The sequence below is a fragment of the Huijunlia imazamoxiresistens genome (assembly GCF_037132455.1).
Taxonomy (GTDB): domain Bacteria; phylum Bacteroidota; class Bacteroidia; order Chitinophagales; family Chitinophagaceae; genus Flavisolibacter; species Flavisolibacter imazamoxiresistens.
The window spans coordinates 346,014-461,356 of record NZ_JBBBEI010000002.1; the positions used below are offsets into that span (position 1 = coordinate 346,014).

Genomic DNA, 115,343 nt, shown 5'->3' on the forward strand with positions numbered 1-115,343 from the left:
GGCCTGTCGTTCAAAAAGTTCCGCAAGCATCCCAAATGGATCATCGGCTTCAGCGATATCACGGTGCTGCATGCCCACCTGTACGCCAACTTCGGCATCGCCACCCTGCATGCGCCCATGGCTGCCGCCTTCAACGAGGGGGGCGCCCGGGAACCCTACGTACAGTCGCTCAAAGCCGCCCTGGAGGGCGAGCGGCTGCGCTACGAATGCCCGGCGCACGCCTTCAACCGGCCGGGCAAGGCCAAGGGCGACCTGGTAGGCGGCAACCTGGCCCTGCTGGCCCACCTGGTGGGCACCCCCTCCGACCTGGTCACCAAAAACAAGATCCTGTTCCTGGAAGACGTGGGGGAATACCTGTACAACATTGACCGGATGCTGCTGCAGCTCAAGCGCTGCGGCCGCCTCGACGAACTGGCCGGCCTGGTGATCGGGGGCTTTACCGGCAGCAAGGACACCACCCGGCCCTTTGGCAAGGAAGCCTTCGAGCTGATCCGCGATGCGGTGCAGGAATACGGCTACCCCGTTTGCTTCGGTTTCCCCGTCAGCCACGAACGCGAGAACTTCGCCCTGAAAGTAGGCGTAGGCTACAAGCTGGACGTGTCGGAAGAAAAGGTAGTGCTGGGGGAAAGCAAGTAGGCAAGGGGAATTGGTTCATTGGTTCATTGGGGATTTGGGAAGGAAACCCCTGCCGGAGCTCATGGCCGTGATTGGAGGCGGCGCCCGTAAAGATTACCTTAGTGTAAAGTTTTTTCATATGAGCCGGCACTACCACAAAGAAGTCCAGATACCCCTGGGCGACGTGCTGCTGGAAGGAGAGCTGATCCTTCCGGACGGGGCGCAGGCCCTCGTCCTGTTTTCGCACGGCAGCGGCAGCAGCCGCTTCAGTCCCCGCAACCAACTGGTGGCCCGCCGCCTGCACGACCAACAGATCGGCACCCTGCTGTTTGACCTCCTGAGCCGGGAGGAGGATCGGACCTACCGGACCCGCTTCGATATCGGCCTGCTGACCCAACGCCTGGTAGGCGTTACCCAATGGCTCGAAGGGCAGGCGGAAGCCGGCGGACTGCGGTTCGGCTATTTCGGGGCCAGCACCGGTGCGGCCTCGGCCCTGAAGGCGGCCGCCGCCCTGCCCCGTACGGGCGCTATGGTATCGAGGGGCGGCCGGCCCGACCTAGCCCTGGACGACCTGGAAAAAGTGGCCGCCCCCACCTTGCTGATCGTTGGCAGCCTGGATACCGAAGTGATCCGCCTGAACCGCGACGCCTACCGCCACCTGCACTGCACCAAAGAACTGCTGATCATCGAAGGCGCCACCCACCTGTTCGAAGAGCCGGGCACCCTCGACCAGGTGGCGGGGGCGACGGCGGGCTGGTTCCGGGAATACCTTTAGAAGTTTACGGGTTCACGAGTTGGGGGGAAGTTCCTGAGTTCCTATGTTCCTGAGTTCCTGGGTTAGGAGGCCCGGTTCATTAAGGATGGTCTCATTACCAAATTCATATAAATTGAGGGAAATCATGTGACGGGTCAAATTGAATCAGTTTATTTGTCCGAAAATTCGGAGAGGACATGACGCTGACCCAACTGGAATATGTTATTGCCGTGGACAATGCCCGCCATTTTGCCCGGGCGGCGGAACAATGCTATGTGACCCAGCCCACCCTGAGCATGCAGATCCAGAAACTGGAAGAAGAGCTGGAGGTGAAGATCTTCGACCGCAGCAAGCAGCCCGTGGTACCTACCGAGGCCGGCGAGGCCATCATCGCCCAGGCCCGCAAGGCCGTGGCCGAATGCGGCGCCATCTTCGAGGTGGTGCAGGCCCAGAAGGGTATCCTGCACGGGCAGCTGGCCCTGGGCATTATCCCCACCCTGGCCCCCTACCTGCTGCCGCTCTTCCTGCCCTCCTTTACCAAGAAATACCCCAACGTCAAGCTGGTGGTCAACGAGCTGACCACGGAAATGATCATCAACCGCCTGCGCGAAGGCCGGATCGATGCCGGTCTGCTGGTGACGCCCCTGCTGGAACCGGGCATCAAGGAGGACTTGCTGTTTTACGAGGAGCTGATCGCCTATGTGTCGCAGAGCAATGCGGCTTATAAAAAGAATTATGTGCTGGCCAACGATATCGATCCCGACAAGCTGTGGCTGCTGGAGGAGGGCCATTGTTTCCGCTCACAGATCGTCAACCTCTGCGAGCTGCGCAGGCGGAGCAAGGAAAGCTCCCATTTCGAGTACGAGGCGGGCAGCATCGAAACCCTCAGGCGCCTGGTGGAGACCAATGACGGCATCACTATTATCCCCGAGCTGGCCACCCTCGACATGACCGCCCGCCAGCAAAAGCACCTGCGCTACTTCAAGGCGCCCGCCCCGGTGCGCGAAGTGAGCATCGTCACCCACCGCGACTTCGTCAAGCAGCGCATCATCCAGGCCCTCCGCCAGGAGGTCATCGCCTCCATCCCCCTCAAAATGGAGAAAAATAAAAAGCGGATGATCGTTCCGATCAACCTTTAAAAAGTTCCTGAGTTTCTGAGTTGTTTGAAGGGAACAGGCTATCCCCATCAAAAGAACGCAGGAACTTAGGAACTCAGAAACTCAGGAACTACTCCAGTCTCTTCAACTTTAAGTTGGTAACAGGCGCAACGATCAGCGGGAACTTTTCGACCGTTACGTTGCTGACGTCCAGGCCGAAGCCGCGCTCTTCCGACAGGCTGAGCTCTTTCAGCCAGAAATACACCTTCATGATCAGGCGCTCGGATATAGGCAGGTCGTTGTCCTGGCTCAGGTACTTTTCCATGACGATAAAGGAAAAATCGCCCACGATGTTGCTGCGCTCCAGGCTTTCGTAGCGGCTGGTGATGTTGACCTCTTTGTTGGCCACCAGGTCCTCCACCACTTTGCGGAACATGAGGTTGATGCGGGGCTCGATGCGGAAGCCCAGGCGGAACTCCACGCGGATGATGTCGTTGGGAATGATGTGGTCGACCTTGTACTCGGCCGTATAGGGGTCGTCCAGCGTGTCCACGTGGATGAACCAGTAGATATCGGCCCGCTTGGGCTTCTTGTTCAGGATCGAGTAGATGATCTTGTGCTCGATTTCCTTGGGGTTGTCGGCCGAGGTCAGGTACACCAGGTGGGTGGCGTACTTGGGCACCGAGCGGTCGTTGCTCAGCTCCTGGATCTTGGGAATGTAGTGGTCGAGCCGTACAAACTCCACGTAGCGGTTCTTGATCTTGCGGCTTTTAAACCAGATGAACATGATCAGGAACAGGGCGCCGCCCACCACCAGGGTAACGTAGCCGCCGTGCGGGAATTTTTCGAGGTTGGCAAAGAGGAAGCTCAGCTCAATGGTGAGGTACACGATCAGGTACAGCCAGATCAGGGCCGGCTTCACCCGCCGCGACACCAGGAAGTTGGCAAACAGGATGGAGGTGGCGATCATGCAGAGCGTGATGGCCAGGCCGTAGGCCGCTTCCATGTTGGTGGATTTTTTGAAATACAGCACGATGCCGATACAGCCGACGAACAGCAGGTTGTTGATGCCCGGGATAAACAGTTGTCCCCGTTCTTCGGTAGGGTACACGATCTTCATCTTGGGCCAGAGGTTCAGGCGCATGGCCTCGCTGATGAGGGTGAACGAACCCGAGATCAGCGCCTGGCTGGCGATGATGGCCGCCGCCGTGGCGATGGCGATGCCGGGAAGGCGGAACCATTCGGGCATGATGCCGTAAAAGGGGTTGAAGCCGGCAGTCTCGATCATCTCGGCGGTGATCACCTGGCCGCCGTAATGGCTCATCAGCCAGGCGCCCTGGCCCAGGTAGTTCAGGATCAGGCAGGATTTTACAAAGATCCAGGAGGCCTGGATATTGCTCCGCCCGCAGTGGCCCAGGTCGGAATACAGGGCTTCGGCCCCCGTCGTACACAGGAACACGCCCCCCAGGATGTAAAAGCCGTTGGGATAGGTGAGCAGCAGCTTAATGCCGTAATAGGGATTGAAGGCTTTGAAAATATGGTAGTCGTCGTGCAGGTGCACCAGTCCCAGTACGGCCAGCATAAAGAACCAGACCGACATGATGGGGCCGAAAAACCGGCCGATAGAGGCGGTGCCGAACTGCTGCACGAAAAACAGCATGCTGATGATGCCGATGACGAGGTACACGATGGTCCATTCCCCTATATTGTTGATGAAGGGCACCTGCCGCAGGCCCTCCACCGCCGACGTTACGGTCATGGGAGGGGTGATCATGCCGTCGGCAATGAGCGAGGCCCCGCCGATCATGGCCGGGATCACCAGCCACTTCCGCTGCCGGCGCACCAGGGCATACAGGGAGAAAATGCCGCCTTCCCCCCGGTTGTCGGCCCTAAGGGTCAGCACTACGTATTTTATGGTGGTTTGAAGGGTCAGCGTCCAGATGATGCAGGATAAGGTGCCCACTATAAGCTCTTCGGAAATTACTTTGCCTTTTGTGATGGCGTTCAGTACATAAAGAGGGGAGGTGCCAATGTCGCCGAAAATTATTCCCAGCGCAACCAATAAGCCGGCTGTCGTAACTCTGTTAAGTGGAATTCTCACTTTAAGCCATTTGTTTTTGACCAATACAAGAGTGCAAAAGTAGGTCTTAAATCTATTGTTAAAAGTAGGTCCGGAAACTTTCTTCTTCGCCTGACAGGGTACTAACGGATTGAAAAATAAGTTTATAAGAAAGGGCCTTGGCCGCCCTTTGGAAAACTTTTAACAAACCGTAGCCGTGGAAAATGAATTTTTTAACCAACGAAGGGGGAAAAAAATAAGTCTTATACGGGTACAAAAACTATTTTTAATGCTTAAACCGTCAGATGATATGATGTCCTTCAGGTGCCTTTTGTTTTTGGTGTGCTTTCTGGGAACGGGTACGGCTTTCGCGCAACGGATCGTTTATTCCGAGCCCGACCGCGGCGACAGCCGCCGGATGAATTTCGAAGTCATTGGCAAGATCTCCGGCAACTTCCTGGTATATAAGAACGTCAGCAACAAGAACTATATCTCCCTTTACGACAACGATATGAACCAGGTGGAGCGGGTGGAGCAAACCTATATCCCCGGCGACCGGCTCATTAACATCGACTTTTTCGCTTACCCCGATTTCGTGTACCTGGTGTACCAGTACCAGAAGCGGAATGTGGTGTATTGCGAGGCCATGAAGGTGAACGGGGCGGGCAAACGGATGTCCGAGGTGATTACCCTCGATACTACCCATATCGGCTTTGCCGCCAACAACAAGATCTACTCCTCCGTCGCCAGCGAGGATAAAAGCAAGATCCTGGTGTTCAAGATCAACTCCCGCAACCGCTCCAACTACGTGGTTACCACCCTGCTGTTCGACGAGGCCCTGGCCCTGAAGAAGCGCAGCGTGCTGAATATGCCCATGGACGACAGCCGCGACGACCACCTGAACAACTTCTTTGTAGATAATGAGGGCGATGCGGTGTTTACCAAGTTCTCCCGTACGGCCAACGACGCCGTTTCGAAGGCCCAGATGGTGTGGAAGCCCGCCCAGGCCGATTCCTTTACCACCGTGGACGTGCCCCTGGACAAGATCTACCTCGACGAGCTGCATATTAAAGTGGACAATGCCAACAAGCGCTATTTCCTGACCTCCTTTTACTACAAGCAGCGCCGCGGCAACATCGACGGCTTCTATTTCTATACCTGGGACAAGCAAACCCGCTCCCAGGCCATGCAGAATACCATCGCCCTGAGCGAGGAGCTGCGCAACGAGGCCCGCGGCGATGCCGGTATGAAATCGGCTTTTAACGACTATTTCATCCGCAACATTATCGTCAAAAGGGACGGCGGCTTTATCATCGGCAGCGAAGCGTACTATACCACCTCCCGTTATAACAACTGGAACCGCTGGAACTACATGTACGGCATGCCTTATTATAATACGTTCGATTATTATTCGTTCTACCCCTCCTACGGCAGCTGGTGGTACCGCAACCAGTATTATAATAACCAGGCGGTGCGCCACCATGCCGACAACATCACCATCCTGTCCTTCGACAATACCGGCAAGCTGCAGTGGAGCGACGTGATCCACAAGCAGCAGTTCGACGACGAGGCCGGCGACCAGATCTCCTACCAGATCGTCAATACCGGGGGGCAGATCCATTTTATCTTCAACCTGGAGGACAAGCGCACCCTGTTGCTGAACGACTACGTGCTGTCGCCCGACGGACAGATCAACCGGAACCCTACCCTGAAAAACCTGGACAAAGGCTACGAGTTCCTGACCAAGTACGGCAAGCAGGTAAGCAGCAAACAAATTATCATTCCATGTTACTACCGCAATTACATTTGCTTTGCAAAAATTGATTTTAACCAATAGCATTGACGTGTGATTGCACTGTTTAAACAAAAGTCCCCTGCCAATATCATACTGCTGCTGATTTTCGGGATGCTGATCAAGCTGCCGGTATTTTTTACTGCCCGCAACATCGTGGCCACCGACCAGGACGGTAAGCTGTATCATTATTTCCTGTCGCTTTTTGCCGGCGGGGGCGGCAATGGCTTTACCTGCGCCTTCATTGCCTTTTTGCTGTTGTACAGCCAGGCCATGATGGTCAATTACCTCGTCAACGAGCAGCGCATGACTACCCGGCAAACCTTTTTGCCGGCCATGTCGTACCTGCTGATCACCTCCCTGCTGCCGGAATGGAACATCCTGTCGGCCCCGCTGGTGGCGGCCACGCTGATCATCTGGGCCTTTATCCGCCTGTTCCGGCTCTATAACCTGCCCATTGCCAACGGCCCGGTCTTTAACCTGGGGCTGCTGATGGGCATCAGTTCCTTTATCTATTTTCCTTCGGCCGCCTTTGCCTGCTGCATGATCCTGGGGCTGCTGATCCTGCGGCCGTTCCGGGTCAACGACCTCATCCTGCTGGTGCTGGGGGTGCTGACACCTTATTATTTCTATGCCGTGTACCTGTTCCTGTCCGACCGGCTGCTGCTGGAAAACCTCTTTCCGCAGGTGCGGTTGCAGGTGCCGGCGCTGAAGCGGACGGTCTGGCTGACCGTCAGCGCGGTGCTGCTGGCCGTTCCCTTTTTCCTGGGCGGCTACTATGTGCAGGTGCACCTGCGCAAAATGCTGATCCAGGTGCGGAAGAACTGGGCCCTGCTGCTGCTGTACCTGCTGCTGGCCCTGCTGGTACCTTTTATCAACACCGAAAACTCGTTTCACAACTGGGTGCTGGTGGCGGCGCCCTTTGCGGCCTTCCATGCCAGCGCCTACCTGTACCCCCAGCGGCGGCACCTGCCCACCCTCCTGTTCGCCCTCACCCTTTGCTATATCCTGTACCAGCAGTATGGCACCACGATGTGGCGGTAGGAGGGAATTGGTTAATGGGTTAATTAGGAGCGGGCCGCCGCCGGATTCCGAATATCCGAATTAACCAATTAACTAATATCCGAATGAACCAATTCCTGAATCCAATTCCTATCTTTGCCGCCTCAATTTTTATTTATGAAATTCGGCGTTGTTGTTTTTCCGGGTTCCAACTGCGACAGGGATATCCATGAGGCCCTGCAGAACGACCTGCACCAGGAGTCTAAAATGTTGTGGCATAAGGACAGTGACCTGTCGGAATTTACCACCGAGGACTGTATCGTTCTTCCCGGCGGTTTTTCCTACGGCGATTACCTGCGTACCGGTGCCATTGCCCGCTTCAGTCCCATCATGCAAAGCATTATCGAGTTTGCAAAGAGCGGCGGAAAGGTGCTGGGCATCTGTAACGGTTTCCAGATCCTGTGCGAGTCGCACCTGCTGCCCGGCGCCCTGCTGCGCAACGAACACCAGAAGTTCCTGTGCAAGAACGTGTTCCTGAAGGATGCCGAAAGCAACGTTTATAAGATCCCCGTGGCCCACGGCGAAGGCCGCTACTATGCCGACGAAGCCACCCTGCGCGGCCTGAAGGCCAATAACCAGGTGCTGTTTACCTATTGCGACGAGAAAGGAAACGAGACCGGCGAAAGCAACCCCAACGGCTCCGTGAACAATATTGCCGGTATCTGCAACTTCGAGCGGAACGTGATCGGCATGATGCCGCACCCCGAACGGGCCTGCTCTACCGCCCTGGGCAATACCGACGGTCGCAAGATCTTCGAATTGCTCTACCCGCTGGTACAACAGCTGGCATAAGCGGACCGGGCTACTTTAACAGCGCATAAAGTATATTTCCTGGAAATTTGTTTTCTAAACTCCCTTTATGAAGAAGGCTCTGTTCCTGATCCTGTTTGCAGCTATTGCCGGCTTTGCTTTTGCCCAGGCGCCCAACCCGGTTTCCTGGTCCTTCAGCAGTAAGAAACTCAGTGAATCGGTTTACGAAGTGCACCTGGTGGCCAACATCCAGCCGGGCTGGCACCTGTACTCGCAAAACCAGCCGCAGGACGCCATCGCCCTGCCGACGGCCTTCAACTTTAACAAGCACCCCCTGCTGACCTTCGACGGTACGGTAAAGGAGCTGGGAAAGCTGGAGAAATTCAAGGACGATAAGCTGGGCATTTCGGCCAACCAGTTCAGCCAGAAGGTGGATTTCGTGCAAAAGGTGAAAATCAAGGGCAAGGTGAAGACCAACGTTACCGGGAAGCTGGAATACCAGACCTGCGACGATAAAAAATGCCTGCCGCCCAAGACGGTCAACTTTACCATCGCATTGAGTTAAGCTTCGGATTACAGATATTGCAAACGAGTTCTTTCAGAACTCGTTTGTCGTTTTAACAGGTGAATATATGACGCATAGACTACGGGGCGGCCTTTTTTTGGCGTTCCTCCTGGCCACCCTCTTTTCCTGGGCGCAGAACAGTGCCGCCCCTTTTAAATGGACCGTCCGCGGTAAGAAGCTCTCGGAAAACCAGTTCGAACTGGCTTTTTCCACACCGGCGGCATCCGGCTGGCAGCTGTATGCCCCCACCCAGCTGCTGGGCGACGTGCCGGCGGCCGAACTGCAGTTTGCCGACTCCGCCATCCGGCTGGTCCGCACCTTTGGCGATTCGGGCACCGTGCAAACCGTGCCCAGCACGGTCTTCGGTAGCCCGGTAAAAGTGTACCGGGGCGCCGCCACCTGGCGGCAGACCGTGCAGATCAGCGGTACCGTGCCGGCCACCCTGCAGGGCACGCTCCTGTATACCTATGGCCGCGCCGACGAACTCTACCCCTCCACGGCCTACGAGTTTTCCGTGCCCCTGGAGGGCGGCACCGCCGCCGCCACCCGCATCCTGATTCCCACTATCGACATCAAAAACCCGGTCGCCCCCTGCGGCGACGACGATACGGCCGGCAAAAGCCTGGCGGGCATTTTTTTGCTGGGATTTGCCGGCGGCCTGATCGCCCTGATCACGCCCTGCGTCTTCCCGCTGATCCCGCTGACGGTCTCCTTCTTTACCAAGCGGTCAGGCTCGCGGAGCAAGGGCCTGCGCAATGCTGCCCTCTATGGCCTGTCCATCTTCCTGATCTACGTGGTCCTCAGCCTGCCCTTCCATATCGTGGACCAGGCCAACCCCGAGGTGCTGAACAACATTTCCACCAACATCTGGCTGAACCTGGCCTTTTTCGTGGTTTTTATCTTCTTTGCCCTTTCGTTCTTCGGCTTTTACGAGATCGGGCTGCCGGGCGGCTTTGCCAGCAAGATCGACGCCCGGGCCGGCCTGTCCGACTTCTGGGGCATTTTCTTTATGGCCCTTACCCTGGCTATTGTTTCGTTTTCCTGCACGGGTCCCATCCTGGGCTCGCTGCTGGCCGGTGCGCTCACCAACAACGGCGGGGCGGTGCAACTGAGCTTCGGCATGGGCGGCTTCGGCCTGGGCCTAGCCCTGCCCTTTGCGCTCTTTGCCCTGTTCCCGGGCTGGCTGCAATCGCTGCCCCGCTCCGGCGGCTGGCTGCATACCGTCAAGGTGGTGCTGGGCTTTTTGGAGCTGGCCCTGGCGGTGAAGTTCCTGTCCAATGCCGACCTGGTGAAACAGTGGGGCCTGCTGAAGCGGGAAGTATTTATCGGCATCTGGGTCCTTATCGGCATTGCCATCGTGCTGTACCTGCTGGGCGTCATCCGCTTTGCGCACGACCAGAAGAAGCCGGTAAGTCCGAGAAGGTGGGTGCTGATCGGCCTGTTCGCTGCCCTGACGCTTTACCTGGTTCCGGGTGTGACCAACACCCGGGCGGCCAACCTGCGGCTGATCAGCGGTTTTCCGCCCCCGCTTTGCTACAGCGTGTACCCACACCCGGTCAACTGCGAGCGGAGCGTGGAGCCCCTGCGCGACTACGACGAGGCGCTGAAAAAGGCGCGGGAGCTGGGCAAGCCGCTCCTGATTGATTTTACGGGCTGGGCCTGCGTCAACTGCCGCCGCATGGAGGAAAAGGTGTGGACCGACCCCGACGTGATCCGCATGATGAAGGAGGAGTTTGTGCTGGTGTCGCTGTACGTGGACGAACGGCAGAAGCTGCCGCTGGCGCAGCAGGTGCAATACACCACCAAGACCGGGATGGAGAAGTCGATCGTGACCATCGGCGATAAATGGGCTACCTTCCAGTCGGAAAACTTCAATGCCGTGTCGCAGCCGCAATATGCCATCATCAGTCCCGAGGAAAAGGCCCTGACGAAAACCAAGGCCTATACGCCCAGCGCCAATGAGTTCGCTGATTGGCTCCGCTGTGGGCTCGGCGCTTTTAAGAAGTAAGTGCATCAAAGCAGGAGTTTACGAGTTCACGGGTTCGTTGGGAAGTGGATAAGTTAGGAAGTAGGGGAGTAGTCGTTGCTTTAGACCCAGCCAGGAAGCCCGCAGGGCTTCACTGTGAATAGCCCCGGGTGCAAACCCGGGGAACAGCGGTCATCCATCAAGACAACCCCAACGGGGTTGATTGTGGGACCGGCAGCCAGGTGGCAGTTCCCCATTAAAAAGGATTTTCGAAGTATCCTCCCGAATAGAAAGTCGTTGCCCATCGACCAAGGCACAATCAACCCCGCAGGGGTTGCCCTCACGGACGAACGTCGTCCCCCGGGTTTGTACCCGGGGCTATTCATAGTGAAGCCCTCCGGGCTTCCTGTTTCGACGGTGGTTAGGGGGAGAAGCGGCTCAGGCCGTTTTCCTTACCTCGCACTTCTCACTTTGTACCTCGTACCTTCTTCTTATTAAGACATTCCCTTAAAATAAAAACGTCCTGTTCGCTTGAACAGGACGTTTTTAATTGGGCGTCATTCTCATTCAGCCTTCCGCCAGGTACGCGGCATAGCGGCTATTAAGTTAAGCGGTCAGAGAAAGAGAATGACTATACGTTATCCATCGGACGGGGTTGATGCCAGTCTTCCGGGAGGTTTCGGGTGGTTACTTCAATGGGTGATGGGTTAGGACTTGGACGGTTGTGAATGGTTTGGACCGGGCCTGTCGCGGCTGCCGGGCGGTTTATGGGTCAGAGGGCGATCTGTTTTTGCGCCATCATTTTCCGCAGGTTGATCAGGCCGTAGCGCATCCTGCCCAGGGCGGTATTGATGCTGCAGTGGGTGAGGGCGGCGATCTCCTTAAAGCTCATGTCGGCGTAATGGCGCAGGATGATCACTTCGCGCTGGTCTTCGGGAAGCTGGTTCAGCATGTCCTTGACGCGGTTGTGGCTTTGCTTCTTGATCATCTTGTCTTCGGCGCTTTCTTCGGTAAAGTTCAGCACCTCGAAGATGTCCTGGTCTTCGCTGTTCTTGATCATGGGGGTGCGCTTCACCTTGCGGAAGTGGTCCACGCACAGGTTGTGGGCGATCCGCATGGCCCAGGGAAGGAATTTGCCTTCTTCCGTGTAGCGGCCGCTGCGTACCGTGTCGATGATCCGGATGAATACGTCCTGGAAAATGTCCTCGGCCAGGTATTTATCCTTGACCAGGAACAGGATGGAGGTGAATAACTTGTCCTTGTGCCGTAATACCAGGGCCTCCAGGGCATAAACGTTCCCGGCTACAAACAGGTTGATCAACTCGTGATCGGTTAGTTTAGAAAATGAGGTCATAAACTCCTACAAGTTTAGAGTGGTGGAATGGATGTCAGTAAATCTAAATTCGAGTAGAAGTTGGAGCTATAGGCGTGGAGTTTTTGGTTCGGTTTGGAAAGAAAGATTATTGGGGTAAAAGTAATTCCGTTTTGTGATATTTACAATTTTTTTTGCTTTTGTACTCAACCTTTTTTTTAAAGGTATGTTAATCTGTTAGTTGTTAACACAAGCCCCTCGTTACCTTTGCCGCGGAGTTCTAATGAAAGAAAAAACAGCTATCCAACAAGCGCCGGCAAACAGCCTGCATTCCGGTGAACCGATCTTCATTAAAGGCGCAAGAGTTCATAACCTCAAAAACATCGACGTTTCCATTCCCCGCAACAAGCTCGTTGTGGTGACCGGTGTGTCCGGCTCGGGAAAATCGTCGCTTACCATAGATACCCTTTACGCCGAAGGCCAGCGGCGCTACGCAGAAAGCCTTAGTGCCTACGTGCGCCAGTTCCTCAACCGCATGGACAAGCCCGATGTGGACTACATCAAGGGCCTGGCGCCGGCTATCGCCATCGAACAGAAAGTCATCACCCGCACGCCCCGGAGTACCGTGGGCAGCATGACCGAAATTTACGATTACCTGCGCCTGCTGTTTGCCCGCGTAGGGAAGACCATCTCCCCGGTTTCGGGCCGTGTCGTAAAGAAGGACGATGTAAAGGACGTAGTGGATGCATTGCACACCTTAAAAAAAGGCAGCAAAGTTTATATTCTTACCGCCTTCAAACAATCGCACCACCGCGACGTCCGCGAGGAGCTGAATATCCTGATGCAGAAAGGGTTTTCGCGCATCTACGTCTCGGCCCTTTCGCGCACCCAGGCCGAAACGCCCGTCCAGGACAGTGCTACCTACCGCATTGAGGAACTGCTGCAGGACGGCAGCCCCGATTTTGCCTCCGCTTTTGAGTTCCCCCAGAACGTGTACGTGCTCATCGACCGTGTCGTGGCCAAGGACTTCGACGAGGACGACCTGCACCGCCTGTCCGATTCGGCCGGGACCGCTTTTTACGAGGGCGAGGGCGACGTATATATTGAAGTGGACGGCGAAAAGCTGCTGCACTTCAACAACCGCTTCGAACTGGACGGCATGACCTTCGAAGAGCCGGTACCCAACCTTTTTTCCTTCAACAACCCCTTTGGCGCCTGCCCGGTCTGCGAAGGCTTCTCCATGGTGCTGGGCATCGACGAGGACCTGGTGATCCCCGATAAACGGCTAAGCGTATACGAAGGGGCCGTAGCTCCCTGGAAAGGCGAGAAGCTGGGCCAGTGGAAGGAGGATTTTGTCAGGGCCGCCCGCAAGTTCGACTTCCCCGTGCATAAGCCCATAATGGACCTGACCAAAGAGCAGTATCATACCCTCTGGAAAGGCAACCAGTTTGTCAACGGCATCGACGACTTTTTCAAAGAGGTGGAGGCCAACCTGTACAAAGTGCAGTACCGGGTGCTCCTGAGCCGTTACCGCGGCCGCACCACCTGCACCGCCTGCGAGGGCTACCGCCTGCGCAAGGAGGCCCTGTACGTGAAGGTCGCCGGTCGCCATATCGGTGAGCTGAGCGACATGCCGGTGAAGGACCTGAAGGTGTGGTTCGACGGGGCCGTAACGAATTTTTCCGACTACGATCAAACCGTGGCCAAAAGGGTGGTGCTCGAGATCCAGAACCGTATCAACACCCTGCTGAACGTGGGCCTGGGCTACCTCACCCTGAACCGCCTGGCCAATTCGCTCAGCGGCGGCGAAAGCCAGCGCATCCAGCTGACCCGCAGCCTGGGCAGCAACCTCACCAACTCGCTCTATATCCTCGACGAGCCCTCCATCGGCCTGCACTCCCGCGATACCCAAAACCTTATCCGCGTGCTGAAAGAGCTGCGCGACCTGGGCAACACCGTGGTGGTGGTGGAGCACGACGAGATGATGATGCGCGAGGCCGACTACATTATCGACATGGGCCCGCTGGCCTCCCACCTGGGCGGCGAAGTGGTGGCCGCCGGCGACTACGACGGCATCATCAACGATCCCGACAGCCTGACCGGCAAGTACCTCAAGGGCGAGCTGCAGATTGAAGCCCCCGAGAAAATACGCCCCTGGACCGAGGCGATCCGCGTGGAGGAAGCCCGCCAGCACAACCTCAAAAATATTACCGTCGACTTCCCGCTGAACGTGCTCTGCGTGGTTAGTGGCCCCAGCGGCAGCGGCAAGACCACCCTGGTCAAGCATATCCTGTACCCGGCACTCCGCAAGCTGCAGGGCGAGGCGGCCGAGAAGGTGGGCATACACAAGGCCGTTACCGGCAACGTGGAATCCATTACCGCCGTGGAGATGGTGGACCAGAACCCCATCGGCAAATCCTCCCGCAGCAACCCGGTGACCTATGTAAAGGCCTGGGACACCATCCGCGACCTGTTTGCGGCCCAGCCCCTGAGCAAGATGCGGGGTTTTCAACCCAAACATTTTTCGTTTAACGTCGATGGCGGCCGCTGCGACGCCTGCAAGGGCGAGGGCGAAAAGATCGTGGAGATGCAGTTCCTCGCCGACGTGCACCTGACCTGCGAGGCCTGCGGCGGCAAGCGCTTCAAGGAAGAAGTGCTGGAAGTGCACTACCGCGAGCAGAACGTATATGATGTGCTGGAGATGAGCGTGGACCAGGCCCTGGAATTCTTTAAGGATGAAAAAGCGATTGTCAATGCCATCAAGCCGCTGAGCGAGGTGGGCCTGGGCTATGTGAAGCTGGGGCAGTCGTCCGATACGCTGTCCGGTGGCGAGGCCCAGCGGGTAAAGCTGGCGTCCTTCCTGGGCAAGGGCAAGGCCGCCGGCCGGGTGCTGTTCATTTTCGATGAGCCGACCACCGGCCTGCACTTCCACGACATCAAAAAGTTGCTGGCGTCTTTCCAGGCCCTCATTGCCCAGGGCCATTCCATCCTGGTGATCGAGCACAATACCGACGTGATCCGCAGCGCCGACTGGGTGATTGACCTGGGTCCCGAAGCCGGGGCCGACGGCGGCCACCTGGTGTATGCCGGCAAGCCCGAAGGACTGAAGAAGGTGGCCGAAAGCCATACGGGCCGTTTCCTGTAGAAAGCGGTTGCCGTCCGTATAACAAACCTGGCAGGTTTTAAAAGTCTGCCAGGTTTTTTGCGTTTGGCCCGGGGCGAACCTGAAAAAGATGGCGGAAGTTTTCCTAAAATGTTGTAGCTTAATAAGAAGGCACGAACCGTACAGGTTTTTACCCGTTAAACTCCTGGTTATGGGCTGGATCGTTCGTTTTCAAAAGTGGCTGGGCGCCCTGTTTCTGGCTTCGATCTCCGCGATCGTCACCATTATGTGGCCGGACATCCGGGACTGGCTTCGCCCTCCGACACATGTATACACGGCCACCTTCACCAACGGCCGGGTACTGTTGCAAAATACCCCGGTAACCATCAGCAGCGAAAAAAGTGGTAAGGGGAACTATTCCCTCACCACCGATATAAGGGCCCGGCTGACCATCGCCCTTCCCAAGGGGGACTACCGGGGCCAGGTGAACTATAATGGAACCGCCTACCCGTTTACGTTTTCCATTGACAAAGCCGACCTGACCGACCAGGTCGATATCGGGAGCAGCACTGCCATGGTTCATGGGGCAGGAGACAGCATAGGTGCACCACCGGGTGCTCCACCGGGTTTGCCCGAAGCTCCATCGAAGTTTTCCCCTGCTGCCGATAAAAGCCCGGAGCAACTGGCGCCACTCAACCCTTCCCAAATGGATGTCGGCCAGGGCAGCGTGCCCTCGCCCACCCAAACCGGCATCCCGCCCGCCGATCCCGGCCAGATGAGCCCGGCCACCCGGTCCTTTCCCGAAACCGGTACTGCTGCCGCCACCCTGTCCGCTGCCCAGGTGTTGAATGACGTGCAGGTGCACGTACGCCGCGACCCCGGCGATCTATATGGGCAGCAAACCGCTTATCACTACTACCTGACCGGCAGTAAGGCATCGCTCGATGCCATCCAAACGGCCTATTACAAACGCAACCACAACACCTTCGACGAATACCCGGGCGCCGGGGCTAAACAGTCCACCGACCGCTCCAGCAACTTCGATTTCAAGGCATACCAGTGGGGCTCTATCCGCAGTGCCTACCTGTCCGTTACGCTGCACAGCGGCGAGACCTCCCCGCGGGTACTGAAAACCCTGAATTACGACAATTAATCCCTGGCACGGTGATGCCTTGCGGCCGGGCGGCAAGCAGCTGGTTGCGAACGGCTTCCCTGCTTCTGAAATCCTAGTATAAAAATTATTAATAAATTTTCTTCATAATTAATAAAAAGGTGAATATCTTGCAGGCCGAATGAAATGCAGCGCTGTTGGTGAAAACTACCGGCCCTGCATTTTTTATTTCCGGTCGTCAAACCAACGGTCATGCACAGGCTCTTTTTCACCCTCATCTTTGCAGGCACCTTTGTTCTTTCTTCTTTGGGCCAGGCCCATCACCTGGTGATCAGCCAGGTGTACGGGGGCGGCGGCAATGCCGGCGCTCTTTTTAAAAACGATTTCGTGGAACTGTTCAATCCCACGGGGGCGGCAGTGGAGCTGTCCGGCTGGTCGTTGCAGTATGCCGCCGCCACCGGCCGCAGCTGGGCGGCCAACAGCGTTGCGCTGTCCGGTTCCATAGCCCCGGGCGGGTATTATTTGATTCAACTAAGCAGTGACGGCGCCACGGGCAGCGACCTGCCGGCGCCCGACCTGGTTTCCGATGAAATGGTCCTCAGCGCCACGGGCGGCAAGCTGGCGCTGGTACAGGGTACGGCGGCGCTGGCAGGCAATTGCCCCGATGCCGCCCTGGTGGTGGATTTTCTGGGCTACGGGGCCGCCGACTGCAAAGAAGGACAGCCGGCGCCTTCCCCCGCCCCGGCCCGGGGCCTGCAGCGCATCAACAACGGCTGCACCGACCTGGGAAACAATTATTATGATTTTGCCGTAGTGGCGCCCAGTCCCCGCAACAGTGCCGCCACCTCCCACCCGTGCAACGGCTCCTATATCGTGGTCAGCGATATTTCCCCAAAACCTTTTTGCGTGGACGAAGCCAGGGGCGCTGCCGGAGCGGTGCGGTTTTCCGCTTCCGGCACCTTTTCCCGGTCCCTGTTTACGGTTTTATTAAGCGATGCGGCCGGCAGCTTTACCCATGCCACGGTGGTGGGTGAACTGGAGGTTTCGGGTACGGACCCTTTCGGAACCCTATCCATCAACATTCCCGCCGGCACGGCCTCCGGTGAAACCTACCACCTGCGCATCGATGCCACGGGCCCTTCCCTTACCGGCATTCAAAGCAGTGCGGTGGAGATCATCAATGGCGCCAAAAACATATCGGCCTTTTCCGCTTCGCCCAATACCGGTGAAATGACCCTGCGCTGGAATAACCCCGCCGGCTGCTTCGACGAGGTGCTGATCGTGGAGGGCGCGGGTACGTCTCCGGGCAGTGGTAAAGTGGTTTTCAAAGGCACCTCCGGACCGGTTACCATAACAGGATTAACGGACGGCAACGCCTACACCTTCACCGCCTATACCCGCAGAGGGACGGCATGGAGCAGCGGCATCTCGCTTACAGGCACGCCCCGGCTGATGCCCCGTCCCGGCGAGATCCTCATCAACCAGCTAAGCCCGGGTTATGATTCGGCCACCCACGAATACATCGAATTGGTCAATACCACCGGCAAAACCTTCGACCTTTCGGAACTGGCCATCCGCTATGCGGCCGGCAGCGGCCGGGCAGGGGTGGCGGGCGGAACGCTGGGCGGCACCCTGCCGCCCTACGCCTTCTGGCTGCTGTCGCCCAAGCCCTCGGTGACCGTGGGCAAAACGGGCGGGCTGGTGCCTGACGGCTTTTTCGAGGATGGCTTTGCCGCCGGCAGCGGGCAGGTGGCGCTGGTACGGAAAACCGATAACACCCTGCTGGATGCGGTGGCCTACGGCAGCATAGGGGATGGGGATTTTTGCGAAGGCAGTCCTGCTTCGGGGCCGCCGGCCAGGGGCGGCCTGAAAAGAGCCGTGGACGGGGTGGACCGCAATACCAACAGTACCGACTTTGTTTCCATAGAAAATACTGCCGTGGACCTGCGCAACAGCCGCTCGCGCCTGCTTCCGGAGGGAACCTCCTTTCCGGGAGGCAGCTATGCGCGGTTGTACGTCACCGGTAATGCCTCGCTTTCGGGCAATACCGATCTTTCGGAAAAGGCGGTACTGGGCACGGGGCGGCTGTCGCTGGGAAATTTTCATTTGTCCGCCACTAGCCTGGAGGGCGGCTCGGACTCCGCCTATATCCGCACGGACGGCACCGGCCTGCTGACGCTGAAAAGCATCGGCACGGACCCCCAAACCGCTGCTGTGGGCAACCGCACCTATAATCCCGTTACCATCAGCAACGGCGGCGGGCTTGACTGGAGCGTGGCAGTGGCCGACAGCGGCCGGGCCGGGGGTATGGGCAAGGCCGTGGCCCGTACCTGGACGATCACGCCTTCGGCTGCACCCGCGGCCGGCGCCGACCTGGTCTTTGGTTACAACGATGGCGATGCTTCGCAGGTGGACAGCAGCTTCCAGCCGGGCGAGCCGGTGGTGGTGTGGAACTTTCATGGCGGAAAATGGCAAATGGCCGGCGGAGCGGTGACGCCTTCCGGCGCTCCCGGCGGCCATCGGACCGTAACATTGACCAACCGGACCCTGTTTTCGCCTTTTTCCCTGACCAATGTGCTGGCGCCGCTGCCCGTACTCTTTTCACGGCTGTCGGCGGTGGTGCGGGAGGGCGGCCCGGAGCTGCGGTGGACGAATTTTTCCGAAGCGGAGGTGGTGGCGTATACGCTGCAGCGTTCTTTCGGCGGGCAGCATTTCAGCGACCTTGCGGTCGTGATGCCTATAAAGAACGATGGCGGGAAGGCGGACTATATATATAATGATGTCGCTGCTCCTGCCGGCGCGGTGGCTTATAGGGTGAAAGCGGTGGAGCAAAACGGGAAGGAGACCTTTACCGGGATCGCTTCGGTAACCGTTCCCAGGGCGGCGCCGGTGTTGCAACTGGCGCCCAATCCTGCCCCGGCGGGCGGGGGCTTGTATTTGCGCGTAGCCGACCTGCCGGCCGGCCGGTACCGGCTGTTGGTTTACAATGCCGGCGGAGCTACGGTTTATTCGGCCTGGCTGCCCCATGCCGGAGGGCCGTGGCAGCAGCACCTGCAGTGGCCCCTGGCGGCGGGCAGGTACTTTTTGGAACTAAGCGGGAAGCAGTGCCTGTCCGGAATACTGGAGGTACGGTAGACCGGGCATAAAAAAAGAGGAGCGGGGCTCCTCTTTTTTTATTTTTTAGCTTTTAGCGTAACCGGTCCAAACTTCGGATGAGTTTCTGGTCCTTCCGTATGCCTTTCGCGGCCAGGAAATAGCCGATCAGAATGGCAAAGTAGACGATGATCCAGACGGCCACCGTACCGGTGGTAAAGTCGTCCAGCTCAAGGAAGTACGTGGTCAGTAAGGCAACGGTCAGGAAAACTCCCAGGTAGCACAGGCGCAACTGCAGCTTGCGGTTGTTGTAAAGAAAAATGGTAATAAAGGCCAGGACGCCCGCCGCCGCCGTCAGCCCTGTGAACAGGGGGGTGGTGAGGGCATTCAGGTTGATATCGCCCACTACGGTATCCTTCGTCCAGTCGCCGCGGAAAAACGGAAGCTGAAAGGTGAGGGCGTCGCAGGCGGTTGCCAGCAGCAACCATAAGCTTTGTACTCGCTGAATCATATGCTGTCTTTTAAAGTGAAACCTTTTCCTTTTGCCTTTCCCTTAGCCCAGCTCGGGGTAGAGGGGGAACTGCTCCATGAAGCCGTGTACGTCGCCGGCCACCTTGCTTACCAGGGCGGCATCGTCGATGTTCATCAGGACGGTATCGATGAAGTTCACCACGGTCTGCATGTGGTCTTCATTCATGCCGCGGGAGGTTACGGCCGGAACGCCAATGCGGATACCGGAAGTAACGAACGGGCTCTTATCGTCGAAAGGAACGGCGTTCTTGTTCAGGGTGATATGGGCGCGGTCCAGGGTTTCCTGGGCTTTCTTGCCGGTGATGTTCTTGTTGCGCAGGTCGATCAGCATCAGGTGGTTGTCGGTACCGCCGCTGATGATGTTGTAGCCTTTGGCAACCAGGGCGGCAGCCATGGCCTGGGCATTCTTCTGGATTTGCTGAGCATACTGGGTGTAACCATCGGTCAGCAGTTCACCGAAGGCAACGGCCTTGGCGGCGATCACGTGCTCGAGGGGACCGCCCTGGATGCCGGGGAACACGGCCATGTCGAGCAGGTTGCTCATCATGCGGATGTTGCCTTTGAGGTCCTTCAGGCCGAAGGGGTTTTCGAAGTCCTTGCCCATCAGGATCACACCGCCGCGGGGGCCGCGCAGGGTCTTGTGGGTGGTGGAGGTTACGAAGTGGCAGTATTCGAAAGGATTGTTCAGCAGGCCTTTGGCAATGAGGCCGGCGGGGTGGGCGATGTCGGCCATCACCAGGGCGCCGATTTCGTCGGCTACGGCGCGGATGCGCTTGTAGTCCCAGTCGCGGCTGTAGGCGGAGGCGCCGCAGATGATCATTTTGGGTTTTTCGCGGCGGGCGGTTTCTTCCAGTTGGGCGTAATCCACCAGGCCGGTTTCTTTTTCCACGCCGTAGGAGAGGGCTTTATAGAGTTTGCCGCTGAAGTTTACCGGCGAGCCGTGGGTGAGGTGTCCGCCCATGCTCAGGTCGAGACCGAGGATCTTGTCGCCGGGCTGGAGCACGGCCAGTAAAACGGCTGCGTTGGCCTGGGCGCCGCTGTGGGGCTGCACGTTGGCATAGGCGCAGTTGAACGCTTCCTTGATGCGGTCGATGGCCAGCTGCTCTACCTGGTCCACGATCTCGCAGCCACCGTAGTAGCGGCGGCCGGGGTAGCCTTCGGCATATTTATTGGTCAGGACGGTACCCATGGCCTGCATTACCTGCAGGGAGGTGAAGTTTTCGGAGGCAATCAGCTCAATGCCCTGGCGCTGGCGCTGCAGCTCTTTCTGAATGAGGTCGAAAACGAGTGAATCTCTTTGCATGATTTGTGGATAATAGTTACAAAAGTTCAGGCAGGACCCTCGGAAAACGGTGTTTTTCTGCCGTTGCACCCGTCCGCACCCGAAAATCAGGGCACAAAAATAAGCGTGTCCCGGTTAAGTTATTGAATGCCTGAAAATCTTTAATTTCGTCGGTTTGTTGAAGCCGCCTAATTTAGGGTCATTATTTGGAAGAAAAGAAGAACGGAAGCGTGACCAGGGCTATCAAATCATATAATTCATGAAAGCAATCATTCCCGTAGCAGGTGCCGGTTCCAAGCTGAGGCCTCATACCTATACCCAACCCAAGGCCCTGATTCCTATGGCGGGCAAAACGGTATTAAGCATAATTGTAGACCAATTGCGCGAGGCCGGCATCGACGAATTCATCTTTATTGTAGGGTACATGGGCGAAAAGATCCAGGACTATGTCCGGACGAAATACCCTACCCTGCAGGCGCACTTCGTGTACCAGCCCAACCGCCAGGGCGTCGGCCATGCGCTGGAGCTGACCAAGGAGCTGGTCAACGGGGATGAGATTTTCGTGGTGCTGGGCGATACCCTGTCAGAATACGACGTGAAAGGGGTGCTGGAAAGCCCCACCTCCATGCTGGGGGTGAAAAAGGTGGACGACCCCCGCGAGTTCGGCGTGGCCGAGATCGATGCCGAGAGCAACGTGGTGCACCTGGTGGAAAAGCCCCATATCCCCAAGTCCAACATGGCCCTGGTGGGGATTTATAAAATCATTGAAACCGACCTGCTGTACCAGTGCCTGGAGAGCAATATCGAGCAGGGCCTGCGGACGCACGGCGAATTCAACATTACAGATGCCCTGGATTATATGATCAAGCGGGGAGCGAAGTTCAAGGCCTTCAAGGTGGACAGCTGGTTCGATTGCGGCAAAAAGGAAAGCCTGCTGGATTCCAACGCCAAGCTGCTGAAAAAGCATGCCGACCACCTGCAACTGGCGCCCCAGTTTGAAAACACGCTCTTCATCCAGCCGGTCAGCATCGGCGAGAACTGCGACATCAAGAACTCGATCATCGGGCCCAACGTGTCCATCGGCGAAAACACCACCATCGAGCAGTCCATTATCAAGGAATCTATTATCGGCGCGTATTCCCACCTGTTTGATATCGTGCTGGACTACTCCCTGATCGGCAGCGATACCAGCATCCGCGGCGAAACCCGCTCCCTGAACATCGGCGATAACACCAACATTGACCTCGGGTAAATGTAAAATGCAGAATGTAAAATATAAAATGTAAAATAAGGATACATACATGACTGCCCCTCTTCCAAGGGGCAGTTGCTTTTTGCAGGGAAGCATGCATGCCTGCTCTTTTCCTTATTTTACATTTTATATTTTACATTCTACATTTTACATTCCCATCGCTATGACCCCAGAGGAAAAACCCATCCCCGGTGCGCTCACCCGTCTCTTTGGTATTGACTATCCCATTGTGCAGGCGGGCATGGTATGGGCCAGCGGCTGGCGGCTGGCCAGTGCGGTCAGCAATGCCGGCGGCCTGGGCCTGATCGGGGCGGGCAGCATGTACCCCGAAGTGCTGCAGGAGCACATCCGCAAATGCCGGCAGGCTACCGGCCGCCCCTTCGGCGTGAACGTGCCCCTGCTGTACCCCGACGTGGACAAGCATTTCCGGATCCTTATCGACGAAGGGGTGAAGATCGTGTTTACATCGGCGGGTAACCCCAAAACCTGGACCCCGCTGCTGAAGCAGGAGGGCATTACCGTGGTGCACGTGGTCAGCAGCAGCCGCTTTGCCCTGAAGGCCCAGGAGGCGGGTTGCGATGCGGTGGTGGCGGAAGGCTTCGAGGCCGGCGGCCATAACGGGCGGGAGGAAACCACCACGATGGTGCTGCTGCCGGCGGTTTGTGCGGCGGTGGACATACCCGTTATCGCTGCCGGCGGCATCGCTACCGGCCGGCAGATGCTGGCGGCCATGGTGCTGGGCGCTTCCGGCGTGCAGATGGGCAGCCGGTTCGTGGCCAGCCCCGAAGCTTCCTCCCACCCGGCCTTCAAGAAGGCCGTGCTGGCGGCCGCCGAAGGCGACACCCACCTGGTGATGAAGCAGCTGACCCCCGTGCGGCTGCTGAAAAATGCCTTTTACCAGCAGGTGACCGGGGCCGAAACCCGCGGCGCCTCCCCCGACGAGCTCCGGCAGCTCCTGGGCAGGGGCCGTGCCAAAAGGGGTATGTTCGAGGGTGACCTCGACGAAGGCGAGCTGGAGATCGGGCAGGTCAGCGCCCTGCTGTCGGGTATCCAGCCCGCCGGCGACATTGTGCGAAACGTTTGGGAGGAATTTCTGGAAGCCGTGCAAAATCCTTTCAAAAGAATCTAATTTTACAGTTCCCGGCGAACCTTTTCGCCCTTGCCGTTTTTATTTGTTCATTCCTCAATGATGGTGCATGAAAAAAATGTTACTGCTTTTGGGCTGCTTCATAGCCGCCTGTACCGGTGTCAAAGCCAATGGCACTGAGCCCGGAGAGCCTCCTGCCGAAACCATACGGAAAAAGGACGTAAACGGGGGCGTTTTCCACAGCCAGTCCAAAAAGCCTTTGGAAAACGTAAGCGTCACCGCCTTCAGCAAAGTCAAAAAGGAGCAGGTGGCCCATACCAACCGCAGCGGCAATTATACATTCAACGGCCTGCAGCCCGGCGTATACAAGCTGGTGTTTGAGAAAGACGGGTTTAAAAAGGTGACCAAAGAAAAGGTAGTGGTGAAAACCGACGAAACCTACCAGATGGATGTGGAAATGATCCGCGAAAAGGATTTTATTTTCCTTCCGGGAACCTTTAGTTTTTAAACGCTACAGGGTCGGCAACTCGTAAACTATTCAAATCGGGCCGTATAAATAACGTCCCAGTTCTTCGTATTGTGGCGCAGCACCGAAAGGCCTGCCGCCGTCCATTCCCTTTCAAACTGCTTTTGCTCGAAGTAGGGCCAGGCCTCGAAGAAATCCTTTTTAAACAGGTCGCGGGTGGCAATGGTAATATGGGGATGGAAAGGGCGCGTTTCCACCTTGATGTTATAAAACTCGTTTTCCCGGAAAAAATCATCGGCAGCTTTCTTCAGGCGGTCCAGTTCGTCGCTGGGGCGTACGTCCACGAAGATCGTCCGCGGGCGGAAGGCCGAAAAATTCCTCGTGGCCATGGGAAAGGGTGGAACGTCTTTGCTGATCACATCCACGTCCGACAGCAACTGTTCTTCCTTGTTGGCTTCCATCCAGAAGGGCGGCACAATGGTGATATGGGCCGGCGATTTCAGGCCTACGCAACACTTGTATTTTTCATACATGTGTCTTTTCCATTCCAGGATTTCTTCGTTCAACTCCTCCGGCAGTACGACAGCAAGGAAGTACATGTTCATTTTTCAAAAGTTTACGCTTTTACAAGTTTAAGGGTTTATGATTGAAAAAGTTCACGAGTGCCCCAATTCCCGGGTTCGCCAGTTCGGTTTCCCCGCTTGCCTATTGCCTTTTATTTATTGCCTATTCTTTAGCGCCCGATCCATTTCAGCATTTCTTTCCATGAGGGTTTTTTGCCATAGAGCAGGATGCCGGTGCGGTAGATCTTGGCACTCAGCCAGGTGGTGAACAGGAAGCCGCCGACCAGCAGGGCCATGGAAAGTCCCAGTTGCCAGTAGGGCACCGTATCGGGCACGCCGAAGGGAATCCGCGACATCATCACGATGGGGGAGAAGAAGGGGATGATGCTGGACCAGGTGGCCAGTGAGCTGCTGGGATCGGTGATGGAATTGATCATGATGATGATGGCAAACACGATGGGCAGGGTAATGGGCAGCGACAGGCTTTGCGCATCCTGGATGTCCTCGTTCACGGCACTGCCTACCGCGGCAAACAGGGAGGCATAAAACAGGTAGCCGCCCAGGAAATAAAAGATAAAGCAGCCCGCGATCACCGGCCACTGAATGGCCGTCAGCGACAGTTCGGCATGGGCCAGGGTGCGCATAGCTTCGGAGGTTTGCGGCGTGGTGCCGGGATATTCCTGCGCCTGCTGCACCTGCTGCAGCACTTCGTGGGGGATCATGGAGCTCAATAACACGCTGATGCCGCTCAACAGCACGATCCAGATCAGGAACTGGGTAAGGCCCACGGCCCCGATGCCGATGATCTTGCCCAGCATCAGCTGGAACGGCCGCACCGAGGAGATCATGACTTCCGCAATACGGTTGGTCTTTTCCTCCATGACGCCCCGCATCACCATCACCCCGTAAATGAACAGCGTGATATAAATCAGGAAGGCCGTAACATAGCCGATGCTGCTGGCCACGTTGAAGTCGCTGGAGCTGAGGTTACCCACTTCATCCTTTTTCACGGCGTCCAGCCGCACTTCCTCCGCCAGGTTCTTGATGGAGTCGATCAGGGCCGGGTCCACCTTCAGTTCCTGGCTGATCAGGTTATTTTCCAGGGCGCGGCTGATGTCCTTGTGCATGCGGTCGTTGGCAGTACGGCTGAGGCTTTTTTCCGATACCAGCTCGAAATTAGGGGTCTTATTCACCCCCGAATACGGGCCGAACAAAATGGCGGTATAGCCCTTTTGGGAAAAATTGCTGGTGTCCACGGAGGCATCGTAGTGGTAGGAAACCGAGTTGCTGCTTTCGAGGTTGGACTTTAAAATGCCGGTATTGTCCACTACGGCCACCTTTTCGTTGCGCACGTTCTTGACGGTAAAATAAATGACGGCCCCGATGACGCAGGCAAACAGCAGGGGCGTGAGTATGGTGGAAATGATAAAGGTCTTTTTGCGGACGCGGCTCAGGTATTCGCGTTTGATGATCAGGGCTGTTTTGTTCATGGCATTTTTTTTATGCGCGGATGGGTCCGCACAGGGTAGGGGATTATACCTTTTGGAACTGCCGGGCTGCCGGCGTGCCTTCCACCAACTGGATAAAGATATCATTGAGGGAGGGCAGGATCTCGTGGAAGGAAACGATGGTCTGGTTATGGTCGAGGTAATACCGGAGCACGTCGTTGGGGGTATAACTGCCCGCGATCTTGACCGTCAGGGAATGGTCGTCGGTCTGGTGCACCACCTCGAAGGCGTCGGTATCGGCCGTAACGGGGCTGCCTTCAAAACCGATATGGAACAGGTGCTGCTTGAAGGACTGCTTTACATTTTTGACCGTTCCGTCCAGGATCTTTTTTCCTTTGTTGACCAGTATGATATGGTCGCAGATCTCCTCCACCTGCTCCATGCGGTGGGTGCTGAAGATGATGGTGGCCCCCTGGTGCGCCAGGCGGTAGATCTCGTCCTTTATGAGGTTGCTGTTCACCGGGTCCAGCCCGCTGAAGGGTTCGTCCAGGATGATCAGCCTCGGCTGGTGCAGCACGGTGGTGACGAACTGGAGCTTTTGCGACATGCCCTTGGAAAGGTCTTCCACCCTTTTGTTCCACCAGCTTTGCATTTCCAGGCGCTCGAACCATTCGCCTATCAGCTGCAGGGCGTGCTTTTTGGACAGCCCCTTCAGCTGGGCCAGGTACAGGGCCTGCTCGCCGATCTTCATTTTCTTGTACAGCCCCCGTTCTTCGGGCATGTAGCCGATCCGGGCAATGTCGCGCAGGGCGTCGAAAGGCTGGCCGTCAAACAGGATCTGGCCTTCATCGGGGTAAAAAATGCCGGTGATCATCCGCAGCAGGGTGGTCTTGCCGGCCCCGTTCGGGCCCAGCAGGCCGAAGATGCTGCCTTCCACGATCGAAAAACTGATGTCATCCACCGCCTTCTGCGTGGCAAAATACTTTTTTACGTTCCGGGCTTCCAGTAAGTGCATAAACGAGTTTACGAGTGTACAAGTTTACGAGTTTACGCGTTAAGAGTTCCTAAGTTCCTGGGTTCCTGAGTTCCTGGGTTGGGGGTTGGGGCTACCTTTGCAAAAAATTGAAGGGAATGATGATGTTAAAGCGCTATCGTGTGTTGGGTATCCTGGCAGTTGCCTTTGTTTTTTGTACGGGCTGGGGGTTCCTGGTGCACCGCACCGTGCACCAGCTGGCGGTGTACCAGCTGCCCCGCGAGCTGCAGCCTTTCTTTTCTTCGAATATGGCGTACCTGGTGGAAAATGCCGTCCGGCCCGATGTCCGGCGCAATACCGACAGCACCGAAGGTTCCAAGCACTTTATCGATGCCGAAGTGTTCGGCGATTCCGCGCTCTGGAAAATGCCACGCGACTGGAATACCGCCGTGGCCCGCTTTACCCGCGACAGCCTGGTGAAGTACGGCTATGTGCCCTACTGGGTGATGGTGACCAAAGAGCGGCTGACCAACGCCTTTCGCCAAGGCCACCGCGACAGCATTCTTTTTTATGCCGCCGACCTGGGCCATTATATTGCCGACGCCCACGTGCCGCTGCACACCTCGGTCAACTACGACGGCCAGCTGACGGGGCAGAAAGGGCTGCACCACCTGTGGGAATCCGCCGTGCCCGAGCTGGCCATCGGCGACTACCGCTTGTACCGGAAGCATAAAGCCGCCTACCTGGGCCGTCCTCAGGAGGTGATCTGGCAGGCGGTGCAGCGGTCGTACAGCCTGCTGCCCGGTGTATTTGGCGAGGAGCGAACCGCTTCCGGCGGTATGGCGGACACGGTAAAGTACCAGATGCTCACCCGGTACGGCCGGCAGATGCGCAGCTATACGCCCGCCTTTGCGGAAGCCTATAACCAGCGCCTCGGTCCCACCATCAACGAGCAGCTGCTGCTGTCGGCGGCCGCCATAGCGGATTTCTGGTACACCTGCTGGGTAGATGCCGGCCGTCCCGACCTGCAACCATTATTGCAACAGCCCTGGGGCCGCGAACAAAAGAAGAAGTGGAAAAAGGAACAGAAAGCCTACCGCAACAACCAGTTGGTCGAAAAAGGCCTGCTGCTTTCCCGGAAATACGAACGCGAAAAATAAAGGATCTATAATTATCATTAATAATAAAGGCCTGTACATTACAGGCCTTTATTATTAATGATAAATGTAAACGGCTCATTACGAACGCTCTTAAACCTTAAACGCCCAACTCCCAACTCAGGAACTCAGGAACTAACTCGTAAACCCGTAAACTCATCTCTCCGCGATAAAGTTCGCCAGCCGTTCCCCGTCCATCGCGGCGCTGACGATGCCGCCGGCATAGCCGGCGCCTTCGCCGCAGGGGTAGAGGTTTTTCACCTGGGGGTGCTGCAGCGTATCGGGGTCGCGCGGGATGCGGACCGGCGAGGAAGTGCGCGACTCGGTGGCCACCACCACGGCCTCGTTGGTCAGGTAGCCCTTCATTTTCTTGCCGAATTCCCTGAAGGCGCCCTGCAGTGCCCGGTGGATAAAGGCGGGCAGCACCTGCCGCAGGTCGGCCGGGGCAATGCCCGGCAGGTAGCTGCAGTCGGGCAGGGTAGGGGAGGGCTTGTTCTGGACGAAGTCGGCCATGCGCTGGGCCGGGGCTACCAGTTTGCCGCCGCCGGCAGTAAAGGCTTTTTGTTCCACCATCTGCTGGAAGTACAGGCCCAGCAAGGGACCCGTGGCGGGGAGGCCGTGCTGGCGGAGGTATTTTTTCAGCTCGCCGGAGGCGTGCAGCTCTTCGGGGTTGGCCGTGACCACGATGCCGCTGTTGGCAAAGGGGTTGTTGCGCTTGGAGGGCGACCAGCCGTTCACCACGATCTCGCCCGCATTGGTGGCCGCGGGGGCGATGATGCCGCCGGGGCACATGCAGAACGAAAACACGCCCTGGCCTTCCACCTGCTGTACCAGGCTGTAGGAAGCCGGCGGCAGGAAGTCGCCCCGGTCGGGTGTATGGTACTGGATGGAGTCGATCAGCGCCTGCGGGTGCTCGATGCGTACGCCCAGGGCGTAGGGTTTGAGCTCGATGCCGATCTGCTTTTCGTGCAGCAGGTGAAAGATGTCGCGGGCCGAGTGGCCGGTGGCCAGGATCACGGCCGCGCCGGAAAGGGTGTCGCCGGCGGCGGTTTTTACGCCGGTGGCGGCGCCGTTTTCGAGCACCAGGTCCACCACTTTGGAATCGAACAGCACCTGGCCGCCGCAGGCGCGGATCTGGTCGCGCATGGCGGTAATGATATGGGGCAGCTTGTTGGTGCCGATATGGGGGTGCGCCTCGTATAGGATGCGCTCGTCGGCGCCGAAGTGCACCAGCACGCTGAGGATGCGCTGCACGTCGCCGCGTTTGGTGCTGCGGGTGTACAGCTTGCCGTCGCTGTAGGTGCCGGCGCCGCCTTCGCCGAAGCAGTAGTTGCTTTCGGGGTTGACGATGCCTTCCTTGTTCATGGCGGCCAGGTCGCGGCGGCGGGCCCGCACGTCCTTGCCCCGCTCCAGCACCACCGGGCGGATGCCGTGCTCGATCAGGCGCAGGGCCGCGAACAGGCCGGCGGGGCCGGCCCCGATAACGATGACCTGCCGGCTGGCACCGTGTACGTCCTGCAGGTGCAGCGGCAGCAGCTCCGTGGGTTGAAACGGCTCGTCGATAAAGACCTTGAGGGTGAGGTTTACCCACACCTGGCGGCTGCGGGCGTCGATGGACCGTTTGAGGATGGAGTAGCCGGTGATCTTTGCGGCGGTTACGCCGCAGGCGGCGGCCACCAGCCGGCCCAGCGCCTTGTCGTCGGCCGCCTCGGAGGGCAGCACTTTTAGGGTAATTTTCTGTTGCATGTCAGGTGGTTATCCTGAAAAATTGGGTTTGACCCGCAAAGATGAAGCAAAAAAGGGCGCCCTGGTGCAGGGGCCGAAAAGACAAGCAAATTTTTTTTCTTTTTATCAGAAAAAATTAATAACTATCTGAGCCGTTTCTTCAGAATTTGTTGTATTTTGTAGAGGTAAAGGCAGTCGCTGCTTTTTTTTGCAAGTGCCCTACGTACTTGTTTTTCCAAAACAATTTTTTCACCGGACGTTTTAAAGATCAGGCGGAACTAACTGGTTCCAATTGGGCTGTTGGTATTTGTAAACAAAACAAATCTAATATTATACATGGCAAACCTGCAACCCGGCTACCAGAAAACGCATTACCGCAACCTCCTCTCCCGGGATACGCGGCTATCGGAAAAAATCCGGCAGTCTTCCTGGTGGGTGCGGGCCGGGCACTGCGTGGACAGTCATTTTTCGGCTGCCAGTGGTGTGATGCTTGCCGACCACCTGAATGCCGTCACGGCCAAGACCCGGAAGATTTTCAGCAACCGGCAAAGTCCCTTCCTGGCCGAGCTGTTCGGGTTGTTCCCCCTGCTGGGGATGGACAAGGCCCAGGTGCGGGAGGAGTTGAAGCTCGTCTCGCTGCTGCACGACCTGGGCAAGATCGAGGATGATAAGACGAAGCTGGTGCTGCACCCGGTACACAAGTATTTAACCTGCAAGCAGCATGCGATCGTCAGCGTTTTTGCCGCCATGGACATCCTGGGTGACGAGCCTTCGCTGAGCGCCGGGGAGAAAAGGCGCATCTATGCCCTGATCGAGGAGCATGACGTTTCCTACGGCCTGTACAAGGAGTGGCGGCAAACCGGCCAGATGCCCAGCTTTGCCCGCTGGCGGGAGCTCAACGACAAGATCAGCGACCGCGAGGGCGTAGGCCTGCTGTACCTGCTGGTGTTTAAGCTGGCCGATACCCACGGCCACCGGTGCATCTTCGACGTGGTCTGGTTCTTCAATGCCGTAAAGACGCATTACTTTGACCTGCTGGGGCTGAACCTGCCCCTGCCGCAGGCCAGCGACATCCGCTAGGGATAAGGGCCCTGAAAGCAGCGAAGGGCAGTACCGGTAAATTAATTGTTATCCATACACGTATACAAAGAGGCGGACCGCAGGTCCGCCTCTTTTCGTTGGTACGAACGCAAATTTTTTGGTGTCATACAAACAATTAAATTTTTTATCGATGCGCCGGTAGCGGAGCTGTGCCTGTGCAATCGTTCGATAGCCTGACTGCAGGTGGTTTGCTGCGTATATGGATAAACGGTATATGCGGCAGCAAGCATGCAGGGCGGGGATCATGCAGGTGCATGTCATCATCCTGTGTTTTGCGTATCGATGTTATGACGGATTGGCCTGTATGACAATCTGGCCCTTGCCCTTGTTGTTGTGGATTTCTTTTAAGGCCGGCAGTTTGGGCGGGTAGAGCAGGCTGTGCTGGCGTACCTGTGGAAAACGGTGCAATGTGTATAAAATCATTTCTAAAAAATGGCTTAAAATCTGCTGGTAATTTCCGGATCATTCAATCTGCAGTAATGGCTTAGTTTGCCGGTCCCGGTTCATAGCGGAATTAATAGTAATGCAAGAGGCGAATGGATGAGTGTGTTACAGGGTCGTTATGAGTGTTGTTTTCCTCTTCCGGACTTACGTACAGCGGTCGGTCCTATATACAGGCATATCATCATCCGGCTGTTTTTATTGTTCACGGTCTTGATAACTTTTTTTTATGGACAATCCACCAAAAAAGTTTTATACAGGCAAAAGGGGAGAAGTGGGGATAAAACAGGACAAACTATTTAACGGTATTTTTTGCGCTCCGAATGGTGAAAAATTTGTTCTGTTCGCTGTTGATATCAAGTACAAAAATAGAAGGTTAAGAAAAAATTTTTTTTCATTTTCTTTTATAGAAATTCGCTCCCCTGTCCCCAACAAATCTTTTTATTCACAGGCTGTGAATAAGATAATCCAGGAAATATTTATTATTTAAACAATAAACAGTAAGACGTAAATGGAGAAGAATGCCGACCAAGTTTGGACGAATTGTTTATCTATAATAAAAGATATTGTAGAGTGGCAGCATTTCAAAACCTGGTTCGAGCCCATCAAGCCGGTTTCCTTAAAAGAGAATATCCTCATCATCCAGGTGCCCAGCCAGTTCTTCTATGAATACTTGGAAGAACACTATGTGAACCTGCTGGCCAAGACCCTGAAGCGCGAGCTGGGCAAAGATGCCCGCCTGGAGTATCGTATCATGGTGGACGGGGGCAATAATTACAACAAGCCTGTTACGGTGGATGTTCCGGCGCATGGATACAAATCCTTTTCCAATAACGAAATGGATTTTCCCCTGATCATTAATACACCGGTAAAGAATCCGTTCGTCATTCCGGGTCTGAAGAAGATGCACATCGATCCGCAGCTGAACCCGATCTATACTTTGGATTCCTTTATCGAGGGCGATTGCAACCGGGTAGCCCGCCGTGCCGGTAAAACAGTAGCCGAAAAGCCCGGTGCCAACTCCTTCAACCCGCTGGTGATCTACGGTGCCGTGGGCCTGGGAAAAACCCACCTGGGACAAGCCATCGGCAACGAGGTGAAGCGCCTGCATCCCAACAAGGTGGTGCTGTATGTGAGCTCGGAAAAATTCATCAACCAGTTCGTCGATCACAGCCGCAACAATGCCATCAACGACTTCATTCATTTCTACCAACTGGTGGACGTGCTGATCATTGATGATGTGCAGTTCTTTAACCGGGCGGAGAAGTCGCAGGATGCCTTCTTTGCCATCTTCAACCACCTGCACCAGTCGGGCAAGCAGCTGGTGCTGACCTCCGATAAATCGCCCAAGGACCTGGAAGGAGTGCAGGAGCGTTTGCTGAGCCGCTTCCGCTGGGGCCTGAGCGCCGACATCCAGATCCCCGACTACGATACGCGTATCGAGATCCTGGAGCGGAAGATGAAGAACGATGGACTGGAAATGCCCAAAGAGGTAGTAAAGTATATCGCTTATAATATTAACAGTAACGTACGCGAACTGGAAGGTGCGCTGATCTCGCTGCTGGCACAGTCCTCCCTCAACCGCAGGGAGATTGATCTGGAGCTGGCGAAGAAAGTGCTGCGCAACTTTGTAAAATCTTCCAGCAAGGAGATCACTATCGAGACCATCCAGAAGATGGTTTGCGACTACTACGATGTGCCGTACGACAAGCTGCTGCAAAAGACGCGCAAGCGCGAAGTGGTGCAGGCCCGCCAGATCACGATGTACCTGGCAAAAGCCTTTACGAAGAACTCGCTTAAGACGATTGGCGAACACTTCGGCGGCAGGGACCATACCACCGTTATCCACTCCTGCCAGACGGTAAAGGACCTCATGGATACCGACAATGTTTTCCGTGACAACGTCATGGAACTGCAGCAGAAGGTGCAGCTGGCTGCTATGTAAGCTCTTTAAATAGGAGGCCGTTTAGGCCGGGAAAAAGCTCGAAAAAAAAATTTCGAGTTTTTTTTTCAAAAGTTTTGTGGTTTCAAACTAAATCCTATTTTTGCAACCCCATAGCGAACAAGTCGCTACGGTAAAAAGGAAAGACAGAGTAACGGTGAGGTGGATGAGTGGCTGAAATCAACGGTTTGCTAAACCGTCGTACGGCCTTAAAAGCCGTACCGAGGGTTCGAATCCCTCCCTCACCGCAACTTCCTTTTTTGGATCCCGCAGATTAGCGCAAAGCCGGTAGCGAGGACATGGTACTTACGGGAAGTAGCGCAGGCCGGTAGCGCACCTGGTTTGGGACCAGGGGGTCGCAGGTTCGAATCCTGTCTTCCCGACAAAAGAATTAGAGCGACGTGAATAACGTCGCTCTTTTTTTATGCTCCTGCATGTACGTTTTTGCTTGAATTTAATTATCCTTTATATTATCGGTTACTACTGACCGTTGGGTTACGGATCGGCCGGCAACAGTATCCGGAAGGCGGCGCCATCGCCCGGCTTGCTCTCGGCCCATATCCTTCCGTTATGGTGCTGCACCACCTTTTTGCAAACGGCTAAACCGATGCCCGTCCCCGGATAGGTCTCCCTGCCGTGCAGGCGCTGGAACATGACAAAGATCTTATTCGCCGCTTCCGGCTCGAAGCCAATCCCCTCGTCCAGGAAGGCGATCTCGTAGTGCTTTTTATTCGGATCCACGCCCTCCTGCTGCAATGCTTCCGCCGCCACCAGCAGCTTGCAGGTGATGCGGACCCGGGGCGGCTGGCCGTCCTTGGAAAACTTCAGGGCATTGCTCAGCAGGTGATAAAACAACTGGTGCATCTGGGAAGGGGCGGCGGTGATCCGGGGTAGGGCATCTGCCTGTATATGGGCGCCTTTTTCCCGGATCACCTCTTCCAGGGCGGTTTGCACCGCAGCGAACACGTGGTTCAGGTCCACGAACGTAAAGGGCTCCCCTTCCTGGAGATTGACGAATTCCAATACATTGCCCAGTACGGTTCTCATGTGCTGGGCAGCGCTTTCAATCTTTTTCAGTTTTCTTTCCGTCGCTTCCGGGAGCCGGTCCCGGTGATCCGCCTTGATCATCTCTGCAAAAAGAAGAATTTTCCGGAGCGGCTCCTGGAGGTCATGATTGGAAACAAAGGTGAACTGCTCCAGTTCCCTGTTGCGCACTTCCAGTTGGCGGTTGGCGGCTTCCACTTCTTCGGCATGCTGGCTCACCTGGTTTTCCGCGGCTCTTCGCTGTTGATCGGTGAAGCTTAGCCTGCGGGACAGCTGCAGCGCTACGACCAAAAAGGTGAACAATAAGCCTACCACCGTGATCGCCGACTCAAACCCCGGATCATAAAGACCCAGCTGTTCGCCGTGATAGCTCAGCAAACCCAGCACCAGGGGCACAACGACGATATAGAAGAGCAGTCTTCGGAAGACATACCCCCCGGAATCCTGGCTCAACAGCATTTGCGTGACGATGTTTTTCGGAAATAACAGCACCAGTGCGGCGGCTATTGCCATAAAGCAAACCGTGGTATGCAGGGCCATGGGCCGGAAGGGCTTTATCGTCAGCAGGTCGTTGTTGCCGATTAAATAGCCAAAAAAGGAAATGAACGAAAGCAAAAAGACGGGGGTAATGAACAGGAGGATCAGGTTCCTGATGCGCTTCAGCCAGGCGTTCATCCCCAGGGCCAGGCTTAAGGTAACAAATAAAAAAGCGGTGATCGGCGAAATCAGGCCGTAGCGCTGTTGCAGGCCATGCACCAGGTCTTTTGCCTGGTGCTCCCTTCCGGTGAGGATATCCAGGAGCCGGAGGCCGCTGATGAGCAACACGAAAATCAATAAGGCCAGCATGATGCCCTTCACCAGCCTACCCGGGCTCCGCAGCTGGTGCAGGTAAAGCAACTGCCAGGAGCTCAACGCCATAAAGCACATAGCCGTAGAGGGGTTCATGGGGACATAGGAGGGGAGAATGGATTTAAATACAACAATGTCGAATTGCCATCCGATCAGCACTATCACGGCAATAGCAATGATGACCCAGGAGAAGATCCGTATCAGGGATGTGGGGTAAACAGGGGGCATATGGTTCCGCTTCCAAAATGGATCAGTAATAAAGAGCAGGCATAAATATACTTCAATTTGCCTGGGATGCAATAGGCCCGGCAGGTACAGGCGCCGGGCAGCTGCTGAAAAGGCCGCATTACCCGCCTTTGATGACAGCGCTCATTTTTGTTTCTTCTAAAATTAAATTTTCAGTAAGTATTGAAAATTCAATAAAATTAGTTAACCTTTGTGTATGAATTATTCGGAAGCCAAGGGCAAGTTCATCGAAACCTGGGGTACGCTCGGAAGCCAGTGGGGCATTAACCGCTCCATTGCACAAGTCCAGGCACTGCTGCTGACCTCTCCCGAGCCCCTGACGACGGATGCCATCATGGAAGAACTGAAGATCTCCCGGGGCAATGCCAACATGAGCATACGCCAGCTGCTGGACTGGGGCATCATCTATAAAAAATCGGTTGCTGGTGACCGTAAGGAATATTTTATCGCGGAAAAGGATGTCTGGAAATGGGCGCTGAAGATCGCCGGCGTCCGCAAGCAGCGCGAACTGAACCCGGTGCTCGACCTGCTCAAGGAAATAGCCGGCAGCAAGCAGACCGCTAAAACAGAGGAAGAAAAGGAATTTGCCCGGCAGATGGAAGACCTCAATGCCTTTACCCACCAGCTGGGCAGCCTGGCCGACAAGCTCTTTTCCTCTCCGAAAGGAGAGCTATTGTTCAAGCTCCTGAAAATGTTCTCATGACATGAACTATAACATTGGCGCCTATATCATCTTTTTGGTCCTGATGGTCGTCATCATCGTTGTTGCCGGAAAATACTTTTTCACCAACGGCCGGGTCTTTTGCCATTCCCTCCTGGCCCAGAATACGGCACTGGGCGATCCAATCAACAAGCTGTTGCTGGTGGCCTATTACCTGTTCAACATCGGCTATGCCTTCACCAAGCTGCAGCACTGGCAAAAGATCGATTCTTTGGAAGGGCTGTTTTCCAGCCTGGCGGCCAACATGGGGACGCTGATCCTGATCCTGGCAGGCACCCATTACTTCAATATGGTGGCCATCTACCTGCTCTCCCGCTCGAAATTATTTTCCATAACCCATAAATCGTTTCACTTATGAGCAATGCGTACATCGTAGCCGCCTACTTTATTTACCTCCCCGTAGCACTCGTATTAACCTGGATCGTCGCGGAAAATTTGTTCAAAAACGGGATGGTCTTCATGCGGGATATTTTTTTCGGGCGGGAAGAAATTGCCAGGGCCACCAATTCCCTTTTCAAGATCGGCTTTTATTTGCTGAACATCGGCTTTGCCCTGTACATCCTGGAAATCTACAACCCGCTTACAGGCATGCAGGATACCATCGAGGTTTTAAGCTCGAAGATCGGCGGATTCAGCATTTACCTGGGCGTGATGCTGTTCTTTAATCTCTACCTGTTTTTCAGAGGCAAAAGAGCCGCCCGGCAACGGACCTGGGATGGGGCAAATGCACCCAGGTAATACACCGGTCATTCATTTCCCGAAAGCTTCAAGGGTGTTTTCTTCAACTTTAAAATAACTGCGCATGTCCAAGATCGTTATAGCCGGCGGCACCGGTTTCCTGGGACAATTCCTGGCGTCCCGGTTCCGCTCCGAAGGCAATGAGGTAGTGATCCTTTCGCGGAAGGCCGGCAATGTTCATTGGGGCGACCAGCAAGGCATCATCAATACCCTGGATCGTGCTGATGTGGTCATTAACCTCGCTGGCAAATCCGTCAACTGCCGGTATACGGAAAAGAACAAACGCGAAATTCTGCAGTCACGGGTGGAAACGACAAGGGCACTGGGGACCGCCATCGCCGCCTGCCCGCATCCGCCGAAACTTTGGATCAATTCCAGTACCGCCACCATCTACCGCCATGCAGAAGACCGGCCCATGACGGAAGCGGAGGGCGAAACAGGAACGGGCTTTTCCGTACAGGTGGCCCGGGAATGGGAGCAGGCGTTCTTCGGCTTTGCTTTGCCCCAAACCCGCCAGATCGCTTTACGTACGGCCATCGTTTTGGGCAGGGGAGGCGCCCTGCAACCGCTGAAAACACTGGCCTGCCTGGGGCTGGGCGGGAAGCAGGGATCGGGCCGTCAAATGGTCAGCTGGATCCATATCGAGGACCTGTACCGGATCATTCGCTTCCTGGTGGAACAGGAGGAACTGGAAGGCGTCTTCAATTGTTCCGCTCCCGAACCGGTCACCAATGCCTCCTTCATGCGCTCCCTCCGACAGGCGCTGCACCGGAACATCGGTTTGCCGGCCCCGGCCTGGCTGCTGGAAATAGGTGCCGTGTTCATTGGTACGGAAACCGAATTGATCCTGAAAAGCCGGTGGGTGTTGCCCGACCGCCTGCAAAAGCGGGGCTTTAAATTTGCATATTCTTCCCTTCAGCCGGCACTGGAACAGATTTTGTGCTGATCCGGACCACTTTCTATTTTCTTTAATTTTTGAACCCCATAGACAAACAGACAGGTTATGCAATCATTACAAGGTAAGATCGCTATCGTTACCGGCGCCGGCAAAGGCATCGGCAGGGCCATCGTGCTGGCGCTGGCCGCCGAAGGCGTCCACGTGGGCCTCATTGCCCGTACGGAAAAGGAACTGCAGGCAGTGGCCCGGGAAGCCATAGAAAAGGGCGTGAAGGCCGCTTATGCCACGGCCGACGTGAGCAACCGGGCCGAAGTGGAAAGCGCCGTGGAAAAGCTCAAAAGCGAGCTGGGCGCCATCGACATCCTGGTCAACAATGCCGGTACCGGCACTTTTGGAAAATTCCTGGAACTGGAGCCCGAAGTGTGGGAAGCCCAGATAAAGATCAACGTGTTCGGCGTTTATTATACCACCCGTGCCGTGCTGCCCCAAATGATCGAACGGCAGACCGGCGATATCATCAATATTTCCTCCACGGCCGGTAAAACCGGTGCCGCCCAAACCAGCGCCTACAGCGCCTCCAAGTTCGCGGTGTTCGGCCTTACCGAAAGCCTGATGCAGGAAGTGCGCAAGCACAATATCCGGGTAACGGCCCTGGCGCCCAGCACGGTGGTGACCGACCTGGCCTACAGCGCCGACCTGATCAAAGGCGATCCCGAACGGGTGATGCACCCCGAGGATTTTGCCGAATTGATCATCGCGCAGTTAAAGCTCAATCGCCGGGTGTTTGTCAAGGAAGCCAGCATTTTTTCCACCAACCCCTAAAGGAAATTTCGGATGTCGGATTTCGGAACCCTTCACAGAAGAAGGACTCCTACTCCTTTCAAGGGGATCCGACATCCGAAATCCTTCGGCTTTCAGCAATTTTTCGCCTTTTATAATATTTAAGCTCATCGAAACGTTTTTACGGCACAGGACGGCTATCCCCGTCCTCCCCTGATCCCAGCCCTTGAAAAAGCGTCAAAAGTTAGGAGCTACTACCTTTATTTCTTATTTTGTATATACATTGTCCGCACTTGAAAAAGATTTAAAATGAACCAATTCCAAAAGCATTACTTAGTTACCGGGGGAGCAGGATTTATTGGAAGCCATGTAATCAAATCTTTGCTGAAAGACGAGTCCGTCAGGGTTACCTGTATCGATAATTTTGATCCCTTTTATAAACGCGCCATCAAGCTGGAAAATATTGCTCCTTTCAAGGACCATCCCAACTTCCGTTTACTGGAGCTGGACCTTGATCAGCCGGAGGATTCCCTGGAAGAAGCGCTTCCCGGGCCCCTGGACGCCATCATCCACCTGGCCGCCCGCGCCGGTGTGCGCCCCAGCATCGAAAATCCCATGGCCTATGTGCAGACCAACATCGTCGGCACCCAGCGGCTGCTGGACCTGGCAGTGGAAAAGAAGGTGAAAAAGTTTGTGTTCGCCTCCTCCAGCAGTGTCTACGGCGTCAATAAGAATTTACCCTGGCAGGAGGATGAAAAGCTGCAGCCGATCAGCCCCTACGCCATGACCAAGCTGTCGGGAGAGATGGCCGGACACGTGTACAACAAGCTGTACAACCTGCCCTTTATCGCCCTGCGCTTCTTTACGGTCTACGGCCCGGCGCAACGACCCGACCTGGCTATTCACAACTTCGTCAAATCGGTCTACAACGAGCAGCCGATCAAGATGTTCGGCGACGGATCGACCAGCAGGGACTATACCTATGTCGATGACATCGTGCAGGGCATCCTGGGCGCGCTGCATTACGACAAGACCTCCTTCGAGATCATCAACCTGGGAAACAGCGATACCATTTCCCTCAAAGAACTGATCGAAGCGATCGAGGAAACCGTAGGGAAAAAGGCGATCATCAACCGCCTGCCCGAGCAGCCGGGCGACGTACCCCATACCTACGCGGATGTTTCCAAGGCAAAAGCCTTGCTCAATTACCAGCCCCATACCCACATCCGCGAGGGCCTGCGCCATTTTTACCAGTGGTTTTTACAAAACCGCGAAGTGCTGGTGCATTAACCGTTGCCGGTAACGGATACCGAATAGCACAAGAGGCTGCCTGTTTTTCCAGGCAGCCTCTTTTTTTATCATTTCCAGGTAAATTCCGCTTAAACGGTGATCTCCAGGGGATGGGCGTCCTCGATCCTGGGGCGGTGCAGGTGGCGTACCTTGTAGGTTTTCTTGTTCTGCGACTCAAAATAAGTGCGGATGGCGATCTCGGCCAGGATGCCCAGGGTAATGAGCTGGATGCCGCCCAGCAGGAAGATCAGGCCCAGGATAAGGATGGGTTTACCCCAGATATCGTGCCCGAGGAGCTTCAGTACCAGCAGGTACAGGTTGATGATCAGGCCCAGGCCGAAGGAGGTGAAGCCCAGGGTGCCGAAGAGGTGCATGGGCTTTTGGATGTAGCGCCGCAGGAACACCATCAGCACCAAGTCGGACATCACCTTAAAGGTGCGGTTGATGCCGTATTTGCTTTTGCCAAAGCGGCGGGCATGGTGCTTGACATCCACCTGGGTGATGCGGGCGCCCTGGAGCTTGGCCAGCACGGGAATGAAGCGGTGCAGCTCGCCGTACAGGCCCAGGTCTTCGGCGATCTCGCGCCGGAACACCTTCAGGGTACAGCCGTAATCCTTGATATAGACGCCGGTCATGCGGCGGATGAGGGTATTGGCGATCTTGCTGGGAATTTTGCGCAGCACCACGCCGTCCTGGCGGTTCTTTCGGTTGCCGGCCACCACGTCCCAGTCCTCGCGCTTCAGCAGTTCCAGCATAAAGGGAATGTCGGTGGGATCGTTTTGCAGGTCGCCGTCCAGCATGGCGATGAACGCGCCGCGGGCATGGTCGATGCCGGCGGTCATGGCCGTGCTCTGGCCGTAATTTTTCCGCAGTTCCACCAGCACGGTGCGTTCGTCGGAAAACTCCAGGACCTTCTTGCGGGTGCGGTCGGTAGAACCGTCATCCACCAGAATGATCTCATATTCAAACTCGTGCAACGCACTGCGGACAGCTTCCAGTAACGGCTGAATATTCTCTTCTTCATTCATTACCGGAATTACAACGGATAATTCTATCATAGCAAAGGAAAGCCGCAAAGGTATTGGATTTGGCCAATAAGGGATTGGTTAATTGGTTAATTGGGATATTGGGTCTTGACGGTTCAACCGCTCCTCCTGATGCCCAATTAACAAATTAACCAATTCCCGAATTCCCGAATTAACCAATTCCTTCCTGCCCGTTCACCGCCAACTGCCCATCGGCCACTGCCGGCAGGTACACTTCGAAGGTGGCGCCCTGGCCGGGTTCGGACCGGGCCTGGATGGTGCCCCCGTGGTTTTGCACGATCTTCTTGCAGATGGCCAGGCCGATGCCGGTGCCGGAATATTCTTCCTTGGAATGCAGGCGCTGGAAGAGTTCGAAAATGCGGTCGGCATATTCCTGTTCGAAGCCGATGCCGTTGTCGCTGACGGAGATCCGGTAATAAGCGGTGGCGGAGTGGACCCGTTTGGTGGGGACGCTTTCGGGGGCCACCGGGGCGCAGGTGATATGGATAAAGGGGGCCGTGCCGGGCTGGCTGTACTTAATGGAGTTGCCGATAAGGTTTTCAAACAGCTGCTGCAGCTGGAAGGCCACGCCTTCCACCACCGGCAGGCGGTCTGCCTGGATAAGGGCTTCTTTTTCCTCGATGGCCGCGTGGAGGGTGGTCAGGGCGTTTTGCAGGGAGCTGTTCAGGTCCACGATGCCCTGGTGTTCCTTGGCTTCGCGGGCCCGGGAAAAGGACAGCAGGTCGCTGATGAGGCTGCGCATGCGGGAGGCGGCCACCTGCATGCGTTTCAGGTACACTTTGCCCGACTGCGACAGGCCTTCCTCGCGTTCCTCGATAAAGTTGCTGAAGGTCTGGATCTTGCGCAGCGGCTCCTGCAGGTCATGGCTGGCGATGTAGTTGAAGGAAGCCAGCTCCTCGTTGGAGTGCTGCAGCTCGATGTTCCGTTCGGTCAGTTCGCGGTTCAGTTCCAGGAGTTTTTCCTGGGCCTTTTTCAGCTCGGTAATGTCCACCGCCACGCCGATGATCTGCTCCACTTCGCCCCGGGCATTGCGTTTGAACACCGCTTCGCGGGTAAACTGGTAGCGGGTTTCGCCGCTTTTATGGACCATCTGGTATTCGAAGTCGAAGATGTCGTCGTCCTTTGCCTGTTGGAGGCGCTGGTGGTTTTGCAGCAGGTGGGTTATTTCGCCGGGCGGGTAGATGTGTTCCAGCAGGTTTTTTCCCAGCCGGGCCACTTCTTCCTCGCTGTAGCCGTGGATCTGCAGGGCCTGTTTGTTGGCGTACACATTGGTGAAGGTATTGAAGTCGAACACATAGATGGCATTTGGCGCCATGTCGGTGATGTGGCGGTTAAAGGCTTCGCTTTCCCGCAGGGCGGTGATCTTAAGTTCCAGTTCGCGGTTCAGCCGCTTCAGTTCGAGGTTGGCCTGGATCTTTTCGGTCACGTCGTGGATCATGATCAGCAGGCCCATGCTGTTGCCGTCGGCGTTTTTCAGGGGGATATAGCTGAATTCGGCCACCCGGCAGCCTTCCATGTAGGGCTGCTCTTTTTTGTAGGTGGCCAGGCCTTCCTGCAGGGCCGCCTGAATATATTCCCAGCGTTTATCTTCCTTTACAAAGGAAAACACCTCCAGCAGGTGGCGGCCGATCACTTCATCCTTCTTCAGGCCGAACTGTTCTTCGCAGGCTTTGTTCCAGATGGTGTAGCGCATCTGGGTGTCGATCACGGCGATCATGCTGACGCTGCTTTCCACGAGGGCTTCCGACAGTTCGGTCCGTTGCTGCAGTTGCTGCTTCAGCAAAAATTCTTCGGTAATGTCCTGTACGGTGCCGATGCCGGTTTTTTCGCCCATTTCGTTTTTAAAGAACCAGCTCACGGCCCGGAAGAAGCGTTCCTGGCCGTTTTTGCGCTGGGCACGGAATTCCTTGACGAGCTTTTCTTCCGAGGAGGCCGGGGCGGGGGGGAGCAGGCTTTCTTCGCCGGAAGCGAGTTCGTGGGGCAGGATGCGGGCCATCAGGTCTTTGCGGAAGGCATCGCGTTCGTCCGGTTCGTAGCCGAACAGGCGGAACAGGTTGTCGGAGCACAGCACTTCGTTGCCGGCGGCATCCCATTTCCAGGAGCCCAGGCGGGCGGCCTGTTCGCCATAAGCGAAGAGCCGGTTGGTCTTGCGTTGCTCTTCTTCGGCCAGTTTGCTTTGCTGCAGGTATTTATCCGACAGCTTCAGCTGGCGGGTGAGGCGGGTGAAGGCGGCAATGATGATGGCCAGGGCCAGCAGGGTCAGGATGATGCTGTAGATGGGGGTGGTGAAAATATAGTGTTGGCTGGTTTTTGTGCGCTCTTTCAGGAGCTTTTCTTCCAGGGCCACCATGATCCTCATTTCGTTTTCCACCGCCAGCATGGTCAGCCGGCTGTGGTGCAGGGCCTCGCGGAAGCTGCGGTCACCGTTGTGGTTGTGCTGCTGCAGCTTGATGACTTCGTCGAGGGCCTGGAGGCGGAGGTTGACCCGCTTTTCCAGCTCCCGGGCGTTTGCCTGTTGTTCGGCATTGTCCGCTACCTGGGAGTGGATATACAGGAGCTGGTGCTGGATGCTTTTATTGTTGGCCCTGTAGTTAATGAGGTAGGAAGGTTCGTTGGTGAGCAGGAAGCCGCGTTGTTCGGCCTGGGCTTCTTTCAGCATGCCCACGATATCCGACAGGGCCAGGCGCACCTCGTTGGACTGGTTGACGAGGGTGGCGGCCCGGTGCATGTTGTGGATCCGGGTCAGGAGCAGGACCGACAGGCACAGGAGCAGCAGGACGGCGAGGAAAAACACGGTCCGTAGCGGTACTGTTTTGATATGAAGCGTTGCGGCAGGCATAAGGGAATTCAGTTAAGGGCATTGGTTTTAGTCGGGTCAAAGCTGCCTGTGAAAGGGGCTGCCGGAAAGGGAGCAGGTCTTCCATCGGGTGAGGGTCCGGGGGGCGTGCGGGTCAGCAGGTTTGTTCTTCAAAAGAGGGACCAGTTCCGGGAAGATCCTTTCGGGTAAACGGAAATGGGGGTTTTTCGGGGCTTCCGACAAAGCACTATGGCAAAAGATCATTTTCATATTCCGGTAAGCGTTTATCGTTATTGCCTGCAAGCAGGAAGCAAATCAAAAATAACGATAAAAAAAATCTTTTTTACGACTAAAAGTTAGGGGTAGGGGGTAGGGATACAAGGGGAAAAAGGAATAGGTGATAGGGGTAAATGCCTAGTTTTGGGAAAAGCCGGGAGCGCTTGCGGGGAAAGAACCGGAAGGAGGGAAAAGCATAAAGGCCTGTTACCAGGCCTTTATGTAGGGGAAGCGGAGCCGGGAGTACCTCCCGGTCCTGTAAGCTTAGAAGCGGTATCCCAGCGAAATACCCCAACCGGTGTTGCGGAAGTTGATATTGTCGCCGCCAAGGTTCTCGGGGATTTTGGGGTTGATGTCCGTCAGGCCCAACTGGGCGTTTAACTGGAAGGACAGCCTGTTGGCGAATTCGTAACCCGCCAGGAAGTTGGCACCGGCATCCATACGTCTGTACTGGGGCTGCGGGTTGGTCAGAGACACTTCATATTCATTGGTGAACTTGATGTCCATTTCATCACCATCCGAATCTTTTTGCTTGCCGCTGATTCCAAAACCGACATAGGGGCCAAAGCCCAGCACCATATTCCCGGTTCCTACCACAGGTTTATAGATCAGGTTTACCGGAATTTCAACATAGGAAATCTTTGTTTCCGATTTGTTTTCCCATTTGGCGCCTTTAACCGAATACAAGGCGCCCGGTTGGATATAGGTGCCGGTACCCACGGGGATCTCTACGTTGATACCTGCATGGAAAGCGGTCAGCAGGTCATTTTTCAGTTTATCGTCGTCAGCGTCTTTACCGTTGATGTTCTGGAAGTTTACGCCGGCGCGGATGCCGAAGGTGGTGCGGCCGGCATTGGCCGTCATTTCCTGGGCGAAGAGGGGGGAGCTGCAGAGGGCTGCCAGCGCGAAACTGAGCATTTGCTTTTTCATAAATCGACTTTTTGATTCGTAATGGGTTTTGAGGTTTTATTGGCCAGCTTCTTTTTTAGCTTCCTGTACCATTTTCTCGTTGGCGGTGATCACAAATTCCACGCGACGGTTTTCCGCACGGTTGGCATCGGTGTCGTTGGCCACTTTGGGATCGCTTTCGCCCTTGCCCAGAGTGGTGATGCGGGCGCTGCTGATACCTTTGCCTTTCAGGAAGGTAGCCACGGAAGCGGCTCTTTTTTCCGACAGGGTCTGGTTGTAGGCATCGGTACCTTTATCGTCGGTATGGCCGATGATTTCGATATTGGTATCGGGGTAGCGCTGCAGCACTTCGGTCAGCTTGGTGAGGCCGTTCTGCGAGTTGGCGCCGAGGTCGGCGCTGTTGAAGCCGAACAGGATTTTTTCCTTGAATTCCACCACGATGCCTTCGCCTACGCGTTTTACTTCGGCATCGCCCAGTACTTTCTTCATTTCTTCAGCCTGCTTGTCCATTTTGCGACCGATCACTGCGCCGGTAGTACCGCCGACAGCGGCACCGATAATGGCTCCCATAGCCGTATTTCCAAGAGATCTTCCAATGACACCGCCAATAGCGCCGCCGCCGGCGGCACCGATTACTGCTCCTTTTTGAGAGCGATTCATGCTGCTGCACCCGGAGGCCAGGAAGCCTACCGCGGCCAGAATGATGGCAAATTGCCTGATTGTCTTCATCGTAAAAAAATTTAGGTTGGGGTTTTCAAACTTTATACCATGTTGTTGGACGTGGATAAATTCTTAAGGGTTGCGTTGCGATTTGCAATTTTTGTCATCTTTATGCGTTGCAGGCCGTTAAGGTCTGCCATCCTGCGGGTCAGGCCGTGAGATTTTTCATGAGCCAGTCGGCCGCAGAAACTGCCTTAAGCTCCACCGTTACCTGAGCTGCAATTTTGTCCTGAATGTGTTGCAGGTAATGGCTTACGGTTTCTCCTTCGAGGCATTCTTCTTCGGTTGTGCCTAATTGTTTGATGGTGCCGGCGATTTTGTCGCTTCCGAAATGTTTCAGCAGCGGCTCATCCAGGGAAGAAAAGAACAGGGCTTCCCGAAGGTCAAACTGCTGCAGGAACTCCAGTTCGCGGGCACGCAGCGGATAGTGTTCGGCAAAGACCAGCGGCCGGTTTTGCATCGGGTGGTGGGGCGCCTGGCGGGTAAGGAAAACATTTTCTACCGGCAGCCCGTAAAACGAAAAAGCGATCGTCAGCTTTTCGTACGTTTCTTCGAACCAGGCCACGAAGGCGGTATTCTTATCTTTTTCGTACTGCAGCCGGCATTGTTCCCATTTTACTTTTTCACTCACCCAGATCTTGTCCCATATCCTCGTGTCATCTGTTGGCGCATGGAGCATAAAAAAGATTTTTACTAATATACTAATCCAACGCTTGATTCATAGTATTAAGATTCTATGACCAGATAGCTGTAGTGGGGTTTAGGAGCGAAGCTGACTTTTTTTGTTCTGCCCTGCAGTTGCAAGCGGCTATTAACCAATGACCAATGACCCTTGACCTATGCCTAAAAAAATAGGGACTGCACGAATGCAGTCCCTGCCCTTGTATGCAAATGAAAATGAGAACTAAGCGAATTCAACCCATCGCTCCTTACTGCTGCGGGGCCGGTTGTTGCGGCTGCTGCGGCTGTTGGGGCTGTTGAGGGTTGGTAGGTTGTTGCGGACTGGTAGGATCCTGGGGATTGAACGGCTGCTGACCAGGCTGCACATTTTGCTGCTGGTTGGTGCTGTCCTGTTGCGTGTTCATCTGTTGGTCCACAGGAATATTTTTCGATCCGGTGTACACGACCAGCTTGGTCTTGATCTTGGTACCGGTATTCTTATTCTTTATTTTCAGCTCCTTCTCGCCTTTGTCGTATTTCACCTTGGTGTTGGTTACGTCGTCCTTGATCTTGGTGTCCTGGGCGGCATTGTTGCTGATGCTGCTCATGGTGAATACGGAAGCGGGGTTGGCATCGTTGAAGGGCAGGCCCAGCGCGATGTTCAGGGTGTTGGTCGCTTCGTCAAAGATCAGGGTGCCTTCAGGGATCTGTTTGCCGGATTCTGTTTTCTGGGTGAGGATGCGGTAGGTGGAAGGCGATCTTTTCAGGTAGCCTTTGATGGTGCCCTGGGGCAGGCCGCTGATCCAGATCATGCCCTTGTTCACCGAATCCAGGGTGATGGTCACGGTGCTGGCCGCTTCATCGGCATTGCCGGTGTTGCTCACCTGGAACGTACCAATGGCCGGGAAGGTTTTTTCCATAGTTAAGGGTGCCGGCATTTGTTGCAGCTGGTACTTGGCCCGGATGGAATCCACGGTAGACTGGGCATTAACCGATACGCTGAATGCCATTGCAGCAGCGGCTAACAAGATGGTAGGTTTCATACATTCAAATTATTTTGTGAAGAAATTGCTTTTGCCCCTTATTACACAATATTGTGCCAAAAACCGTTTCAGTGGTGAAAGTCTGCGTTTCAGAAGTTTGCGGGTTTACAGGTTTGGGGGTTTACGAGTTCGTTGGAAAACAGCATTTTACCCCTGTCCGGCAGCCCTCGGCCGCCCCTTTTCTTTCCTTCTTGTTAATTAATACGTCGGCGGCGGCAGCAGGGCCTGTGAACGCGTGAACTTGTGAACTTTGGAACCTACCTTTGCACCCTCAGATTTTGAGGAAAATACATGGAAAAAAAAGATTTGAAAAATGGAGCGGAACCGGTTGCTCCTGAAGAGGTTATAGAGGTGTTAGGCGCCCGTGAGCATAATTTAAAAAATATTGATATATCCATTCCGAAAAATAAGCTGGTGGTCATTACCGGCATCAGCGGCAGCGGCAAGTCGTCCCTGGCCTTTGATACCATTTATGCCGAAGGTCAGCGCCGCTACATGGAAACCTTCGGTGCCTATGCCCGCCAGTTCATGGGCGAGATGGAACGGCCCGACGTGGACCAGATCACGGGCCTTTCGCCGGTGATCTCCATCGAGCAGAAGACCACCAACAAAAACCCCCGCTCTACGGTGGGTACCGTCACCGAGGTGTACGACTTCCTGCGCCTGCTGTTTGCCCGCGCCAGCGAGGCCTATTCGTACAATACCGGCAAAAAGATGGTGAAATGGAGCGAGGACGAGATCGTCCAGAACATCTTCCAGCGCTTCGACGGCAAAAAGCTCAGCATCCTGGCCCCCCTGGTGCGCGGGCGCAAGGGCCACTACCGCGAGCTGTTTGAAGAAGTGCGCAAAAAAGGCTTTTTGAAAGTACGCGTGGACGGGGAGATCAAGGACCTGGCGCCCAAGATGCAGGTGGACCGCTACAAGATCCACGACATCGAGCTGGTGGTGGACCGCCTGAAGGTGGCCAAGGACATGCGTACCCGCATCAGCCAGAGCGTGCAGCAGGCCCTGAAGCTGGGCAAAGACCTGATGTTCGTGATGCACGAGGATGCCGCCGGCAAAACAGGGGAGGCTTCTTACAGCCGCCAGCTGATGTGCGAAACGACGGGCATTTCCTATGAAGAGCCCTCGCCCAACTCGTTTTCCTTTAACTCGCCCTACGGCGCCTGCCCGGTCTGCAAGGGCCTCGGCCAGGTGTACAGCATCAGCATGGAGGCTGTCATCCCCGACGATAGCCTCAGCATCAACGAGGGCGCCATCGCCCCCCTGGGCGCCGAACGCGACGCCCACATCTTCCGCCAGGTGCAAACCCTGTCGCGCCGCCATAAGTTCAAGCTCGATAAGCCGATCCGCGACCTGCCCGAAAAGGTCATGAACCTGCTGCTCTACGGCACCGAAGAAGCCACGGGCGCCGAACTGCAGTTCGACGACGAGCAGATTACCGAACCCGTCAATGGCGAGTTTGAAGGGGTGGTCACCCTGGTGAAGCGCTGGTTTGCCTCCAGCACCAGCGAAGCCATCCAGCGCTGGGCCGAAGGCTTTATGGAGCTGAGCACCTGCCCGACCTGCTCCGGCACCCGCCTGAAGAAGGAAAGCCTGTGGTTCAAGGTGGATGAAAAAAATATTTCGGAGCTCAGTGAGCTCGACCTGGTGCAGCTGATGAAATGGTTTACCGGCATCGAAAAGCGCCTGAGCGAAAAGCAAAAGGTCATTGCCCGCGAGATCATCAAAGAAATCCGCGAACGCCTGCAGTTCCTGCTCGACGTGGGCCTGACCTACCTGTCGCTGAACCGGGCCACCCGCACCCTCAGCGGCGGCGAATCGCAGCGCATCCGCCTGGCCACCCAGATCGGCTCGCAGCTGCAGGGCATCACCTACATCCTCGACGAGCCTTCCATCGGCCTGCACCAGCGCGACAACCACCGCCTGATCAAGGCGCTGCAGAACCTGCGCGATATCGGCAACAGCGTGCTGGTGGTGGAGCACGACAAAGACATTATGCTGGCCGCCGACCACCTGGTGGACGTAGGGCCCAAGGCCGGCTACCACGGCGGCCGGATCATGGCACAGGGCACCCCCGCCGAGGTGCTCCGGAGCAATACCCTTACCGCCTCCTTCCTCAATGGCGAGCGGGAGATAGCAGTACCCAAGGAGCGCCGGCCGGGCAACGGCAAATTCATCAAGCTGCACGGCGCTACCGGCCACAACCTCAAAAACGTGGACGGCGTGTTCCCGCTGGCCAAGTTCATCGTGGTGACCGGCGTCAGCGGCAGCGGCAAGTCCACCCTGATCACCGACACGCTTTACCCCCTGCTGTCGCAGCACGCCTACGGCTCGCGGGTGTCGCCCATGCCGTACGCGTCCATCAGCGGCCTGGAGCACGTGGACAAGGTGATCGAGATCGACCAGTCGCCCATCGGCCGTACGCCCCGCAGCAACCCGGCCACGTATTGCGGCTTCTTTACCGAGATCCGCACCCTGTTCGCCTCGCTGCCCGAAGCCAAGATCCGGGGCTACAATGCCGGCCGCTTTTCGTTCAACGTCAAAAGCGGGCGCTGCGAGGTCTGCGAAGGCAGCGGCATGCGCACCATCGAAATGAACTTCCTGCCCGACGTGTACGTGCACTGCGAGAAATGCAACGGCAAGCGCTACAACCGCGAAACCCTGGAGATCCGCTACAAGGGCAAGTCCATTTCCGACGTGCTGGACCTGACGGTGGAGGAAGCGGTGGAATTCTTCCAGAGCGTGCCCTTCCTGTACCGCAAGATCAAGGTGCTGGAGGATGTAGGCCTGGGCTATATCACCCTGGGACAGTCGGCCGTGACCCTGAGCGGGGGGGAGGCCCAGCGGGTGAAGCTGGCCACCGAGCTGGCGAAGAAGGATACCGGTAAAACGTTCTATATCCTGGACGAGCCCACCACCGGCCTGCACTTTGAAGACATCCACCACCTCCTGGAGGTGCTGAACAAGCTGGTGGACCGCGGCAACACCGTGCTGGTGATCGAGCACAACCTCGATGTGATCAAGGTGGCCGACCACGTCATCGACCTGGGTCCTGAAGGTGGCGCCGGCGGCGGCGAGATCTTATTCGAAGGCACGCCCGAAGGCCTGCTGAAGGTGAAGAAAAGCCATACCGGCAAGTTTTTGAAAGACGAATTGAAGCCGGCGAAGAAATAGGGATTTTAAATGAGGGCGCAGGCCCTAAACGATACGATCAGGGCGTTACCGGAGAACCGGCAACGCCCTGACTTTTTATGGTAACCAGACAAACAAACAAGCAAACAACGAACGCGTAAACTTGTAAACCCGCAAACTATTTAATGGCAATCCTGCCCTGTTCGATGCTTTCGTTGTTTTCAAAAACATCGTAGGTATACAGCCCTTTGGGCAGGCCGGTGATGGTCTTTTTTTGTTTGCCTTTCAGCAGGGAATGGTGTACCAGCCTGCCATCGAGGTCGAACACGTAAAAGAACAGCAATTTTTTTCCGTGGGTGAGCACGGTCAGCGTGCCCTTGGCCAGGGTGCCGGGGATGATCTTTATCCGGGCTTTTGCCGGCGCTATGGTTGCGGAAGGGGTGGGCAGCAGGGAGGCGGCCGTTGCCGGCAGCGAAGTGGCGCCCAGGAGGGCCGCCAACAGCAGGGAAGTAAAGAGCTTTTTCATGACAAGTGTAGTTAGTGGTTTTACAGGTTTTCTTCAGGAATTCCGGATAGATAGCTTAAAGATAGCAAAGGAAATCCAGGAGACATAGAGGGCTTTTACTCTTTTTGGGGCAGTAAGCAATATTCTTAGGAGCTGGTAGGGTTCGGAACCCTGGGAGGTCGTTGGCGCGCGAAAAGCCGTTACCAGGGTTCCGAACCCTTTCCCCTCAGGGACGGCGCATGTAAATGTGCTCGATGCCGTCCTCCAGGTACACTTCGCTGGTGCGGCGGAAGCCGAAGCCTTCGTAGAATTTTTGCAGGTACAGCTGGGCGCCGATGGTGACCGGCACGCTGCCGAACAGCTCGCCAAGGCGGTCCAGCGCCTGCTGCAGCAGTTTGGCGCCCAGGCCCCGGCCACGGAACGAAGGCGACGACACCACCCGCCCGATGGAGGCCTCGGGATAGCTGACGCCGGGCGGAAGGATCCGGCAATAAGCCCCCAGCTTACCTTCCAGGGCGCCCAGTAAATGGTAGCAGTGGGGGTCCTTGCCATCGGCATCGAGGTATACGCAGTGTTGTTCCACCACGAACACCTCGCTGCGCAATTGCAGCAGGGCGTACAGCTCGTGGGGGTTCAGTTCGTCGAATCGCTTCAGTTGCCAGTGGATCTGCATGGCGCAAAGTTAACGGGCCACGGCCGGAATAACGGGCAGGCTTTCATTGCCGCTTTCGTTCACCGATTGCACCGCAAAGAAGTAATTGTCCTTGGAATAGGGAAGGGTAAGAGCGTTCTGCGGGGTATAGAACTTTTTCTGCCAGACCGGCGAGGTGGTTTCCCGCAGCAGCACGTAATATCCTTTTACTTTTCCGGCTGCGGGCGCTTTCCAGCGCAGGGAGGTGGCGTTGCTCAAGGTTTTTACCTCGATCTGCACCTCCGCGGGCACTGCCGGGGCCTTGGCCAGGTTGGACAGGGTGGCCAGGTTCAGGGCGGTATTCTTGCGCAGGTATTCGAAGTCCATGAACTGGGGCAGGTCGCCGTACTGGATGCCGCCTTCCTGGCGAACGTCCTGGTGCTGGTGGTGGAAGTTCTCGTTCATCTCGGTCAGGCGTACGGCGGCAAAGCCGTTCTCCACGAAGGGCGAATGGTCGCCGCCGCGCAGGAAGCGGTCGTTGCGGTAGACCAGCACCACCTGCAGGTTGTCCACGTAGCGTTCGCCGGTTTCCTTCACGTAGCGGGCCAGCTGGCGGGCCTTGCCGTCGTTTTCGGTGCCCAGCTGCCGGATGGAGCGGGCGGCTTTCTCGAGCTCGTAGAGCGGCAGGCCTTCGCTGAAGACGCGCACCTGGGTATTGTTGATGATGTTGGTTTCGTTGCTGTTGTTGCTGCCGATGATGTCGTTGTTCAACACGGCTTCGATGGGGCGGCCCTCTTTGCGGGCCTTACCGGCCATATAGGTGGCGCCCAGCAGGCCCTGCTCCTCGCCGCTGAAGGCTACGAACTGCACGGTGGCCGAAAAGGCGTGCCGGCTCATGATCCGGGCGCATTCCAGCAGGGCGGCCACGCCGCTGGCGTCGTCGTTGGCGCCGGGGGCATCGCCCGTACGGTCCATGACGCTGGTGCGCATGTTATCGAGGTGCGCGCTGATGATAAAAATGCGGTTGTCGGCCCCATCGGTGCCCCGGAGGGTGGCGACCACGTTGCCCAGGTTGATGGGTGTATCCACCCGCTTGCCGTCGGGCAGGTATCGGGTACTGTCCATAAGGGCGGTCAGGCGCCCGTTCGACTGCCGCGCAAAGCGCTGGAACTGCTGCTGCACCCACAGGCGGGCGGCGCCGATGCCCCGGCGCGGGTCCACCTGGGTGCTCAGGGTATTGCGGGTACCGAAGCCCACAAGGGCCTGCACGTAGGCGCGCAGCGAATCGGCCGATACCTCCTGTACCATGCCTTCGATCTGGGGGTCGCGTTGGACCAGCACCTGGGCGCGGGAGGAAAGGGTGCTAACGGACAGAACAAGGAGCAAAAGCTTTTTCATGATCGCCATTTTAAGTCAGATGCGTGGCAACTGTGATCAATAATCGTACTTATCCTTCCAGAGGTTGCGCAGGTACCGGCGCAGCTCCTCCTCGCGGGCATTTTTTCCCGGGTCGTAAAACTTCGTGCCGGCAAGGGGCGCGGGTAGAAATTCCTGCTCGGTGAAATTGCCTTCGAAGTCGTGGGCATATTTGTAGTTCTTGCCGTAGTCCAGCTTTTTCATCAGGCCGGTGGGGGCGTTGCGGATGTGCAGCGGCACCGGCAGGTCGCCGTAGCGGGCCACGGCGGCCAGGGCTTCGCCGATGGCCACGTAGGAGGCGTTGCTTTTGGGCGAGGAAGCCAGGTAGGTGGCGCATTGCGCCAGGATGATGCGGGCCTCGGGGTAGCCGATCTTGTTCACCGCGTCGAAGGTGGCGTTGGCCAGCAGCAGGGCGTTGGGGTTGGCATTGCTGATGTCCTCGCTGGCGAAGATTACCATGCGGCGGGCAATGAACTTGACGTCCTCGCCGCCCTCCACCATCCGCGCCAGCCAGTAGATGGCGCCATTGGGGTCGCTGCCGCGCATGGACTTGATAAAAGCCGAAATGATGTCGTAATGCTGTTCGCCGCTTTTGTCGTACATGGCAATGCGCTGCTGGGCGATCTCCAGCACGCGGGCATCGGTGACCACAACAGGCTCTCCTGCCTCCTCAAGGGAGGGAGCTTCGGGGCTGGCCGGCGGCGCGCTGAAGAGGGTGCCGGCCTGGGGGGCCGGGCTGGGGCCGGGGACGGCTTCGGCTCCGCCGGGCGACAGGATGGAAACCACCAGTTCCAGCAGGTTGAGGAGCTTGCGGCCGTCGCCGCCCGACAGGGTGAGGAGGGCCTTGGTTTCCTGGAGCTGCACGTTCTTCGAGCGCAGCCAGGCGTCCTGCCGGATGGCTTTTTGCAGCAGTCCCTCCATGTCTTCTTCGGTCAGGGCCTTCAGTACGTATACCTGGCAGCGGCTGAGCAAGGCGCTGTTCACTTCAAAGGAAGGGTTTTCGGTGGTGGCACCGATAAGAGTGACGGTGCCTTTTTCCACGGCGCCCAGCAGGGCATCCTGCTGGCCTTTGTTGAAGCGGTGGATCTCGTCGATAAATAAGATGGTGCCGGTAGTGCGCTGGGCCTGCTGGATCACTTCGCGGACTTCCTTCACCCCCGCGCTGATGGCGCTGAGGGTAAAGAAGGGGGCATGCAGGGTATTGGCAATGATATGCGCAATAGTGGTTTTGCCGGTGCCGGGCGGTCCCCACAGGATCATGGAGGGGATCCGGCCCTGTTCGATGGCGGTTCGCAGGATGCTGCCCTTCCCGGTAAGGTGCTGCTGGCCGGTCAGGTCGTCTAAGGCACGTGGCCGCAGCCGTTCGGCTAATGGAGTTGCATTCACACCTGAAAAGTAGGAAAAAAGTTTACGCGTTTACGCGTTAGTTCCTGAGTTCCTATGTTCCTAGTTCGGTTCCTTCCCAATTCCCAATTAACCAATTAACCAATTCCTAATACCCTATTGCTGTTGTTGTTGGTCGTCGAAAGCGGGGAGCGGGGGAGGGGCGTCGGTCATTTCCATGTCCACGTTGGTGACGTCTTCAAAGATGTGGCCGTCCTCGTAGCCGATGGAGACGTAGACCGACAGGCGCTGGTGGGCCGGTCCCTTGAAGGTGCCCTTGACGGGGGTGCAGTCCACGAAATGGCGGCCTACGGCCAGCTTGATGTGGCGGTTGGTGACCCAGATGTTGTTGGTGGGGTCGATGCCGGCCCAGCCGTACTGGGGGATCCAGGCTTCCACCCAGGCGTGGGTGGCGCCTTCGCCCCGCATGCCGTTCTTGTTGGGACAGATATAGCCGCTGACATAGCGGCTGGGAATGTTCATGGTCCGCAGGATCTGCAGCATCAGGTGGGCAAAGTCCTGGCACACGCCCGACTGGTGGTCGAGGATCTCGTCGATGGTGGTTTCGATGTTGGTGATGCCCTTCAGGTACTTGAAGTTTTTGTAGATGTATTCGCAGCAGCGCTCCACGATCGCCGCCACGCCCTTTCCGGGCTCGTTGATGGTTTCGATGATCTTATTGATCTCGTCCTGCGCCTTTATTTTGTCGGGGGTGGAGAGTTCCAGCATCGGCAAAAGGCCGTTCACCTCCCGTGCCAGCTCGTCGAAGCCGGTATGGAAGCTGAAGGCCAGTTGGGAAGAAGCCGTGGTGCGTACCAGCAGCCGGCTGTCGATCACCAGCTCGGTATGCGGCGGCAGCAGGTTGAAGGAGCCGGTTTTATTACCCCAGTAGTCGGTAAAAGTCTGGACGCCGGGGAAGCCGGTGATAAAAACGTCGTGCTGCAATACTTCCTGGAAGTCGCACTGAAACGGGAAGATTTTTATTTCATTGATGCTTTCTTTGATGGGTCGGTCGTATTCGTATTTCGTGATATGATGGATCTTGTATATAGCCATGCCCGTTTCTTAAGAGTAGGAGAAAAAGTATTGCCCCAGCAAGGTATTGAATTGCTGTAAATCCCGGGTCAGTTCTTCCAGGAAATCTTCCAGGCCCTGCTCGGTCAGCACTTTGAGGTCCATGTAGGTGACCTTGCTGTGCAGCCTGCCGAAGCAGCGAAGCAGGTGGGCGCCGTCGCCGTCCTCCTTGTTGGTAACGCGGTGCAGGAATTCGGCGGTGTGGTGGAGCGAATACATGATGGAACGGGAAAAGCTTTCGTTCAGCACTACCTGGTGCATCACGTTAAAGGTATGCTGCGAGTTCTGGTACGATTTCAGGTGCAGCTCGTAGCCCGAGAGGGACAGCAGCAGGTAGCGCCAGTGCAGGATGTCGTTGGGTTCGGCCCCGCCGCTGCGTACCAGCTTCAGCTGGTTTTGCAGGAAGGCGATGGTTTGCAGGCTGCGTTCCAGGTATTTTCCCAGGTTCATGAAGTCCCAGCCGGTACCGCGGGGCATGGTGGTGCTGGTGACCCCCGCAAACACCAGGCAGTGGCGGGTAAACACCTCCATCACCTCCATGGCGTCGAAGGTGTTGAGGCGCGACTGCAGGGAGGGCTGGTTGATGGTATGGTACATCTGGTTCACTTCGCGCCACACCTCCATGGTAATGTGGTCCTGTACGCCCCGGGCGTTTTCGCGTGCCCGGTGCACGACCATTTTCAGCGAGTTGGCGTTGGTGTGGTCGATCAGCAGGCGCCGCAGAACGCCCTCGGTATCTTTTTCCAGGGCGGGCATGTCGTGTTCGCCGGCGGCGGAAAACAGCTCGAGCACGGGTTTCCAGCTCAGGTACCCGTTCAGGTCCTTGTCCAGCGAAAAAATATAATGGGTGGAGGTTAAGCGCAGCAAGCCGTCGGCCCGCTCCATGTACCGGCTGAGCCAGAATAAGGAGTCGGCGATTCGGCTTAACATGGAAGAGGAATTCGTTCTTAATAACACAGGTATATTGTTTTCGTTTGGGTAGTATGGTTCCAGTGAGAAAGGACAATCAGGCGCCGGCAACTCGTTAACTTGTAAACAAGTAAACGGGTAAACTCATCCTCAGTCGATAATCCAGGTGTCTTTGCTGCCGCCGCCCTGGGAGGAGTTCACCACCAGGGAGCCTTCCTTCAGCGCTACGCGGGTAAGGCCGCCGGGAACGATCTGGATGCCGTCGGGGCCGCAGAGGGCGTAGGGGCGCAGGTCCACGTGCCGGGGCTGGAAGCAGCCGTCGATAAAGCAGGGAACGGTGGACAGCTTGATGATGGGTTGGGCGATAAAGCTGCGGGGGCTTTCCTCGATGGCTTTTTTGGCGCGCTGCCACTCCTCGTCGCTGACGTTGTTGCCCATGATCATGCCGTAGCCGCCCGACTGGTCGGTGCGTTTGACCACCATGTTACCGATGTTGTCGAAGACGTACTTGCGGGCTTCGGGGTCGCTCAGCTGGTAGGTGGGCACGTTGGGTAAGATCGGTTCTTCGTTCAGGTAATACCTTATCATGTCGGGTACGTAAGCGTAAACGGCCTTGTCGTCGGCCACGCCGTTGCCCAGGGCGTTGACGATGGCGACGTTGCCCTTGCGGTAGGCGCTCAGCAGGCCCGGCACGCCCAGCACGCTGTTGGGGTTGAAGATCAGCGGGTCGAGGTATTCGTCGTCGATGCGGCGGTAGATCACGTGTACCTGTTCGAGGCCCTTGGTGGTCTTCATGTACACCTTGTGCTGGTCCACCACCAGGTCGCGGCCTTCCACCAGGGTAATGCCCATCTGGCGGGCCAGGAAGGTATGTTCGTAATAAGCCGAGTTGAAGATGCCCGGGGTCAGCAGCACCACCCTTGGATTGGAGATCTGGGCGGCCAGCGACAGCAGGATCTGGTTCAGCAGCAGGGGGTATTCGTTGACGCGGCGGACGAGGTTGTTCGACAGCATGTCGGGGAAGATGCGCTTGGTCACCTGGCGGTTCTCGAGCATGTACGACACGCCGGAGGGCGTGCGCAGGTTGTCTTCCAGTACATAGAACTGGCCGTCGTGGCCGCGGATCAGGTCGATGCCCGAAATGTGCACATAAATATCGTAGGGTACCTTGATGCCGAACACTTCGCGGGTAAAGGAAGGGCAGGAGGCGATGAGCTGTGCCGGGATGATGTTGTCCTTCAGGATCTGCTGCTCGGAATAAATGTCTTTCAGGAAAAGGTTCAGGGCTTTCAGGCGCTGCTTGATGCCCTGTTCGATCCGGTCCCATTCGGCACCGGTGAGGATGCGGGGAATGATGTCGAAGGGAAAGATGCGTTCGATGCCGGCGTTTTCGTTATAGACGGTAAAGGTGATGCCCTGGCTCATAAACAGTTCCCCTGCCATTTTCTCCTTTTTCAGCAGGTCGGGCACTTCCAGTTGCTGCAGGGCCTGGTAAACGTTGCGGTAGTGGTCGCGGATCTGGTCGTTGTCGCACATTTCATCCCAGATGCCGGGAGGGCAATGGTACCGGCTCAGTATGTTTTCTGTAATCATGGACAGGGATATGGGTTAAAAATAGAAGCACGGAGGATGATCCGTGACTTCGATTCATTTGTGCTAAATTAAGGAAAAAGGGGCTAATATTGATGATGGCTGATGAAAATATTATTTAGTTCAGTAAAAAAGTCTTTAAAACATGGCTTGTGTCATTAAAAATATTACATTGAAAATTTTGTAATTTGTTTTGGGTGCCGGTTTTCCTGGGGCCCGGATCCGATCGTAGAAATGTATAAAAGAAAAGGCATGCCCGGAAGCATGCCTTCATTAATTTTTTATATACCTGCTCTTACGGCAGGTGGGTTTTCAAAAAACCTTCGATCCGGTCAAAGGAATGGTGCAGGGTGGCGCCCCGCCAGCCATGCCGTTCATTGGGATACACCACCAGTTCGTGGGGAACGCCGGCCTTTTGCAGCCTTTTTTGCAGCAGTTGTGATTGCGACAGCGAAACGATCGGGTCGCTGCTGCCGTGCAGGATCAGTGTAGGGGCGCTGCCGGCGGTGACAAAATGCGCAGGGCTCGATTGCCGGTACACCTCGGCCTGTGCCGCCGGGGTAGTACCCGTTAGCGTTTGCAGCAGGTAGGGGATCATGTGGTGCCAGGGACGCTGGTACATCTCGGTCAGGTCGGTAGGGCCGAAAAAGTCGATGACCGCTTTTACCCGCGGCTCGGAATACTTGTAGGCTTGCAACAGGGCCAGGTGCGCCCCTGCCGAAGCGCCCAGCAGCGCCACCCGGTGCTTGTTGATGCCGAAAGCTGCCGATTGCGCACTGATAAAGTCGAGGGCGGCCTTCACGTCCTGTTCCTGGGTGGGAAACAGGTGCTGGTTCGAAACCAGGCGGTAGTCGAGGTTAAAAATGGCGTAGTCGGGCAGGCGGTGGCGAAACGAATCGATATAGGAGGCAAAGTCCGATTTGGAGCCGGAATTCCAGCCGCCGCCATGGATCAGCACGAGGGATGCGGTCGTAGCGGCCGAACGGCCGGCCGGCAGGTAGACGTCCATGCGCTGCAGGGAGTCCGGGCCATAGGAAATATTGAGTTGCGTTTCTTCGGAAAGGGTGGGGGTACTGGTAGCGGGCTGTGCCAGGCTGGTATTGCTGTGACAGGAAGTGAAAAGGGACATGGTTATTAGTAGGAAATAAAAGATTTTCATGAATAACCAAGGTGGGCAATAGCTGTGCCGGCAAAAGCAAAGGAGCGCTTAAAGTGCGAGTATAAAGTGTTAATAAACAACAGGTAATCCCGTTTTCATGTGGATGGGCCGGGACGGGCAGAAGCCCGCACGGCTTCACCGTGAATAGCCCCGGGTGAAACCCGGGGTCAGCAGTAGTTCACAACCACAACTCCAATGGGGTTGATTGTGTCCTGTTCGATTGACAAGAACTTTCAACGCCGGAGGATTATCCGGACAACCTTCCTAATCCCGAACTACCCGCTAGCTGTGGGTCCCACAGTTAACCCCATCCGGGGTTGAGGTGGCGTACTACTGCTGACCCCGGGTTGCACCCGGGGCTATTCACAGTGAAGCCCTGCGGGCTTCTGCCCGTCCCGGCCCACTATAATCAAAGCAGTATAAATCCTGTCGGGCGGGTGCAAAAAGAAAACGGCCTGCTCCCGGAAGGGGGCAGGCCGTTTTCAGGTAAACTACAAAAGCCTTCAAGACTTTTGTAGTTTCTTATTTCGGAAAGGCGCTTATTTCAGGTCGCGTTTGATGCTCAGTTCCACCAGTTGCTTTTCGTCCACTTCGGAGGGGGCGTCCAGCATCACGTCGCGGCCGCTGTTGTTCTTGGGGAAGGCAATAAAGTCGCGGATGCTTTCGCTGCCGCCCAGCAGGGCGCAGAGGCGGTCGAAGCCGAAGGCGATGCCGCCGTGCGGGGGCGCACCGTATTCGAAGGCGCCGAGCAGGAAGCCGAACTTGTGGCGGGCTTCCTCGTCGCTCATGCCCAGGGCCGCAAACATCTTTTCCTGCAGCTCGCGCTGGAAGATCCGGATGGAGCCGCCGCCGATCTCGTTGCCGTTCAGCACCATGTCGTAGGCGTTGGCCTTGATGTTGGCATAGGGATGTTTCAGGTATTCGGCCGCGTTTTCGATTACCGGGTTGTTGTGGATCATTTCGCTGATCTGCGAGGGCTTGGGCGAGGTGAAGGGGTGGTGGCGGGCTACCCAGCGGTTTTCCTCTTCGGCATACTCGAACAGCGGGAAGTCGAGTACCCACAGCAGGCGGAACTCATCCTTCTTGCGCAGGCCCAGGCGTTCGCCCAGCTCCAGGCGCAGGTCGGAGATGGCCTTGCGGGTGCGCTCTTCGGCCCCGGCCAGGATCAGCACCAGGTCGCCCGGCTGGGCGCCGGCGTAGGCGGCGATGGCTTTCTGCTGGTCGGCAGTGAAGAACTTGTCCACGCTGCTTTTAAACGAGCCGTCGGCATTGCAGCGGATGTTGACCAGGCCTTTCATGCCTACCTGCGGGCGCTTTACCCATTCGGTCAGCTCGTCGATCTGCTTGCGGGTGTATTCCGCGGCGCCGGGCACGGCGATGGCCAGGACGGTTTCGACATCGTCGAAAACGGCAAAGCCGGTGGGGCCGGAGGCAAAAGGAGAGGAGGCCTTCAGGTCGGCCTGCTTGTCCACGTAAACCGTTGCGGGCACTTTCAGGTTGGCCACCTTCATGCCGAAGCGCACGTCGGGCTTGTCGATGCCGTAGTGCCACATGGCGTCCTCCCAGGTCATGCGCTCCACCGTGGCGGTGTAGTCGATGCCCTTGACGGTTTTGAAGATATATTTAATAAGGCCTTCGAACATTTGCAAAATATCCTCCTGTTCCACGAAGGCCATTTCACAGTCGATCTGGGTGAACTCGGGCTGGCGGTCGGCGCGCAGGTCCTCGTCGCGGAAGCACTTGACGATCTGGTAGTACCGGTCGTAGCCGCTGACCATCAGGAGTTGCTTGAAGGTCTGAGGGCTCTGCGGCAGGGCATAGAACTGGCCGGCGTTCATGCGCGAGGGCACGATGAAGTCGCGGGCGCCTTCGGGGGTGCTCTTGATCAGGAAGGGCGTTTCGATGTCCATGAAGCCGTTCTGGTGCAGGTAATCGCGGGTGGCGCGGTTGACGGCATAGCGCAGCTCGATGTTGCGCTTGACGGCGTTGCGGCGCAGGTCGAGGTAGCGGTATTTCATGCGCAGGTCGTCGCCGCCGTCGGTATCATCCTGGATGGTAAAGGGCGGTACGGCCGATTTATTGAGGACGGCAAAGCTTTCCACCTGCAGCTCCACTTCGCCGGTGGGCAGGTTGGGGTTCTTGTTGCTGCGTTCAATAACGGTTCCCGTCACCTGCACCACGTATTCGCGGCCCAGGGGCGCCTCGTCGAGCTGGGCATTGAGGCTTTCGCCAAACAGGAGCTGCGTAATGCCGTAACGGTCGCGCAGGTCAACAAAAGTTATCGAGCCAAACTTGCGAACGGTTTGCACCCATCCGGCCAGCGTCACGCTTTCGCCTTTGTGCTGAAGCCTTAATTCGCCACAGGTATGCGATCTGTACATAATAGAAAGGGTAAATTGGGCGCAAATATAAGACTGATTATCTTCGCCTCTTTATGAAAAAAGAGATCGTTGTTAGCGGCATCAGGCCCACCGGGTTTCTGCACCTGGGAAATTATTTTGGCGCCATGCGCAATTACGTGCGCATGCAGGAAGATTATGAGTGCTACTTTTTCGTTGCCGACTGGCATTCGCTGACCACCCACCCCGATACCAAGGAGCTGCGCGAAAGCGTGCTGCGGGTGGTGACCGAAAACATCGCCGCCGGCCTCGACCCGCAGAAGGTGTGCCTGTACGTGCAGAGCAGCGTGCCCCAGATCCCCGAGCTGTACCTGTTGCTGAACATGCTGGCCTACAAGGGCGAGCTGGAAAAAACAACCACTTTTAAAGATAAAGTGCGCCTGCAGCCCGAAAACGTCAACGCCGGCCTGCTGACCTACCCCGTGCTCATGGCCACCGACATCCTCATCCACCGCGCCAAATACGTGCCCGTGGGCAAGGACCAGGAGCAACACCTCGAAATGGCCCGCAACTTCGCCCAGCGCTTCAACCACCGCTACGGCGAACTGTTTCCCGAGCCGCAGGCCTTCAACTTCGGCGCCGAGCTGGTAAAAGTGCCCAGCCTGGACGGAACCGGCAAAATGAGCAAGAGCGAAAACCAGCTGGCCACCCTGTACCTGGCCGACGACGACGCCCTGATCCGCAAAAAGGTGATGAAGGCCAAGACCGATTCCGGTCCCACCGAGCCGAATTCCGAAATGCCCGACTACATCCAGAACCTGTTTCAGCTGATGAGCCTTGTCAGCCCCGAAGGCACGGTGCAGCAGTTCCGCCAGGATTTCAACCATGCCAGCATCCGTTACGGTGACATGAAAAAGCAGCTGGCCGAGGACATGGTGACCTTTATTACGCCCATCCGCGAACGGGCCGAACAGATCAAGAACGACAGGGACTTTTTGCAGGACGTGATCTCCGATGGCGCGAAGAAGGCGCAGAAAAGCGCCCGGGAAACCATCGAAGCCGTGCGGGACATGATGGGGCTGACCTATACCCGTTAACTTGCGGACGAGCCTATATTCATTATTTAATCAAAACAGAATGCCCCCGTTTCAGGGCCTGGCCGGCGCCCGGCGCCGGCCAGGCAGGGGAGAGGGAATATGAAAAAGCCGAAACACATAGCCATAGCGGGAAATATCGGGGCGGGAAAAACCACCCTGACCGAGATCCTGAGTAAGCACTATAAGTGGATCCCGCATTTTGAAGACGTGGAGCACAACCCCTACCTGTACGATTTTTACGAGGACATGCCCCGCTGGAGCTTCCAGCTGCAGATCTACTTCCTGAACAGCCGCCTGAGCCAGCTGCTGGAGATCCGCAACGGCACGGCCACCGTCATCCAGGACCGCACCATCTACGAGGATGCCCACATCTTCGCACCCAACCTCCACGAAATGGGCCTGATGTCGAAGCGTGATTTTGACAACTACTTTTCTTTTTTCCTGAACCTCAAAAGCCTGATCCAGCCACCCGACCTGCTCATTTACTTGCAGGCGTCCGTGCCCACCCTCGTCGGCCAGATCCAGAAGCGGGGAAGGGATTACGAGGAGAACATCCGCCTCGATTACCTCAAGCGCCTCAACGAATACTACAACAAGTGGATCGAGGGCTACGTGGAAGGGCCGCTGCTGATCATCAACGTGGACGAGAACCGCTTTTCCGAAAAGGAAGAAGACCTAGGCAAGATCATCAGCAAGATCGATGCGCAGTTATACGGGTTGTTCTGAGAAGAACGGTGACTGTGTAAGTGCTGTTTTTTATTGATTGTCATTGAAGTATAGGATAAACTTTAACGTGTCTTCGGTGGCTGCTTTGTGCCGTTAGGCACAACTGGTGGGTAGCAAAGGTTTAGTTGGTAGCTTTCGTTCCGTTAGGAACGACTGGCAGGCTGCAATTACCAGCCGTTCCTAACGGAACGGAAATCCTCCGATCGAAACTGCTGCTACCCACCAATCGTCCCTAGCGGGACGAGTACCCTTCCTTCCTCCCCGCCGGCCGCTGCCTGTAGCATACCCCCGCCGGGCAGCAAATCGTATGGTGATTTTCTTTTATTGATGAGCTGTGGGGAAAGTGGTGAAACAATTCCCCTATTTTGCCGCTTCCCGGCCCTTCCGTTGATCTACGTATTTGTTTTGTGGTTTTTACGGAAAGTTTTTTAGCCTGCTGCGTATTTTTCCTAGGGTGTGTTACCGTAAATTCCGAAAGCTGAAAAAAAAATTATACTTTTATTGCAATATATGATCGGCTGGACGGTTTAATAATCGATCCGGATGGATGTCGGCGCATGGGCACACAGGTGAGGGATAACCGAAGTAAAATAGTGGTTAACCCGTTATTAGACGTTGATAGCCAGGCATCTGGCGCTGATGCTGCCGGTGACCCGATCCTCCACCCGCACGCAGAAACCCGGGGACAGCGGTTCCCGGAAGTCGACAGGATTTGCTTTTCTTTCCAAAACAGGGTGTGCGCTGCCTCCGGGCAGGTAGGAGTAACCCGGCACTACACAGGTGTAAGGAGTATACGGGAAAACCCTCTTCGAACCGGTTCCTTATAGAAAATGACAGGCCAGGCCAGGTGGGGCCACCCGACTTCCGGCCTGCAGTTACAGTTTCAAGTTGGTATGGGATTTGGATGAGCTTGTAATAGACAGTTGAGCTTACCATGTGCAGGTGCCCCCCGGCAATACTGCTTTGCCGTTACGGCAAAGAAGCCAGGGGCGGGGCAGGCAGGTAAGCCAGTTGTCGGAGCAGGAGGCGTGACGTTGGAGCGGGGCGACCAGACTAACAGTTTAGGGCAAACGAAATCAAGTGGTTTTGGTAATCAACTCTGGCTGGCAGGTAAATCCTCATGCATGTGTACCCCATTGCACGCATTCGTCTTTCCTCTCTTGAAAATATTCGAATCCTACACTAGAAAATGAACCAGCAAACTCTTCCGGACCGAAGGGATGCATGAAGCCAAATTTTTTTACAAGCCAATTTCGAACGTATGATTACTAAGGTAATGTATGCCGTCTTATTACTCGTTATCTGCTCTTCCTGCGTCAGCACCCAGAAAGCCGTTTACCTGGACAATATCAGCGACACGATGATGACCCGGAAGATGGATAACCTGGAACTGGTGCTGCAGAAGAACGACCTGCTCAGCATTACCGTCAGCAGCCCCAACCCGGTAGCTACCCAGATCTTCAATACCCCCAATACCGTGGGCAAGGAAGCTTCGGCCCCCGGCTACCTTATCGGCCAGGACGGCCGCATCGACTTCCCCCTGCTGGGCAGCGTCCCGGCAGCCGGCCTTACCAAAAAACAACTCACCGATACCATCGCGGCCAAACTCTCGGAAGGCAAGCTGCTGGCCAACCCGGTGGTGACCGTGAGGTACCTCAACTTTAAAGTGACCGTGCTGGGCGAGGTGGCCCATCCCACCGTGATCAACGTGCCGGACGAAAAGCTCAGCCTCCTGGAAGCCCTGGGCCTGGCCGGCGACATGACCATCTACGCCAAGCGTAATAACGTGATGGTGATCCGCGAAGAGGAAGGCGTCCGCATCGTGCGCCGCCTGAACCTCAACTCCAAGGAACTGTTCACCTCGCCTTACTACTACCTGAAATCGAACGATATCGTTTACGTGGAACCGAACAAGGCCAGGATCTCTTCCTCCAGCAACCTCCGGATCTGGTTGCCTATGGTGATGAGTGCCCTGTCCGTAGCCGCCGTGATCTTCTACCGCGTGAGCCGGTAGCCATTTTAGAAGCCGATAATAACCGTTATAGCCGACAAAACCTCGAAAGACTATGGATGTAAAAAATACGAAGAAAGGAGTGGAAACAAAGGAGCAGAACTTCATTTCTGTGCTCATGTTCCGCTTTATGCCCTACTGGCCCCTGTTCCTGGTGCTGTTCGTGATCGGCATCGCAGGCGCCTGGGCCTACCTGCAGTATGCTACGCCCCTGTACGAAACCTACGCCACGATCCTGGTAAAGGACGAAAAGAAAGGGGTGGATGAATCGAACGTGCTGGAAGCCCTGGAAATTCCCGCCGCCAAAAAGATCGTGGAAAACGAGATCGAAGTGATCCGCTCCCGCAAGCTGGTACGCGAAGTGGTGAGCGAGCTGCACCTGTACGCCCCCATTTTCGAAAAGGGCAAGCTGAAAGTGACCTCCGCCTACGCCAGCTCCCCGGTGACCATCCAGGCCCGCGAACCCGAACGGATCAAGGGCAAGGAGCCCCAGGATATTTTCTTCCGGGTCAAGGGCGATGCCGTGGTGATCGGCGATACCGCCTACCCCATGAACCAGTGGGTGACCACACCTTACGGCGTATTGCGGTTTTCGCCTAACCTCAAAAAGTCAAAGGACCCCCTGCACCCGATGTTCTTCCGGCTCCTCAATCCCAAGGACGTGGCGGCAGGGCTGCTCGGCAACCTCGACGTGCGGGCCGCCAACAAGCTCGCCACCGTCGTAACCATCGTGCTGAAAGACGAAGTGCCCAAGAGGGGAGAGGATATCGTGAACCTGCTGATCGCCAACTACAACCAGATGTCCGTGGACGATAAGAACCGCCTGGCGGCCAATACCCTCGAATTCGTGGAAAAACGCCTGGGCACGGTGCAGCAGGAACTGGACTCCCTGGAAAACCAGATCCAGCACTACCGCGCCAAAAACAATGTGGTCAACCTGAGCGAACAGGGCCGCCTGTACCTGCAAAACGTGGGCATCAACGACCGCAAGGTGGCGGACCTGAACATGCAGCTGGCCGTGCTGGACCAGGTGGAACGCTACGTGCGCTCGAAAGACAGCTCCGCCGCCATCGTGCCTTCGGCCCTGGGCATCGAAGACCCCGCCCTGTCCGAACTGACCCAGAAGCTCTATAATTCGAAGCTGGAATACGAGAAGGTGATCAAGACCACCGGCGAAAACAACCCGATGGCCATTACCCTGGCCCGGGAGATCGAAGCCATGCAGCCCCATATTATGGAAAAGCTCCAAAACCAGCGCAGCAACCTGCAGGCCGGCCGCAACAACCTCGCCGCCAACAGCAGCACCTTCAACGCGCTGTTGCGCTCTATCCCCGAAAAAGAACGGGAGCTGGCCGAGATCAGCCGTCAGCAGGCCAGCAAGAGTACCCTGTACAACTTCCTGCTGGAAAAACGCGAACAGTCCGAGCTGGCCATCTCCTCCTCGGTAGCCGATACCAAGACCATCGACGCGGCCGAAACCTCGGCGCTGCCGGTAAGTCCCAAAAAAGTATTTATCTACATGGGCGCCCTGGTGGTGGCCCTCGGCCTGGGCGTGGGCCTGATCTCGGCCAAGGAGCTGATGAACAAGAACATCCTGTTCCGCAGCGAGATCGAATCCATGACCGCCGTGCCGGTGGTGGGCGAGATCTCCTACAATGCCAAAAAAGAAACCCTGGCCAACGCCAACTCCCGCCTGTCGCTGGTGGCCGAACAGTTCCGCCAGTTGCGGGCCGCCATCGGCCTGTACGGCAAGGACGCGGGCTATAAAAAGCTGCTGGTGACCTCCAGCATCCCCGGCGAGGGCAAAACCTATATCTCCGTCAACCTGGCCATGAGCCTGGCGCTGGCCGGCAAGAAAGTGGTGCTGCTGGACCTGGACATCCGCAATCCCAAGGCATCGGCCCTGTTCGGCGTGTCGGGACAGGAGGGCGTGGCCGAATTCCTGGCCGGCACCAGCCGTCCCGAGGACATCACCCGCCCTACCGGCTACTTCAACCTGTTTGTGATTGGCGCCGGCCGTGAGCTGGTCAATGCCCGCGAAGCCATGCTCAACGGCCAGCTGGAAGACCTGCTGACCCTGCTGGGCTCCGCCTTCGACTATATCGTCGTGGACTCCTCGCCGGTAGGACCGGTTTCGGACGCCTACGTGCTGTCCGAATGGTGCGACACCACCCTGTTCGTCGTGCGCCACGGCTATACCCCCAAGACCATCGTGCAGCTGATGGACAACAACAGCAAGGTGAAACCGCTGAAAAATCCCCAGATCATCTTCAACGACGTGCGTTCGCGGGGAATCTTCAAGGGCGCCTACGGCTATGGCTACGGCTACGGTTACGAATACGTGTACAAGGCGGCGGGCAAGGAGGAGGTCCGCAAGCTGCTTGAAAATTAAGCATCCAGAAGAAAACGGGGCCTTCGCCGGCTGAGGGGAAGGCCCCGTTTCTTTCACCCATTAGATTATTTACCCGGCCAACCAACATGCACCCATGAACCAAGAAAACCAGCTGACCAAGCGCACCTTTTCCGGCTTTCTATATCTTCTGTCCGCCAGCGGCCTGCAGGTGGTATTAAAAATAGGCGTCCTGGCCGTACTGGCCCGGCTGATCAGTCCGAAGGAGTTCGGCCTGGCAGGCATCGCCGTAATCATCGTTGAATTCTCCAAGCTGTTTGCCCACATGGGCGTCGGCCCCGCCATCGTGCAGCGGAAGGAACTGGAAGACCGCCACCTGACCACCGCCTTTACCCTTTCCATTTTAACGGGTCTTTTCTTTGCCGGCCTGCTGGTGCTGGCCGCACCGTTGCTGGAGACCTTCTTCCGCATGGAAGGGCTGGTGCCCATCCTGCGGACCATCGCGGTGGTTTTCTTTATCGATTCGCTGACCGTGCTGGGACAGGCCCAATTGCAGCGGGCCATGAAGTTCAAGGTGATTGCCTCCGTGGAGGTCATTTCCTACGCGGTGGGGTATGGGGGCGTCGGCATCCTGCTGGCCTACCTGGGCTATGGCGTCTGGGCCCTGGCCATTGCCAATATAGCGCAGGCCGTTTTATATGCCACCGCCGTTACCATCGTTCAGCCTTCGAAGCACCGGCTGGGGCTGGAGAAAGACGCCATGAAGGAACTGCTCGTCTTTGGCGGCGGCTTTACCATTGCCAAGATCGGCAACTTCCTGGCCAACCAGGGCGATAACCTGGTGGTCGGCCGCATGCTGGGCGCCGGCGCCCTGGGTATCTACGGCCGCGCCTACCAGTTCATGGTCATGCCGGCCGGATTGTTCGGCAACGCCCTGGACCGGAGCCTGTTTCCGGCCATGTCGAAAGTGCAGGACGATAAGGAACGGCTGATCAAAGGCTACCTGACCGGCACCAGCATCATTGCCCTGGCGGCCATTCCCATCAGCGTCTTGTTCGTGTTCATGGCCCCCGAGATCATCCTGATCCTGCTGGGTAAGAACTGGGTGGACGTGATCCTGCCCTTCCGGATCCTGGCCTGCAGCCTGCTGTTCCGCATGAGCTATAAAATGAGCGATTCCCTGGCCCGGGCAACCGGGGCCGTTTATAAAAGGGCCTGGCGCCAGATCGCCTACGCCACCGCCGTTATTGGCGGGTCTTATTTCGGCAGCCGCTGGGGACTTCCCGGCGTTGCCTGCGGGGTCGCCTTCGCCCTGGTGCTGAATTTCCTGATGATGACCCATTTAAGCCTGCGCCTGACCGGCATCGGCTGGGGCAAGGTGCTGGAAGCCCACAAGCATGGCCTGCTCCTGGGCATGGTGACCGTAGTTTTCTGCTCGATCATGTCCTTCCTCTGCCGCCAGCTGGATACCTGGCCCGTACTGACCCTGGCCGGCACCGTACTGGGCGTGGGGCTGCTGCTGGTGGTCAGCATCTGGCTGTTTCCCAACCTCTTTATCCGCCACGATCAGAAAGAATTGCTCAATAAGCTGGTGGTCAAGCGTTTTAAAAAAATTCCGGCCCGGGCCGCATAAGTTAACCCAATACGAAACCAAGAAAACCCCAACCAAGTATGGTAACCGCAATATCCGAACAACCGATAGTGGCCTCCCGGCTGGTGCTGATCGATAACCTGCTGGAAGCGTTCCATAAGCACGGCATCAATTACTGCCACTGGAAAAGCAGCGAGCACCTGGCCGCCTCCATGACGGCCGATACCGACCTGGATGTGCTGTTCGACCAGGGCCAGAAGGAACAGCTCGAGCAACTGCTCGACCATCTCGGGTTCAAACGGTTTGTTTCCATCCCCCAGAAGCAATACAGGGATATCGAAGATTTTATCGGCATCGACCTCGGCTCGGGCAAGGTGGTGCACCTCCACGCCCATTTTCGAATGACCCTGGGCGAGGCGTATCTGAAAAGCTACCAGTTGGACATAGAGGAGCAGATCCTGGCGACCAAGGTGTACGACGAAACCTTTGGCATCTACCGCTCCAGCCCCGCCTTCGAGCTGGTGCTGCTGTTCTTCCGCGAGGCGCTGAAGCTGCGTACCCGCGACATGATCTCGCTCTACCTCCGGGGCCGCGTCAACTGCTCGCGCAACAGCGTGAACGAATACCGGTGGCTGCGGGAGCGCTGCACCAACGAAGAAGTGGCCGCCGTGCTGCAACTGCTGTTTCCCGACTACCGCCCGGTTTACGAGCTGGTCACCGGCCCCTTCAACCGCAAACAGCTGATGAAGCTGGCCGTGATCATCAAGGCCAAATACAAGGACAGCCGCCAGTACTCCGCCCTGGGCGCCCGCCTGGTGCGCTGGTACCGCGAAGTGTCGGTGAAGGCCTACCGCAAGCTGTCGAAGCTGCTGCACCGCCCCATCATTGCCCAGCGGGTCAACCCCCGCGGCGGCCTGGTGATCGCCCTGGTGGGCGCCGACGGCTCGGGCAAGTCCACCGTTTCGGCCAACCTCAAAGCCACCTTCCGCAAGAAGCTGGACGTATATAATATTTATTTCGGCCGCGGCGACGGCCGCATGTCGCCCGCCCGCAAGGCGCTGCTGTTCTTCAAAAAGCTGCTGGTAAAGCCCAAAAAAGGCGGCCAGGACCTGCAGTCCCTGCAAAAAGGCTCCGGCGGCAAAAAGGGGTTTGTGGCCACGATGTTCAAATGCATCGAGGCGGTGATGGTGGCCAATGAAAAGCGCAAGAACCTGAAGCTCATGCAGGCTGCCCGCAGCAAAGGCATGCTGGTGATCTGCGACCGCTTTCCCCAGAACCAGATCAAGGGCTACAACGACGGGCCGCTGCTGCACTACCTGGCCGCTTCCCGCAACCCCCTGTTCCGGGCCCTGGCCAAATGGGAGGAAGGCGTGTATCACCGGGCCGTGAACACCCCGCCCGACCTGCTGTTCAAGCTCATTGCCGAAGCCGACGTGGTGGAGGCCCGCAAACCGGGAGAAACCTCCCGGGAAATGCTGGTGGCCAAAATCAACGGCGTGAAGCAAATGAAGCTCGGCGCCGGCTGCCACGTGGTCACCGTCGATTCGTCGCAGCCCCTGGAAGAGGTGCTGGCCCTGGTGAAAAAAGAAATCTGGAAGGCTTACCGCTAATCGTTGAAAAAAATGAACAGCAAACCGGTACTGAACCCTAAGAGCAGCCGCTCGCCGCAGCGGGCGCTGACCATCGAATTCGTAGGACTGCCCGGGGCGGGCAAGACCACCAGCTCGCGTGCCTTTTCCGCCCTGCTGCAGCAAAAAGGCTTCCGGGTGCTGATCCTGCAGGACGTCAAGGATTACCTGCGGCGCCTGAGCCTCGGACGCAAGCTGCTGCTGGTGGCCAAAGCCGTGCTGACCCGCACGCCCAAGCTGGTGTCGTATACCGCCTCGCTGGCCCGCAACCGCATTTACAGCGGCAACAGCATCTACCGCTTTATCCGGCTGACGCTGTTCGACCTGGCCCTGCAGCAAATGAAGCAGGAGCAAAAGGCCGACATCATCCTGCTGGAACAATGGATGATCCAGGAGCTGTGGTCCGCCACGATCTTCAAGGGCCGTCCCCTGAACCAGCTGGAAAAGCAACTGCAGAAATATTATTTCAAAACCGACTTCGTGCTGTACTTCGACCTGGACGTGGCCACCGCCGCCCGCCGCATCGGCTGGCGCAAGACCAATATGAGCCGCTTCGACCGAATGGAAGCCGAAAGGAGGGAGGAGGAGCTGATGAAGTACGGCGCCTACCTGTACGAGTTGTTCCAGCGGTCCAACTGCCGCCAGAAGCACCTGTACTCGGCCCGGGTGGCGCCCGAGGTCAACGCCGCCTCCTTCATGCGCCAGGTGGAGGAGCAGTTTTCCCTGAGTTCCTAGTTTATACTGTAATACTACCCGTATGATACTAATTGCTTTAGCAGTGTGCCTGATCATCGGCTTCTTCGTCAAGCCGAAACATTTTCCTTACTTAATGATCGTCTACTTTGTCTTCTACGACATGTTCGACGGCTTTTATAAGGACGATAAGATCTATTCCGTGTTCCGGTACATCGTGCCGCTGACGCTGATGTTCACCTACTGCTTTATGTACGGGGTGCTGAAAAAGCTGGATCTCATCTTTGTCACGTTCATGGGCTACCTGTTCATGCTCTGGGCCATCAATGCCGGCGACCCCATCATTACGGCCCGCACCATGCTCTCGATGATCCTCACCCTGATGATGATCCCCATCGGCAAGCACCTGTCCGAACGCGATTTCTTTACCCTGGAGCTGGAAAAATACAACCGCCTGCTGCTCATTGCCCTGCCGGCCTATATCATCTGGGCCAATATCGTCGGCATCGCGGGGTATTATACCGATGCCTTTTCCACGGGCTACCTCATTACTTCGCGGATGTATATCGTGCCCATGGTGGTGTTCCTGGGCTTCCATTATGCCATGACCAACAAGGACCGGCACTGGATGATGAAGACGGTGGACATCGGCGCCATCCTGGTGAACATCTGCATCATGCTGCTGAATACCCGCCGTACGGCCCTGGGCATGCTGCTGGGCGGCATCTTCATTTACACCTATTTCAACCGGCAGCTGGTGGTGAAGATGGTGATGCTGGTATTCGCCCTCATCATGGCGCTGATTTTGGCCTACCCGCTCTACGAGGCGCGGCTGACCGCCCAGCTGGAGAAACGGGAACGCATCCAGAACCTCGATACCTATGGCGAAGAGCCCCGGGCCCTGGAAACCCTGTACATCATTGATTACCACGAACGCAACCGCGACCTGGCCCAGCTGCTGTTCGGCATCAAGCTCTGGGACTCCTATGATTTCGGGGTAAAATATTTCGGGCGTGACCGCCCCATTCACAGCGACATCAACATGATGCTGTTCAGCATCGGCCTGTTCGGCGAGTTGCTCTTTTTCTCGATGGTGCAGTTTTATTTCTTCCGGCGCAATAGCCGGATGCACCCCTACAACAAGATGCTGTTCTACCCGTTTCTGGCCATGCTGTTTATGATCCTGCTGCCCGGCCGCTTTATCGGCACGCTCACCTTTGCGCCCTTCCTGATCCTGTTGCTGACGACCCTGAAGTACGAGGCGCAGCCGCTGCCCGAACCGGAAGAAGAGGAAGAAGCGGAGGCGGAAGTGCAGGCGCCGCTGGCCCTGGCTTCCCCGGCCTGACGGATAGCGTCAGCAGCTACATTGAAACATACCCATCATCCACAAAATACTTAGTTATGAGAGTGCTTTTCGTTTGCAGCGGTAACAGCAAGAGTTTCGAGATTATTCCCTTCATCAAGGAGCAGGGCGAGTCGCTGCGGAAGAAAGGGATCGAGATCGATTATTATCCCATTGTCGGCAAAGGCATGGCGGGCTATTTCAAGGCCGGCCTGAAGCTGCGCCAATACCTCAAAACCCGGAAATACGACGTCATCCATGCCCATTTTACCCTTTCGGGCTGGGCGGCGATCATCGGCGGGCGGAAGACGCCCATCGTCCTTTCCCTGATGGGCAGCGACGCCTACGGCGAATACGTGGGGGTGCGCAAGGTGCAGCTCAAAAGCCGGTTCTCCATGTTCCTGACCTGGCTGATCCAGCCGTTTGTAAAAGCCATTATTTCCAAGTCGCAGAATATCGAGGACTTCGTGCACCAGAAGCATAAGTCCTACATCATTCCCAACGGCATCAACCGCGAAAAGTTCCGGCCCGAGCAGAAGCTGCTGCCGGCGCCCGTGGACCGGACCGGGCGCAAAAAGCAGGTGCTGTTCCTGGGCAGCCGCGCCAACGTGCGCAAAAACTACCCGCTGGCCCAATCGGCGGTGGAGCAGCTGGGCGCGCCCGACGTTGAGCTGATCAATCCATATCCCATCGCCCACGACGAGATCCCGAAGCTGCTGAATGCAGCGGACGTGCTGGTGGTGCCCTCCCTGATGGAAGGTTCGCCCAACGTGGTGAAAGAGGCCATGGCCTGCAACTGTCCCATCGTGGCCACCGATATCGGCGACGTCAAGTGGGTGCTGGGCGAAACCGAGGGCTGTTACGTATCGTCCTTCGACGCCCATGAGTTTTCCGAAAAGCTGAAAAAGGCCCTGGAGTTTTCCCAAACCCGGGGACGTACCAACGGCGTCCAGCGCATTTGCGAGCTGGGGCTCGACTCCGAAAGCATCGCCGATAAGGTGATCGACATCTACCAAAAAGTAGCGCGGAAGGGCTGATCCGCCGCACACCCGTCCGGGGGGCATCGCCAGGGGAAGCGCCGCCCGGAAATTTTCCTCCCTGCCAAACCGAGAAAACATGAAAATCTTAATCGATATCAACCACCCGGCGCACGTCCATTATTTCCGCAACTTTTCCCGCATCATGAAAGAGAAAGGGCATGACACCCTGTTCGTTTCCCGCAACAAGGAAATGGAGCACAAGCTGCTGGGCCTTTACGGCATCCCCTATATCGGCCGGGGAAAGGGCAAGACCGGCAAGCTGGGCAAATTCCTGTACATGATGTACGCCGACCTGAAGCTGATGGAGATCTCGCGGAAATTCAAGCCCGACGTTTTCCTGAACTTTTTGCACCCCTATCCCTCGCAGGTAGCCAGGATGCTGGGCAAGGTGTCGCTGGTATTCAGCGATACCGAGCATGCCCGCCTGCACCACCAGCTGACGGTGCCCTTTGCCACCAAGGTGTTTACCCCTTCGTGCTACCGCATCGACCTGGGGCAGAAGCAGGTGCGCTTCAACGGCTTTATGGAGCTGGCCTACCTGCACCCCAACTACTTTACCCCCGACCGGGGCATCCTGGAGCTGCTGGGCGTGCAGGAAGGGGAGAAGTACGTGATCGTTCGCTTTGTTTCCTGGGCGGCGGCCCACGATTTCGGTCATACGGGCATGTCGCTGGAAAATAAAAAGCGGGTGGTCCGGTTGTTGTCGAAATACGCCCGGGTGTTCATCACCTCCGAAGGTGAGCTGCCCGAAGAACTGGAGCAATACCGCATCCGCATCCCCTTCGACAAGATGCACGATGCCATTTACTACAGCAGCCTGCTGTTTGGCGAAAGCGCCACCATGGCTTCCGAAGCGGCGGTCCTGGGCACGCCCTCCATTTTCATCGATAACGACGGCCGGGGCTATACCGACGAGGAGCAGAAGAAATACGGCATCGTGTTCAACTTCACCGAGCGTCCCGACGACCAGGAGAAAGCCATTGAAAAGGCCCTGGAGATCATGCAGGACAGCGCGGGCAAGGACCGGTACCGGGCCATCCGGCAGCGGCTCCTGAACGAATGCATTGATACAACGCAGTTTATGGTGTCCGAGGTGCTGAAGTACGCCTGAGGATGACCGTTTATTTACCTTATTCAGATTAGGCTTTTATGCGAGTAAGTGGAATCCATATAATCGTCCCGGTGTTGCTGCTGCTGTTCGTGGCACCCTGCATCGGCGGCCAGTGGAACAGCTGGTCGGCCTGTACCGGGCGGCTGTTCCGGGGCGGCGACCCCGGCGACAAGGCCCTGCTGCCCCTGTTGTTTGAAGAAACGATGGAGAACGGCCGGCCGTTCGCCCGGGCCAGCAGCCTGGAAACCGGCGACTGGAACTATGCCCTGCAGTTCGTGGCGCAGCCCGTGTTCCAGGGCAAGTGGGCCGCCCGCTTCGAGATCCGCGACGACCAGCCCCTGGTGAAGCACGGCAAGCGCTCGGAAGTGGTGGTGGTGAAGGGCCGCGACGGCCAGCTGGGGCGCAACGTATGGTATTCCTTTGCCGCTTATTTCCCTTCCGAAGGCTACGAGTACGATACGACCCGGGAGGTCATCAACCAGTGGTACCAGGACGGCAGCCCGGCCACCTCCCTGCGCACGCAGGGCGACAGCTTCCTGCTCGAAACCGGCCCCACGCCCGAAAGCCGGCGGCGGTTCGGCCTGGGAACGATTGAAAAGGACCGGTGGCACGAGTTCGTCTTTCACTTTGTGCATGCGCATGGCGATGAGGGCTTGATCGAGGTATGGCACGACGGCGCCAAAGTGCTCACCCACAGGGGGGGCAACATGTACGACGACGTGCTGCCCAAATGGAAGATCGGGCTGTATAAAGCCGCCTTCAAGCGGGGTACTTCGCTTGTTCACCGCCGGGTGGTTTATTTCGACAATATTAAAGTAGGCAGTGAACGGGCGGTCTTCCGCGACATGATCCCTTCCCTGGATGTTGCCCGTGAACGGCAAGACCGGAACGACCAGTAAGGCCGGTAAATGCCTGTATGCCATAGCTTTTTTGCGTGCCCTCCCGGCAAGGCCCGGCCTTTGCGGGGCCGGGGTGCACCCAAAAGAGCTGTGGCAAAATTATTTAATATAACGGTCGGTCACAGGTGCATTTTCTTTGGAGGATATGTTGATTGTTTTTTGTAGATTTATATGCACAAATCTTTCCCATTCTTCCGACCTGTTGATGCGTTTAGCTCATAAATACGTTTTATTGAAGAGGTCAATTCTTGGCATAATGTTTTTCAGAATTAATACAGGATTAACCCCGGGTTAATTCATTGTTAACTGACGTTTTGCTTCCCGCCCCAGAGTCTCATTACCCTTTTGAAGATCAAGCCGTTCGAAGTGGTGCCCGCCACCTTTTGAATTCAAGGCATGCCGACCCGTAGCGTGAACAATTCACTAAAACACCTTTCATATGAACCAACATTATTCTCAATGGAGCCTGTGGGCTCCGACCGAACCTTCCCCTCCGCCCCCCTGGAATTCGTCATTGCCGAACGCTTGCCTTTGGCGCCGGTGACCCCTGGTCCCCGGGAAGATTCCTTCCCCCTGAAGCGTTGTTCCTGTTACCTGTTGTGTGTTTGCTTTACGGAGCCCGGAGGCTGTCGTGCGTCCGTTTCCCGGTAAAGCAAAAGAATGAATGAATCAGCCCAAGCGGTTGTTGCTTTATTAATTTTTTAAACTAAGTTTTATGATCAGTTTACGCCTGAAACGTCCCAGCCTTTTTATGGGCAGCGGGATACTCATAGCCACGCTTACTCTTCTTGTATCCATTTACTTTTTCAGGGACTACCGCTTTTCCCGACTGGAGTGGGTGGTCTTGTCGGGTTGCGTTCTTCTGTGGACGTTGATCGAGTACGGTGAGCATCAGGCGCATTCGGCACCCAAGAGCGGTTTTGCCCAATACCTGTCCCGTCATATCAAGCCCTACTCCGTCTTCCTGGCTCTGGTGCTGGGCGTGTACTTCTTCCTGCCCGTGCCCGGTTTGAAAAGAAGCGGGGTAATGGCCATCATCCTCGGGTTCCCCCTGCTGGATATTGCCCTGTACTACCTCATGTCCCGCTTGTCCGGAAAGCTGAAGGCCCGGAAGGATCCTGCCAAAGTGGCCCTGGTGGCCGGCGTAGGCAACGTGGCCAAGAACGTGGAAAAGCAGCTCTTTAGCCACCAGGGGTCGGGCTACCAGATCAAGGGCTTCATTCACTGCAAAAAGAATGAACCCATGGCCGTGGAGCAGGACAAGGTGATCGGTGACCTGGATCATATCCACGAATATTTAAAGGAAAACCCGGTGGACGAGATCGTGATCGCCCTGCCGGTAAAACGTTCCAAAAAGCTGAAGAACATCCTTTCGGTGGCCGACTACCACGGCATCCGCGTCAAGTGCGTGCTGGACTACAGCGATGTATTCGGCGAGAACTACAAGATCAACCGCTACGGCCAGATCGACGCCGTGGACGCCCGCCAGTTCCCGATGGACAGCCCCCTGGCTTCCTTTTTTAAAAACTGCTTCGACAAGGCGTTCGCTTCCCTGGTGCTGCTCTTCCTCTCGCCCCTGTTCCTGACGCTGGCCGCCCTGATCAAGCTGGATTCGCCGGGCCCCGTGTTTTACTGCCCCGTACGGATCGGCAAGAACGGCAAGCCCTTCAAGGTGTATAAGTTCCGCAGCATGCGCCAGGGCGATGATGCTTCCGGCGGCGTGATGTCCACCCAGAAAGATGATCCCCGCATCACCCGCCTGGGCGCCATTATCCGCAAGTACAGCCTCGACGAGCTGCCCCAGTTCATCAACGTGCTGCTGGGCGACATGAGCGTGGTGGGCCCCCGCCCGCACCGCCGGTTCCTCGACCGCCAGCTGCAGGAAAGCGTGTACAAATACATGATCCGCCATTACGTGAAACCCGGCATCACCGGCTGGGCCCAGGTGAACGGCTGGCGCGGACCTACCGATACCGAAGAGCAACGGATGCAGCGCACCTCTCACGACCTTTGGTACATCGAAAACTGGAACTTCTGGCTGGATATCAAGATCATTTACCTGACCGTATTCGGCAAGAAGACCCATTCCAGCGCCTTTTAACGGAGGCTTACAGATAAGATAACGGCTACGGCCAACCGGGAAGCCGGGAGAACAAAACGCTTTTTTCAGGCGCGTTTGGTTCTTCTGGCTTCTTTCTTGTTTTAGGGAATCCTGCTAACGATGCAGTGCCGCTGCCGTAGGCAGTTCGCGATATCCTACAAATGACTTAAGAGAGCTGATGAGCTGATTCATGGGCTTGCTCAGGACCCATACCCTGGATTCCTCTTAATCATTTAAAGTAGCAGTGCTATGAACAGGATCCTTCTGCTGTTTTCCCTATTGATGGTGTCGGTCCTTTCCGCCCAAAGAGTTCCCACCACCCTTGTTTCCTTCAACGATTCCTGGAAGTTTCTCGATAATGGCTCCGATCAGGACACCGCCTGGCGGTTCCCCCGGTTCAGCGACGCCGGCTGGAAAACCGGCAACGGCAAATTCGGCTATGGCAAGGGCAGCTACCGCACCGAAATCTCCTATGGCCCCGACAAAGACAACAAGTACATCACCACCTACTTCCGAAAGACCATTTTTATCGATTATCCCGAGGACTTCGACACCCTGAAGGCTTCCCTGCTGCGCGACGATGGCGTGGCGGTGTATGTAAACGGTACGGAGGTGTACCGCGACCAACTGCCCGAGGAGGTGCCCCTGACCTTTACCACCCTGGCCGATGGCGCCGATGATGACGGCACCGAGCCGCAGACCTTTACCCTGCACCGTTCGCTGCTGGTGGCGGGCAACAACCTGATAGCCGTGGAAATCCACCAGCAAAAGCGCTCCACTTCCGATATGGCCTTCGACCTGCAGCTGTGGGGCGACCGGGTGCCCGACAACCAGGCGCCACCGGCCATTTCGGGCATCAGCCGGCGGTTTCCGGCAGAGGAGATCACCAGCCTGGCGTCGGTGACCTTCCGGGTAACCTTTTCGGAAATGGTGTACGGCGTGGATGCCAACGACTTTATTCCCAGGGCCGTCAGCGGCAATATCCGGGGCACGCTCTCGCCCCTGGCCTTTGAAACCGCAGGAGTGGCGGCCACCGAAGCCGTGGTGCCTGTAGACGAGGACGGCACTACCTACGATGTGTCGGTAAGGGCCCTGGCCGGCAGCGGCCTGCTGCGGCTGGACCTGGCCGACAGCGGCACCGGCATCGTGGACCGGCGGGGTAACCTGCTCGGGCAGGGCTTTTCCAGCGGCGAGTCCTACCTGGTGCAACCGCTACCTTTGCACGGCTTTTCCTCGTTTACCGATATCACGCCCCTGGCCATAACGGGGCATACCCTCGACAAACCCCAGGCAAAAGTGTGGACCTATGCCGGCAAATGGTGGTCCGTTTTGCCCACTGCGGGGGGCACCAAGATCTTCCGGCTGGACAGCACCACCTGGACCGATGTGCTGACGCTGATCGGCAATACCAATTCCAAAGCCGATTGCCAGGTGGTAGGGGAGGTGGTGCACATCCTGCTGTTCCGCGGCGGCCGCGATAACTCCTACCTCGTGTCGGTGCAATACGACAGAGCTTCGGGCACCTATAAGCCCTGGGCCTCCCGAAGGTTGGCCGTTAAGATCGTGTTTGAGCCCTCGACCGAAACGGCCAGCATGGTGGTGGATGCCCGGGGCCGCATGTGGATTGCCTCCGACGGGCCCGCGGAGGTGAACGTGCGCTGGAGCGATGCGCCCTACACTACCTGGAGCGCTCCCCTGATGCTCGCCTCCGGTATCATGAGCGATGACATCTGCGCCATTGCGGCCCTGCCGGGTAAAATAGGCGTGCTGTGGTCGAACCAGAATACGCGGCTTTTCGGCTTCCGCACCCATACCCTCGGGGACGATCCCTCCCTGTGGTCGGAGGACGAAGCGCCGGCGGCCCTGTCGGCCGTGGAGGTGGGCAAGGGGTTGGCGGATGACCACCTCAACATGATGGTGGGCGCCGACGGCACTTTGTACTGCGCCGTGAAAACCAGCTATGAACGGCCCGGTTACCCGAAGGTGTCGCTGCTGGTGCGCCGGCCGTCCGGCACCTGGGACGGGCTCTACCCCGTCACCGCTAATGAAGGCACGCGGCCCGTGGTGCTGCTGAACGAGGCGGCCGGCAAGCTGCGGGTGGTGTACTGTTCGCACGAAAACGGCGGGGATATCCTGTACCGCGAATCGACGCTGGCCTCCATTTCTTTTGGTCCGCCCATTACGCTGATCTATGGCAACCACGTGTTGAATTACCCGAGCAGCACCCACCAGGTGGTGCAGGGAGAAGTGGTGATCCTGGCCACCAACCTGCGGACCGCGCAGGCCGTCAGCATCATCGGCAGCGACAGTGTACTGCCGCCGCCACAGGATCTGCTGACCGTGAACGAAGGGGTGCGTCCATAGAATTTTGGTAGGGAAAACACTTCTTATTGATGAGTGGCCTGCATTTTGTAAGGAAAAGGTTGAGCTATAGCAACATGCCCATGCACACCGGATTCAAACCACGGTGGGGCGCAGCCTATGTGGCGCTTTGTTGCCTGTTCATCCTATCTATCCTGTAGATCCGACCTGTAAAAATCCTATTGGGCATTTTCCCGGACCAAGACCTATGCCCTGAATGCAGTATTCAGGACCGTTGTTATGTAACCTATCTAAAAATCTATACTGGTATGAAGAAATTTACCCTTTCTTTATGGTGCGCTTTTGTGCTTACCCTTCCGTTGTTTTCCCAGGAACCCGCCCCACCCGGTACCACACCCTCCACGGATCAAAAGGATTTTACTACCGTCACCCGGCTGGAGCCCCTGACCATTTCCAGCCATACGGCCGATAAGCCCCAGGGCAAGGTATGGACGCATGCCGGTAAATGGTGGACTGTGCTGTCGACCTCCTCCGGCACCAAGATGTTCCGGCTCGACGGCACTGCCTGGACCGAAGTGCTTACCCTGATCAATAACCCCAATTCCAAGGCCGACTGCCAGGTAGCAGGCGACCTGGTGCACATCGTGCTGTTCCGCGGCGGCAATAACTCTTACCTGGTTTCCGCCGAGTACGATGCGGCCACCGGCACCTACAAGCTCTGGAGCCAGCGCCCCGACCCCGTGAACCTGGGCCTGGACTCTACCGCCGAAACCGCCACGCTGGCCCTGGATGGAAGCGGGAGGATGTGGGTAGCCGCCGATGCGAAGCGCGAAGTGCATGTGCGCTGGAGCGATGCCCCCTATACCACCTGGAGCGCCCCGCTTTCCATTGCTCCCCGGACGGACGACGACGACATTTGCGCCGTGGCCGCCCTGCCGGGAAAAATCGGGGTGTTCTGGTCCAATATGAAAGATAAAAGATTCGGCTTTAAAACGCATACCGACGGGGCTGATCCTTCGCAATGGTCCGAGGACGAAGTGCCGGCCGGGGCCTCGGCGCTGAACGTGGGAAAAGGCATGGTGGACGATCACCTGAACCTTATGGTTGCCGGCAACGGTACGCTGTACTGTGCGGTAAAAACTTCCTACGATACGCCGGGCTATCCCAATATCGCCCTGCTGGTACGCCGCCCTTCGGGCAACTGGGACAGCCTGTATACCGTAACTACCGGCAGCGATGGTACCCGGCCGGTGGTGCTGCTGAACGAAAGGCTGAACCGGCTGAAGGTGTTGTATACCTCATCGTCCAGCGGCGGTGACATCCTCTACCGCGAGTCGCCGGCCAACCTCATCTCTTTCGGTTCCCCCAAAACGTTATTCACCGGCAGCGGTGTGCTCAATTACGCCACCAGCACCCACCAGACCTATAGTTCCGAAGTAGTGGTATTGGCCACCGGCATCAACGCCAACCCCATGCAGGCGGTGGGCGTCATCCTGGCCGATCACGGCATTGCCGTTCAAGGGGAGCAGCCGTTGCAGTTCGTGACTTATCCCAACCCTTCGCCCGGCGCGAACATTACCGTTGCCTTTTCCCTGGCGGCAGATGATAAATATACCCTGACCTTGTACGATATGAACGGCAGGAAACTGTCGGTGCTGGGGCAGGGGGCGGTCCTGGCGGGGCAGTTGAATACCCTTCCCCTGGAGGCGGCCCGGCTGCAGAACGGCATGTACCTGATCGAGCTGCGCACCAGCAAGCTGCGCTATACTTATAAAGTGATTATCCGGCGATAGAAAAGCATGCTTTTACAAACCAGCGCAGGGCGGGAATCCTTTCCGGCCCTGCGCTGGTTTCTTTTTACAGGTGTGGATGAGCGTTATAAAGGTCCTGCATACAAAAGAGCCGGACAATATCCCCTGGGGTGCTATTGTCCGGCTCTTTTCTATCAGCTGATGTAGTGGGTAACCCTAACTACTTTTTTTATTCGGTTTACTTATCCGTATTGGGGCCCGGGTCTTCGAACTCGTTATCCGGGTCGGTACCCTCTTCCGGATCGGTTACCGGCGGGGTTTCCGGGTCGATATCCGGCGGGGGCGTGTTTTTGTACAGCGTGGTCATATCTTCAAAGGAAGCTTTCCGGTTCCCTACGCGGATGTTGTCGAAGTAAATCACCCTGCGGTTGACCTGGGAGGTGCCGTACCTCGACTTGAACGTGGCCTTGTACAAGCCGATCTTCCATTTGGGCAGGTTTCCTTCGTACATGTTGCCGCCCCTGCGCTTGAGCACTTTCTCGCCGTCGTGCCAGATCTCGATCAGCCCTTTTGAATCGTCGTCGTGGATAAAGTGGAAAACGAACTCATGCCAGCGGTCCTTTTCAATGGGACCGAGGTCGTATTGTTCCCGTTTGCTGCGTTTGTTGCCGGTTTCCAGCAGGAAGCGGTCGCGCTGGGTGCGCAGGGAAGTGGCGGGACTGCCGTCCTGGAACCACTGGTTGATGACCTCCCGGTCGTTGTCGTATTCATAACCGCTGGAAGGGAAGTAGGCGGCAAAGGAATACCAGGCTTCGCGGGAAATATCCTTGTCCGTACCTTTCACGATCACGACTTCGGCTCTTTTGCCTCCCTGCACCAGCCGTTGCCATTCCCGGATCTCGAAGCGTACCGATCTTTCACCCCGGAAAGCCGGTTTGTCTACGTAGCGGATGGCGTATTCCCATTCGCCGAGGCTTTTCTGATTATAGCAGTTAAAAGGCTTGTCGTTTTCCAGTGTTTCTTCGAAAACCAGGTTGGGGTTGGAGGGATTGCGATTAGCGGGGACCACTTCATCTCTGTCTGCCTTTGCTGCCGCAACGGTATTTTCAGCATCCAGGTCGCTTATGCCGCCGGCCGTTGACTTATTACAGGACCATGAACACAGGCCCAGTAGGACCGCAACCACAAAAGGGTAAATGGTGACCTTCATAGAATCTTGTTTTTATTTCCGGTAATGAGGATAAGGTATGTGGACTTAGGGCAGAAAGCTTGGCTATGATCGTCCTTGCATGTGGTACGGGAAGGGAGAAACTTGGATTGTTGAAAAAGGATAGTACCGGTCCCTCGAATAACGCCGCTGCATCACCAACTCACTCAGTACACAGCAGTCAAAAAGCAAACCATGCAACCCGTTGCCGCCGGCGGCAGCACCGGGGAGGAACAACCGGGAACTGGGAAAAGCACTTATTTTCTTTTAGGTGGCCGGCTGCAGGATTTCCCGCAGGAAAAGAAGGGATCAAAATTATTGGCATCGAACTACTTGCCCTGATTTGTTTGCAGCGGGTTGCCTATGCCGGAATGGGAGCACAAGAAGAGCTGTTCGCCTGTACGCCTGGGCAGCAGCCCGTCTTTCGTAGGGGAGGTGCTGCCGGTCACTGGCGGCATTCCTCATTTGAACAACGACTATTGTTTCTTTTTTTCTACATACGGCCGGCCGGTGGCCCTTGGCATAAAAAACCGCGAGCGGCGCTTTTACCTACTACATACTAATTCGGCCGGGCCGGCGTTATTACGCAAAGGCCCTCCGCATTTAATCTTCTGTTTATCAGGCCGGCTTCGATGCGTCGGAAGCCGGATTTTCCCTGTGCCCCAACGGGCCGCCCCCATTTCTCCGGCACGGTTGCCGGAACCGGTTGTGGGATGCCGCTTTATCCTTAAAGAAAAAATGCAATAAGAAAGCCAGCCCCCCTTGGCCGGCTCTATTTCCATAAAACAGGAAAAGCAGCTGTGGACCAGCTGCTTTTCCTGTTTTATTATTTCCCCCTTGCGGGAGGAACACCATGGTTATTTCACAATCGTGAAATTGATGGTGTATTCAGGTCCGTTGACCACACCCAGCTTGGATTTGGTGCCGGTGTAGGGAACCGCTTTCAGCGTAAACTTACCGGTTACAGCGGTCCAGTTGTTATAGTCGCCGGACTCATCACCGAACAGGGCGTAGGGCAGCTTGTCATCGAAGCGCTCCTTGCTGGCCGTACCGGTCAGGTTCATCTTCACCACGCTGGCGGTAGCGTTGGCCAGGTTGGCACGTACGTTCAGCTTTTTCGCATTGATCTTGCTCAGGCTGATGGATGCGCCGGGGGCCAGGGTCATGATGTCCTTATTGGTTTCCGAGTTTACCAGCGTAAAGCTGACTACCTTTTGCGTACCGGTGGTGGGGGTGGTAGGCGTAGTAGGGGTAGTGGGCGTTGTCGGCGTGGTGGGAGTGGTCGGTGTAGTCGGAGTTTCCGGCGTAGTGGGCTGATCAACCGGGGGTGTAGGAGGAGTGGTCGGCGTAGTCTTGCCCGAGGTCATGTCGGCAAAAGTAGCCTTGGCAGTACCTACACGTACGTTATCAAAGTACAGTACACGGGAGTTGCGGTCCGAAGTGCCGTTCAGGAACGAAGACTTGTACAGGCCGATCTTCCATTTGGGAACCTTCATGTGAATGTTGCGGCCGTTGATGGTGTGGATCTTCACGCCGTCACGCCATACTTCGATCAGACCATCGGAACCGGTGGAGTGGATGAAGTGGAACACGAACTCATGCCACTTGTCCTTGGAGATCTTGTTGAAGCCGGAAACCGCGCCGGTAGCTACGCTGCTGCCGTTGTTCAGCGAAGCGGAGAACAGGTCATATTTCTTCAGGGTAGAAGAGCCGGAGGGAGGCGTTACTTCCAAAAACGCTTTGTCATCCTGGCAGCGCAGGGTGGTCTCGTCGGAGCCATCCTCGAACCACTGGTTGATGCAATCACGCTCGCTATCGGGCTCAAAGCCAACGGAGGGGAAGTAAACGGCAAACGAATACCAGGCTTCCTTGCCGAAGTTGGGCCATTCGGAGCCGCGGATCACGGTCACTTCCGAGCGGATTTTGGAGGAAGACCCTACTTTAGGCTGGTCCTTGCGGATTTCGAAGCGCACGGATTTTTTGCCCTGGAATACCAGGTTGGTCGGGAAGGTAAAGGAATAATCGGTGGAAGCCACTTCGGGGTTACCGCCGAAAGTAATAAAAGGATCCGAGCCTTCCATGGTTTCCTCCACGTGGAGGGCAGAGCTGGGGCTGGCGTAAGCGGAAGCTACGGTATTGGCTTCATCTAAGGAAGCGGGTTCCTGCACGTCTTTTTTGGAGCAGGCGAACAGTGAGGTGGCAACGAGTACGGTGGAGAGCATACCCTTTCCGGAGGAAAGGAATTTTCCTTGCTTTTTCATTTGGGTGTTTGACTTTTAGGTTAACAGAAAATGTGTGTTTTCAGGACACAGATGGAACAGGGGGCCGTCTTTGGTGTTTTTGGTGTTTTTCGGGCCCTTGAAAAATGCGAAAATGGTTGATCGTGAAACTTATGAAGGATATAACCGGTATGATCGTTCAGGGAAGATTGCAGGATCGGGAACGTTTATAGGGAAAAGCCGGAATTAAGGATGCGGCCTTTTCGATAAGGAGCTGCTGGTAGCTTTCTGTAGGGTGTTGATCGTTAGCATCTGGGTAAAAACAGATTTTAAAAGTGATGTAATAATTAGTTTTGGCGCTAATTAGTTCTTCTTTAAATTCTATTTTCCAGCCTGTTGTTTCTCTTTTCTTTCGTTTCGTTCGTGGACACAAAACTATTACTGCTGAGCTAAGCTCATCCAATTCATTCGGTGAACGGGGACTTCCGGGGGTTAAAAACCCCGAATGGGCAGGTGAATGGGTATTGGGAGGGGTAAAGCCGGGAAAACAGGGGGTGAAGCCCTCTTTCGATCCGGTCAAAAGCAAAAGACCCTGCCGGCCGGCAGGGTCTTTTGCTGGAATGAGTTCAGGAAGGCGTTATCAGGGATAGTCGGCGAATCGGTCGCTTTGCTCCAGCATTTCCTCGATGCGGTTCAGCCACTCTTTCTGCACCCGTTTGTTGCGGCTATGGCTGGTTTCCTCGTCGTAGGATTCCTGGAAGGCTTCTTTTTCCTTTACTACCTGGTTGTAAATTTTCGTGATGTCCTTGCGGAAGGTTCTTTTATTGTACTTATAAGCCTGCAACTGCTGGTGCAGCTTGCGGGCGAAGATCTCGGTAATGTCGAAGTGCCCCTGTTCGTGGGCGAGGATGTAGGGCGTTTTCAGGATGCCCCAGGAGCGGGTTTTGGAAAAGTGGCAGGAAACCTCGTACGACAGCCGGCCGTTGACCACCCGGTACGAAATGCCCAGCGAGGTGCTGGTCAGCGCCACGGCGTCCATATTACGTTGGGGCTCGCAGCGAAAGTCGTCCCAGGTTAGTTTTCGTGACATCAGCCAGGGCAGGTAATCACTGCCTTCATCATTGGGGGAAGCTGTCTTCAGGGTGACGGTCTTCGCCGGAGGGTCGGGCGTAACAAAGGTGGTATGCGCTACCAGGAATATGAAGGAAAGCAGTTTGGACAACATCATGATCAGGGATATTAGGATTGAACCAGTTATTGACCAGAGGCCGGGTATCTGAGCAATAAAAATAAAAAACTCCGGTGGCTGCCAGAGTTTTAGGGATATTAAAGAAGTGTTATAGTTTGGGACCTGCTTCGCGGATTTCAGCGGTTACGCCTGCGGTATATTTTTCAAAGTTCTGTGCAAACAGTCCTGCCAGGAATTTCCGCTTTTCGTCATACGCGTTTTTGTCATCCCAGGTGTTGCGGGGGTTGAGCAAATGGGCCGGCACGCCGGGGCAGGAAAGGGGGAACTGCAGTCCGAAGACGGGGTCGGTTTCCGATTGGGTCATGTCCAGCGATCCTTCCAGGGCAGCGGTGATCAGGGCACGGGTATGGGCAAGGCTCATGCGCTTGCCCTTGCCGTATTCGCCGCCGGTCCAGCCGGTATTGATCAGCCATACCGACACGGGTTGTTCACGCAGCTTTTCGCCCAGCATTTCGGCGTAGCGGCCGGGGTGCAGCGGCAGGAAGGGCGCCCCGAAGCAGGCGCTGAAGGTGGGCTTGGGCTCGGTGATGCCGGTTTCGGTGCCGGCCACCTTGGCGGTATACCCCGAAATGAACTGGTACATGGCCTGCTGCGGCGTTAACCGCGACAGGGGCGGCAGCACCCCGTAGGCGTCGCAGGTCAGGAAAAAGATGTTGTCCGGCAGGCGGCCCGTAGAAGGCAGGGCGGCATTGGGGATAAAGTCCAGCGGGTAGGACACCCGGGTATTTTCGGTGATGGAGGCGTCGGCGAAGTTGATTTCGGCTGTTCCCGGCTGTAAGGTGGCGTTCTCCACCAGGGCCCCGGGCCGGATGGCGCCGAAGATCTCCGGTTCGTTTTCGGCGGAAAGGTTGATGATCTTGGCATAACAGCCGCCTTCGAAGTTGAAAACGTTGTCGGCGGTCCAGCCGTGTTCGTCATCGCCGATGAGGAAGCGGTTGGGGTCGGCGCTCAGCGTGGTTTTGCCGGTGCCGCTCAACCCGAAGAAGATGGCCGTATCGCCTTCGGGGCCTTTGTTGGCGCTGCAGTGCATGGGCAGCACGCCCTTTTCACGCGGCAGCAGGTAGTTGAGGATGGAGAAGATGCTCTTTTTGGCTTCGCCCGGGTAGCCGGTGCCGGCGATCAGGATGGTTTTATGCAGGAAGGACACCACCACGGCGTTGGGGTGGCGGATGCCGCATTCTTCAGGCGGCAGCTGCAGGTCGGGGGCGGAATAAATGTGCCAGTCGGGGGTGAAGGTGTCGAGCTCCCGTTCGGAGGGCCGCAGGAACATGTTGTAGCAGAAAAGGCTGATCCAGGGTTTGTCGCTCACCACGCGCAGGCGGAGGCGGTAGCGCTCGTCGGCGCAGGCGGCCGCATCGCGGATCCAGAGTTCGGGCCGGCCGCCGAGGTACTCCAGCACTTTATTATAGATAACGTGGTAATATTTTTCATCCAGGGGGATGTTGAACTCGTTCCAGTCTACCGTGTGTTCGGTGAAGCGGTCGTAAATGAGGTAGCGGTCCCGGGGGGCACGGCCGGTAAAGGCGCCGGTACGGATCACCAGCGCGCCGCTGCTGCTGAGGGTGCCTTCGTTCAGCCGGAGGCTGTCCTGAACCAATGCATCCGGGCTGGACTGGTAGTGCAGGCTATCGGTATGCCGCAGGGAAAATGGGAACAGCTTCCCGGTGGGGATGGAAGAAAGCGGAGCTGACATAGGCGGGTGTTTTAGATAGATAAATATAAGATTTTCAATGGCGATTTCATAAAAAATAAGCAACAGGCAATCCGCAATGGGCAATAAGCCTGGGATAGGAATTTGCCTGTTGCTTATTGCCTGTTGCCCGTTAAATGTTTATTTGAAAGTACAGGCTTCAAAGCTTTATTTTGCCGTACTTCAAAAAGGAGCGCATGAAAAATCTTCCCCTGGACCCTCAGTTGTTTGTTGAGAACCGGAAGCGTTTTACCGAAAAGATGAAGCCCGGCTCCATCGCCATTTTTGTCAGCAACGACGAAGTTCCCAGCAATGGCGACGCCACCTATCCCTTCCGGCAGAACAGCGACCTGTATTGGCTGTGCGGCATCGCCCAGGAAGATACCATGGTGGTGCTGTTCCCCGACAACCCCGACCCGAAGTTCCGCGAGGTGCTGGTGCTGGTGCGCCCCCACGAAGCCAAGGAGAAGTGGGACGGCAAACGGTTGCGCAAGCACGAAGCTACCGCCATCAGCGGCATGACCACCATCGTTTGGCTCGACACCCTCGAGGGGTTGCTGCAGCCCTGGATCCACCTGGCCGATACCATCTACCTCGATACCAACGAAAACGACCGCAAGGCCAGCCTCGTGCAAACGAGGGATTACCGGTTTGTACAGGAGATGAAAAGCCGTTACCCCCTGCACCAGTACGAGCGGGCGGCCAAGCTGCTGAAAGAGCTCCGGAGCATCAAAACCCCTTTTGAAGTGGAGGTGGTGAAGCAGGCCGTTGCTATCACCCGCAATGCTTTTCTGCGGGTGATGCAGTTCATGCGGCCGGGCGTGATGGAGTACGAGGTGGAAGCCGAGATCCTCCATTCCTTTCTCAGCCAGCGCGCCGAGGGACCGGCCTACGGCAGCATCATCGCCTCCGGCGACAGCGCCCGTACCCTTCACTACGTCACCAACAACCTGGAGTGCCGCGACGGCGACCTGGTGCTGATGGATTTCGGGGCCTTGTATGGCGGATATGCCGCCGACCTTACCCGCACCATCCCGGTCAACGGCCGGTTCAGCCCGCGCCAGAAGGAAGTGTACAATGCCTGCCTGCACCTGCACCACTACGCCAAAAGCATTTTAAAACCCGGCATTTCCGTGCTGGATTATACCGATAAGGTGGGCGCGGAAGCCACGAAGCAGTTCCTCCAGATCGGCCTGCTGTCCGAGGGGGACGTGGCCAACGAGGATCCGAGCCACCGGGCTTATCGCAAGTACCTGTACCATGGCATCTCGCACCACCTGGGCCTGGACGTGCACGACCTGGGCTCCCGTACCGAACCCATCCGCCCGGGCATGCTGTTTACCGTGGAGCCCGGCATTTATATAGAAGAAGAGCAAATGGGCATCCGCATCGAAAATAACCTCTGGATCACCGAAGGGGGCAACGTCGACCTGTTCGACGGCATTCCCATAACCGTGGAGGAGATCGAGGCCCATATGAAAAAATAAGGGCATCTTCGATGCTGATATACGGGTAATCCTTTCCGGGGCCTTTATTTTAATGTAGTTTAAAAAATTTTCATTTCTCTGATGTCGACCAACAAGTATCCTCCCCGATCGGGCGGTTTCGTAGCGCAGATCCCCAACCTGTTCACCCTGCTGAACCTGGTCTTTGGCTGCATCGCCATCGTCTTTATTTTGCAAACCGGCGAAACCATCGTGGTGCTGGAAGATACCGGGGCCACCCAGGTGCAGCTCCCGGAAAAGATCTGGTGGGGGGCGCTGTTTATTTTTGCGGCGGCCCTGGTGGATTTCCTCGACGGCTTCCTGGCGCGGCTGCTGCGGGCTTCTTCCGAGATGGGCAAGCAGCTCGACTCGCTCAGCGACGTGGTTTCCTTTGGCGTGGCGCCGGGCATGATCCTGTACCAGCTGCTGCGCATGGGCTATGCCCGGGAAACCGGCGGCCTCGACGTGCCCCTGCTGGCCCTGCTGCCGGCCTTTATTTTCAGCGGCGCCGTGGCCTGGCGGCTGGCCAAGTTCAACATCGCCACCAACCAGTCCTTCAGCTTCAAAGGCGTGCCTTCGCCGGCGGCCGGCCTGGTCGTGGCCTCCTTCCCCCTGATCATCCTGTACGAGTATTTCCAGCTGCAGGAGTTTTTCATCACCCCCGGGCTGCTCTATGCCGTCATTGCGGTGCTGAGCTACCTGATGGTGAGCAACCATAACTTCATGGCCATCAAGTTCACCGACTTTTCGGTCCGCAACAACCGGGTAAAATACATCCTGCTGGCCGTGGCCCTGGTGGCCGCCGCCACCTTAAAATGGCTGGCCGTGCCCGTGGTGTTTGTGCTCTACCTGGTGCTGTCGCAGTTTGGCCGGCAGCCCGAACCCCCGGCCCGCAACAAAGAAACCGTCGATAGAACCGTTTAATAACCGTATCATTTCTTAGGTTTGCGCCAAATTTTGGAAAAATGAAGTTTACAGTTCAGGTTAAGGTAATGCCTTTGAAAGAATTATTGGACCCCCAGGGTAAAGCCGTAATGGGCGGGTTGAGTAATTTGGGATTGAAAGCCATTGAAGACGTGCGGGTAGGTAAGAACATCACCCTGCAGGTTGAAGCCGCTTCTGCCGAGGAGGCAAAAGCCGTGGCCGAAGAAGCCAGCAAAAAGCTGTTGGCCAACCCGGTAATGGAGTACTTTGAAATAGAACTGAACCAACAATAAGAGGAATTGGGATATTGGGAATTAGGAATTAGGTCTTCAATTAGAGACAGCCCTATTATCCCCGAACATGAATTCCGGGCAGATGCCCGGGTTCCCAATTCCTAATATCCCAATACCCAATTCCATAGCTCATGCTCTACCTCGTTCCCACGCCCATCGGCAATTTGAAGGACATCACCCTGAGGGCCCTGGAGGTATTGGGGGAAGTGGAGGTGATCCTGGCCGAGGACACCCGCAACACCTCGCGCCTGCTGAATCATTATAATATTGTCAAACCCCTCTCGCCCTACCACCAGCACAACGAGCACAAGGTGCTGCAGCACCTGATCGACCAGATGCTGGCGGGGAAAAAAATGGCGGTGGTGACCGATGCGGGCACGCCGGGTATATCGGATCCCGCCTTTTTGCTGGTACGCGAATGCATCCGCAACGACATCCGCGTGGAATGCCTGCCCGGCGCCACGGCGTTTGTGCCCGCACTGGTGAACAGCGGGCTGCCCATCAACCGCTTCGTATTCGAAGGCTTCCTGCCGCCCAAGAAGGGCCGCCATACCCTGCTGACACAGCTGGCCCAGGAAGAACGCAGCATCGTGCTGTACGAATCGCCCCTGCGGCTGGTAAAAACCCTCGAAGAACTGGCGCAATATTTTGGCGAAGACCGCCCCTGCAGCGTCAGCCGCGAACTGAGCAAGATGTTCGAGGAAAACAAACGCGGCTCCCTGAAGGAAGTGGCCGAATACTTTAAATCCAAAACGGTCAAAGGCGAGATTGTGATCGTGGTAGGAGGGAAGGAGTAGTTTACGAGTTCCTGAGTTCCAGCTCTCCCGATTCCTAATACCCCAATTAGCCAATTCCTCCTGGCCCTAGGCATATTGTTAATTTTCCTCCCTGCTGCACTAGCAGCCGGTCCGGCTTTAAACTTTCGGCTTACTTTGAGTTTTAATTGAAAAATTTAAGGATATGGTACGGCTCGTAGTTTTTATTGCATTTCTGTTTTTCGGCGCTACATCATTTGCCCAGTTGCGCACCATCCCGGTGCAGGTAGAGGACGCTTTTAAGCAAAAGTATCCCGCAGCAGAGAACGTGGCGTTCAAAGACAACCTGGTGAATGTCCATATAAGCTTTGAGTTGAGTGGCGAGAAATTGACCGCCACCTACAACAACAAAGGCATGTGGAAGGAAACCGAAAAGGAATGGACGTTCGAACAGCTGCCCGCTGACGTGAAGGTGGGCTTTGAAAAAAGTAAATATGCCGAGTGGAAAGTAACGGAAACCAAGGTGCTTTACCGCCCCGACGGCAAAGAGCGGTTCCGCGTGAAGGTGGAAAAGAGCGACCTGCAAAAACGCAACCTGATGTTCAGCGCCGAAGGCCGCCTGATCCAGGAAGGCGCCACCCTCTAAATTAGTTGAACCCGCATTGGGATAGATTTTTGCGATTATGGGGAAAGTGGCGACGCTTTCCCCATAATCACTTAATATCGTTCCGAAACGTTTATCTTCTTCTTTTAAATCCTTGTGCATACACGTATGAAATACCCACTTTCGCTTTTTTCCCTCTTTTTTTCTCTTAGCCTCTGGGCACAGGGCGGCTACTGGCAGCAAAAGGTAAAATATACCATGACCATCGACATGGACGTGGCGGCCAACCGCTATGCGGGCCGGCAGAAGCTGGAATACTGGAACCAGTCGCCCGATACCCTCGACCGGGTCTTTTACCACCTTTATTGGAATGCCTTTCAGCCCAACAGCATGATGGACGAACGCAGCCGCCGCCAGGGCACCGTGGTCTTCCGCAAGGACCTGCAAGGCAATCCCATCGGCGACTGGGACCCCCGGGTGGAAGACCGCATCCGGCAACTCAAGCCGGAGGAAAGGGGCTATGAAACGATTGCTTCGCTGAAAATGGACGGCCGCCCCCAGAAATGGACGCTGCACGAAACTATTTTGGAAGTGAAGCTCGATAAGCCCATGGCGCCCGGGGCAAAAGCAACCTTCGATATGGAATGGCAGGCACAGGTGCCGCTGCAGGTGCGCCGCAGCGGAAGGGACAACCCGTATACCGATGTGCGCTACACCATGACGCAATGGTATCCCAAACTCTGCGAATACGACAAGGACGGCTGGCATCCCACCCCTTACGTAGGCCGCGAATTCTATGGCGTCTGGGGCGATTTCGACGTGACCATCAACATCGATCCCACCTATGTGGTGGGGGGGACCGGCAACCTCCAGAATGCGGCTGCCGTGGGCTTCGGCTACGAGGAAAAAGGCGTGAAGGTGGCCGCCCCGGCGGGGAAGAAGCGCAGCTGGCATTTCGTGGCGCCCAATGTGCACGATTTCGCCTGGGCCGCCGACCCGCAGTATAAGCACATCACCCGAACCATTCCCGGCGGGCCGGTCATCCATGTGCTCTATAAGGCAAAACCTTCCTCTTATGCTTTTGAATCGCTGAGCGCCGAAACCCGCTCCACCTACAGCAACGATTTTGCCGCCTACGTGAAAAGCTGGGACGAGCAATGGGAACGGGTGGCCGATGCCGCGGTAACCGTACTGCCCTTTATCGAAAAGACCTTTGGCAAATACCCCTACAAGCAATATTCGTTTATCCATGGCGGTGATGGCGGCATGGAGTATCCCAATTGCACCATGATCGCCAGCCCCAGCCTCGGTACGGCTTTCCATGAATGGATGCACAGTTGGTACCAGGGCATGCTGGCCACCAATGAGTCGCTCTACGCCTGGATGGACGAAGGGTTTACCGAATGGGCCACCGACCGGGTGGAAGCCTATTACCAGCAGCAGTTGCGGAAAGCATCCGGGACGGCCTCCGTTGCCCGGCACAAGGCCGATTCCGTGGAGGCGCAGCCCTCCGTGATGCATGCCGGCATCTACGGCAGCTATTTCCGGCTGGCCGCCAGCGGCAGGGAAGAGCCCCTGACCACCCATGCCGATCATTTCAATACCAATTATGCGTACACCAATGCGGCCTATTCCAAGGGCGGCGTGTTCCTGGAACAGCTGGGATATATTACGGGCGCTGCTACGCTGGACCGCATGCTGCTGGAATACTACCGCCGGTGGCGCTTCAAACACCCCGACGTGGCCGACTTTTTCCGCATTGCCGAAAAGGAAAGCGGTATGAAGCTGGACTGGTACCGCGAATACTGGGTCAACACCACCAAGACCATCGACTATGCCATCGACAGCCTCTGGGAGGCCGGCGGCCTTACCCGCGTGCGCCTGCGCGACAAGGGCCTGATGCCCATGCCCATCGAAGTGCGGGTGACCTTTAAGGACGGCTCCTCGGAATGGCATTATATTCCCCTGGACCTGATGTTCGGCCGCAAGCCGGCGGAGCAGGGGCAGCAGCCGCGTACCGAATACGAGGCCTGGCGCTGGACGAACGCCGTTTATGAAATTCAGACCAAAAAGCGGCTGGCCGATATCAGCGCCGTGGAGATCGATCCTTCGCAACGCATGGCCGATGTGGACAAGAAAAACAATAAGCTGGAATTGAAGTGGTAGGCCCCTGCAAGGCCTGTGGCTGAATGGATAAAAAGCACGCCCTCATTTTGGTGAAGGCGTGCTTTTTTAATATAAAGGCTTTATTTACCTGCCGTATATAGCAGGTATTTCTCTTTAAAATATTCCTCTGCAAACAGGGTGCTGATCTCCACCACTTTGGGGCGGGCGGCGCTTTCGGAGATCTCCTGCGCCAGGTCGCCGCCTTTCAGGCAGATGAGGCCGGGCTTCAGGGGGTCCTTTTCGATGGTGCTGGTGGCTTCCGTGCGGCCCGTTTTCAGCAGGGGGCGGCTCCATTTCAGCAGGTCTTTGAGCGGGGCGACGGCCCGGGAAACGGCAAAGTCGAATTTGCGGTCCCTGATCTCCTCGGCGCGGGTATGCTGGGTGGTGACGTTGGTCAGCCCGATCTCCTGGGCCACGGCATCAATGATCTTCAGCTTTTTGGCAATGCTGTCCACCAGGTGGAACTTCACCTCGGGGAAAAAGATGGCCAGCGGTACGCCGGGAAAGCCGCCGCCGGTACCGATGTCGACGATCTCGGCGCCGGCAGGGAAGTCGAAGACGGCAGCGATGCTCAGGGAGTGCAGCACGTGCTTTTCGTACAGGCTGTCGATGTCCTTGCGCGAGATCACGTTGATCTTGGCGTTCCAGTCCTTGTACAGCGCCTCCAGCGCCGCAAACTGCTTTAGCTGGGTTTCCGTGAATTCGGAAAAATAGTTGAGAAGGATGTCCATAAGTTTATTCTAATTCCAGGTCTTTTTCGGTTTTTTCCACAGGGCAGGAGCAAAGATGATATAATAAAAGAACATCCAGATGTCGAGCACGATGAACCAGGGAAACAGGTCGTCCTCCTTCAGTTTGTGCATGGCCTTTTTCCAGATAAAGCCTACCACCGCCAGGCGCAGCGCCAGCGGAAGCAGGGGCCACTGCCCGTCGAACAGCAGCAGGGAGAAAATGAAAAACGGGTAGAACAGGAAGAACGAAGCCGTGTACAGCCCCAGGAGCACCTGGTGCTGCGGCTTGTAGTATTTGCCGGTGGAATAGTGCCGGTTTTTCTGCCGCATCCAGTCCTTCCAGGTTTGCTTGGGCTGCGAAACGGTGAAGGAGGCCGGATCGATCACCACGGCGGTGTTTTCGCCGGTGGCTACCTGGTTGATAAAAAGGTCGTCGTCGCCGCCGGGAATATAGTTGATGGACGAAAACCCTTTGTTGCGCATGAACACCTTCTTGCGGTAGGCCAGGTTGCGGCCCACGCCCATATAGGGCCGGCCGGCCAGGGCATAGCCGAAATACTGCAGGGCGGTATGAAAGGTTTCGAAGCGAATGAGTTTATTCAGCAGTCCGGGCAGCTTGTAGTAAGCGCCGTAGCCCAGCGCCACCTCGATGCCGGGGGCAAAGGCGTCCTGCATCTTGAAGATCCATTGTTCGCTGGCCGGGACGCAGTCGGCATCGGTGAGCAGCAGCACTTCGTAGCGGGCTTCCCTTATGCCCATGGACAGGGGATATTTTTTGCCGGCAATGAGCTTGGCTTCCTGCTGCAATTCCAGGATCCGCAGCTTTTTGAAGGTCCGGTACAGGCCTTCGAGCACGTATTTGGAATCGTCCACCGAATTGTCGTTGACTACGATCACTTCGTGCGTGGAGGGATATTCCTGCACCAGTACGCCGGGGAGGTTGCGGGCCAGGTTCTCGTCTTCGTCCTTGGCGCAGATGATCACGGAAACGGGATGCTGCTGCGTTTGCTGCCGGGACGCTGCCGGCTGGAAAAAGGCCAGCCGCCGAAAGAACCACAAATAATAAAAAACCTGTATAAGGGTGATGGCGCAGAATAAGCAGAAAGTGATGGCGCCCCAATGTAGAACCATGATCACGAAGATATAGGAATTGGTTAATTGGTTAATTGGTTAATTGGGAATTGGGAAGCGACCCTCCGACTGTCAAGACCTAATTAACCAATTAACCAATTCCAAATTCCTAACTTGCGCCTCTTATGCCTGCTTTAGAATTTGAACTCCTGAAGACCGATGACCAGAGTGCGGCCCGTGCCGGAACCATCACCACCGACCACGGGGTAATCCAGACCCCCATCTTCATGCCGGTGGGCACCATCGGCAGCGTAAAGGCCGTGACGCAGCCCCAGCTGGTGCAGGACGTGCAGGCCCAGATCATCCTGGGCAATACCTACCACCTGTTCCTGCGGCCCGGAATGCCGGTGATCGAGGCGGCCGGCGGCCTGCACCGGTTCATGAACTGGAACCGGCCCATCCTTACCGACAGCGGCGGTTTCCAGGTGTTTTCCCTGGCGGCCAACCGCAAGATCAACGAGGAAGGCGTGATGTTTCAAAGTCATATCGACGGCAGCAAGCACCTGTTCACCCCCGAAAAGGTCATGGACATCCAGCGCACCATCGGGGCCGATATCATCATGGCCTTCGACGAGTGCCCGCCTGCCGACAGTCCCTATAAATACGCGCTGGACTCCATGAAGCTGACCCACCGCTGGCTCGACCGCTGCTTCGACCGCTTCGGCTCCACGCCCGATAAATACGGCTATACGCAAAACTTATTTCCCATTGTGCAGGGGGGCGTGCACCACGACCTGCGGCGCGCGTCGAGCCAGTATGCCGCTTCCAAAGGCGCTACCGGCAATGCCATCGGCGGCCTCAGCGTGGGCGAGCCCGAGCCGGTGATGTACGAGATCTGCCAGCTGTGCTGCGAAAACCTGCCCGCAAACAAACCCCGCTACCTGATGGGGGTGGGGACGCCCTGGAACATCCTGGAGTGCATTTCCCTGGGTGTGGACATGTTCGACTGCGTGATGCCTACCCGCAACGGCCGCAACGCCATGCTGTTTACGACCAAAGGGATCATCAATATCGACAATAAGAAGTGGGAGACCGATTTTTCGCCGATCGACGAGGGGCTGGACAGCGAGATCGGCCACTATTACAGTAAAGCCTATGTGCGGCACCTGTTCAAATCGAAGGAGATCCTGGGGCTGACCATTGCCAGCGTCCAGAACCTGGCCTTTTACCTGTGGCTGGTGAAGGAAGCCCGGCGCCATATCCTGGAAGGCGACTTTGCCGCCTGGAAAAAGGAGCTCATCCCGGTACTGAAAACAAGGCTGTAAGCGGCCGGGATAAAAAAAAGCGGCCGGAGCCGGAGGCCCGGAAGACGGTAGATCCCTTCAAACACCTTTTTCACCTGTTCCTGGTACCGTCATTCCTGGCATCCGGTTCCGCGCCGGCATATAGTAAAATGAGTAAGGTCGAAAGCTTAGGCGGCACTGTTGATCAGCACATACAATACGGCTGCGCCAAACAGTAAAAACAACAGGACGATCAACACCGCGGAAATGGTGAGAAATACTTCCTGGCTTTTTTCTTTGTCCAGGCCCAGAATTTTTAAAACTTGTTCCATATTACCTGTTTTGTGAATACATTAACCAGTGTGAATTGCATGCCAAATACCTACGGGCGGGTCTTCAGGTGAATAGCAGGGCCTTATCCTTTTTTCGCTTCCGGGCTTGGGGAATACTGGCAACATTCGGTGGCCCCAGATTCCGTTTGCCCCAATACTGCAAACAAAAGCCCGGCGCTTCCGCCGGGCTTTTGCCGTTATTTCCTAGGCCTTGACCGCCAGGGGTTTGAGGGAGGTCAGGGAGTCGATCTTCACCGGTTTGCCCGAGTCGATGCTGTTGCGGGCGGCGATGCCCACCAGCACGGCCATGGAGCCGTCACGGCTGCCGGCGGCCTGGCGCCAGGGGTCCTTGCCGTCGGGGTTGAAGATGTGCTTGCGCAGGCGCACGTCGCCGCCGCCATGGCCTTCCTCGGTGTTGGGGATGCGGATGATCTCGCGCTTGCCGAAGTTGGTGGTCAGCTGCAGCTCGTCAAAACCTTCCTCTTCCCAGGGCTGCCGCTCCTTGATCCAGGCTTCCAGCCGGCCCTTGGTGCCGTTGAAGGCAATGCGGTAGCCTTCGTAAGGCGAATAGGTGGTGAGCGAATAGCTTACCTGCACCTTGTTGGCATAGCGGATCTGCACGGCCATCTTGTCAAAGATGTCGATGTCTTCCTTCCAAACGCAGCCGTCGCGGTGGTAGCCGTCGTATTTTTCGTTGTCGGCGTAGATCTTCATCAGGCGTTGGTCCTTGGTCATGTCGAAGTAGAAGGCGCATTTGTCCTTGTGCGGGCAGGGGCGGCAGTGGGTGTAGCGGAAAGGATTGTTTTTCCCGTAATGTTCCAGCGCTCCATTGGCAAATACTTCCTCGGGCTCGGATTCGAGCCACCAGTTCAGCAGGTCGAAGTGGTGGCTGGACTTGTGCACCAGCAGCGAGCCGCTGTTTTTGCGCAGGCGGTGCCAGCGGCGGAAATAATCGGAGCCGTGATACACGTCGAGGTACCAGTTGAAGTCCACGGAAGTAACCTTTCCGATGGCGTCGTTGCGCAGCAGTTCGTATATTTTTTGACGGTGGGGCGAGTAGCGGTAGTTAAAGGTTACCCGGACCTTTTTGCCGGTCCGCTTTTCGGCGTCCAGGATGGCCTGCACCTTCTTTTCGTCGATGGTCATGGGCTTTTCGGTAATGATGTCGGCCCCGTACTCCATGCCCTTGATGATCTGCTCGTGGTGGGTGCCGTCCACGGTGGTTACGATCAGCATATCGGGTTTGGTTTCCTTCATCATCTTATCGAAGTCGGTATAGGTAGGGCAGGAGACCTGCAGCATTTTTTTACCGGTTTCCACCCGCCCGGGGTTAATATCGCACAGGCCCACGAATTCCATGCGGTCATTGTGTTCTTTCAAGACGTCCACGCCCCACATGCCCAGGCCGCGGTGGCCGGTGCCGACCATGGCTACACGTTTTTTGGGGGCGTTCAGGGCAGAGGCAAACAATTGGGAAGAGAGTAGGGTGCCGGCGAGTACGGTGCCGGTTTGCTGGATAAAGTTTCGGCGATGCATATCGTTTTAATTGTGGATCACAATATAACGAGTTTACGAGTTTACAAGTTTACGGGTTTACGAGTTCCTTGCCTTCTAAGGGATTGTTACTAGATAGGGGATGAAGGCTGCTGATTCCAAAGGCTTTCCCCCGGGGCCAGGGCAACGCGCAAACCTGTAAACTTGTAAACCCGTAAACATTAAAGAATGGCTGTCACCCAGCGATCCTTCCCGCAATTGGGACAGGAGGGCGGTGGGGGGGAGGGCCGGGAGTGGCCGCAATGGTAGCAGACCTTTTTGTGGCTGTGGGTTTGCTCGTTGAAAAAGTCGGTGTCGTCTTCGGGGATCACGCTCAGGCCGGGCGGCGGATCCTCCTGTCGCAGGAAGGTGAAGGAGCCGTTGGCTTCGAAATACAGGCGTTTGACCTCGCCCAGGTGGCGGATGCCCTGCCCCCGCAGTTCGGAAAACAGCCGCTGCCGGGAGAGCCTCGTTTTTTTCATCCGGGGCAGCAGCAGCACGCCTTCCCTGACCAGGATGGTCAGTTCGTCCTGTACCAGGGTTTCGAATCGTTCGCTGTGGAAGGCCCGGTTGGCCACCAGCCGGCCGACCCCTACCACCACCAGCGCAATGACAAAGGCGGGCAGCAGGCCCCGGTCGGGCGTGAGCAGCGGCACCCCCACGGCAGCCGCCAGGGAAAAGAGGGCCACCATTTCGGTGCGACTGAGCTGGGCGGCCATGCGGCGCCCCAGCAGGCGCATGCTGACGATCAGCAGGATAAATATAATCACCCCCCGCAGTACGGATTCCAGCAGGAAGGCCGGGGGAACGTCGCCCATAAGCCACCGCGACCAGTCGGTAAATTTAATTTCATGTTCTTTCATAGTTCCATAGAGTTTATTGGATAGCCTTTATCCAGTGAGTATTTCCGCAGTTGGAACAGGTGCCGCCGGTGCCCTGCAGGTGCAGTTGCCCGCAATTTCCACACACCCGTATGGGATCGGGCGCTTCTTCCTGGTCGTGGAGGGCATGGGGATCCTCCATCGGAAAGAGGGGCAGCCCGGGTTTGGGCAACGGTTCAGAATAGACGCTGAAAATGCCGCAGGCTTCCAGGTACACCCGTTTCACTTTACCGAGATGGAAGATATTTTTGGTACGCAGTGCGGCAAACAGCTGGTTCCGGGAAACTTTTGCCTCATTAAGCTGGTTCATTTGCAGGACGCCGTCTTTTACCAGCAGGCTGTAGTCGCCGTTGGTCACCTTTTCAAATTTCCCGCTTTTGAACGCCAGCCAGGTAACGCCCCGCAGCAACAGCAGGGTCAGCAGCAGCACCAGCACACCGGGCACGATCCCGCGATCGGGCAGTTGCATCGGCGGCGATACGATAGCCCCCATGGTCAGGATGATGGCGAATTCAAAGATGGTCAGCTGCCCGTTCATGCGCTTGCCCAGCAGGCGGGTGACGGCCAGGGCCAGCAGGTATACGATCAGGGCGCGGATAAATACCTCCAGGAGAAATTCCGGCGGTGCCTCCCCTAAAAGGATCCGTTTAAAATCCCAAAGCTGGATGTCTTTTGGCATGAGTGGATTTTGGGAGAGGCGAGAACAAATAGTATTCCTCCGGCAGCGGCAACGCCCGTTTTTTTTCAAGAGCTTCCCGAAGGACCGTTTTGTTCTGCCTGCCGGTTCTGTTTCTGGATAACTTTTCCCGCTTGCTCTTTACTTTTATGGGCATGACCGCCGAAACCTATATCCGCCACCTGCACCTGCAGCCCCATCCCGAAGGAGGATTTTATAAAGAGACCTACCGTTCGCAGGGGCGAATCGCCGCCGCCTGCCTGCCCGGGGGCTTTACAGGCGACCGCAGTTTTTCCACTTCTATTTATTACCTGCTGCAGCAGGGCGATTTTTCCACCTTTCACCGTATTCGGAGTGATGAGGGCTGGCATTTTTATGCCGGCGGCACCCTGCTGGTGCACGTGCTGGAGCCGGGAGGAAACTATACCTGCCACCGGTTGGGGCGCCGTATTGCGGAGGGAGAGCAGTTTCAATTGGTAGTGCCGGCGGGCGCCTGGTTTGCCGCCGAACCCGCCCCGGAAACGGATTTTGCCCTGGTGGGGTGCACGGTGGCTCCCGGTTTCGACTTTGCCGATTTCGAGCTGGCCCGCCGGGAGCCGTTGCAACAGGAATTCCCCGGCCAGCACGACCTGGTCGGGCGGCTTTGCCGGCAATAGGCAATGGGCAATGGGCAAAAAGAGCAAGCCCTCAGCAGAGTAATGAAGCTGTTCCCGGCGCAGGGAATGCTGCTCATTGCTTTCTGAGGGCTTGCCTATTGCTTATTGCTTATTGCCCATTGTCTTCCCTTCCGCGGCCGGTTTTTTGTTGCAGCTCTTCGATCTTTTTAGAAGCTTCTGCTTTGGAAAGCTGGTCGTCCGGCTGTTCGCCGGCTTCCTGGGCCAGGGTATGCAGGTAGGATTGCTGCGGACCGGTCATGGGCTCGTCGCCGGTGGTCCACTCGTCGGGGTCCTTGACGGGGTTGCTGCGGGCAGCGGTTTGCTGTTGGGAATCCTGTGCTTTACGGCTGTTGTTTCCCTTCCGGGAAGCGCTACGGTTATTATCCGGATTATTTCTTGTTTTCATGATGCTAATTTTTTTATCATAAAAACACAGATAATGCCAAAAATATTAGTAAGCCGCTTTGAGCAAAGCGTCGGTATTCCCGGAGAAAAGGTGCTTACCGGTGTTCGGTGGCTGGCTGCGTTATTTCCTTGCCGGAACCGGAAAGCTGTTTGGTTACGGTTACAGCGGCTTTCTCCGGCTTTACCGCTGACGCTGTAGACCAGCCGTATTTCCGTTTCCACACTTTGTACCAGTTTTTGTTGGCAGGGTACCTGCGGTGCGCCGTCATATTGTTAAAGACCAGGGCTACCAGTAACAAAATGAGCACCCCCGTGAATACGGGGTTCAGCACATACCAATAGCCCAGTTCCTGGATCTTCGGAGAGCCGATGGTGGCGATCAGGGCGGTGGCCCCTCCGGGCGGGTGCAGGGTTTTGGTGATCTGCATCAGCACAATGGCCAGCGAAACCGACAGGGCGGCCGATAGCCAGAGCTCGGGAATGAAGCGGTGCACTGTCACCCCGATCAGGGCACAGAGCAGGTGGCCACCCACCAGGTTGCGGGGCTGGGCCAGCGGGCTGTTGATGATGCCGTAAATTAAAACCGAGGAGGCCCCAAACGAGCCGATCAGGAATAGGTTGTCGACCGGAGAAAGGTGACTGCTGTTCAGGAGGCCGATCAGGCCAATGCCAATAAAAGACCCGATGAACGTCCACAGGTGTTCGCGGGTATCAACCAGGGTTTCTTTATACAATACAATGCGGGCGGCCCGCAACCGGCGTTTGATTTTCCTTCTCATCGTTAATCTCCGTACGCTTTACTTTGGGGCCGCGAAGTTATATCAAAATAAATTTTTGTGTAGAAGGAAATGGTGGATTTGACATTTGCCTTTGATTTTCTGCCACAAAGAAGTTGTTTTTTTCGCGCGGGATCTTTTCGGGGCATCGAAATGGGGAACGCTTTTGGCGTTTGGCCGGAGCACAACCGGGCCGTGCGGGCCGCTTTTTCTCTTTCTCCTCTTTTTTCTCTTAGCCGTAACTTTGTGCTTTGTCGATACAGGCCTGAGGGCGGCCGGGGCCGTATCATTCCTTCATGCATAAAAACAGCCTTTATGGACATCCGTCAGACGCTAGTGGTACATGCCAGCTTCATCCCCTTATTGAAGCAATTAAAAGAATCCCATCAGAAAGCTTCCCTGCTGGTGGATGAAAACGGCCTCAGCCGCGAGGAAGGATATGTGGCCCACCTGCTGGAAGGGGAGGGGGCAGAGGATACCCTGGTGCACCTGGATAACGGCAAGGTGATCACCCTCAAATCCATCGTTGCCGTCAACGGCACCTTCCTGTCCGATTATTCGGAATGCTAAAACAGTTTTTGGGTTATGGAGCTCCAATTTCAACCGGCCACGGAGGCTGATGTGCCCGAGGTGGCGGCCATGATGGCCGATTTTTACGCTATTGACGGCTATGCATTCGATGCCCATCGGTCGGAAACCAACCTGCAGCTTTTTGTCCGGAACCCGGAATTGGGAAGGCTGTGGCTGCTGCTCTGGGGCGAGGAGGTGATCGGTTATGCGGCGCTGACCTTTTGTTTCAGCTTTGAGTTTGGCGGGAAAACCGCCTTCCTGGACGAATTGTACCTGGTGCCGGAATGCCGGGGAAAGGGATTGGGGAAACAGGCTGTGGCGTTTGTGTGCCGCCAGGCCCGGAAAGAGGGCGTTCAGGCGGTGCACCTGGAGGTGGAGCTGCACAATGGCCCCGGGCGCCGGCTGTACGGGAGGGTCGGTTTCCGGGAGCACAACCGGATACTGATGACGTGGCACAGCACGGAATGACTTTTGTTGACAGGTGTACTATGTCACATACAAAAACTGCAAAATTCGTGGGCGGGCCCCTGGACGGCAAGACCAGGGAGATCGATATCGGCCAGACCACCTACGAACTGGACGAGCCGCCACCCCCGGAGGATATTCACGAAGGTGAAGTCCCTATCGGCTTCTTCCCCCCGTTCCATAAATACATTTACGAGGAATCGCCCGAGGGAAGTGGCGTCTTCATTTATCAACATTAAAAAGCCTTCAACATACGTGACGGCCCCTGCAAAAGGGGCCGGCCACGTATGTTTTTTTATGCCCGGAGGGACACCTGTTCGCCGTGCTGGGTGATATCGAGGCCGATGATCTCGTCTTCCTTGGATACCCGGAGCGGGGAAATGATGTCGGCGATTTTCAGCAGTACAAAAGACATAATGAAGGAAAAAGCCACTACGATCAGCAGGCCCAGCACATGGGCGAAGAACAGCTTGGTCTCGCCGTAAAACAGGCCGTTGCCGGTAGTATTGGCCGGGTTGACCGCCTGGTGGGCAAAGATGCCGGTCAGCAGCATGCCGACCATGGCCCCCACGCCGTGGCAGGGAAATACATCCAGGGTATCGTCGATGGAAGATTTTGCGGTCCAGGCGACGAACATATTGCTGATGATGCTGGTAAAGGTGCCGATGAAAATGCTGTTGGGGATGGTGACGAAGCCGGCAGCCGGGGTGATGGCGACCAGGCCCACCACCGAGCCGATCGAAAAGCCCAGGGCCGTGGGCTTTTTGCCTTTGAAGGCGTCGAACAGCATCCACGCAATGCCTGCGGCGGCGGCGGAGGTGTTGGTGGTGGCCAGGGCGGTGGCGGCCACGTCGTTGGCGCCCACGGCCGACCCGGCGTTAAAGCCAAACCAGCCGAACCACAGCAGTCCCGTGCCGGTCAGCACGAAGGGGATGCTGGAGGGATTGGTGTGCAGCTCGCCGGTTTTGCGCTTGCGCAGGTAGAGGGCGGCGGCCAGGGCCGAGCAGCCTGCTGAAATATGTACCACCGTTCCGCCGGCAAAATCCAGGACACCCATTTTCATGAGGATGCCGTTGGGGTGCCAGGTCCAGTGGGCGATGGGGGCATAAATGAACATGCTGAACAGGCAGGCGAACAGGATATAAGAAGTGAACCGGATCCGCTCGGAAAAGGAGCCGGTGATCAGCGCCGGGGAGATCACGGCAAATTTCAGCTGGAAAAACGCAAAGAGCACCAGGGGGATGGTGCTGGCCAGGGGCCACGGCTTGCTTTCCAGGACGCCGTTAAACATGAAGTAGGTGCGGGGATCGCCGATGATGCCGCCGATGGAATCGCCGAAGGCCAGGCTGAAGCCCACTACAATCCACAACACGCTGATAATGCCCATACAGACAAAGCTCTGCAGCATGGTGGTGATCACGTTGCGGGTGCTGACCATCCCGCCGTAAAAAAGCGCTAGGCCGGGGGTCATCAGCAGTACCAGTCCTGCGGACACCAGCATCCAGGCCACGTCGCCGGCCACAATGCCTTCGGTTACCATGGGTTTGGCGGGTACCTTCGAAATAAGAACGCCTAATATACTAACGGTCACCAGAAGCAAAAACGGAACTACAGAAAACCTGGGTTTCACGAGACAAACAATTTTAACGGTTAATGATTGTGTTTCGGAGCGGCAAAGATGTTTAATCTATTCAAACTGAACAAGGAAATAGAGAAAAAAGAGAAAGGATTCCCAAAAGTTGCCTTTTTAGTTTAAAAAAATACATATTAATTGAAAAAATTGTGTAACAGGAGCTTTTCCGGGCGCCGGTCGCCGGTTTTTAAATAAAGCGTAATGGGTAAGGGATTCGTTAACAAAACTTTGGCCGACAGAATCGCCCTTTTGACCGACAGAAGAAAGGATATTCGTGCTGTGCGGGATATTTTTGCAGCCATAAAGGAAGCCTCACCCTAAAATCCAGTAATAATGAGAAAATATTTTTCGGAAAAGAACGCTCTGACCGTGATGGTCAGCCTCTTCTGCTTTATCATGATGTTGGTGGCGGTCTTTAAAGACCATTCCCTCTGGGAATCCATCGCTTTTGCTTTAGCGTTCAGTTTTTCCGTAGAGCTGATCTGCCACCGGGCGAAAGAAAACGGCTAGGGATTTCGGATTTGGGATTTCGGGTGTCGGAACCCTGGATAGCAGTAGGAGTCCTTCTTCTATTAAGGTTCCGAAATCCGAACATCCGACATCCGAAATTGATTTATCGCAGCGTTTCAAATGCGTAGCGGGCCGAACTCCAGAATGCATCCAGGGCGATGATGCGGGGTTTAAAAAAAGAGATCAGCGCGGGCCAGTCTTCCTTCCGGAAAACGCTGACGCCTTCCAGGTCGGCCCAGATCGTGCTGACCAGCTTACCATTTTCGTCCTGCCCGTGCAGGTGCCAAGTCCATTCCTCCCCCAGGGCCTCCTCCAATAAACTCCTCAGCTGGGTAAACTGCTCAAAATACAATTGCTGGATGTCAGCATCGGGATGTGCCAGCTCGATGCTGATGGTCGCCTCCTTTTTGCCGGCCTGCATCCGGAAATACAGGTGCTTTTCCCCGGTTTTATAATTGATCCAGTTCACCTTTGTCCCTTCCGCCGACAGCACGGGTGCCATATAATGTCCGAAAGCGGTCCAGAATTCCTGCCGCAGTTGCGAAGCCTCCTGTTTTGAATACATCCGATGAAGATAGGATTTTGGAAAGTTCACCCGTTCAGGGGCGTTCCTCGATTGCGCCGGTAAAGGAAATGTTTTGCCGGTTGTTGCTCAAAACCTGCAGGGAGGCATAGCCTTGTTCGGAAACGTTCAGGTTGAGCTGCCGCGGGTCGCGGACGTCTTTGGGAATGAGGGTAATGTCCCAGCCGCCTTTCCGCCGCACCTTTACCTTGTAGTCGAATTGGGTGGAGGTAAACTGGAGGCCGCCTTCCGAAGGATTCATCGGGGCTACGAACGCGCGTCCGAAATAGGGCAGGAAGGAAACCAGGCTGTCCTTCGACACCCGCAGGTCGTAATCGGAGGTCAGTGGAATGGTCCGTCCGCCCATGGGCTGGGCCATTTGCGCTTTAAATACAAAATTCTGCCCTGCCACCAGTTCCTCGGTTCGGGCTGCTTTTTCCTTTTTCCCTTCCTGCCCATAGGCCGTTGTCAGCATAAGCGCTGGCGTTAGCAGGGGCAGCACGGTTTTTATCCATTTATGGAATCGCTTCATTTTCAGCTCCGTTTTATGCCGGCTCCGTCCAAATGCCGTACCATGAAGCCGTCACGGGGTAAATCTTCACAAAATCATCTCTACCGCTTCCTCTTCCACCTGGTCCAGGCGCTCCTTGTAGCGGATAACCCGCCGGCCGATCAGGAGGGTGGAAAAGCTGATGAGGGAGCAGCCCGCCATGGTGGCGGTCATGGGCAGGGCCGTATGGTTGTTGAGCAGGCTGACGGCCGCCGAGGTGGCCGCGCCAATGCCCATCTGGATACCGCCCATCAGGGCTGAAGCGCTCCCGGCCGTACGACTAAAGGGCGCTAGCGACAAGGCTGAGGAATTCGGAAAGGTAAAGCCCTGGCAGCACAGGAACAGGAAGATCAGCAGGATGGTGGAGGCCAGGCCCAGCCAGCCATACCAGGTGCCCCCCACCAGCAGCAGGCCGGTAGCTACCTGGCACAACAGGGCAATGCGGATGATCTGCTCACTGCTGTACCAGCGTAGCAGCAGGCTGTTCAGCTGGCTGGAGCCGATCAACCCGGCGGCGATCAGCGCGAAGATCCAGCCGTACTGTTGTTCGCTGACCCCGTACAGCTGCATAAACACGAAGGGCGAACCCGAAATATAGGCATACAGGCCGGCCGATGCGAACGAGCCGGTCAGGGCGTACGTATAAAACTGCGGCACCTGCAGCACGCTCCAAAAGTTGCGCAGGATGGGGGCGGGTTTCAGCGAAAACTGGGGGTCGGGCTTACGGCTTTCCGGCAGCAGGAAGATGGTCGCCGCCAGGATCAGCGCCCCGATCACGGTCAGCACCACGAACACGTACTGCCAGCCGAAGACGGAGCTGATATAGCCGCCGGCGGTGGGTGCGATGATGGGCGAGACCCCCACCACCAGCATCAGGGTGGAGAATACCTTGGCGCTTTCCTGCACCGGGAAGAGGTCGCGGACCATGGCCCGGGAAGCCACCATGCCGGCGCAGCCGCCCAGGGCCTGCAGCAGGCGCAGCCCGATGAGGGCATCCACCGAGGAAGCCAGGGCGCAGCCCAGCGACGCCAGGGTGTAGCCGGCCAGCCCGATATACAGGGGCTTTTTGCGGCCAAAGCGGTCCAGCACCGGCCCATAAATGAACTGCCCCGCGGAGATGCCGATAAAAAAGCTCGAAAGGGAAAGCGCCACCCGGTCTTCCGTAGTACCCAGGTCCCGGGCAATGGAAAGAAAAGCCGGGAGGTACATGTCAATAGAAAAAGGACCGATTGCCGTCAGTAATCCCAGGATCAGGATGATAGAAAATTTTTCCCTGGGTGCCATAGTTTTCATGGGTTACAAATTTAAAGAGTCACCATTATTTACAGGCGGGCGCTCAGCCGGAAATGCAGGCGGCCGCCTTCTTCGGACAGGCCGTAATAAACCGTACCCGCCAGCTTGTTGAAAAACGAAAGCAACAGCCCGCCACCATAGCCGTAATGCCACTTATCCGATACTTCGCCCGGCTGCCATACCCGGCCTTCGTCGAAGAAGCCTACCAGCCCGGCCTGGCCGTTGAACAGGAAGTTGTGTACCGGCCGGATGAAGCGCAGCTCGTTGTTGTTGAAAAAAACGGTTTTCCCGGAAAACCGCTGCCGGCGGTAGCCCTTCAAATTCTGCCCGCCGCCCAGCCAGTTGAGCTGGTAAAATTCCGGGTCGCCGATGATGGTGGAGCCGCCCGAGCGCACGGACAGCGAAAAGGAGGGGCTCAGGGGCAGGTAAAACTGCAGGTTGCCCAGGTACCGGTAAAACGAGCGGTCCGTTTCCTGGAGGTTCTGCGTGTAGCTGGCCGTCGCCAGGAAGTCCACGCCCCTGGTGGGCACCAGCTCCTGGTTGACCTGGCGGTACAGGTAGCTGAGCTCGCCGCCGCCAAAGTGCTTCCGGTTAAAAACCGAGGGGTCCATGGGGCGGAGCAGCTTGGCAATGGAGGCTTCCTCCTTGCCGTCCAGCACTTTCACCGACTGGTAAAAGCCCAGCAGCTGCAGGCGATGGTAGCGGGAGAACATCCGCTGCAGGCCGATGCTTCCCATCAGTTCGGAGGTAAAGAGGCGGTAAAAGGGCGCCTCTTCCGTATTTTTTGTTTCGTTGCCGGTTCCGAAGTACAGGTTGCGCAGCGCCTGGTCGTAGCGGCCGTTCAGCAGCAGGTTCCATTTGCCGGAAACCAGGTTGTAGATGCCGGAATAGTCAGCCCCGAAGGCGTTGTTGGTGATGCTGTATACTGCTTTGAGGCTTTGCTGCCAGGCAAAGGGCACTTTGCGGAACCGTTGTTTCGTGTAGGTATAGCCGAAGTTCAGGTGGATGCCCCGCAGGTTCGAATAGTAGGGGAGCTTGATGGTATGGCCCACGTTCTCCCGGTAGCCCCGGTAGTTGTAGGCGTTGATGGCCGTGTCGGCCGACAGGCGGCGCCGGGCAGGCCCTGTGATGCTGTTGCCGGGGTTGTCGTAGTAGTGCAGCCGGCGGCGCGGGGCCGAGGAGGTGCTCACCAGCGAATCGCGGTCGGTGCCCCCGACGATGCGCAGGAGGATGGCCTTTCGGGCCGGCCCTTCCACCAGGTAGCGGTCGTTGCCCGACAGTCCGTACAGCCGGATCTCGTCGGTTTCGTAGCGCCAGAACGTGCGGTTGTAAAAGGGCGCTCCTTCCGGCTGCCCCTGCTCGTTCAGCCGGGTGACGGTCACCTTTGTTTGTTCATCGTTGAGCCGTTCCACCCGGAACAGTTCGCGGCCCGGCGACCCCAGCACATCCACTTCCTCGGCCAGGTACTTGTACTGCTTTGCGGCGTACCGGGGCAGTTGGGCCCGCCGCGACTTCAAATGGTCGATGAGCGTCGGACCGCTGTAGGGAAAGACTTCCGGGGGCATCTGCCGGATAGAGGTTTCGATCACCCGGTCGGTCAGCGCTCCCTGCATTTTTTCGGCCTCGCTTTTCCAGGTATGACCGCTTACTTCGTTGGTCAGCAGCCGGTCGAGGTAGCGGGCAGGGAAGTTGAATTTTTTGACGTTGCGGATGGTGGGCTGGAAGGAGGTGAGGTGCTCCAGTTCCTCGGGGGAGGTGAACATGTAGGGAAAGAAGCCGTCGAAGCGGCTGTAGATCTGGTCGCGGTCGAAGGGCAGGGGCTGGTACACCATCACGGGGCCCGACCGGCGCCGTACCCAGCTCCATTTGCTTTCGCTGCGGTTCCAGTCGCCCAGGAACATGTCGAACAGCCGTGCCCGTACGAATACGTCCTGGTGGGTACGCAGGGCCGGCTGCTCCAGGTAGAGTTTCAGCAGGGAGTCGGTGGTGGCGGGTGCTGCCGGCAGGCGGGCGCCTTCGCCCGGCAACGACCGCTCGTCCAGCAGGCAGAGCCGGTTGCCGAACAGGGCGTTTTGCGTTCCCAGGGCGGGGGAAGGGGAAATAATCACCAGCCGGGGGTTGGTATGGGCGATGCCGGCGGCCCCGGCCATTACGGGCACGGTCAGGGCTGCAAAGGGATGGGCGGAAGCCTGCTGGCGGCGGGCCAGGTTTTCAATGAACGTGCCCCGGGTGATGGGGGGCAGGGCGGCGCTGTAATCGCGGTGTACGGTCCGCAGCACGTAGTCTTTTCCCGACCGCCCTTTCAGCAGCAGCGTTTGCGGGTTGTCGAGGGTGGCCACCGGCTCCAGGCCGCCGTCCACCGTGTCCAGCCGCAACACGGGAACGGTTACGGGGGTGGTCCATTCCTTATGGTAATGGTGGCCGAAGAACCTCCGGCGCATGGGGCCTGCTTCGTAGTCCTGGCCGGCGATCACCGTTCGCTGGCCGGGACGGCTGCTGTCCGTTACCGTGGTTGCCTGCCCGAAAGCGAAGAGGGGAAAGAGGGAAAAAAGAAAAAGAGTGGCAGGCCTGTAGCTGCGCTTGCGGTTATGAGTTGTGCTGCTGTTCATGCTTGATCGTTCACTTGTTCACGAGCGGGGGAGTTCCAGGGTTCCAAAGTTCCAGAGTTCACAAGTTCCTGAGTTCCTATGTTCCTGGGTTAGGACTTCCCCATATCCAATGCCTTTTCCTTATTGCTTAATTGCTGATTGCCCATTGCCCATTGCCTATTGTCCCTTTACTCAGGCGTCGGCGGAATGGTTCTGGGTATAGTTGGTAAGCCGCTGGCGGTTCAGGCCCGAGTCGCCGATGCCGGCGTCGTTGGCGGTTTCCACGTTGGGCGCTTCGGCCCTGGGGCCGGTGTTGTTTTCGTTGTTGTTGCGGGCATTGATGTTCCCGGTTTGCGGGGAGCGTTCGGTATTGCGGCGGTCGCGGTAAGCGGCAAAGCGGCTGGGTTGTTTGCGTGCCATAGGTTGCTGATTTGGGGGAAAAGCCGAAAAATGATGCCAAAGGAGGGGGCGGGCCGGGTGTGGATCTGCCGGTTCCTACGACCTGGCATTCCGTTGTTGGGGGCAACTAAAACCGTATTTTTTATGTGGCAGCAGCTCCTGGAATTCAAACAGACGGACCGCAGGTGGCATTTTGGCGTACTGGCCGGCCTCAGCGTGGGCATTCCCCTGCTGGCGGGCTACTTCACCGGGCATATGCCCGAAGGCAAGCTGGCCTCGCTGGCCGGGCTGGTGATCCTGTACCTTCATTCCCATCACCTGGCCAGCCGGATGCTGACGCTGATGGCCTGTTCCTTCGGCATCATGGTTTCTTTTGCCGTGGGCCTGCTCTTCAGCTTCAATCCCTATGGGGCCTCCCTGGCGCTGGGGGTGTTTGCCTTTGCCGTGCATGGGGCGCTGTACGTGCTGAAGATGCTGCGCCCGCCGGGCAATTTTTTCTTTATCATGGTGGCTTCCACGGCCATCTGCATGCCCCACCACCTGGCGACGATTCCCGAAAAAGTCGGCCTGGTCGGCATCGGCACCATGGTTTCCTGCACCCTGGGATTGCTGTACAGCCTCCTGACCCTGAAGCCTTCCCTGCCCGGGCCGGAAGTGGTAACGGTGGTCAAAAACAAGGAGGTGCACCTGGTGGAGTCGCTCACCTTTGGGCTGTTCGTGGGGCTGGCCCTGCTGGTGGCCCACCTGTTACAGCTCGAGAACCCTTACTGGGCACCCACTTCCTGCGCCGCGGTGATGCAGGGCGCCAGCACCCGACACATCTGGCAGCGGAGCGTGCAGCGGGTCGGGGGCACCTTTATCGGGCTGGGCCTGGCCTGGGGGATCCTGCTGCTGCAGCCCTCCCAGTTGGCGCTTTGCCTGGGCATCATCGGCCTGCAGGTAACCGTGGAACTGCTGGTGGTGCGCAACTACGGCCTGGCGGTTATTTTTATTTCCATCCTCACCATCCTGCTGGCCGAGTCGGGTGCCACCCTGGCCCACGATCCCAACGACCTGCTCCGGGCCCGCTTTTTCGATATCCTTGTCGGCAGCCTCATCGGCGCCCTCGGCGGCTGGGTCCTGTACCACGAAGGGCTGGGCCTTACGCCTGGCTCCTCCCGCTGAGGCGTGTTAAAAAAAACTTTCTCTTGCCCTTTTTCTTGCACGTATGGAAATCCCTGCTTAATTTTGCTAACGCTGTTAGATAATTTAATCCAATCAAAATGGGAATCGCCGAACGCCGACAACGACAAAAAGAAGAGGTACGCTGCTCCATCCTCCAGGCCGCCTGGCAACTGGTGGAAAAGGAAGGCTGGCAGGCCCTGTCCATCCGCAAGATCGCGGAGGCCATCGAGTACAGCGTCCCGGTGATCTACGACCATTTTGAAAACAAGGAAGCTATCCTGCTGGAGTTTACCAAGCGGGGCTTCCGGCAGCTCAACGAAGAGCTGGTGCAGGCCCGCGAAGGGGTGGCCGACCCGGCCGGCCAGTTGGAAGCCATCGCCTACGCCTACCGGGATTTCGCTTTTAACCACAAGGAATATTACCAGTTGATGTACGGCCTGGGCATGCCCAGCTGTGAAACGGTACGGAGCATTCCCGAGCTGGCCACGTTTACCGGGCTGATCCTTTCCTGCCTGAAGGAACTGATCGCCCTGAGCCCCCGGCCTGAAACCGATCCGTACCTGAAGCTGCATACCTTCTGGTCCATGCTGCACGGCCTGGTTTCCATCGACATGATGGGCGGGGAACAACCCAGGGATGAAATGAACCAGAAAGTGCTCCAGGATTTTATCTGCGGCTTTATTTCCGGGATCAAGGGGTAACCCTTTTTAAGGGCAACCTTTTTTTTGCCCATGTAATTAACACTGTTAGTAAATATAGTTATAGTACACACATCTAACCTGAATAATAAAACTAAACGCAATAACCATGGCAACGACAAAATGGGTCCTGGACCCCACGCACAGCGAATTAGGCTTCAAGATCAAGCACCTGATGATCACCAACGTATCGGGCAACTTTAAAAGCTTTGATGCGCAGGTGGAAACCGAGAACGAAGATTTCAGCACGGCCCGCCTGGAAGTGACCGCCGACATGGCTTCCATCAATACCAACAACGAACAGCGCGACGCCCACCTGCGGAACTCCGATTTTTTTGAAACCGACAAATACCCCGCCCTGAACTTCCGCTCCACCCGAATTGAGCGGGTGGACTCTGAAACCTTTACCCTCTACGGCGACCTGACCCTGAAGGGCATCACCAAGGCCGTGAAGCTGAATGTGGAGTACAGCGGCCTGGCCAAAGACCCCTGGGGCAATGAGAAAGCAGGTTTCGTAGTGACCGGCAAGATTAACCGCAGCGACTGGGGCATCAACTTCAACGGGGTGCTGGAAACCGGCGGCCTGATGCTGGGCGAGGAAGTAAAGATCAACGCCGAGATCCAACTGGTAAAACAGGCAGCTACCGTAGCCGCTTAAAGGTTTGAAACAATAAAACGCCAAGTCCGAACGTCCGGTGCCCGGAAGTCCGAAAGAACCCTGATCTTCCACAAAAACTACAAAAGTCTCCCAGACTTTTGTAGTTTTTTGCAGGATCCTTCTTTCAGTCTTCCGGACTTTACCGACTTTCGGACTTCCTTATTTATGGCCCTTATTAAAAAGATCATGATTGGTTTCCTCATTTTGGTGCTGGTGCTGGTAGTGACAGTTTTCCTGTACATGCGGCAGCCGCAGTTTGGAAAGGCGCCTTCCGGTGCCCGCCTGGAGCGGATAAAACGCTCGCCGCATTTCCGCGACGGGCAGTTTCACAACCTGAGCCACACGCCTGCCCTTACGGAAGGGGCTACGTATACCGGCGTGCTCAAGCAGTTTCTCTTCGGGCGCAACCAAAGGGGCACGCCGGCCGACAGCCTGCCTTCCCGCAAGACCGACCTGCTGGGCCTCGATCCACAGGAGGATATCCTGGTATGGTTCGGCCACTCGTCCTATTTTTTGCAGGTGGGCGGCAAACGCTTCCTGGTCGACCCGGTGCTGAGCGGCCGGGCCTCGCCGGTTTGGTTCACCACCCGCAGCTTTACGGGCAGCGACGTGTATACGGTGGACGAGCTGCCGCCCATCGACTACCTCTTGCTGACGCACGACCATTACGACCACCTGGATTATAAAACCGTGGTGCAGCTGCAGCCGAAGGTGGGTACGGTGATCACCGGCCTGGGTGTGGGCGCCCACCTGGAGTACTGGGGCTACCGGCCGGACCAGATCATTGAAAAAGACTGGAACGAGGAAGTAGTGCTGGATGCGGGCTTTACCGTGCACACGGCGCCGGCCCGCCATTTTTCGGGCCGCGGCTTCCGCCGCAACGGCACGCTCTGGACCTCCTTTGTGCTGACCACTCCCGGCCGGCGCATTTACCTGGGCGGTGACTCGGGCTATGACCGCCATTTTAAAACCATCGGCGAAACGTATGGGCCCTTTGACCTGGTGATCCTTGAAAACGGCCAGTACGACCAGAACTGGAAGTACATCCACATGATGCCGGAAGAAACGGTGCAGGCGGCCCGGGATCTCAAAGCCCGCCGGCTGCTGCCGGTGCACTGGTCCAAGTTCGCCCTGGCCAACCATGCCTGGGACGAATCCATCATCCGCGTAGTCCGGGAAGGCCTCCGCCAGCACATGCCGCTGCTGCATCCCCTCATCGGCGAAGCCGTCCGGCTGAAGGACGAAGTACCC

Annotated in this window: 98 protein-coding genes and 2 tRNA genes (2 of these 100 cut by a window edge); 58 read left to right on the top strand and 42 right to left on the bottom strand. The window is 56.5% G+C overall.

All coding sequences use genetic code 11. The annotated features are described in order from the left end of the window. The 3 genes from V9K67_RS03280 to V9K67_RS03290 form a co-directional block, all read left to right on the top strand. A protein-coding gene (locus V9K67_RS03280) for a S66 peptidase family protein (RefSeq protein ID WP_336720067.1) crosses the window boundary here: on the top strand, positions 1-636 show its 3' portion. Its footprint begins 279 nt before the window's first position; 636 of the gene's 915 nt are visible here — the last part of the coding sequence; the start codon falls outside the window, past its left edge; it ends in the stop codon at positions 634-636. Positions 637-697: 61 nt separating this feature from the next. Further along, entirely contained in the window at positions 698-1,390 is a 693-nt protein-coding gene (locus tag V9K67_RS03285) for a dienelactone hydrolase family protein (RefSeq protein ID WP_336720068.1), read from the top strand. Positions 1,391-1,566: 176 nt separating this feature from the next. Further along, complete coding sequence (locus V9K67_RS03290; RefSeq protein ID WP_336720069.1) at positions 1,567-2,508, top strand: hydrogen peroxide-inducible genes activator; 942 nt, start codon at positions 1,567-1,569, stop codon at positions 2,506-2,508. Positions 2,509-2,596: 88 nt separating this feature from the next. Here the strand turns inward: V9K67_RS03290 and V9K67_RS03295 are convergent, their stop codons facing one another. Continuing rightward, on the bottom strand, positions 2,597-4,567 hold the full coding sequence (locus V9K67_RS03295; RefSeq protein WP_336720070.1) for a KUP/HAK/KT family potassium transporter: 1,971 nt from the start codon (positions 4,565-4,567) through the stop codon (positions 2,597-2,599). 268 nt (positions 4,568-4,835) lie between these two features. Between V9K67_RS03295 and V9K67_RS03300 the strand changes: the two genes are divergently transcribed. The 5 genes from V9K67_RS03300 to V9K67_RS03320 all read left to right on the top strand — a co-directional run bounded on the left by V9K67_RS03300 (position 4,836) and on the right by V9K67_RS03320 (position 10,702). Further along, entirely contained in the window at positions 4,836-6,362 is a 1,527-nt protein-coding gene (locus V9K67_RS03300; protein ID WP_336720071.1) for a hypothetical protein, read from the top strand. A gap of 9 nt (positions 6,363-6,371) precedes the next feature. After that, positions 6,372-7,361 carry a hypothetical protein gene (locus V9K67_RS03305; RefSeq protein ID WP_336720072.1) on the top strand — a complete coding sequence of 330 codons (990 nt, stop codon included), beginning with the start codon at positions 6,372-6,374 and terminating at the stop codon, positions 7,359-7,361. Positions 7,362-7,496: 135 nt separating this feature from the next. After that, on the top strand, positions 7,497-8,171 hold the full coding sequence (purQ, locus tag V9K67_RS03310; protein WP_336720074.1) for a phosphoribosylformylglycinamidine synthase subunit PurQ: 675 nt from the start codon (positions 7,497-7,499) through the stop codon (positions 8,169-8,171). 67 nt (positions 8,172-8,238) lie between these two features. Beyond that, a complete protein-coding gene (locus tag V9K67_RS03315) occupies positions 8,239-8,694 on the top strand; it encodes a protein-disulfide reductase DsbD domain-containing protein (protein ID WP_336720077.1) in 456 nt (151 codons plus the stop codon). 67 nt (positions 8,695-8,761) lie between these two features. Next, positions 8,762-10,702 carry a protein-disulfide reductase DsbD family protein gene (locus V9K67_RS03320; protein ID WP_336720079.1) on the top strand — a complete coding sequence of 647 codons (1,941 nt, stop codon included), beginning with the start codon at positions 8,762-8,764 and terminating at the stop codon, positions 10,700-10,702. 730 nt (positions 10,703-11,432) lie between these two features. On the opposite strand, the gene V9K67_RS03325 is transcribed toward V9K67_RS03320, so the two are convergent. Then, on the bottom strand, positions 11,433-12,014 hold the full coding sequence (locus tag V9K67_RS03325; protein ID WP_336720081.1) for an RNA polymerase sigma factor: 582 nt from the start codon (positions 12,012-12,014) through the stop codon (positions 11,433-11,435). A gap of 241 nt (positions 12,015-12,255) precedes the next feature. Between V9K67_RS03325 and uvrA (V9K67_RS03330) the strand changes: the two genes are divergently transcribed. The 3 genes from uvrA (V9K67_RS03330) to V9K67_RS03340 all read left to right on the top strand — a co-directional run bounded on the left by uvrA (V9K67_RS03330) (position 12,256) and on the right by V9K67_RS03340 (position 19,321). After that, positions 12,256-15,117 carry an excinuclease ABC subunit UvrA gene (gene uvrA / locus V9K67_RS03330; RefSeq protein ID WP_336720084.1) on the top strand — a complete coding sequence of 954 codons (2,862 nt, stop codon included), beginning with the start codon at positions 12,256-12,258 and terminating at the stop codon, positions 15,115-15,117. Between the two features lie 169 nt (positions 15,118-15,286). Next, complete coding sequence (locus V9K67_RS03335; RefSeq protein ID WP_336720085.1) at positions 15,287-16,228, top strand: hypothetical protein; 942 nt, start codon at positions 15,287-15,289, stop codon at positions 16,226-16,228. Between the two features lie 210 nt (positions 16,229-16,438). Then, positions 16,439-19,321 carry a lamin tail domain-containing protein gene (locus V9K67_RS03340; RefSeq protein WP_336720087.1) on the top strand — a complete coding sequence of 961 codons (2,883 nt, stop codon included), beginning with the start codon at positions 16,439-16,441 and terminating at the stop codon, positions 19,319-19,321. Between the two features lie 52 nt (positions 19,322-19,373). Here V9K67_RS03340 and V9K67_RS03345 read toward each other — a convergent pair whose 3' ends face one another. Continuing rightward, the gene (locus V9K67_RS03345) at positions 19,374-19,790 is read right to left on the bottom strand and encodes a DUF4293 domain-containing protein (RefSeq protein WP_336720089.1); all 417 of its coding nucleotides are present in this window, start codon (positions 19,788-19,790) and stop codon (positions 19,374-19,376) included. 42 nt (positions 19,791-19,832) lie between these two features. Further along, complete coding sequence (gene glyA / locus V9K67_RS03350) at positions 19,833-21,113, bottom strand: serine hydroxymethyltransferase (RefSeq protein WP_336720092.1); 1,281 nt, start codon at positions 21,111-21,113, stop codon at positions 19,833-19,835. A 238-nt stretch (positions 21,114-21,351) separates the two neighbouring features. Between glyA and V9K67_RS03355 the strand changes: the two genes are divergently transcribed. The 3 genes from V9K67_RS03355 to V9K67_RS03365 all read left to right on the top strand — a co-directional run bounded on the left by V9K67_RS03355 (position 21,352) and on the right by V9K67_RS03365 (position 23,939). Further along, complete coding sequence (locus V9K67_RS03355) at positions 21,352-22,344, top strand: sugar phosphate nucleotidyltransferase (RefSeq protein ID WP_336720093.1); 993 nt, start codon at positions 21,352-21,354, stop codon at positions 22,342-22,344. Between the two features lie 163 nt (positions 22,345-22,507). Next, positions 22,508-23,473 carry an NAD(P)H-dependent flavin oxidoreductase gene (locus V9K67_RS03360; protein WP_336720094.1) on the top strand — a complete coding sequence of 322 codons (966 nt, stop codon included), beginning with the start codon at positions 22,508-22,510 and terminating at the stop codon, positions 23,471-23,473. A gap of 67 nt (positions 23,474-23,540) precedes the next feature. Next, positions 23,541-23,939, top strand: coding sequence for a carboxypeptidase-like regulatory domain-containing protein (locus tag V9K67_RS03365; protein WP_336720096.1), 399 nt, complete (start codon positions 23,541-23,543; stop codon positions 23,937-23,939). A 26-nt stretch (positions 23,940-23,965) separates the two neighbouring features. On the opposite strand, the gene V9K67_RS03370 is transcribed toward V9K67_RS03365, so the two are convergent. From V9K67_RS03370 to V9K67_RS03380, 3 genes are all read right to left on the bottom strand, one after another. Next, on the bottom strand, positions 23,966-24,502 hold the full coding sequence (locus V9K67_RS03370; RefSeq protein WP_336720098.1) for a 2'-5' RNA ligase family protein: 537 nt from the start codon (positions 24,500-24,502) through the stop codon (positions 23,966-23,968). 128 nt (positions 24,503-24,630) lie between these two features. Then, a complete protein-coding gene (locus tag V9K67_RS03375) occupies positions 24,631-25,950 on the bottom strand; it encodes an ABC transporter permease (protein ID WP_336720099.1) in 1,320 nt (439 codons plus the stop codon). A 43-nt stretch (positions 25,951-25,993) separates the two neighbouring features. After that, complete coding sequence (locus V9K67_RS03380) at positions 25,994-26,923, bottom strand: ABC transporter ATP-binding protein (RefSeq protein WP_336720100.1); 930 nt, start codon at positions 26,921-26,923, stop codon at positions 25,994-25,996. Between the two features lie 116 nt (positions 26,924-27,039). Here V9K67_RS03380 and V9K67_RS03385 point away from each other — a divergent pair, with 116 nt between their 5' ends. Beyond that, positions 27,040-28,041 (top strand): zinc dependent phospholipase C family protein, encoded by a 1,002-nt coding sequence (locus tag V9K67_RS03385; RefSeq protein WP_336720101.1) that lies wholly within the window; start codon positions 27,040-27,042, stop codon positions 28,039-28,041. Positions 28,042-28,194: 153 nt separating this feature from the next. Here V9K67_RS03385 and V9K67_RS03390 read toward each other — a convergent pair whose 3' ends face one another. Further along, complete coding sequence (locus V9K67_RS03390; RefSeq protein ID WP_336720102.1) at positions 28,195-29,784, bottom strand: NAD(P)/FAD-dependent oxidoreductase; 1,590 nt, start codon at positions 29,782-29,784, stop codon at positions 28,195-28,197. Positions 29,785-30,099: 315 nt separating this feature from the next. Here V9K67_RS03390 and V9K67_RS03395 point away from each other — a divergent pair, with 315 nt between their 5' ends. The 5 genes from V9K67_RS03395 to V9K67_RS03415 all read left to right on the top strand — a co-directional run bounded on the left by V9K67_RS03395 (position 30,100) and on the right by V9K67_RS03415 (position 33,630). Further along, positions 30,100-30,843, top strand: a complete 744-nt coding sequence (locus V9K67_RS03395) for a hypothetical protein (protein ID WP_336720104.1) — start codon at positions 30,100-30,102, stop codon at positions 30,841-30,843. A gap of 691 nt (positions 30,844-31,534) precedes the next feature. After that, complete coding sequence (locus V9K67_RS03400; protein WP_336720105.1) at positions 31,535-31,795, top strand: hypothetical protein; 261 nt, start codon at positions 31,535-31,537, stop codon at positions 31,793-31,795. Positions 31,796-31,816: 21 nt separating this feature from the next. Next, positions 31,817-33,250, top strand: coding sequence for a chromosomal replication initiator protein DnaA (gene dnaA, locus V9K67_RS03405; RefSeq protein WP_336720108.1), 1,434 nt, complete (start codon positions 31,817-31,819; stop codon positions 33,248-33,250). A gap of 153 nt (positions 33,251-33,403) precedes the next feature. Next, positions 33,404-33,495: transfer RNA gene (locus V9K67_RS03410), tRNA-Ser, on the top strand. Positions 33,496-33,556: 61 nt separating this feature from the next. Beyond that, a tRNA-Pro gene (locus V9K67_RS03415) sits at positions 33,557-33,630 on the top strand. A 112-nt stretch (positions 33,631-33,742) separates the two neighbouring features. Here the strand turns inward: V9K67_RS03415 and V9K67_RS03420 are convergent. After that, positions 33,743-35,368, bottom strand: a complete 1,626-nt coding sequence (locus V9K67_RS03420) for a sensor histidine kinase (protein ID WP_336720109.1) — start codon at positions 35,366-35,368, stop codon at positions 33,743-33,745. A gap of 214 nt (positions 35,369-35,582) precedes the next feature. On the opposite strand from V9K67_RS03420, the gene V9K67_RS03425 reads away from it, so the two are divergent. The 6 genes from V9K67_RS03425 (at position 35,583) to V9K67_RS03450 (ending at position 39,813) form a co-directional block, all read left to right on the top strand. Further along, positions 35,583-36,089: a GbsR/MarR family transcriptional regulator gene (locus V9K67_RS03425; RefSeq protein WP_336720110.1), complete on the top strand. Its 507-nt coding sequence runs from the start codon at positions 35,583-35,585 to the stop codon at positions 36,087-36,089. Position 36,090: 1 nt separating this feature from the next. After that, positions 36,091-36,465 (top strand): hypothetical protein, encoded by a 375-nt coding sequence (locus tag V9K67_RS03430; protein WP_336720111.1) that lies wholly within the window; start codon positions 36,091-36,093, stop codon positions 36,463-36,465. Continuing rightward, entirely contained in the window at positions 36,462-36,845 is a 384-nt protein-coding gene (locus V9K67_RS03435) for a hypothetical protein (protein WP_336720112.1), read from the top strand. Before V9K67_RS03430 ends, V9K67_RS03435 begins: the two co-directional genes overlap by 4 nt. Positions 36,846-36,909: 64 nt before the next feature. Beyond that, positions 36,910-37,791, top strand: coding sequence for a TIGR01777 family oxidoreductase (locus V9K67_RS03440; protein WP_336720113.1), 882 nt, complete (start codon positions 36,910-36,912; stop codon positions 37,789-37,791). A gap of 57 nt (positions 37,792-37,848) precedes the next feature. Continuing rightward, the gene (locus V9K67_RS03445; RefSeq protein WP_336720114.1) at positions 37,849-38,565 is read left to right on the top strand and encodes a 3-ketoacyl-ACP reductase; all 717 of its coding nucleotides are present in this window, start codon (positions 37,849-37,851) and stop codon (positions 38,563-38,565) included. A gap of 267 nt (positions 38,566-38,832) precedes the next feature. Continuing rightward, positions 38,833-39,813: a GDP-mannose 4,6-dehydratase gene (locus V9K67_RS03450; protein ID WP_336720116.1), complete on the top strand. Its 981-nt coding sequence runs from the start codon at positions 38,833-38,835 to the stop codon at positions 39,811-39,813. A gap of 89 nt (positions 39,814-39,902) precedes the next feature. Here V9K67_RS03450 and V9K67_RS03455 read toward each other — a convergent pair whose 3' ends face one another. The 6 genes from V9K67_RS03455 to V9K67_RS03480 form a co-directional block, all read right to left on the bottom strand. Next, positions 39,903-40,871, bottom strand: a complete 969-nt coding sequence (locus V9K67_RS03455; protein ID WP_336720117.1) for a glycosyltransferase family 2 protein — start codon at positions 40,869-40,871, stop codon at positions 39,903-39,905. Positions 40,872-41,010: 139 nt separating this feature from the next. Beyond that, positions 41,011-43,698, bottom strand: a complete 2,688-nt coding sequence (locus tag V9K67_RS03460) for a PAS domain S-box protein (RefSeq protein ID WP_336720118.1) — start codon at positions 43,696-43,698, stop codon at positions 41,011-41,013. 498 nt (positions 43,699-44,196) lie between these two features. After that, the gene (locus tag V9K67_RS03465) at positions 44,197-44,862 is read right to left on the bottom strand and encodes a porin family protein (protein ID WP_336720119.1); all 666 of its coding nucleotides are present in this window, start codon (positions 44,860-44,862) and stop codon (positions 44,197-44,199) included. Between the two features lie 36 nt (positions 44,863-44,898). Further along, the gene (locus V9K67_RS03470) at positions 44,899-45,570 is read right to left on the bottom strand and encodes a YiaD family glycine zipper/OmpA-like lipoprotein (RefSeq protein WP_336720121.1); all 672 of its coding nucleotides are present in this window, start codon (positions 45,568-45,570) and stop codon (positions 44,899-44,901) included. Between the two features lie 139 nt (positions 45,571-45,709). After that, positions 45,710-46,240: a hypothetical protein gene (locus tag V9K67_RS03475; protein WP_336720122.1), complete on the bottom strand. Its 531-nt coding sequence runs from the start codon at positions 46,238-46,240 to the stop codon at positions 45,710-45,712. Between the two features lie 250 nt (positions 46,241-46,490). After that, a complete protein-coding gene (locus V9K67_RS03480; protein WP_336720123.1) occupies positions 46,491-47,264 on the bottom strand; it encodes a hypothetical protein in 774 nt (257 codons plus the stop codon). A gap of 291 nt (positions 47,265-47,555) precedes the next feature. On the opposite strand from V9K67_RS03480, the gene uvrA (V9K67_RS03485) reads away from it, so the two are divergent. Beyond that, positions 47,556-50,441, top strand: a complete 2,886-nt coding sequence (gene uvrA / locus V9K67_RS03485) for an excinuclease ABC subunit UvrA (protein WP_336720125.1) — start codon at positions 47,556-47,558, stop codon at positions 50,439-50,441. Between the two features lie 136 nt (positions 50,442-50,577). On the opposite strand, the gene V9K67_RS03490 is transcribed toward uvrA (V9K67_RS03485), so the two are convergent. The 9 genes from V9K67_RS03490 to aspS form a co-directional block, all read right to left on the bottom strand. Further along, positions 50,578-50,925 carry a T9SS type A sorting domain-containing protein gene (locus V9K67_RS03490; protein WP_336720127.1) on the bottom strand — a complete coding sequence of 116 codons (348 nt, stop codon included), beginning with the start codon at positions 50,923-50,925 and terminating at the stop codon, positions 50,578-50,580. A 205-nt stretch (positions 50,926-51,130) separates the two neighbouring features. Then, positions 51,131-51,577: a GNAT family N-acetyltransferase gene (locus V9K67_RS03495; RefSeq protein ID WP_336720128.1), complete on the bottom strand. Its 447-nt coding sequence runs from the start codon at positions 51,575-51,577 to the stop codon at positions 51,131-51,133. Positions 51,578-51,586: 9 nt separating this feature from the next. After that, complete coding sequence (locus V9K67_RS03500; protein ID WP_336720130.1) at positions 51,587-52,933, bottom strand: M20/M25/M40 family metallo-hydrolase; 1,347 nt, start codon at positions 52,931-52,933, stop codon at positions 51,587-51,589. A 36-nt stretch (positions 52,934-52,969) separates the two neighbouring features. Next, positions 52,970-54,337, bottom strand: a complete 1,368-nt coding sequence (locus V9K67_RS03505; protein WP_336720131.1) for a replication-associated recombination protein A — start codon at positions 54,335-54,337, stop codon at positions 52,970-52,972. Between the two features lie 114 nt (positions 54,338-54,451). Then, positions 54,452-55,390 carry a transglutaminase family protein gene (locus V9K67_RS03510; RefSeq protein ID WP_336720133.1) on the bottom strand — a complete coding sequence of 313 codons (939 nt, stop codon included), beginning with the start codon at positions 55,388-55,390 and terminating at the stop codon, positions 54,452-54,454. A 9-nt stretch (positions 55,391-55,399) separates the two neighbouring features. Then, complete coding sequence (locus tag V9K67_RS03515) at positions 55,400-56,338, bottom strand: alpha-E domain-containing protein (protein WP_336720135.1); 939 nt, start codon at positions 56,336-56,338, stop codon at positions 55,400-55,402. Positions 56,339-56,467: 129 nt separating this feature from the next. After that, the gene (locus V9K67_RS03520; RefSeq protein WP_336720136.1) at positions 56,468-57,910 is read right to left on the bottom strand and encodes a circularly permuted type 2 ATP-grasp protein; all 1,443 of its coding nucleotides are present in this window, start codon (positions 57,908-57,910) and stop codon (positions 56,468-56,470) included. 292 nt (positions 57,911-58,202) lie between these two features. Further along, positions 58,203-59,036: an alpha/beta hydrolase fold domain-containing protein gene (locus tag V9K67_RS03525; protein ID WP_336720138.1), complete on the bottom strand. Its 834-nt coding sequence runs from the start codon at positions 59,034-59,036 to the stop codon at positions 58,203-58,205. A 569-nt stretch (positions 59,037-59,605) separates the two neighbouring features. Next, complete coding sequence (gene aspS, locus V9K67_RS03530; protein WP_336720140.1) at positions 59,606-61,447, bottom strand: aspartate--tRNA ligase; 1,842 nt, start codon at positions 61,445-61,447, stop codon at positions 59,606-59,608. Positions 61,448-61,500: 53 nt separating this feature from the next. Here aspS and trpS point away from each other — a divergent pair, with 53 nt between their 5' ends. The 14 genes from trpS (at position 61,501) to V9K67_RS03600 (ending at position 82,109) form a co-directional block, all read left to right on the top strand. Further along, complete coding sequence (gene trpS, locus V9K67_RS03535) at positions 61,501-62,502, top strand: tryptophan--tRNA ligase (RefSeq protein ID WP_336720142.1); 1,002 nt, start codon at positions 61,501-61,503, stop codon at positions 62,500-62,502. Between the two features lie 99 nt (positions 62,503-62,601). Beyond that, complete coding sequence (locus tag V9K67_RS03540; protein WP_336720144.1) at positions 62,602-63,228, top strand: deoxynucleoside kinase; 627 nt, start codon at positions 62,602-62,604, stop codon at positions 63,226-63,228. A 1,261-nt stretch (positions 63,229-64,489) separates the two neighbouring features. Further along, positions 64,490-65,242: a polysaccharide biosynthesis/export family protein gene (locus V9K67_RS03545; protein WP_336720146.1), complete on the top strand. Its 753-nt coding sequence runs from the start codon at positions 64,490-64,492 to the stop codon at positions 65,240-65,242. A 52-nt stretch (positions 65,243-65,294) separates the two neighbouring features. Then, positions 65,295-67,631 (top strand): GumC family protein, encoded by a 2,337-nt coding sequence (locus tag V9K67_RS03550; RefSeq protein ID WP_336720148.1) that lies wholly within the window; start codon positions 65,295-65,297, stop codon positions 67,629-67,631. A 94-nt stretch (positions 67,632-67,725) separates the two neighbouring features. Further along, on the top strand, positions 67,726-69,222 hold the full coding sequence (locus V9K67_RS03555; protein WP_336720149.1) for a lipopolysaccharide biosynthesis protein: 1,497 nt from the start codon (positions 67,726-67,728) through the stop codon (positions 69,220-69,222). Positions 69,223-69,260: 38 nt separating this feature from the next. Continuing rightward, positions 69,261-70,790, top strand: coding sequence for a nucleoside/nucleotide kinase family protein (locus V9K67_RS03560; RefSeq protein WP_336720150.1), 1,530 nt, complete (start codon positions 69,261-69,263; stop codon positions 70,788-70,790). A 12-nt stretch (positions 70,791-70,802) separates the two neighbouring features. Then, a complete protein-coding gene (locus tag V9K67_RS03565; RefSeq protein WP_336720151.1) occupies positions 70,803-71,543 on the top strand; it encodes a hypothetical protein in 741 nt (246 codons plus the stop codon). A gap of 22 nt (positions 71,544-71,565) precedes the next feature. Beyond that, a complete protein-coding gene (locus V9K67_RS03570; protein ID WP_336720153.1) occupies positions 71,566-72,846 on the top strand; it encodes a hypothetical protein in 1,281 nt (426 codons plus the stop codon). Positions 72,847-72,902: 56 nt separating this feature from the next. Then, on the top strand, positions 72,903-73,880 hold the full coding sequence (locus tag V9K67_RS03575; RefSeq protein WP_336720154.1) for a glycosyltransferase: 978 nt from the start codon (positions 72,903-72,905) through the stop codon (positions 73,878-73,880). Positions 73,881-73,959: 79 nt separating this feature from the next. Beyond that, positions 73,960-74,994 carry a DUF354 domain-containing protein gene (locus tag V9K67_RS03580; RefSeq protein ID WP_336720155.1) on the top strand — a complete coding sequence of 345 codons (1,035 nt, stop codon included), beginning with the start codon at positions 73,960-73,962 and terminating at the stop codon, positions 74,992-74,994. 38 nt (positions 74,995-75,032) lie between these two features. Continuing rightward, on the top strand, positions 75,033-75,893 hold the full coding sequence (locus V9K67_RS03585) for a polysaccharide lyase family 20 protein (protein WP_336720156.1): 861 nt from the start codon (positions 75,033-75,035) through the stop codon (positions 75,891-75,893). A gap of 715 nt (positions 75,894-76,608) precedes the next feature. After that, complete coding sequence (locus tag V9K67_RS03590; protein ID WP_336720157.1) at positions 76,609-77,994, top strand: exopolysaccharide biosynthesis polyprenyl glycosylphosphotransferase; 1,386 nt, start codon at positions 76,609-76,611, stop codon at positions 77,992-77,994. A 249-nt stretch (positions 77,995-78,243) separates the two neighbouring features. Continuing rightward, positions 78,244-80,358: a hypothetical protein gene (locus V9K67_RS03595; RefSeq protein ID WP_336720159.1), complete on the top strand. Its 2,115-nt coding sequence runs from the start codon at positions 78,244-78,246 to the stop codon at positions 80,356-80,358. Positions 80,359-80,624: 266 nt separating this feature from the next. Next, complete coding sequence (locus V9K67_RS03600) at positions 80,625-82,109, top strand: T9SS type A sorting domain-containing protein (protein WP_336720160.1); 1,485 nt, start codon at positions 80,625-80,627, stop codon at positions 82,107-82,109. Positions 82,110-82,305: 196 nt separating this feature from the next. Here the strand turns inward: V9K67_RS03600 and V9K67_RS03605 are convergent, their stop codons facing one another. After that, positions 82,306-83,277 (bottom strand): polysaccharide lyase family 20 protein, encoded by a 972-nt coding sequence (locus tag V9K67_RS03605; protein ID WP_336720162.1) that lies wholly within the window; start codon positions 83,275-83,277, stop codon positions 82,306-82,308. A 65-nt stretch (positions 83,278-83,342) separates the two neighbouring features. Here V9K67_RS03605 and V9K67_RS03610 point away from each other — a divergent pair, with 65 nt between their 5' ends. Next, positions 83,343-83,837: a hypothetical protein gene (locus V9K67_RS03610; RefSeq protein ID WP_336720164.1), complete on the top strand. Its 495-nt coding sequence runs from the start codon at positions 83,343-83,345 to the stop codon at positions 83,835-83,837. A 294-nt stretch (positions 83,838-84,131) separates the two neighbouring features. On the opposite strand, the gene V9K67_RS03615 is transcribed toward V9K67_RS03610, so the two are convergent. From V9K67_RS03615 to pckA, 3 genes are all read right to left on the bottom strand, one after another. After that, positions 84,132-85,535, bottom strand: a complete 1,404-nt coding sequence (locus V9K67_RS03615) for a polysaccharide lyase family 20 protein (RefSeq protein WP_336720165.1) — start codon at positions 85,533-85,535, stop codon at positions 84,132-84,134. A 598-nt stretch (positions 85,536-86,133) separates the two neighbouring features. Beyond that, the gene (locus V9K67_RS03620; protein ID WP_336720167.1) at positions 86,134-86,721 is read right to left on the bottom strand and encodes a DUF922 domain-containing protein; all 588 of its coding nucleotides are present in this window, start codon (positions 86,719-86,721) and stop codon (positions 86,134-86,136) included. Between the two features lie 109 nt (positions 86,722-86,830). Beyond that, the gene (gene pckA, locus V9K67_RS03625) at positions 86,831-88,435 is read right to left on the bottom strand and encodes a phosphoenolpyruvate carboxykinase (ATP) (protein WP_336720169.1); all 1,605 of its coding nucleotides are present in this window, start codon (positions 88,433-88,435) and stop codon (positions 86,831-86,833) included. Positions 88,436-88,629: 194 nt separating this feature from the next. Between pckA and V9K67_RS03630 the strand changes: the two genes are divergently transcribed. The 6 genes from V9K67_RS03630 to V9K67_RS03655 all read left to right on the top strand — a co-directional run bounded on the left by V9K67_RS03630 (position 88,630) and on the right by V9K67_RS03655 (position 94,658). Further along, on the top strand, positions 88,630-89,919 hold the full coding sequence (locus tag V9K67_RS03630) for an aminopeptidase P N-terminal domain-containing protein (protein WP_336720170.1): 1,290 nt from the start codon (positions 88,630-88,632) through the stop codon (positions 89,917-89,919). 81 nt (positions 89,920-90,000) lie between these two features. Further along, positions 90,001-90,840 (top strand): CDP-alcohol phosphatidyltransferase family protein, encoded by an 840-nt coding sequence (locus V9K67_RS03635; RefSeq protein WP_336720171.1) that lies wholly within the window; start codon positions 90,001-90,003, stop codon positions 90,838-90,840. 41 nt (positions 90,841-90,881) lie between these two features. Then, the gene (gene purS, locus V9K67_RS03640; RefSeq protein WP_336720173.1) at positions 90,882-91,133 is read left to right on the top strand and encodes a phosphoribosylformylglycinamidine synthase subunit PurS; all 252 of its coding nucleotides are present in this window, start codon (positions 90,882-90,884) and stop codon (positions 91,131-91,133) included. Between the two features lie 131 nt (positions 91,134-91,264). Continuing rightward, on the top strand, positions 91,265-91,930 hold the full coding sequence (gene rsmI, locus V9K67_RS03645; protein ID WP_336720174.1) for a 16S rRNA (cytidine(1402)-2'-O)-methyltransferase: 666 nt from the start codon (positions 91,265-91,267) through the stop codon (positions 91,928-91,930). Positions 91,931-92,093: 163 nt separating this feature from the next. Further along, entirely contained in the window at positions 92,094-92,534 is a 441-nt protein-coding gene (locus tag V9K67_RS03650) for a PepSY-like domain-containing protein (RefSeq protein WP_336720176.1), read from the top strand. 126 nt (positions 92,535-92,660) lie between these two features. Further along, positions 92,661-94,658 (top strand): M1 family metallopeptidase, encoded by a 1,998-nt coding sequence (locus V9K67_RS03655; RefSeq protein ID WP_336720177.1) that lies wholly within the window; start codon positions 92,661-92,663, stop codon positions 94,656-94,658. Positions 94,659-94,738: 80 nt separating this feature from the next. Here the strand turns inward: V9K67_RS03655 and rsmG are convergent, their stop codons facing one another. Together rsmG and V9K67_RS03665 are read right to left on the bottom strand one after the other, a co-directional pair. Beyond that, on the bottom strand, positions 94,739-95,389 hold the full coding sequence (rsmG, locus tag V9K67_RS03660) for a 16S rRNA (guanine(527)-N(7))-methyltransferase RsmG (protein ID WP_336720178.1): 651 nt from the start codon (positions 95,387-95,389) through the stop codon (positions 94,739-94,741). 9 nt (positions 95,390-95,398) lie between these two features. After that, a complete protein-coding gene (locus V9K67_RS03665) occupies positions 95,399-96,520 on the bottom strand; it encodes a glycosyltransferase (protein WP_336720179.1) in 1,122 nt (373 codons plus the stop codon). Positions 96,521-96,645: 125 nt separating this feature from the next. On the opposite strand from V9K67_RS03665, the gene tgt reads away from it, so the two are divergent. Then, on the top strand, positions 96,646-97,785 hold the full coding sequence (gene tgt / locus V9K67_RS03670) for a tRNA guanosine(34) transglycosylase Tgt (protein WP_336720180.1): 1,140 nt from the start codon (positions 96,646-96,648) through the stop codon (positions 97,783-97,785). Between the two features lie 146 nt (positions 97,786-97,931). Here the strand turns inward: tgt and V9K67_RS03675 are convergent, their stop codons facing one another. From V9K67_RS03675 to V9K67_RS03690, 4 genes are all read right to left on the bottom strand, one after another. Then, positions 97,932-98,075 (bottom strand): hypothetical protein, encoded by a 144-nt coding sequence (locus V9K67_RS03675; protein ID WP_336720181.1) that lies wholly within the window; start codon positions 98,073-98,075, stop codon positions 97,932-97,934. A gap of 204 nt (positions 98,076-98,279) precedes the next feature. Continuing rightward, positions 98,280-99,611 (bottom strand): Gfo/Idh/MocA family protein, encoded by a 1,332-nt coding sequence (locus V9K67_RS03680; protein WP_336720182.1) that lies wholly within the window; start codon positions 99,609-99,611, stop codon positions 98,280-98,282. A gap of 179 nt (positions 99,612-99,790) precedes the next feature. After that, positions 99,791-100,471, bottom strand: a complete 681-nt coding sequence (locus V9K67_RS03685; protein ID WP_336720183.1) for a DUF421 domain-containing protein — start codon at positions 100,469-100,471, stop codon at positions 99,791-99,793. A 13-nt stretch (positions 100,472-100,484) separates the two neighbouring features. Continuing rightward, the gene (locus tag V9K67_RS03690; protein ID WP_336720184.1) at positions 100,485-101,168 is read right to left on the bottom strand and encodes a DUF421 domain-containing protein; all 684 of its coding nucleotides are present in this window, start codon (positions 101,166-101,168) and stop codon (positions 100,485-100,487) included. A 131-nt stretch (positions 101,169-101,299) separates the two neighbouring features. Here V9K67_RS03690 and V9K67_RS03695 point away from each other — a divergent pair, with 131 nt between their 5' ends. Then, the gene (locus tag V9K67_RS03695; RefSeq protein ID WP_336720185.1) at positions 101,300-101,821 is read left to right on the top strand and encodes a cupin domain-containing protein; all 522 of its coding nucleotides are present in this window, start codon (positions 101,300-101,302) and stop codon (positions 101,819-101,821) included. 109 nt (positions 101,822-101,930) lie between these two features. On the opposite strand, the gene V9K67_RS03700 is transcribed toward V9K67_RS03695, so the two are convergent. Further along, positions 101,931-102,227, bottom strand: a complete 297-nt coding sequence (locus V9K67_RS03700; protein WP_336720186.1) for a DUF3072 domain-containing protein — start codon at positions 102,225-102,227, stop codon at positions 101,931-101,933. 94 nt (positions 102,228-102,321) lie between these two features. Next, on the bottom strand, positions 102,322-103,005 hold the full coding sequence (locus V9K67_RS03705) for an HPP family protein (protein WP_336720187.1): 684 nt from the start codon (positions 103,003-103,005) through the stop codon (positions 102,322-102,324). A gap of 312 nt (positions 103,006-103,317) precedes the next feature. Between V9K67_RS03705 and V9K67_RS03710 the strand changes: the two genes are divergently transcribed. The 3 genes from V9K67_RS03710 to V9K67_RS03720 are packed head-to-tail and all read left to right on the top strand — an operon-like array spanning position 103,318 to position 104,276. After that, entirely contained in the window at positions 103,318-103,572 is a 255-nt protein-coding gene (locus V9K67_RS03710; RefSeq protein ID WP_336720188.1) for a hypothetical protein, read from the top strand. Positions 103,573-103,587: 15 nt separating this feature from the next. Next, positions 103,588-104,040, top strand: a complete 453-nt coding sequence (locus V9K67_RS03715; RefSeq protein ID WP_336720189.1) for a GNAT family N-acetyltransferase — start codon at positions 103,588-103,590, stop codon at positions 104,038-104,040. A 20-nt stretch (positions 104,041-104,060) separates the two neighbouring features. Then, a complete protein-coding gene (locus V9K67_RS03720) occupies positions 104,061-104,276 on the top strand; it encodes a hypothetical protein (RefSeq protein ID WP_336720190.1) in 216 nt (71 codons plus the stop codon). 56 nt (positions 104,277-104,332) lie between these two features. On the opposite strand, the gene V9K67_RS03725 is transcribed toward V9K67_RS03720, so the two are convergent. Beyond that, positions 104,333-105,577 (bottom strand): ammonium transporter, encoded by a 1,245-nt coding sequence (locus V9K67_RS03725; RefSeq protein WP_336720191.1) that lies wholly within the window; start codon positions 105,575-105,577, stop codon positions 104,333-104,335. Positions 105,578-106,003: 426 nt separating this feature from the next. Here V9K67_RS03725 and V9K67_RS03730 point away from each other — a divergent pair, with 426 nt between their 5' ends. Next, positions 106,004-106,180, top strand: a complete 177-nt coding sequence (locus V9K67_RS03730) for a hypothetical protein (RefSeq protein WP_336720192.1) — start codon at positions 106,004-106,006, stop codon at positions 106,178-106,180. Between the two features lie 103 nt (positions 106,181-106,283). Here V9K67_RS03730 and V9K67_RS03735 read toward each other — a convergent pair whose 3' ends face one another. The 5 genes from V9K67_RS03735 to V9K67_RS03755 all read right to left on the bottom strand — a co-directional run bounded on the left by V9K67_RS03735 (position 106,284) and on the right by V9K67_RS03755 (position 111,593). After that, the gene (locus V9K67_RS03735; protein WP_336720194.1) at positions 106,284-106,745 is read right to left on the bottom strand and encodes a DUF4268 domain-containing protein; all 462 of its coding nucleotides are present in this window, start codon (positions 106,743-106,745) and stop codon (positions 106,284-106,286) included. Positions 106,746-106,779: 34 nt separating this feature from the next. Next, positions 106,780-107,274 carry a DUF4251 domain-containing protein gene (locus tag V9K67_RS03740; protein ID WP_336720195.1) on the bottom strand — a complete coding sequence of 165 codons (495 nt, stop codon included), beginning with the start codon at positions 107,272-107,274 and terminating at the stop codon, positions 106,780-106,782. Positions 107,275-107,340: 66 nt separating this feature from the next. After that, complete coding sequence (locus V9K67_RS03745) at positions 107,341-108,585, bottom strand: multidrug effflux MFS transporter (RefSeq protein WP_336720197.1); 1,245 nt, start codon at positions 108,583-108,585, stop codon at positions 107,341-107,343. A 29-nt stretch (positions 108,586-108,614) separates the two neighbouring features. Continuing rightward, on the bottom strand, positions 108,615-111,194 hold the full coding sequence (locus tag V9K67_RS03750; protein ID WP_336720198.1) for a BamA/TamA family outer membrane protein: 2,580 nt from the start codon (positions 111,192-111,194) through the stop codon (positions 108,615-108,617). Positions 111,195-111,365: 171 nt separating this feature from the next. Further along, the gene (locus V9K67_RS03755) at positions 111,366-111,593 is read right to left on the bottom strand and encodes a hypothetical protein (RefSeq protein WP_336720200.1); all 228 of its coding nucleotides are present in this window, start codon (positions 111,591-111,593) and stop codon (positions 111,366-111,368) included. Between the two features lie 123 nt (positions 111,594-111,716). Between V9K67_RS03755 and V9K67_RS03760 the strand changes: the two genes are divergently transcribed. From V9K67_RS03760 to V9K67_RS03775, 4 genes are all read left to right on the top strand, one after another. Next, positions 111,717-112,736, top strand: coding sequence for an FUSC family protein (locus tag V9K67_RS03760; protein WP_336720202.1), 1,020 nt, complete (start codon positions 111,717-111,719; stop codon positions 112,734-112,736). Between the two features lie 98 nt (positions 112,737-112,834). Next, complete coding sequence (locus V9K67_RS03765; RefSeq protein ID WP_336720203.1) at positions 112,835-113,437, top strand: TetR/AcrR family transcriptional regulator; 603 nt, start codon at positions 112,835-112,837, stop codon at positions 113,435-113,437. 106 nt (positions 113,438-113,543) lie between these two features. Continuing rightward, positions 113,544-114,092 carry a YceI family protein gene (locus V9K67_RS03770; protein ID WP_336720204.1) on the top strand — a complete coding sequence of 183 codons (549 nt, stop codon included), beginning with the start codon at positions 113,544-113,546 and terminating at the stop codon, positions 114,090-114,092. Between the two features lie 165 nt (positions 114,093-114,257). Continuing rightward, positions 114,258-115,343 carry the 5' portion of an MBL fold metallo-hydrolase gene (locus V9K67_RS03775; RefSeq protein ID WP_336720205.1) on the top strand. 30 nt of this gene lie beyond the right edge of the window, so only the first 1,086 of its 1,116 coding nucleotides appear in the window; it begins with the start codon at positions 114,258-114,260; its stop codon lies off the right edge, out of view.

Bases quoted from the DNA above. Each gene is read 5' to 3' on its own strand.
- V9K67_RS03285 (WP_336720068.1), top strand. From the start codon at position 698: ATGGCCGTGATTGGAGGCGGCGCCCGTAAAGATTACCTTAGTGTAAAG.
- V9K67_RS03290 (WP_336720069.1), top strand. From the start codon at position 1,567: ATGACGCTGACCCAACTGGAATATGTTATTGCCGTGGACAATGCCCGC.
- V9K67_RS03300 (WP_336720071.1), top strand. From the start codon at position 4,836: ATGATGTCCTTCAGGTGCCTTTTGTTTTTGGTGTGCTTTCTGGGAACG.
- purQ (WP_336720074.1), top strand. From the start codon at position 7,497: ATGAAATTCGGCGTTGTTGTTTTTCCGGGTTCCAACTGCGACAGGGAT.
- V9K67_RS03315 (WP_336720077.1), top strand. From the start codon at position 8,239: ATGAAGAAGGCTCTGTTCCTGATCCTGTTTGCAGCTATTGCCGGCTTT.
- V9K67_RS03320 (WP_336720079.1), top strand. From the start codon at position 8,762: ATGACGCATAGACTACGGGGCGGCCTTTTTTTGGCGTTCCTCCTGGCC.
- V9K67_RS03325 (WP_336720081.1), bottom strand. From the start codon at position 12,014: ATGACCTCATTTTCTAAACTAACCGATCACGAGTTGATCAACCTGTTT.
- uvrA (WP_336720084.1), top strand. From the start codon at position 12,256: ATGAAAGAAAAAACAGCTATCCAACAAGCGCCGGCAAACAGCCTGCAT.
- V9K67_RS03335 (WP_336720085.1), top strand. From the start codon at position 15,287: ATGGGCTGGATCGTTCGTTTTCAAAAGTGGCTGGGCGCCCTGTTTCTG.
- V9K67_RS03340 (WP_336720087.1), top strand. From the start codon at position 16,439: ATGCACAGGCTCTTTTTCACCCTCATCTTTGCAGGCACCTTTGTTCTT.
- V9K67_RS03345 (WP_336720089.1), bottom strand. From the start codon at position 19,790: ATGATTCAGCGAGTACAAAGCTTATGGTTGCTGCTGGCAACCGCCTGC.
- glyA (WP_336720092.1), bottom strand. From the start codon at position 21,113: ATGCAAAGAGATTCACTCGTTTTCGACCTCATTCAGAAAGAGCTGCAG.
- V9K67_RS03355 (WP_336720093.1), top strand. From the start codon at position 21,352: ATGAAAGCAATCATTCCCGTAGCAGGTGCCGGTTCCAAGCTGAGGCCT.
- V9K67_RS03360 (WP_336720094.1), top strand. From the start codon at position 22,508: ATGACCCCAGAGGAAAAACCCATCCCCGGTGCGCTCACCCGTCTCTTT.
- V9K67_RS03365 (WP_336720096.1), top strand. From the start codon at position 23,541: ATGAAAAAAATGTTACTGCTTTTGGGCTGCTTCATAGCCGCCTGTACC.
- V9K67_RS03370 (WP_336720098.1), bottom strand. From the start codon at position 24,502: ATGAACATGTACTTCCTTGCTGTCGTACTGCCGGAGGAGTTGAACGAA.
- V9K67_RS03375 (WP_336720099.1), bottom strand. From the start codon at position 25,950: ATGAACAAAACAGCCCTGATCATCAAACGCGAATACCTGAGCCGCGTC.
- V9K67_RS03380 (WP_336720100.1), bottom strand. From the start codon at position 26,923: ATGCACTTACTGGAAGCCCGGAACGTAAAAAAGTATTTTGCCACGCAG.
- V9K67_RS03385 (WP_336720101.1), top strand. From the start codon at position 27,040: ATGATGATGTTAAAGCGCTATCGTGTGTTGGGTATCCTGGCAGTTGCC.
- V9K67_RS03390 (WP_336720102.1), bottom strand. From the start codon at position 29,784: ATGCAACAGAAAATTACCCTAAAAGTGCTGCCCTCCGAGGCGGCCGAC.
- V9K67_RS03395 (WP_336720104.1), top strand. From the start codon at position 30,100: ATGGCAAACCTGCAACCCGGCTACCAGAAAACGCATTACCGCAACCTC.
- V9K67_RS03400 (WP_336720105.1), top strand. From the start codon at position 31,535: ATGGACAATCCACCAAAAAAGTTTTATACAGGCAAAAGGGGAGAAGTG.
- dnaA (WP_336720108.1), top strand. From the start codon at position 31,817: ATGGAGAAGAATGCCGACCAAGTTTGGACGAATTGTTTATCTATAATA.
- V9K67_RS03420 (WP_336720109.1), bottom strand. From the start codon at position 35,368: ATGCCCCCTGTTTACCCCACATCCCTGATACGGATCTTCTCCTGGGTC.
- V9K67_RS03425 (WP_336720110.1), top strand. From the start codon at position 35,583: ATGAATTATTCGGAAGCCAAGGGCAAGTTCATCGAAACCTGGGGTACG.
- V9K67_RS03430 (WP_336720111.1), top strand. From the start codon at position 36,091: ATGAACTATAACATTGGCGCCTATATCATCTTTTTGGTCCTGATGGTC.
- V9K67_RS03435 (WP_336720112.1), top strand. From the start codon at position 36,462: ATGAGCAATGCGTACATCGTAGCCGCCTACTTTATTTACCTCCCCGTA.
- V9K67_RS03440 (WP_336720113.1), top strand. From the start codon at position 36,910: ATGTCCAAGATCGTTATAGCCGGCGGCACCGGTTTCCTGGGACAATTC.
- V9K67_RS03445 (WP_336720114.1), top strand. From the start codon at position 37,849: ATGCAATCATTACAAGGTAAGATCGCTATCGTTACCGGCGCCGGCAAA.
- V9K67_RS03450 (WP_336720116.1), top strand. From the start codon at position 38,833: ATGAACCAATTCCAAAAGCATTACTTAGTTACCGGGGGAGCAGGATTT.
- V9K67_RS03455 (WP_336720117.1), bottom strand. From the start codon at position 40,871: ATGATAGAATTATCCGTTGTAATTCCGGTAATGAATGAAGAAGAGAAT.
- V9K67_RS03460 (WP_336720118.1), bottom strand. From the start codon at position 43,698: ATGCCTGCCGCAACGCTTCATATCAAAACAGTACCGCTACGGACCGTG.
- V9K67_RS03465 (WP_336720119.1), bottom strand. From the start codon at position 44,862: ATGAAAAAGCAAATGCTCAGTTTCGCGCTGGCAGCCCTCTGCAGCTCC.
- V9K67_RS03470 (WP_336720121.1), bottom strand. From the start codon at position 45,570: ATGAAGACAATCAGGCAATTTGCCATCATTCTGGCCGCGGTAGGCTTC.
- V9K67_RS03475 (WP_336720122.1), bottom strand. From the start codon at position 46,240: ATGCTCCATGCGCCAACAGATGACACGAGGATATGGGACAAGATCTGG.
- V9K67_RS03480 (WP_336720123.1), bottom strand. From the start codon at position 47,264: ATGAAACCTACCATCTTGTTAGCCGCTGCTGCAATGGCATTCAGCGTA.
- uvrA (WP_336720125.1), top strand. From the start codon at position 47,556: ATGGAAAAAAAAGATTTGAAAAATGGAGCGGAACCGGTTGCTCCTGAA.
- V9K67_RS03490 (WP_336720127.1), bottom strand. From the start codon at position 50,925: ATGAAAAAGCTCTTTACTTCCCTGCTGTTGGCGGCCCTCCTGGGCGCC.
- V9K67_RS03495 (WP_336720128.1), bottom strand. From the start codon at position 51,577: ATGCAGATCCACTGGCAACTGAAGCGATTCGACGAACTGAACCCCCAC.
- V9K67_RS03500 (WP_336720130.1), bottom strand. From the start codon at position 52,933: ATGAAAAAGCTTTTGCTCCTTGTTCTGTCCGTTAGCACCCTTTCCTCC.
- V9K67_RS03510 (WP_336720133.1), bottom strand. From the start codon at position 55,390: ATGGCTATATACAAGATCCATCATATCACGAAATACGAATACGACCGA.
- V9K67_RS03515 (WP_336720135.1), bottom strand. From the start codon at position 56,338: ATGTTAAGCCGAATCGCCGACTCCTTATTCTGGCTCAGCCGGTACATG.
- V9K67_RS03520 (WP_336720136.1), bottom strand. From the start codon at position 57,910: ATGATTACAGAAAACATACTGAGCCGGTACCATTGCCCTCCCGGCATC.
- V9K67_RS03525 (WP_336720138.1), bottom strand. From the start codon at position 59,036: ATGTCCCTTTTCACTTCCTGTCACAGCAATACCAGCCTGGCACAGCCC.
- aspS (WP_336720140.1), bottom strand. From the start codon at position 61,447: ATGTACAGATCGCATACCTGTGGCGAATTAAGGCTTCAGCACAAAGGC.
- trpS (WP_336720142.1), top strand. From the start codon at position 61,501: ATGAAAAAAGAGATCGTTGTTAGCGGCATCAGGCCCACCGGGTTTCTG.
- V9K67_RS03540 (WP_336720144.1), top strand. From the start codon at position 62,602: ATGAAAAAGCCGAAACACATAGCCATAGCGGGAAATATCGGGGCGGGA.
- V9K67_RS03545 (WP_336720146.1), top strand. From the start codon at position 64,490: ATGATTACTAAGGTAATGTATGCCGTCTTATTACTCGTTATCTGCTCT.
- V9K67_RS03550 (WP_336720148.1), top strand. From the start codon at position 65,295: ATGGATGTAAAAAATACGAAGAAAGGAGTGGAAACAAAGGAGCAGAAC.
- V9K67_RS03555 (WP_336720149.1), top strand. From the start codon at position 67,726: ATGAACCAAGAAAACCAGCTGACCAAGCGCACCTTTTCCGGCTTTCTA.
- V9K67_RS03560 (WP_336720150.1), top strand. From the start codon at position 69,261: ATGGTAACCGCAATATCCGAACAACCGATAGTGGCCTCCCGGCTGGTG.
- V9K67_RS03565 (WP_336720151.1), top strand. From the start codon at position 70,803: ATGAACAGCAAACCGGTACTGAACCCTAAGAGCAGCCGCTCGCCGCAG.
- V9K67_RS03570 (WP_336720153.1), top strand. From the start codon at position 71,566: ATGATACTAATTGCTTTAGCAGTGTGCCTGATCATCGGCTTCTTCGTC.
- V9K67_RS03575 (WP_336720154.1), top strand. From the start codon at position 72,903: ATGAGAGTGCTTTTCGTTTGCAGCGGTAACAGCAAGAGTTTCGAGATT.
- V9K67_RS03580 (WP_336720155.1), top strand. From the start codon at position 73,960: ATGAAAATCTTAATCGATATCAACCACCCGGCGCACGTCCATTATTTC.
- V9K67_RS03585 (WP_336720156.1), top strand. From the start codon at position 75,033: ATGCGAGTAAGTGGAATCCATATAATCGTCCCGGTGTTGCTGCTGCTG.
- V9K67_RS03590 (WP_336720157.1), top strand. From the start codon at position 76,609: ATGATCAGTTTACGCCTGAAACGTCCCAGCCTTTTTATGGGCAGCGGG.
- V9K67_RS03595 (WP_336720159.1), top strand. From the start codon at position 78,244: ATGAACAGGATCCTTCTGCTGTTTTCCCTATTGATGGTGTCGGTCCTT.
- V9K67_RS03600 (WP_336720160.1), top strand. From the start codon at position 80,625: ATGAAGAAATTTACCCTTTCTTTATGGTGCGCTTTTGTGCTTACCCTT.
- V9K67_RS03605 (WP_336720162.1), bottom strand. From the start codon at position 83,277: ATGAAGGTCACCATTTACCCTTTTGTGGTTGCGGTCCTACTGGGCCTG.
- V9K67_RS03610 (WP_336720164.1), top strand. From the start codon at position 83,343: ATGATCGTCCTTGCATGTGGTACGGGAAGGGAGAAACTTGGATTGTTG.
- V9K67_RS03615 (WP_336720165.1), bottom strand. From the start codon at position 85,535: ATGAAAAAGCAAGGAAAATTCCTTTCCTCCGGAAAGGGTATGCTCTCC.
- V9K67_RS03620 (WP_336720167.1), bottom strand. From the start codon at position 86,721: ATGATGTTGTCCAAACTGCTTTCCTTCATATTCCTGGTAGCGCATACC.
- pckA (WP_336720169.1), bottom strand. From the start codon at position 88,435: ATGTCAGCTCCGCTTTCTTCCATCCCCACCGGGAAGCTGTTCCCATTT.
- V9K67_RS03630 (WP_336720170.1), top strand. From the start codon at position 88,630: ATGAAAAATCTTCCCCTGGACCCTCAGTTGTTTGTTGAGAACCGGAAG.
- V9K67_RS03635 (WP_336720171.1), top strand. From the start codon at position 90,001: ATGTCGACCAACAAGTATCCTCCCCGATCGGGCGGTTTCGTAGCGCAG.
- purS (WP_336720173.1), top strand. From the start codon at position 90,882: ATGAAGTTTACAGTTCAGGTTAAGGTAATGCCTTTGAAAGAATTATTG.
- rsmI (WP_336720174.1), top strand. From the start codon at position 91,265: ATGCTCTACCTCGTTCCCACGCCCATCGGCAATTTGAAGGACATCACC.
- V9K67_RS03650 (WP_336720176.1), top strand. From the start codon at position 92,094: ATGGTACGGCTCGTAGTTTTTATTGCATTTCTGTTTTTCGGCGCTACA.
- V9K67_RS03655 (WP_336720177.1), top strand. From the start codon at position 92,661: ATGAAATACCCACTTTCGCTTTTTTCCCTCTTTTTTTCTCTTAGCCTC.
- rsmG (WP_336720178.1), bottom strand. From the start codon at position 95,389: ATGGACATCCTTCTCAACTATTTTTCCGAATTCACGGAAACCCAGCTA.
- V9K67_RS03665 (WP_336720179.1), bottom strand. From the start codon at position 96,520: ATGGTTCTACATTGGGGCGCCATCACTTTCTGCTTATTCTGCGCCATC.
- tgt (WP_336720180.1), top strand. From the start codon at position 96,646: ATGCCTGCTTTAGAATTTGAACTCCTGAAGACCGATGACCAGAGTGCG.
- V9K67_RS03675 (WP_336720181.1), bottom strand. From the start codon at position 98,075: ATGGAACAAGTTTTAAAAATTCTGGGCCTGGACAAAGAAAAAAGCCAG.
- V9K67_RS03680 (WP_336720182.1), bottom strand. From the start codon at position 99,611: ATGCATCGCCGAAACTTTATCCAGCAAACCGGCACCGTACTCGCCGGC.
- V9K67_RS03685 (WP_336720183.1), bottom strand. From the start codon at position 100,471: ATGAAAGAACATGAAATTAAATTTACCGACTGGTCGCGGTGGCTTATG.
- V9K67_RS03690 (WP_336720184.1), bottom strand. From the start codon at position 101,168: ATGCCAAAAGACATCCAGCTTTGGGATTTTAAACGGATCCTTTTAGGG.
- V9K67_RS03700 (WP_336720186.1), bottom strand. From the start codon at position 102,227: ATGAAAACAAGAAATAATCCGGATAATAACCGTAGCGCTTCCCGGAAG.
- V9K67_RS03705 (WP_336720187.1), bottom strand. From the start codon at position 103,005: ATGAGAAGGAAAATCAAACGCCGGTTGCGGGCCGCCCGCATTGTATTG.
- V9K67_RS03710 (WP_336720188.1), top strand. From the start codon at position 103,318: ATGGACATCCGTCAGACGCTAGTGGTACATGCCAGCTTCATCCCCTTA.
- V9K67_RS03715 (WP_336720189.1), top strand. From the start codon at position 103,588: ATGGAGCTCCAATTTCAACCGGCCACGGAGGCTGATGTGCCCGAGGTG.
- V9K67_RS03720 (WP_336720190.1), top strand. From the start codon at position 104,061: ATGTCACATACAAAAACTGCAAAATTCGTGGGCGGGCCCCTGGACGGC.
- V9K67_RS03725 (WP_336720191.1), bottom strand. From the start codon at position 105,577: ATGGTAACCGAAGGCATTGTGGCCGGCGACGTGGCCTGGATGCTGGTG.
- V9K67_RS03730 (WP_336720192.1), top strand. From the start codon at position 106,004: ATGAGAAAATATTTTTCGGAAAAGAACGCTCTGACCGTGATGGTCAGC.
- V9K67_RS03735 (WP_336720194.1), bottom strand. From the start codon at position 106,745: ATGTATTCAAAACAGGAGGCTTCGCAACTGCGGCAGGAATTCTGGACC.
- V9K67_RS03740 (WP_336720195.1), bottom strand. From the start codon at position 107,274: ATGAAGCGATTCCATAAATGGATAAAAACCGTGCTGCCCCTGCTAACG.
- V9K67_RS03745 (WP_336720197.1), bottom strand. From the start codon at position 108,585: ATGAAAACTATGGCACCCAGGGAAAAATTTTCTATCATCCTGATCCTG.
- V9K67_RS03750 (WP_336720198.1), bottom strand. From the start codon at position 111,194: ATGAACAGCAGCACAACTCATAACCGCAAGCGCAGCTACAGGCCTGCC.
- V9K67_RS03755 (WP_336720200.1), bottom strand. From the start codon at position 111,593: ATGGCACGCAAACAACCCAGCCGCTTTGCCGCTTACCGCGACCGCCGC.
- V9K67_RS03760 (WP_336720202.1), top strand. From the start codon at position 111,717: ATGTGGCAGCAGCTCCTGGAATTCAAACAGACGGACCGCAGGTGGCAT.
- V9K67_RS03765 (WP_336720203.1), top strand. From the start codon at position 112,835: ATGGGAATCGCCGAACGCCGACAACGACAAAAAGAAGAGGTACGCTGC.
- V9K67_RS03770 (WP_336720204.1), top strand. From the start codon at position 113,544: ATGGCAACGACAAAATGGGTCCTGGACCCCACGCACAGCGAATTAGGC.